General features: G+C 66.1%; 107 protein-coding genes, 1 tRNA gene and 1 pseudogene (2 of these 109 only partly in view). 52 read left to right on the forward strand and 57 right to left on the reverse strand.

Annotated elements, in window-relative coordinates:
- Positions 1 to 22 carry the beginning of a LysR family transcriptional regulator gene (locus C1922_RS18900; RefSeq protein ID WP_108751183.1) on the reverse strand. Its footprint begins 890 nt before the window's first position, so only the first 22 of its 912 coding nucleotides appear in the window; it begins with the start codon at positions 20 to 22; its stop codon lies beyond the left edge, outside the window.
- Positions 23 to 97: 75 nt separating this feature from the next.
- On the opposite strand from C1922_RS18900, the gene msuE reads away from it, so the two are divergent.
- The 3 genes from msuE to C1922_RS18915 are packed head-to-tail and all read left to right on the forward strand — an operon-like array spanning position 98 to position 2,764.
- The gene (gene msuE / locus C1922_RS18905) at positions 98 to 688 is read left to right on the forward strand and encodes an FMN reductase (RefSeq protein ID WP_108751184.1); all 591 of its coding nucleotides are present in this window, start codon (positions 98 to 100) and stop codon (positions 686 to 688) included.
- 15 nt (positions 689 to 703) lie between these two features.
- Positions 704 to 1,681, forward strand: coding sequence for a DUF1852 domain-containing protein (locus C1922_RS18910; RefSeq protein WP_108751185.1), 978 nt, complete (start codon positions 704 to 706; stop codon positions 1,679 to 1,681).
- Between the two features lie 48 nt (positions 1,682 to 1,729).
- On the forward strand, positions 1,730 to 2,764 hold the full coding sequence (locus C1922_RS18915; protein WP_108751186.1) for a methionine synthase: 1,035 nt from the start codon (positions 1,730 to 1,732) through the stop codon (positions 2,762 to 2,764).
- Between the two features lie 71 nt (positions 2,765 to 2,835).
- Here C1922_RS18915 and C1922_RS18920 read toward each other — a convergent pair whose 3' ends face one another.
- Positions 2,836 to 5,031: a TonB-dependent receptor gene (locus C1922_RS18920; protein ID WP_234413393.1), complete on the reverse strand. Its 2,196-nt coding sequence runs from the start codon at positions 5,029 to 5,031 to the stop codon at positions 2,836 to 2,838.
- An 81-nt stretch (positions 5,032 to 5,112) separates the two neighbouring features.
- Here C1922_RS18920 and C1922_RS18925 point away from each other — a divergent pair, with 81 nt between their 5' ends.
- Positions 5,113 to 5,973 (forward strand): AraC family transcriptional regulator, encoded by an 861-nt coding sequence (locus C1922_RS18925; RefSeq protein ID WP_108751188.1) that lies wholly within the window; start codon positions 5,113 to 5,115, stop codon positions 5,971 to 5,973.
- A 116-nt stretch (positions 5,974 to 6,089) separates the two neighbouring features.
- Here the strand turns inward: C1922_RS18925 and C1922_RS18930 are convergent, their stop codons facing one another.
- The gene (locus tag C1922_RS18930) at positions 6,090 to 6,374 is read right to left on the reverse strand and encodes a hypothetical protein (RefSeq protein ID WP_108751189.1); all 285 of its coding nucleotides are present in this window, start codon (positions 6,372 to 6,374) and stop codon (positions 6,090 to 6,092) included.
- Positions 6,375 to 6,640: 266 nt separating this feature from the next.
- Here C1922_RS18930 and C1922_RS20445 point away from each other — a divergent pair, with 266 nt between their 5' ends.
- Together C1922_RS20445 and C1922_RS18935 are read left to right on the forward strand one after the other, a co-directional pair.
- Positions 6,641 to 6,889, forward strand: a complete 249-nt coding sequence (locus C1922_RS20445) for a hypothetical protein (RefSeq protein WP_159092040.1) — start codon at positions 6,641 to 6,643, stop codon at positions 6,887 to 6,889.
- Between the two features lie 674 nt (positions 6,890 to 7,563).
- Positions 7,564 to 8,112, forward strand: coding sequence for a hypothetical protein (locus C1922_RS18935; RefSeq protein WP_108751190.1), 549 nt, complete (start codon positions 7,564 to 7,566; stop codon positions 8,110 to 8,112).
- Positions 8,113 to 8,453: 341 nt separating this feature from the next.
- On the opposite strand, the gene C1922_RS18940 is transcribed toward C1922_RS18935, so the two are convergent.
- Positions 8,454 to 9,293, reverse strand: coding sequence for a nitroreductase family protein (locus tag C1922_RS18940; protein ID WP_108751191.1), 840 nt, complete (start codon positions 9,291 to 9,293; stop codon positions 8,454 to 8,456).
- A 123-nt stretch (positions 9,294 to 9,416) separates the two neighbouring features.
- Here C1922_RS18940 and C1922_RS18945 point away from each other — a divergent pair, with 123 nt between their 5' ends.
- Positions 9,417 to 10,322, forward strand: a complete 906-nt coding sequence (locus tag C1922_RS18945; RefSeq protein WP_108751192.1) for a LysR family transcriptional regulator — start codon at positions 9,417 to 9,419, stop codon at positions 10,320 to 10,322.
- Between the two features lie 65 nt (positions 10,323 to 10,387).
- Here C1922_RS18945 and C1922_RS18950 read toward each other — a convergent pair whose 3' ends face one another.
- The 4 genes from C1922_RS18950 to C1922_RS18965 all read right to left on the reverse strand — a co-directional run bounded on the left by C1922_RS18950 (position 10,388) and on the right by C1922_RS18965 (position 13,337).
- A complete protein-coding gene (locus C1922_RS18950) occupies positions 10,388 to 11,710 on the reverse strand; it encodes a S41 family peptidase (RefSeq protein WP_234413395.1) in 1,323 nt (440 codons plus the stop codon).
- A 129-nt stretch (positions 11,711 to 11,839) separates the two neighbouring features.
- On the reverse strand, positions 11,840 to 12,265 hold the full coding sequence (locus C1922_RS18955; protein ID WP_108751194.1) for a hypothetical protein: 426 nt from the start codon (positions 12,263 to 12,265) through the stop codon (positions 11,840 to 11,842).
- Positions 12,266 to 12,275: 10 nt separating this feature from the next.
- Positions 12,276 to 12,992, reverse strand: a complete 717-nt coding sequence (locus C1922_RS18960) for a DUF429 domain-containing protein (RefSeq protein WP_108751656.1) — start codon at positions 12,990 to 12,992, stop codon at positions 12,276 to 12,278.
- An 84-nt stretch (positions 12,993 to 13,076) separates the two neighbouring features.
- Complete coding sequence (locus tag C1922_RS18965; protein WP_108751195.1) at positions 13,077 to 13,337, reverse strand: hypothetical protein; 261 nt, start codon at positions 13,335 to 13,337, stop codon at positions 13,077 to 13,079.
- Between the two features lie 861 nt (positions 13,338 to 14,198).
- Between C1922_RS18965 and C1922_RS18970 the strand changes: the two genes are divergently transcribed.
- Together C1922_RS18970 and C1922_RS18975 are read left to right on the forward strand one after the other, a co-directional pair.
- Positions 14,199 to 14,546: a hypothetical protein gene (locus tag C1922_RS18970; protein WP_108751196.1), complete on the forward strand. Its 348-nt coding sequence runs from the start codon at positions 14,199 to 14,201 to the stop codon at positions 14,544 to 14,546.
- Positions 14,547 to 14,584: 38 nt separating this feature from the next.
- On the forward strand, positions 14,585 to 15,103 hold the full coding sequence (locus tag C1922_RS18975; RefSeq protein WP_199912202.1) for a cold-shock protein: 519 nt from the start codon (positions 14,585 to 14,587) through the stop codon (positions 15,101 to 15,103).
- Here the strand turns inward: C1922_RS18975 and C1922_RS18980 are convergent.
- The 3 genes from C1922_RS18980 to yidA all read right to left on the reverse strand — a co-directional run bounded on the left by C1922_RS18980 (position 15,026) and on the right by yidA (position 19,141).
- Complete coding sequence (locus C1922_RS18980; RefSeq protein WP_325051577.1) at positions 15,026 to 15,397, reverse strand: hypothetical protein; 372 nt, start codon at positions 15,395 to 15,397, stop codon at positions 15,026 to 15,028. The genes C1922_RS18975 and C1922_RS18980 overlap by 78 nt on opposite strands.
- Before the next feature lie 158 nt (positions 15,398 to 15,555).
- Entirely contained in the window at positions 15,556 to 17,874 is a 2,319-nt protein-coding gene (locus C1922_RS18985; protein WP_108751198.1) for a TonB-dependent receptor, read from the reverse strand.
- 433 nt (positions 17,875 to 18,307) lie between these two features.
- The gene (yidA, locus tag C1922_RS18990; protein ID WP_108751657.1) at positions 18,308 to 19,141 is read right to left on the reverse strand and encodes a sugar-phosphatase; all 834 of its coding nucleotides are present in this window, start codon (positions 19,139 to 19,141) and stop codon (positions 18,308 to 18,310) included.
- Positions 19,142 to 19,309: 168 nt separating this feature from the next.
- On the opposite strand from yidA, the gene C1922_RS18995 reads away from it, so the two are divergent.
- Entirely contained in the window at positions 19,310 to 19,972 is a 663-nt protein-coding gene (locus tag C1922_RS18995) for an exopolysaccharide biosynthesis protein (protein ID WP_108751199.1), read from the forward strand.
- A gap of 183 nt (positions 19,973 to 20,155) precedes the next feature.
- Here the strand turns inward: C1922_RS18995 and C1922_RS19000 are convergent, their stop codons facing one another.
- The 4 genes from C1922_RS19000 to C1922_RS19015 all read right to left on the reverse strand — a co-directional run bounded on the left by C1922_RS19000 (position 20,156) and on the right by C1922_RS19015 (position 22,999).
- Entirely contained in the window at positions 20,156 to 21,466 is a 1,311-nt protein-coding gene (locus tag C1922_RS19000) for a sorbosone dehydrogenase family protein (protein ID WP_108751200.1), read from the reverse strand.
- Positions 21,459 to 21,899 (reverse strand): DUF2231 domain-containing protein, encoded by a 441-nt coding sequence (locus tag C1922_RS19005; protein WP_108751201.1) that lies wholly within the window; start codon positions 21,897 to 21,899, stop codon positions 21,459 to 21,461. Before C1922_RS19005 ends, C1922_RS19000 begins: the two co-directional genes overlap by 8 nt.
- Before the next feature lie 272 nt (positions 21,900 to 22,171).
- Positions 22,172 to 22,531 carry a hypothetical protein gene (locus C1922_RS19010; protein ID WP_108751202.1) on the reverse strand — a complete coding sequence of 120 codons (360 nt, stop codon included), beginning with the start codon at positions 22,529 to 22,531 and terminating at the stop codon, positions 22,172 to 22,174.
- Positions 22,532 to 22,630: 99 nt separating this feature from the next.
- Positions 22,631 to 22,999: a hypothetical protein gene (locus C1922_RS19015; RefSeq protein ID WP_108751203.1), complete on the reverse strand. Its 369-nt coding sequence runs from the start codon at positions 22,997 to 22,999 to the stop codon at positions 22,631 to 22,633.
- Between the two features lie 322 nt (positions 23,000 to 23,321).
- On the opposite strand from C1922_RS19015, the gene C1922_RS19020 reads away from it, so the two are divergent.
- A complete protein-coding gene (locus C1922_RS19020) occupies positions 23,322 to 23,993 on the forward strand; it encodes a VOC family protein (protein WP_108751204.1) in 672 nt (223 codons plus the stop codon).
- A gap of 24 nt (positions 23,994 to 24,017) precedes the next feature.
- Here C1922_RS19020 and C1922_RS19025 read toward each other — a convergent pair whose 3' ends face one another.
- Both C1922_RS19025 and C1922_RS19030 read right to left on the reverse strand, forming a co-directional pair.
- Positions 24,018 to 25,832, reverse strand: coding sequence for a M3 family metallopeptidase (locus tag C1922_RS19025; protein ID WP_108751205.1), 1,815 nt, complete (start codon positions 25,830 to 25,832; stop codon positions 24,018 to 24,020).
- Positions 25,833 to 25,968: 136 nt separating this feature from the next.
- On the reverse strand, positions 25,969 to 26,481 hold the full coding sequence (locus tag C1922_RS19030) for a hypothetical protein (protein ID WP_108751206.1): 513 nt from the start codon (positions 26,479 to 26,481) through the stop codon (positions 25,969 to 25,971).
- A gap of 79 nt (positions 26,482 to 26,560) precedes the next feature.
- On the opposite strand from C1922_RS19030, the gene C1922_RS19035 reads away from it, so the two are divergent.
- Positions 26,561 to 27,184 (forward strand): YiiX/YebB-like N1pC/P60 family cysteine hydrolase, encoded by a 624-nt coding sequence (locus C1922_RS19035; protein WP_108751207.1) that lies wholly within the window; start codon positions 26,561 to 26,563, stop codon positions 27,182 to 27,184.
- A gap of 72 nt (positions 27,185 to 27,256) precedes the next feature.
- Here C1922_RS19035 and C1922_RS20570 read toward each other — a convergent pair whose 3' ends face one another.
- Entirely contained in the window at positions 27,257 to 27,421 is a 165-nt protein-coding gene (locus C1922_RS20570) for a hypothetical protein (protein WP_005414774.1), read from the reverse strand.
- A 423-nt stretch (positions 27,422 to 27,844) separates the two neighbouring features.
- Between C1922_RS20570 and C1922_RS19040 the strand changes: the two genes are divergently transcribed.
- The gene (locus C1922_RS19040; RefSeq protein ID WP_108751208.1) at positions 27,845 to 29,509 is read left to right on the forward strand and encodes an AMP-binding protein; all 1,665 of its coding nucleotides are present in this window, start codon (positions 27,845 to 27,847) and stop codon (positions 29,507 to 29,509) included.
- Between the two features lie 83 nt (positions 29,510 to 29,592).
- On the opposite strand, the gene C1922_RS19045 is transcribed toward C1922_RS19040, so the two are convergent.
- Both C1922_RS19045 and ubiA read right to left on the reverse strand, forming a co-directional pair.
- Complete coding sequence (locus tag C1922_RS19045) at positions 29,593 to 31,017, reverse strand: TIGR00366 family protein (protein ID WP_199912203.1); 1,425 nt, start codon at positions 31,015 to 31,017, stop codon at positions 29,593 to 29,595.
- 175 nt (positions 31,018 to 31,192) lie between these two features.
- Positions 31,193 to 32,086 carry a 4-hydroxybenzoate octaprenyltransferase gene (ubiA, locus tag C1922_RS19050; protein WP_108751210.1) on the reverse strand — a complete coding sequence of 298 codons (894 nt, stop codon included), beginning with the start codon at positions 32,084 to 32,086 and terminating at the stop codon, positions 31,193 to 31,195.
- A gap of 150 nt (positions 32,087 to 32,236) precedes the next feature.
- On the opposite strand from ubiA, the gene C1922_RS19055 reads away from it, so the two are divergent.
- The 3 genes from C1922_RS19055 to C1922_RS19065 all read left to right on the forward strand — a co-directional run bounded on the left by C1922_RS19055 (position 32,237) and on the right by C1922_RS19065 (position 33,566).
- Positions 32,237 to 32,313, forward strand: a tRNA-Arg gene (locus C1922_RS19055).
- A gap of 138 nt (positions 32,314 to 32,451) precedes the next feature.
- On the forward strand, positions 32,452 to 33,156 hold the full coding sequence (locus C1922_RS19060) for a DUF433 domain-containing protein (RefSeq protein WP_108751211.1): 705 nt from the start codon (positions 32,452 to 32,454) through the stop codon (positions 33,154 to 33,156).
- Positions 33,153 to 33,566, forward strand: a complete 414-nt coding sequence (locus C1922_RS19065) for a DUF5615 family PIN-like protein (protein WP_108751212.1) — start codon at positions 33,153 to 33,155, stop codon at positions 33,564 to 33,566. Before C1922_RS19060 ends, C1922_RS19065 begins: the two co-directional genes overlap by 4 nt.
- A gap of 12 nt (positions 33,567 to 33,578) precedes the next feature.
- Here the strand turns inward: C1922_RS19065 and C1922_RS19070 are convergent, their stop codons facing one another.
- From C1922_RS19070 to C1922_RS19085, 4 genes are all read right to left on the reverse strand, one after another.
- Complete coding sequence (locus tag C1922_RS19070) at positions 33,579 to 34,286, reverse strand: DKNYY domain-containing protein (RefSeq protein ID WP_108751213.1); 708 nt, start codon at positions 34,284 to 34,286, stop codon at positions 33,579 to 33,581.
- A 123-nt stretch (positions 34,287 to 34,409) separates the two neighbouring features.
- Positions 34,410 to 35,765 (reverse strand): Gfo/Idh/MocA family oxidoreductase, encoded by a 1,356-nt coding sequence (locus tag C1922_RS19075; RefSeq protein ID WP_108751214.1) that lies wholly within the window; start codon positions 35,763 to 35,765, stop codon positions 34,410 to 34,412.
- A gap of 63 nt (positions 35,766 to 35,828) precedes the next feature.
- Positions 35,829 to 38,804 (reverse strand): TonB-dependent receptor, encoded by a 2,976-nt coding sequence (locus tag C1922_RS19080; protein WP_108751215.1) that lies wholly within the window; start codon positions 38,802 to 38,804, stop codon positions 35,829 to 35,831.
- 131 nt (positions 38,805 to 38,935) lie between these two features.
- The gene (locus C1922_RS19085) at positions 38,936 to 42,295 is read right to left on the reverse strand and encodes a TIM-barrel domain-containing protein (RefSeq protein WP_108751216.1); all 3,360 of its coding nucleotides are present in this window, start codon (positions 42,293 to 42,295) and stop codon (positions 38,936 to 38,938) included.
- A gap of 322 nt (positions 42,296 to 42,617) precedes the next feature.
- Here C1922_RS19085 and C1922_RS19090 point away from each other — a divergent pair, with 322 nt between their 5' ends.
- The 6 genes from C1922_RS19090 (at position 42,618) to C1922_RS19115 (ending at position 49,891) form a co-directional block, all read left to right on the forward strand.
- Entirely contained in the window at positions 42,618 to 43,772 is a 1,155-nt protein-coding gene (locus C1922_RS19090) for an SIS domain-containing protein (RefSeq protein WP_108751217.1), read from the forward strand.
- On the forward strand, positions 43,765 to 44,703 hold the full coding sequence (locus C1922_RS19095) for an ROK family protein (RefSeq protein WP_108751218.1): 939 nt from the start codon (positions 43,765 to 43,767) through the stop codon (positions 44,701 to 44,703). The genes C1922_RS19090 and C1922_RS19095 overlap by 8 nt, the downstream gene beginning before the upstream one ends.
- A gap of 17 nt (positions 44,704 to 44,720) precedes the next feature.
- Positions 44,721 to 46,052: a D-tagatose-bisphosphate aldolase, class II, non-catalytic subunit gene (locus C1922_RS19100; protein ID WP_108751219.1), complete on the forward strand. Its 1,332-nt coding sequence runs from the start codon at positions 44,721 to 44,723 to the stop codon at positions 46,050 to 46,052.
- A 33-nt stretch (positions 46,053 to 46,085) separates the two neighbouring features.
- Positions 46,086 to 46,862, forward strand: a complete 777-nt coding sequence (locus C1922_RS19105; RefSeq protein WP_108751658.1) for a DeoR family transcriptional regulator — start codon at positions 46,086 to 46,088, stop codon at positions 46,860 to 46,862.
- Positions 46,859 to 47,986: an N-acetylglucosamine-6-phosphate deacetylase gene (nagA, locus tag C1922_RS19110; protein ID WP_108751220.1), complete on the forward strand. Its 1,128-nt coding sequence runs from the start codon at positions 46,859 to 46,861 to the stop codon at positions 47,984 to 47,986. The genes C1922_RS19105 and nagA overlap by 4 nt, the downstream gene beginning before the upstream one ends.
- A 129-nt stretch (positions 47,987 to 48,115) precedes the next feature.
- Positions 48,116 to 49,891, forward strand: a complete 1,776-nt coding sequence (locus C1922_RS19115) for an MFS transporter (protein ID WP_108751221.1) — start codon at positions 48,116 to 48,118, stop codon at positions 49,889 to 49,891.
- A 204-nt stretch (positions 49,892 to 50,095) separates the two neighbouring features.
- Here C1922_RS19115 and C1922_RS19120 read toward each other — a convergent pair whose 3' ends face one another.
- Together C1922_RS19120 and C1922_RS19125 are read right to left on the reverse strand one after the other, a co-directional pair.
- On the reverse strand, positions 50,096 to 50,656 hold the full coding sequence (locus C1922_RS19120; RefSeq protein WP_108751222.1) for a DUF308 domain-containing protein: 561 nt from the start codon (positions 50,654 to 50,656) through the stop codon (positions 50,096 to 50,098).
- A gap of 227 nt (positions 50,657 to 50,883) precedes the next feature.
- A complete protein-coding gene (locus C1922_RS19125) occupies positions 50,884 to 51,546 on the reverse strand; it encodes a ComF family protein (RefSeq protein WP_234413397.1) in 663 nt (220 codons plus the stop codon).
- A 187-nt stretch (positions 51,547 to 51,733) separates the two neighbouring features.
- On the opposite strand from C1922_RS19125, the gene C1922_RS20450 reads away from it, so the two are divergent.
- On the forward strand, positions 51,734 to 51,892 hold the full coding sequence (locus C1922_RS20450; protein ID WP_159092042.1) for a hypothetical protein: 159 nt from the start codon (positions 51,734 to 51,736) through the stop codon (positions 51,890 to 51,892).
- An 8-nt stretch (positions 51,893 to 51,900) separates the two neighbouring features.
- Positions 51,901 to 52,533: a DNA-3-methyladenine glycosylase gene (locus C1922_RS19135; RefSeq protein ID WP_108751224.1), complete on the forward strand. Its 633-nt coding sequence runs from the start codon at positions 51,901 to 51,903 to the stop codon at positions 52,531 to 52,533.
- Positions 52,534 to 52,559: 26 nt separating this feature from the next.
- On the opposite strand, the gene C1922_RS19140 is transcribed toward C1922_RS19135, so the two are convergent.
- Complete coding sequence (locus C1922_RS19140; RefSeq protein WP_108751225.1) at positions 52,560 to 53,465, reverse strand: LysR family transcriptional regulator; 906 nt, start codon at positions 53,463 to 53,465, stop codon at positions 52,560 to 52,562.
- Positions 53,466 to 53,592: 127 nt separating this feature from the next.
- Between C1922_RS19140 and C1922_RS19145 the strand changes: the two genes are divergently transcribed.
- On the forward strand, positions 53,593 to 54,342 hold the full coding sequence (locus C1922_RS19145) for an SDR family oxidoreductase (protein WP_108751226.1): 750 nt from the start codon (positions 53,593 to 53,595) through the stop codon (positions 54,340 to 54,342).
- Between the two features lie 181 nt (positions 54,343 to 54,523).
- On the forward strand, positions 54,524 to 55,378 hold the full coding sequence (locus C1922_RS19150) for a hypothetical protein (protein WP_159092043.1): 855 nt from the start codon (positions 54,524 to 54,526) through the stop codon (positions 55,376 to 55,378).
- A gap of 36 nt (positions 55,379 to 55,414) precedes the next feature.
- Here the strand turns inward: C1922_RS19150 and C1922_RS19155 are convergent, their stop codons facing one another.
- Both C1922_RS19155 and C1922_RS19160 read right to left on the reverse strand, forming a co-directional pair.
- Positions 55,415 to 55,960: a CbrC family protein gene (locus C1922_RS19155; protein ID WP_108751228.1), complete on the reverse strand. Its 546-nt coding sequence runs from the start codon at positions 55,958 to 55,960 to the stop codon at positions 55,415 to 55,417.
- 54 nt (positions 55,961 to 56,014) lie between these two features.
- Positions 56,015 to 56,323 (reverse strand): hypothetical protein, encoded by a 309-nt coding sequence (locus C1922_RS19160; RefSeq protein WP_108751229.1) that lies wholly within the window; start codon positions 56,321 to 56,323, stop codon positions 56,015 to 56,017.
- 159 nt (positions 56,324 to 56,482) lie between these two features.
- On the opposite strand from C1922_RS19160, the gene bioB reads away from it, so the two are divergent.
- The 5 genes from bioB to bioC all read left to right on the forward strand — a co-directional run bounded on the left by bioB (position 56,483) and on the right by bioC (position 61,323).
- Positions 56,483 to 57,514, forward strand: a complete 1,032-nt coding sequence (bioB, locus tag C1922_RS19165) for a biotin synthase BioB (protein WP_108751230.1) — start codon at positions 56,483 to 56,485, stop codon at positions 57,512 to 57,514.
- Between the two features lie 67 nt (positions 57,515 to 57,581).
- Positions 57,582 to 58,820, forward strand: a complete 1,239-nt coding sequence (bioF, locus tag C1922_RS19170) for an 8-amino-7-oxononanoate synthase (RefSeq protein ID WP_108751231.1) — start codon at positions 57,582 to 57,584, stop codon at positions 58,818 to 58,820.
- Positions 58,821 to 58,837: 17 nt separating this feature from the next.
- Positions 58,838 to 59,617, forward strand: coding sequence for a pimeloyl-ACP methyl ester esterase BioH (bioH, locus tag C1922_RS19175; protein WP_108751232.1), 780 nt, complete (start codon positions 58,838 to 58,840; stop codon positions 59,615 to 59,617).
- A 29-nt stretch (positions 59,618 to 59,646) separates the two neighbouring features.
- Complete coding sequence (locus tag C1922_RS19180; protein ID WP_108751233.1) at positions 59,647 to 60,426, forward strand: SDR family oxidoreductase; 780 nt, start codon at positions 59,647 to 59,649, stop codon at positions 60,424 to 60,426.
- A gap of 12 nt (positions 60,427 to 60,438) precedes the next feature.
- Positions 60,439 to 61,323 (forward strand): malonyl-ACP O-methyltransferase BioC, encoded by an 885-nt coding sequence (gene bioC, locus C1922_RS19185; RefSeq protein ID WP_108751234.1) that lies wholly within the window; start codon positions 60,439 to 60,441, stop codon positions 61,321 to 61,323.
- A gap of 376 nt (positions 61,324 to 61,699) precedes the next feature.
- Here bioC and C1922_RS19195 read toward each other — a convergent pair whose 3' ends face one another.
- Both C1922_RS19195 and C1922_RS19200 read right to left on the reverse strand, forming a co-directional pair.
- Complete coding sequence (locus tag C1922_RS19195; protein WP_164275080.1) at positions 61,700 to 62,344, reverse strand: YdcF family protein; 645 nt, start codon at positions 62,342 to 62,344, stop codon at positions 61,700 to 61,702.
- Entirely contained in the window at positions 62,329 to 63,291 is a 963-nt protein-coding gene (locus C1922_RS19200; RefSeq protein ID WP_108751237.1) for a pyridoxal-phosphate dependent enzyme, read from the reverse strand. The genes C1922_RS19195 and C1922_RS19200 overlap by 16 nt, the downstream gene beginning before the upstream one ends.
- A 158-nt stretch (positions 63,292 to 63,449) precedes the next feature.
- Between C1922_RS19200 and C1922_RS19205 the strand changes: the two genes are divergently transcribed.
- From C1922_RS19205 to C1922_RS19250, 10 genes are all read left to right on the forward strand, one after another.
- Positions 63,450 to 63,938, forward strand: a complete 489-nt coding sequence (locus tag C1922_RS19205) for a hypothetical protein (RefSeq protein ID WP_108751238.1) — start codon at positions 63,450 to 63,452, stop codon at positions 63,936 to 63,938.
- A gap of 501 nt (positions 63,939 to 64,439) precedes the next feature.
- Positions 64,440 to 66,329, forward strand: a complete 1,890-nt coding sequence (gene mnmG, locus C1922_RS19210) for a tRNA uridine-5-carboxymethylaminomethyl(34) synthesis enzyme MnmG (RefSeq protein ID WP_108751239.1) — start codon at positions 64,440 to 64,442, stop codon at positions 66,327 to 66,329.
- Between the two features lie 208 nt (positions 66,330 to 66,537).
- On the forward strand, positions 66,538 to 67,356 hold the full coding sequence (locus C1922_RS19215) for a nucleotidyltransferase domain-containing protein (protein WP_108751240.1): 819 nt from the start codon (positions 66,538 to 66,540) through the stop codon (positions 67,354 to 67,356).
- 126 nt (positions 67,357 to 67,482) lie between these two features.
- Entirely contained in the window at positions 67,483 to 68,013 is a 531-nt protein-coding gene (locus C1922_RS19220; protein WP_108751241.1) for a gamma carbonic anhydrase family protein, read from the forward strand.
- 125 nt (positions 68,014 to 68,138) lie between these two features.
- Entirely contained in the window at positions 68,139 to 68,828 is a 690-nt protein-coding gene (locus C1922_RS19225; RefSeq protein WP_108751242.1) for an RDD family protein, read from the forward strand.
- Positions 68,825 to 69,817 carry a stage II sporulation protein M gene (locus tag C1922_RS19230; RefSeq protein WP_108751243.1) on the forward strand — a complete coding sequence of 331 codons (993 nt, stop codon included), beginning with the start codon at positions 68,825 to 68,827 and terminating at the stop codon, positions 69,815 to 69,817. Before C1922_RS19225 ends, C1922_RS19230 begins: the two co-directional genes overlap by 4 nt.
- A complete protein-coding gene (locus C1922_RS19235) occupies positions 69,807 to 71,414 on the forward strand; it encodes a DUF4129 domain-containing protein (protein WP_108751660.1) in 1,608 nt (535 codons plus the stop codon). Before C1922_RS19230 ends, C1922_RS19235 begins: the two co-directional genes overlap by 11 nt.
- Positions 71,411 to 72,613: a DUF4350 domain-containing protein gene (locus C1922_RS19240; RefSeq protein WP_108751244.1), complete on the forward strand. Its 1,203-nt coding sequence runs from the start codon at positions 71,411 to 71,413 to the stop codon at positions 72,611 to 72,613. The genes C1922_RS19235 and C1922_RS19240 overlap by 4 nt, the downstream gene beginning before the upstream one ends.
- Positions 72,610 to 73,596 carry a MoxR family ATPase gene (locus C1922_RS19245; RefSeq protein ID WP_108751245.1) on the forward strand — a complete coding sequence of 329 codons (987 nt, stop codon included), beginning with the start codon at positions 72,610 to 72,612 and terminating at the stop codon, positions 73,594 to 73,596. The genes C1922_RS19240 and C1922_RS19245 overlap by 4 nt, the downstream gene beginning before the upstream one ends.
- Positions 73,593 to 74,891, forward strand: a complete 1,299-nt coding sequence (locus tag C1922_RS19250; RefSeq protein ID WP_108751246.1) for a DUF58 domain-containing protein — start codon at positions 73,593 to 73,595, stop codon at positions 74,889 to 74,891. The genes C1922_RS19245 and C1922_RS19250 overlap by 4 nt, the downstream gene beginning before the upstream one ends.
- 115 nt (positions 74,892 to 75,006) lie before the next feature.
- Here the strand turns inward: C1922_RS19250 and C1922_RS19255 are convergent, their stop codons facing one another.
- From C1922_RS19255 to C1922_RS19265, 3 genes are read right to left on the reverse strand one after another with little or no spacing between them, the layout of a single operon-like run.
- On the reverse strand, positions 75,007 to 75,684 hold the full coding sequence (locus C1922_RS19255) for a hypothetical protein (RefSeq protein ID WP_108751247.1): 678 nt from the start codon (positions 75,682 to 75,684) through the stop codon (positions 75,007 to 75,009).
- Complete coding sequence (locus tag C1922_RS19260) at positions 75,684 to 76,862, reverse strand: glutathionylspermidine synthase family protein (protein WP_108751248.1); 1,179 nt, start codon at positions 76,860 to 76,862, stop codon at positions 75,684 to 75,686. The genes C1922_RS19255 and C1922_RS19260 overlap by 1 nt, the downstream gene beginning before the upstream one ends.
- 7 nt (positions 76,863 to 76,869) lie before the next feature.
- Positions 76,870 to 77,439: a DUF1190 domain-containing protein gene (locus tag C1922_RS19265; protein WP_108751249.1), complete on the reverse strand. Its 570-nt coding sequence runs from the start codon at positions 77,437 to 77,439 to the stop codon at positions 76,870 to 76,872.
- Between the two features lie 364 nt (positions 77,440 to 77,803).
- Here C1922_RS19265 and ilvD point away from each other — a divergent pair, with 364 nt between their 5' ends.
- Positions 77,804 to 79,642 carry a dihydroxy-acid dehydratase gene (ilvD, locus tag C1922_RS19275; protein ID WP_108751251.1) on the forward strand — a complete coding sequence of 613 codons (1,839 nt, stop codon included), beginning with the start codon at positions 77,804 to 77,806 and terminating at the stop codon, positions 79,640 to 79,642.
- 104 nt (positions 79,643 to 79,746) lie between these two features.
- Here ilvD and C1922_RS19280 read toward each other — a convergent pair whose 3' ends face one another.
- Both C1922_RS19280 and C1922_RS19285 read right to left on the reverse strand, forming a co-directional pair.
- A complete protein-coding gene (locus tag C1922_RS19280; protein WP_108751252.1) occupies positions 79,747 to 80,037 on the reverse strand; it encodes a hypothetical protein in 291 nt (96 codons plus the stop codon).
- 6 nt (positions 80,038 to 80,043) lie between these two features.
- A complete protein-coding gene (locus tag C1922_RS19285) occupies positions 80,044 to 80,439 on the reverse strand; it encodes a hypothetical protein (protein WP_108751253.1) in 396 nt (131 codons plus the stop codon).
- A gap of 121 nt (positions 80,440 to 80,560) precedes the next feature.
- Between C1922_RS19285 and C1922_RS19290 the strand changes: the two genes are divergently transcribed.
- Positions 80,561 to 81,172 carry a hypothetical protein gene (locus C1922_RS19290; RefSeq protein ID WP_108751254.1) on the forward strand — a complete coding sequence of 204 codons (612 nt, stop codon included), beginning with the start codon at positions 80,561 to 80,563 and terminating at the stop codon, positions 81,170 to 81,172.
- Between the two features lie 57 nt (positions 81,173 to 81,229).
- Here the strand turns inward: C1922_RS19290 and C1922_RS19295 are convergent.
- A pseudogene (locus C1922_RS19295) lies at positions 81,230 to 81,589 on the reverse strand (helicase C-terminal domain-containing protein); the annotation flags it as partial.
- A 311-nt stretch (positions 81,590 to 81,900) separates the two neighbouring features.
- On the opposite strand from C1922_RS19295, the gene C1922_RS20455 reads away from it, so the two are divergent.
- Together C1922_RS20455 and C1922_RS19300 are read left to right on the forward strand one after the other, a co-directional pair.
- Positions 81,901 to 82,392, forward strand: a complete 492-nt coding sequence (locus C1922_RS20455; RefSeq protein WP_159092044.1) for a hypothetical protein — start codon at positions 81,901 to 81,903, stop codon at positions 82,390 to 82,392.
- A gap of 48 nt (positions 82,393 to 82,440) precedes the next feature.
- The gene (locus tag C1922_RS19300; protein ID WP_267896416.1) at positions 82,441 to 83,484 is read left to right on the forward strand and encodes an SIR2 family protein; all 1,044 of its coding nucleotides are present in this window, start codon (positions 82,441 to 82,443) and stop codon (positions 83,482 to 83,484) included.
- A 30-nt stretch (positions 83,485 to 83,514) separates the two neighbouring features.
- Here the strand turns inward: C1922_RS19300 and dinG are convergent, their stop codons facing one another.
- From dinG to aroE, 3 genes are all read right to left on the reverse strand, one after another.
- Positions 83,515 to 85,617, reverse strand: a complete 2,103-nt coding sequence (gene dinG, locus C1922_RS19305; RefSeq protein WP_108751256.1) for an ATP-dependent DNA helicase DinG — start codon at positions 85,615 to 85,617, stop codon at positions 83,515 to 83,517.
- A gap of 427 nt (positions 85,618 to 86,044) precedes the next feature.
- Positions 86,045 to 86,401, reverse strand: coding sequence for a hypothetical protein (locus tag C1922_RS19310; protein ID WP_108751257.1), 357 nt, complete (start codon positions 86,399 to 86,401; stop codon positions 86,045 to 86,047).
- A 3-nt stretch (positions 86,402 to 86,404) separates the two neighbouring features.
- Positions 86,405 to 87,250, reverse strand: a complete 846-nt coding sequence (gene aroE, locus C1922_RS19315) for a shikimate dehydrogenase (protein WP_108751258.1) — start codon at positions 87,248 to 87,250, stop codon at positions 86,405 to 86,407.
- Positions 87,251 to 87,298: 48 nt separating this feature from the next.
- Between aroE and C1922_RS19320 the strand changes: the two genes are divergently transcribed.
- A complete protein-coding gene (locus tag C1922_RS19320; protein ID WP_108751259.1) occupies positions 87,299 to 88,162 on the forward strand; it encodes a PD40 domain-containing protein in 864 nt (287 codons plus the stop codon).
- A 113-nt stretch (positions 88,163 to 88,275) separates the two neighbouring features.
- On the opposite strand, the gene C1922_RS19325 is transcribed toward C1922_RS19320, so the two are convergent.
- From C1922_RS19325 to C1922_RS19340, 4 genes are all read right to left on the reverse strand, one after another.
- Positions 88,276 to 88,545, reverse strand: coding sequence for an SHOCT domain-containing protein (locus C1922_RS19325; protein WP_108751260.1), 270 nt, complete (start codon positions 88,543 to 88,545; stop codon positions 88,276 to 88,278).
- Positions 88,546 to 88,590: 45 nt separating this feature from the next.
- A complete protein-coding gene (gene hemB, locus C1922_RS19330) occupies positions 88,591 to 89,580 on the reverse strand; it encodes a porphobilinogen synthase (RefSeq protein ID WP_108751261.1) in 990 nt (329 codons plus the stop codon).
- Between the two features lie 19 nt (positions 89,581 to 89,599).
- Positions 89,600 to 90,517: a bestrophin family ion channel gene (locus tag C1922_RS19335; protein ID WP_108751262.1), complete on the reverse strand. Its 918-nt coding sequence runs from the start codon at positions 90,515 to 90,517 to the stop codon at positions 89,600 to 89,602.
- 124 nt (positions 90,518 to 90,641) lie between these two features.
- Positions 90,642 to 90,890, reverse strand: a complete 249-nt coding sequence (locus C1922_RS19340; RefSeq protein ID WP_108751263.1) for a hypothetical protein — start codon at positions 90,888 to 90,890, stop codon at positions 90,642 to 90,644.
- 176 nt (positions 90,891 to 91,066) lie between these two features.
- On the opposite strand from C1922_RS19340, the gene C1922_RS19345 reads away from it, so the two are divergent.
- Complete coding sequence (locus tag C1922_RS19345) at positions 91,067 to 91,531, forward strand: hypothetical protein (RefSeq protein WP_108751264.1); 465 nt, start codon at positions 91,067 to 91,069, stop codon at positions 91,529 to 91,531.
- A gap of 139 nt (positions 91,532 to 91,670) precedes the next feature.
- On the opposite strand, the gene C1922_RS19350 is transcribed toward C1922_RS19345, so the two are convergent.
- From C1922_RS19350 to C1922_RS20460, 4 genes are all read right to left on the reverse strand, one after another.
- On the reverse strand, positions 91,671 to 93,470 hold the full coding sequence (locus C1922_RS19350; protein ID WP_108751265.1) for a DUF885 domain-containing protein: 1,800 nt from the start codon (positions 93,468 to 93,470) through the stop codon (positions 91,671 to 91,673).
- A gap of 156 nt (positions 93,471 to 93,626) precedes the next feature.
- Positions 93,627 to 93,977 carry a hypothetical protein gene (locus C1922_RS19355; protein ID WP_108751266.1) on the reverse strand — a complete coding sequence of 117 codons (351 nt, stop codon included), beginning with the start codon at positions 93,975 to 93,977 and terminating at the stop codon, positions 93,627 to 93,629.
- A gap of 52 nt (positions 93,978 to 94,029) precedes the next feature.
- The gene (locus C1922_RS19360) at positions 94,030 to 94,389 is read right to left on the reverse strand and encodes a hypothetical protein (RefSeq protein ID WP_108751267.1); all 360 of its coding nucleotides are present in this window, start codon (positions 94,387 to 94,389) and stop codon (positions 94,030 to 94,032) included.
- Positions 94,390 to 94,994: 605 nt separating this feature from the next.
- Complete coding sequence (locus C1922_RS20460; RefSeq protein ID WP_159092045.1) at positions 94,995 to 95,555, reverse strand: hypothetical protein; 561 nt, start codon at positions 95,553 to 95,555, stop codon at positions 94,995 to 94,997.
- Between the two features lie 436 nt (positions 95,556 to 95,991).
- Here C1922_RS20460 and C1922_RS19375 point away from each other — a divergent pair, with 436 nt between their 5' ends.
- Together C1922_RS19375 and C1922_RS19380 are read left to right on the forward strand one after the other, a co-directional pair.
- The gene (locus C1922_RS19375) at positions 95,992 to 96,357 is read left to right on the forward strand and encodes a hypothetical protein (protein ID WP_108751270.1); all 366 of its coding nucleotides are present in this window, start codon (positions 95,992 to 95,994) and stop codon (positions 96,355 to 96,357) included.
- A 27-nt stretch (positions 96,358 to 96,384) separates the two neighbouring features.
- Positions 96,385 to 96,891 (forward strand): hypothetical protein, encoded by a 507-nt coding sequence (locus C1922_RS19380; RefSeq protein ID WP_159092046.1) that lies wholly within the window; start codon positions 96,385 to 96,387, stop codon positions 96,889 to 96,891.
- A gap of 90 nt (positions 96,892 to 96,981) precedes the next feature.
- Here the strand turns inward: C1922_RS19380 and C1922_RS19385 are convergent, their stop codons facing one another.
- From C1922_RS19385 to C1922_RS19415, 7 genes are all read right to left on the reverse strand, one after another.
- Positions 96,982 to 97,386 (reverse strand): hypothetical protein, encoded by a 405-nt coding sequence (locus tag C1922_RS19385; RefSeq protein ID WP_159092047.1) that lies wholly within the window; start codon positions 97,384 to 97,386, stop codon positions 96,982 to 96,984.
- Between the two features lie 94 nt (positions 97,387 to 97,480).
- A complete protein-coding gene (locus C1922_RS20465) occupies positions 97,481 to 97,882 on the reverse strand; it encodes a hypothetical protein (protein ID WP_159092048.1) in 402 nt (133 codons plus the stop codon).
- A 12-nt stretch (positions 97,883 to 97,894) separates the two neighbouring features.
- Positions 97,895 to 102,499 carry an RHS repeat-associated core domain-containing protein gene (locus C1922_RS19395; protein WP_234413398.1) on the reverse strand — a complete coding sequence of 1,535 codons (4,605 nt, stop codon included), beginning with the start codon at positions 102,497 to 102,499 and terminating at the stop codon, positions 97,895 to 97,897.
- Positions 102,500 to 102,691: 192 nt separating this feature from the next.
- Positions 102,692 to 103,999 (reverse strand): M12 family metallo-peptidase, encoded by a 1,308-nt coding sequence (locus C1922_RS19400; protein ID WP_159092049.1) that lies wholly within the window; start codon positions 103,997 to 103,999, stop codon positions 102,692 to 102,694.
- A 326-nt stretch (positions 104,000 to 104,325) separates the two neighbouring features.
- A complete protein-coding gene (locus tag C1922_RS19405) occupies positions 104,326 to 104,841 on the reverse strand; it encodes a cytochrome c oxidase assembly factor Coa1 family protein (RefSeq protein WP_108751275.1) in 516 nt (171 codons plus the stop codon).
- Positions 104,842 to 104,865: 24 nt separating this feature from the next.
- Positions 104,866 to 107,091, reverse strand: a complete 2,226-nt coding sequence (locus tag C1922_RS19410) for a S9 family peptidase (RefSeq protein ID WP_108751276.1) — start codon at positions 107,089 to 107,091, stop codon at positions 104,866 to 104,868.
- A gap of 134 nt (positions 107,092 to 107,225) precedes the next feature.
- Entirely contained in the window at positions 107,226 to 107,915 is a 690-nt protein-coding gene (locus C1922_RS19415; protein WP_108751277.1) for a glutathione S-transferase N-terminal domain-containing protein, read from the reverse strand.
- Positions 107,916 to 108,025: 110 nt separating this feature from the next.
- Between C1922_RS19415 and C1922_RS19420 the strand changes: the two genes are divergently transcribed.
- The 3 genes from C1922_RS19420 to C1922_RS19430 all read left to right on the forward strand — a co-directional run bounded on the left by C1922_RS19420 (position 108,026) and on the right by C1922_RS19430 (position 110,716).
- Positions 108,026 to 108,649, forward strand: coding sequence for a TIGR00645 family protein (locus tag C1922_RS19420; protein WP_108751278.1), 624 nt, complete (start codon positions 108,026 to 108,028; stop codon positions 108,647 to 108,649).
- A gap of 200 nt (positions 108,650 to 108,849) precedes the next feature.
- Positions 108,850 to 109,866 (forward strand): TonB family protein, encoded by a 1,017-nt coding sequence (locus tag C1922_RS19425; protein WP_108751279.1) that lies wholly within the window; start codon positions 108,850 to 108,852, stop codon positions 109,864 to 109,866.
- A gap of 211 nt (positions 109,867 to 110,077) precedes the next feature.
- Positions 110,078 to 110,716: a transposase gene (locus C1922_RS19430; RefSeq protein ID WP_234413399.1), complete on the forward strand. Its 639-nt coding sequence runs from the start codon at positions 110,078 to 110,080 to the stop codon at positions 110,714 to 110,716.
- On the opposite strand, the gene C1922_RS19435 is transcribed toward C1922_RS19430, so the two are convergent.
- Positions 110,703 to 111,887, reverse strand: coding sequence for an ABC transporter permease (locus C1922_RS19435; protein WP_108751281.1), 1,185 nt, complete (start codon positions 111,885 to 111,887; stop codon positions 110,703 to 110,705). The genes C1922_RS19430 and C1922_RS19435 overlap by 14 nt on opposite strands.
- Positions 111,884 to 112,363 carry the 3' portion of an ATP-binding cassette domain-containing protein gene (locus C1922_RS19440; protein ID WP_108751282.1) on the reverse strand. The gene runs 267 nt beyond the window's last position, so the window shows 480 of its 747 coding nt (coding positions 268-747); its start codon lies beyond the right edge, outside the window; its stop codon occupies positions 111,884 to 111,886. Before C1922_RS19440 ends, C1922_RS19435 begins: the two co-directional genes overlap by 4 nt.

The following is a 112,363-nucleotide window of genomic DNA, read 5'->3' on the forward strand; positions in this document are numbered from 1 at the left end:
TGAGGTGGATACGTTCCAGCATGTGTATGAGCCCCGCTCATGGATGTGTGAAGTAAAACCATTTTACGTCATGGAACGCCCTGACTAGCATCGGGTCATGCTTTCTCCCCACCGCCCCCTCCGAATCGTCGCCGTGTCCGGCGGCCTGCAGCGCCCCTCGCGGGCGGCCACCCTGTGCGAACACCTGCTGGACCTGCTGGGCGACCACCTGCCCAGCCAACCGCAGTTGATTGAACTGAGCGAACTGGCCCCGCAACTGGCTGGGGCGCTGTGGCGTTCGCAGTTGCCCGACAGTGCCGAACAGGCACTGGCTGCGGTGGAACAGGCCGATGTGCTGGTGGTCGCCACGCCGGTCTACCGCGGCTCGTACACCGGTCTGTTCAAGCACTTCTTCGATTTCATCCAGCAGGACGCGCTGGTCGATACCCCCATCCTGCTGGCCGCCACCGGCGGCAGCGAGCGCCACGCGCTGATGATCGACCACCAGTTGCGGCCGCTTTTCAGCTTCTTCCAGGCCCGCACCCTGCCGCTGGGGGTGTACGCCACCGACAAGGACTTCGCCGACGGCCGCGTACACGACCCGGCCCTGCTGCAGCGCGCAGAACTGGCCGTGCAGCGCGCCCTGCCGCTGCTGTCGCTGCCCCACCGCCCCGCGCCGCTGCCCGCCGCCACCCTTGCAACCCTCTGAACCGGAATGCCGCCCATGAGCACAGACACCTTTACCTTCAGCATCACGCGCATCCCCTTCAACGAGGATTACCAGCCGGCCGACGGCACCCGTATCACCACCAACTTCGCCAACCTGGCACGTGGCGCGGCGCGGCAGCAGAACCTGCGCAACACGCTGGGCATGATCAACAACCGCTGCAACGACCTGGCGCACTGGGACAACCCCAACGCCGATCGCTACGTGGTGGAGCTGGACATCATCTCGGTGGAGATGCATATCGATGGCAACGATGGCAGCGACCCGTTCCCGCTGATCGAAGTGCTGCGCCCCACCCTGGTAGATACACACACCGGCGCGCGCACCGAAGGCATCGTCGGCAACAATTTCTCGTCCTACGTGCGTGACTACGATTTCAGCGTAGTGCTGCCGGCCAGCAACGAGGGCAAGGACAGCTTCGCCATTCCCGAAGGCTTCGGCGATCTGCACGGCAAGCTGTTCAAGCACTTCCTGCAGTCCGACGCCTACCGCGCGCAGTTCAGCAAGGCGCCGGTCATCTGCATCAGCGTGTCCAGCAGCAAGACCTACCACCGCACCGAGAACCACCACCCCATCCTGGGCGTGGAATACCGCCAGGGCGAGTTCTCGCCCACCGACCAGTACTTCGACAAGATGGGCCTGCAGGTGCGCTACTTCATGCCGCCGGGCAGCGTTGCGCCGCTGGCGTTCTATTTCCAGGGCGACCTGCTGGGCGACTACTCGAACCTGGAACTGATCGGCACCATCAGCGTGATGGAGGCCTTCCAGAAGATCTACCGCCCGGAGATCTACAACGCCAATTCGGTGGCCGGCAAGGTCTACCAGCCCAGCCTGAAGCACCAGGACTATTCGTCCACCCGCATCGTCTACGACCGCGAAGAGCGCAGCCAACTGGCCGTGAAGCAGGGCCGCTTCACCGAAGAACACTTCATCAAGCCCTACCGCAGCGTGCTTGAGCAGTGGGCTGCGCGCTGATCGCTGTTCACTCGACTCCCCTCCCCAGGACACAAGACCCCGATACCGATGAAGAAACTACTGCCGACCTCCACCGCCGGAAGCCTGCCCAAGCCGTCGTGGCTTGCCGAGCCTGAAAAGCTCTGGTCGCCCTGGAAACTGCAGGATGACGCGCTGACCGAGGGCAAGCAGGACGCGCTGCGCCTGTCCCTGCAGGAACAGCAGCACGCCGGCATCGATATCGTGAGCGACGGCGAGCAGACCCGGCAGCATTTCGTTACCACCTTCATCGAACACCTGGACGGCGTGGACTTCGACAAGCGCGAAACCGTGCGCATCCGCAACCGCTACGACGCCAGCGTACCCACCGTGGTGGGCGCGGTCAGCCGGCCGAAGGCGGTGTTCGTGGAAGATGCGAAGTTCCTGCGCCGGCAGACTGCGCAGCCGATCAAGTGGGCCCTGCCCGGCCCGATGACCATGATCGACACGCTGTACGACGCGCACTACAAGAGCCGCGAAAAGCTGGCCTGGGAATTCGCGAAGATCCTCAACGAGGAAGCGAAGGAACTGGAAGCGGCCGGCGTGGACATCATCCAGTTCGACGAACCGGCCTTCAACGTGTTCTTCGACGAAGTGAACGACTGGGGCGTGGCCACGTTGGAGCGCGCCATCGAAGGGCTGAAGTGCCAGACTGCCGTGCACATCTGCTACGGCTACGGCATCAAGGCCAACACCGATTGGAAGCAGACGCTGGGTTCGGAATGGCGGCAGTACGAGGAATCGTTCCCCAAACTGCAGAAATCCAGCATCGATCTGATCTCGCTGGAATGCCACAACTCGCATGTGCCGATCGACCTGATTGAACTGGTGCGCGGCAAGAAGGTGATGGTGGGCGCGATCGATGTGGCGTCCAGCACGGTGGAAACGCCGGAAGAAGTGGCCAACACCCTGCGCAAGGCGCTGCAGTTCGTGGACGCCGACAAGCTGTACCCCTGCACCAACTGCGGCATGGCGCCGCTGCCGCGTGAGGTGGCGCGCGGCAAGCTGCGGGCGCTGAGTGCCGGTGCCCAGATCGTGCGCGAGGAGCTTGCGGGGATTCGCTGAAGGGGACCCGCGCCATTCGATTGCCAGCGGCGGCGCAGCGTTCCAGCTGCACCGCCGCTGGCAGATGAGGCCTAGAAGCGCATGCTCACTTCGGCACCAACAATGCGCGGGCTATCAATCGGCCCGTAGTAGTTGCCGTCGCGCCCGAAGGCCAGGTTGTCGAAGATCAACCCGTTCACGCGCCGCTTGTTGGTCAGGTTCTGCACGAACAGGCGCCCGGTCCACGGGCCATGTTCATAGCCCACCTGCAGCCCGATGATGGCCACGGCCGGCTGGTAGGCACGGTTACGCTCATCCAGCGCGCTGGAACCGGTGAACGCCGATTCCACCCGCCCGAAGACGCCGGACGGGTGCTGGTAGCGCGCTGCCAGATAGCCCGTGTAATGCGGCGTCAGCTTCACCCGGTTGCCGGCCAGGTTTTCGTCCACCGTGGACCAGAGCTTGGTGTACTTCGCGTCCACGTAGCCCACGTTGGCGGTCAGGGTGAAGCCCGGCGCCAGCTCGTAAGCGCCTTCCAGTTCGGCACCGCGCGAGCGGATCGAGGCGTCCGAACCCACGTAATCCGACGAGATCGGGCGCCCGTTGGCATCGGTGGCCACCTGGATTTCCTGCCAGTTGTCCGAGGTGATGTGGAACAGCGCACCGCCGATGTGGCCGCGGCCACCGCCGACGTTCATCTTGAAGCCCAGTTCGTGGCTCCACATCATTTCCGATTCGTAGCGCAGCACCTTGTCATTCACTACATCGCTCTGCGCGGCGGCCAGATTGAAACCGCCGGGGATATAGCCCTTGGCCGAGGCGGCGTAGAACGAGAGGTTGTCGGTGGCGTCGTAGCGCAATGACACGCGCGGCAGGGTGGCATGGAAGGTGTGTTCCAGCGCAGCGTCGCGGTACAGCACCAGCCCACCCTCGGCCAGGTCCAGCGAACCGGCGCGCTGTTCGGTGGAACGGCGCGCCTGCTCGTGGCGCAGGCCCAGGCTGGCGGTCAGCTTCGGCACGGCGGGAAAGGTGTAGCTGGCCGTTGCGAACACGCTGTAGTCCTGGCCCTTGGCGGTCTGCCGGGGGGCCAGGCTGTAGCTGTTCACGCCGCGGGTGATCGGCCCGACAAAGGTGCCCAGGATCGAATCCTTGTCGGTGCGGTAGGTGGACACACCGGCCATCCAGGTCAGCGCCTGGTCATCCGGCGAGCTGAAGCGCGCCTCGGCATTCCAGGCATCCTGCTTGTCGTAGGTACGCCCGGCCAGCGCCGCGCTCTCGGTCATGTCGAAGTCGTAGCCCGCCGATACGTCTTCGTGGGTGCGGTAGGACGCGGCCACGTCGAACGTACCGGCTTCCAACTGCCACTGCGCACTCAGGCCGGCCACCGTCTCATCCTTCTCGGTGCGCTTGGGCGCATCGTTGATGTAGGTGAAGTCACCGGCCTGGCGCCCGCCATTGAGGCGCGTGCCATAGGTGCGGTTGTACAGGCCCACATCCAGCGGCAGGTATTCGTACTCGAACATGCCCGGCGCGCGCGTACGCAGGTGGTAGGCCAACGCGTTCACGGTAACGAAATCGCTGGGCTGCCAGCGCAGCTTGCCCTGCAGGTACTGCTCGCGCACCTTGCCTTCGGTGCCATTGAACGGCGTGAGGTTGCGCAGGAAGCTGTCCTCGTCCGACGCCATGAAGGCGACCGAACCAGAGAGGTTGCCGCGCTTGCCCAGCGGCCCGGACACGAAGCCGTCCAGGCTGTTGCCATTGCCGTTGCTGAACCACGTGCTGCGCAGGTTCACCTCGCCTTCCATGGCATCGGTCGGGCCCTTGGTCTTGACCAGCACCAGGCCTGATTCGCTGTTGGCGCCGTACAGCGTGCCCTGCGGACCGCGCAGCACCTCCACCGATTCCACCTGGTTCAGCACCGCATTGCTGAGCTCTTTGAACGGAATGCCATCGATATAGACCGACGCGCGGTTGACCAGGAACGGATTGGATTCGATGCCGCGGATGGAGATGTACATGTCGCTGAGCTGCCCCATCGCATTGAACTTCACGTTGGGGGCCAGCTTGTCCAGATCGCGGAATTCGACCACGCCGGCCTCCTTCAGTGCTTCGCGGTTGAGCACGGTGACCGACAGGTCGCTCTTCAGATAGGGCGTATCGCGCTTGGAGCCGGTCACCCGCACCCCGTCCAGCGTGGTGGGGCTGACGGCTTCCTGGGCGAGCACGGGCAACGCGGGGGCAAGCAGAAGGGCCGCGATCGCAGCGGCCAACGGGGTGGGGGAACGCACGGGAACCTCTTGAACGGAAACAGCGGCCGCAGGGGCCATCAATGTTATGATGTAACACTTCAATAACGGTGCATACTCCGTATGCCAGCGCACCGCTCCATTTCCGGCAGCAAAGTGACGGTGGCCCAGCAACTGGCGGCCACCACGCCGGTGCTCGGGTCGAACGGTGCAGGCAACCTGGCCTTCATCCATCACCACTTCCCCGCCAGCGCCAGCGCGATGGGCCACCCCACGCAACTGCGCTTGGCGCTGGTGATCAAGGGCGGCGGCCGGCTGCAGCAGATCTGCCCACGGCGGGCAGCGCTGGACGCGCATTGGCACATCGGCCAGTTCAACGTGGTGTTGCCCGGGCAGACCGGCACCTACAGCAGCCCGGAGGTGGAAGTGCTGGGGCTGGCAATCGATTGGCCCGCGCTGGGCGCAACGGCAGTCAGCCTGCCGACCCTGGCGCCGCTGACCGGTGCGCTGCACCGCGACGCAACGGTGAGCGCGCTGCTGCATGCGCTATGGGCGGCATCGCGTTCGGGCGTGCTGTCCGATGAACTGCTGCACGCCTGCGGCAACGCGGTGGTGGATCGGCTGGTGCAGATGGCGCAGCAGCCCGCCGCGCTTTCTGCGGGGGCGCGGGTGCTGTCGGCAGTGCAGATGAAGCGCTTGACCGATTACATCGACGCGGCCCGCGACGTGCGCCTGACCGTGCCGATGATGGCCGATGCGTTGGGGGTAGATGACACGCGGTTGAGCCGTGGGCTGCAGGCGGCGGCGGGGATGTCGCCTTACCAGTTCCTGGTGCACCGACGCATGCATTGGGCGCGCGGTGAGCTGGAACGCGGGGTGAGTGTGATGCGGGTGGCGCAGTCGGTGGGGTATGCGAATGCGAGCAAGTTTTCGGCGGCGTACCGGCGGGTGATGGGGTGTGCGCCGTCGGCTTCGGTGGGGTGATGGGGGCTGTTCAATCTACGCAGAGCACCGAAATTGATGACGCGCTGGAGATCGCTGGGCAGACGGACGTGCCCGCTGCTCGACCTGACAGGGTCGACAAGCGGCAAGAAGCGGAGTCAGGACCGGACGATGAATGATGGCGCGTGCCCGGCCTCGAGTAGAGAATCAATGGCTTCCTGTTCCCAGCCTTCATGTCGCAGCCATTGGGCAAGTGCTTCAGCGGTCTCAAAGACGGGACTGACCGGAGTGCCCTCGCTGACATTCTCATAGATCTGAAAGGCCGTACGCGATGCAGGATCTGCGTCGTAGAGCAACTCGTGGTGGCCACCCGCGATGTAGCCTCCCTCTTCATCCAGCGGATGCTCGAACCCAGGAGGAACCCTGACAACTTCACGACCCATGGTGCCTCCATGATGGAACTGCAAACCGGAAATGAACAAGCCGGAAAGCGACTACCGTGGATTCTAAGGGGACATTGGAACGGACGATACGACCCAGCCACAGCGGGCCGTTGGCGTTCGGCCAGACGGGGACGTCGAGCTCTGCAATTGGACCCTGCTAGATAGCGGCGTCGGCTTGATTGCTCTGTTGGGGATCATCACTCGCACGCCTCGCCGGGGGCCAGATACGGAACAGCTCTATCAAGGCGCTGCGCCAAGCAGGAGCCGTGAGCGCTGAGGGCTTGAATGGCGTCTCCAGCGAGCGGAAGCAGGATTGGTTGCAGGTCCTGCTCTATCCGTGCGTCACAGAAGCAGCAGTGATGATCGCCGCATACGAGATCAACCCAGATTTGGTGAATCCTGGAATCTTCCATGGCGTCTACTCGATGGGACGCCGCACGAGAAATCCCGGTGTCGCTATCAGCGCCCCGAGTGCGGCATGGAGGAATTTCTCTGGCATTCGTCACACACCCTGAAGTTCAAAAGACTACCCAACTACCTGGTAGACGGACCCGTGTGTCCGGCCATACGAGTTCCCTCCAAAACACCGCCAGGTGGAACGCCGCTCTAACATGGCTCGATCCTAGGGCGCCTGAGCCCAGCTAACAAGCCAGCGTGTAGCCGGACCCATCGGTAGGATCGGCGGCGGCACGAGTGACCGCTCCGGGAAAAGAGCGCGCTCGGACAACCCTGGTCGTATTGCTTGGCGCAGGCATGTCTGCATTCGGCCAGAAGCGGACATCCCCCCGAATGTCGGTAGCGCACGAAGGCGGGGGCGATTCTGTTACACGAAGAACTACACACGCTCTCACTCGGAAGACGACCTGGACAGGGCCTCAATCACTTGCGCCGCGTAGAGAACGCGATTGCACCGACGGCCCGCCTTCTTGACAATGATCTCGTCCTCTACCAGCCGGCCAACGACCAGGTTCGCGGTGCAGAAGGTCACCCGGTGGTCTTCCATCGCAGTGTTGTCCGTCAGATTTGGTTTGCTAAGCAGGCGATGGATATGTCCCATAGCACCGCATCACGGCGCACCTTGCCTAGACGTTGCAGCCATTCGTCATGGTGCCGCCAGTCACATTGTGTGCCGCCTTTGCCGTTCCTATGCTTTGACTCCTATAGCCACAACGCTCCTCATAGAGATTTGATGATGAATATTCAAAAGTCTCACTGGCTGTCGCTCTGCGCCATCATCCTTGGCACGGTCGCCGCTGCGCTGCAGCTGGGTTGGGAGCACACTCACGGCGGCATTCTGCGCCACCATCTGCTCAATGATGCGAGTCTGCCGGCGATCTCCAATCTGTGGGCGCTCCTGGTGATGCCCATGCTGGGTGCATTGGCAGGCTGGAGCGTTACCCGTCGAGCACGCGAGCGGCAGGGGTTACTCATTCCGGCCATGGCCGGCTTCCTAGGCTCGCTGCTTGGAGGTATCGCGCTATCGGTGGCCTTCGTAGCCGGCGGTGAAGCGGCGGCAACGCAGGTAATGATGGCGCTGCTCGTGGCTGCTGTACTGCTCCCGGTCTACCGAGCGGAGTACCTGTTCGGCTTCGTGGTGGGGATGACCTTTGTTTTCGGTCCCGTGCTGCCGGCGCTTGTGGCTTGCGTACCGATGCTGATCGCCGCGATCAGCCGGCTGGTGATATGGCGAGCTGTTGCGTGGGCGTTGCGCCGCGCGCGAGCTGTTGCAGCAGCATGATGTGCCAATCGGACAAGGGACGCAGCTTGCTGCACCTTTTTTGTCCACTTCAAACTGTATGAGAAGGTGACTCGTTTGGTACCGGCTCAGGCTGCGATCTTTTGCTCATAGAACGGGTACCGCTCGTCGTCGAAGATCGCGAAAAGTGCCTGCAGGTCGAGCGGATTCGAATGGAACCCCGGCGGCGCCATCAAAAAGACAGCTCTACCGCGATGGAGTCCTTATAGGTTCCTGCAGGCAGCCGGCCATGCCAGCCGCCAAGCCGCTCCAGGGTCCGCTTCCGGCCAAGTGCGGACATCGCAATCGGGGGCAGGCGAACCGCCCCCACCTGACTATTCCACCTACCTGAGCTTGAACCCTCGCTCCTGGACGGTCGTTCGCAGGTTCTCCCTCCCGTCCATGTAGCTCATCTCCACGGATCCACGCACCCCCTCGCGCCACTCCTTGAGATTCAAGCCGAAGCGTTCCCTCAGCGCCCCGCGCATTTCGTCGAAGGCATGATCGTAGGTGCCCAATGCCTGCATTGACGCTTTTACGTCGTAGCGGTCGTGGTGCAGTACGACCGCCTGCTGCGGCCGGGGTGTGAACGCACTCATGCGCTCAGGATCCGGATACCCCAGCGTCATCCCGAACACAACGTCGCTGAGATCGGGAAGCCCGACCAGTTCCGCAACTTCTGCGGCACGGTTGCGCATGCCTCCGATGTAGCAGACGGCGAGCCCGAGCGACTCTGCTGCGACCACTGCGTTCTGCGACGCCAACGCCGCATCGACGCTCGCCATGAGGAAAGCGTCCAGATGGCCATGCGCGGTGTTCGGCATGCCGGCCTCCACTGCGATTGCAGCGCTCCGGGAGAGGTCCGCCACCCACAGTAGAAGCACGGGCGCCTCGTCGATATGCGGGTTGCCATGGCCGGCCGATCCTTGGGCCAGAGACGAGAGCCTTGCCTTGAGTGCGGGATCACTCACGGCAACGACGCTCCACTGATGGTGATTGGATGAAGTGGATGCGGATTGTGCTGCTGCGACGATCGCTTCGATGGAACCAGGCTTGATCGCGGCGGACAGGTAGGCGCGTGCTGTTCTGTGAGACACGAGAGCGGCAATCTGGTCGTTCCAGAGCATATCGGGGACTGGCTGCGGACCGTACCGGGCGCTCAAGAGCTCTTGTTGGGTTTTCATCTGATGATTCTCTGTAGTGGGATAACGACAGGGAAATCAGGATATGGAGCATTGCCCGTCCATTGAACCCGCTCCGATGGCATGATTGTCTACACAGATGGCCAATAGAGGCGCCGATAAGCCATGAACCAGCTGTGGGCAATGCGGGTATTCGCCCGTCTGGTCGAGACGGAGTCCTTCAGTCGTACCGCGGCGCAGCTGTCCATGCCGCGGTCAACGGCGAGCAAGCTGATCCTTGATCTTGAGGAGCATCTAGGCGTGCGACTCGTTCAGCGGACAACCCGGCAGGTCAGCGTGACCCCAGAAGGCCTTGCCTACTACGAGCACGCCATTCGCCTGATCTCAGAAATCGACGAAGCCGACAATGCCATCAAGGCGCACGGACTCCGCCCGAAAGGTCGGCTTCGCATTGATGTCCCATCAACGGTGGCACGTCATCTCCTGATTCCCGCCCTGAGCGAATTCTCCCGTGCGTATCCGGAGATCGACATCGCTCTTGGCGTCAGCGACCGGCAGGTCAACATCGTTGGTGAAGGCGTGGACTGCGTGATCCGCGGCGGCCAACTGGGGGACCCACTGCTGGTTGCACGTCAACTGATGAGCCTCGACTACGGCACCTATGCATCACCGCAGTACCTGCGGCGGCACGGCACACCAGTGCATCCTGATGACCTCAGGGAGGGCCATGTCCTGGCGTGCTACTTCCCGCCTGGAACCGAGCGGCCCATGCCCATGGTCTTCGAGAACAGCGGGCAGCGCGTGGAAATCGAAGCTGCGAAGTTCACCACCAATGATGGAGAAGCACATGTTGCGCTTCTGCAGGCAGGGCTGGGCATCGGGCAGCATTTTTCGCTATGCGTAAGACCGCTGCTGGAGCGTGGTGAACTGGTAGAAGTTCTTCCAGTCTGGAGCCGGCCGTCCTTCCCACTTCGCATCATCTATCCGCCGGGCGGACTTCGAAGTGCGCGGCTATCGGCGTTCATCGACTGGATACTGAAGTATTGGGGAGATCCAGGTCGGTTTGGGTGACTGGTGCCTGGGCGGTGTCCGCTTCCGGCCAAAAGCGGACATCGAATCACGAGGCAATACCAAGCCTACGGCGCCGAACGAAGCCAGTCCGCAGCCATCTCGATGGCATCCTGATCCCGGCTCACAGTGCTTTCCGGAACGATCCCCTTGGGGTACTCAGTACCCTCCCGGTCAACCATCGCCGCGGTCGTCAGCAACAGCGCCCCACCATCGGGAAGCGGGAAGGTGGTGTTGGCCGTCGCAAGACCTGCAGTTGGCTGTCCAAAGAACCGGGTTCCGGGTCGGGCCCTGAATGCAACGGCCACGGCCTCACCGGAGCTCGCCGTCCTCGGTCCCACCAGCACGGCTACGCGGCTGTTGGACAGATCAGCCTGGCATTCCGGGCTGGCGCGTGAGCGCCATGTCCTCGTCTTTCCCTGCCGATCGCGGAAGCCGCCTGCATCGTGATCGCCCAGCAGGGAGTGCAGCCCATTGAGCATGGGCCACATGTTGCCACCGTTGTCCTGGCGAAGATCAACGATCCAGCCCTTGGTTGAGGTCGGTGCCAAGGTGGCGATGCGGTTGCAGAGCTCCGCGGTGAACGCGCCCCTGTCGTCCTTGCCTATACCGCGCAGCCCCGGCACCAGTATGTAGCCGATGTCCGCAATGGATCGGGACTCCATCGGTCGGCTGCGAACGGCCTGCGCGCGATGCGCCGAGGCATCCTTCGGTGCTTGAAGGAGGCTGTGGCGGTCAGCAAGCGCGTCCAGCACCCTACGCAATTCCGCATATGCCTCCTGCGCGGGAAGCTTCTTCCGATCGTCCGTGAGTAGCGCCGCTTCTTCGGCAGGCCAGTTCACGTTGCCTGTGTTCAACGCCTCCGCGCGAATGAGGGGCAGCGCATGCGCCAGCATGGCGTAGGCAGATACGCCAGTCGCTTCCACCGCCGCCGACGTCAGCGTGAGCTGTTCGGCGTGCAGCGCGCCTGCACTGCCCAAGGTGACCCCGAACTTGATGCTGGTGCTGGCTTCCGGAACATACAGCAGCAGTTCGCGTTCGAGTGCTCCCTCACCGGAACGCACAGGCACGCCACCGGAGCTGGCAAATGCGAGCCGTCCCGTTGGGCCATCAACACGAAGCCAGAGCGCGCCGGCGCCAGTCCCGTCATCCACGCGCAGCCGGCCGGCAAGCCGCACGTTCCTGCCCCTGAACGAACTTGCATCCAGGGATGTGATCGCACCAACGAAACTCGCCTCGCCGGTGGATTCGGCAGACAGCTCAATCGCAGCGCCGTCCTTATCCAGGACGTCGCCGGCGCCATCGACCACCGAATGTGCGCTGGTCCCCTTCCACACGGTTTCGTCCTGCGCGGAAGCACTGAAGATCATTGCCAGAAGCAGAAAAGCCATGCGTGGCATCGGCACCATCCGTGTACACGAGAGCGATGATCCTATGGCGCTTTGTCCGTACCGGCAAGCGAAACTGCTGCGTCGTTGATTCGTAACGAAACAGCATTGCCCTGGACGATGGTCCTGCCTTCAGCCAGCAAAGCCCGAGCTGAATCTGGCCGACAGGGACGAGAAGAAGCAAAGCGCCAGAATGACGCCGTTGAGAAGCAACGATGCCTCGTAGAACAGCGATGCCGGGCGCGAAATGACATGGGGCGCATCGATGACCGTGAGTACGCTCCACCCCAGCGTGAATGCCAGGAGCAACCAGGGGGCGAACGGCACAAAGAATGCAATCGCGATGAGAGAGGCCAGGTATCCAGTAACCAGCAGGATACGCAGGAGCCCACACATGGGATGCGCCTTGCTGTACGCAACCACTCGATTCTTGATTCTGAGCCGCTCTTCCTGCAACACCTTCGGTAGCTGTCTGGCACCAATCTCATCGAACACGATGCCGCCCACGGTGGCAATCAGGGTCAGCAGGACCAGCATGCGGAAAGTGAGTTCAGTCATTGGGGCTGCATCAGTACCAGATTGCTGTAGACAAACCGGTGGCATCGAGAATGGCAGGCGTCGGTAGAGAAACGGCCGCGCCCGCAGCGATGCGGTCGGCACTCCATAGCGCAACCAGCGCATCGAGCACATCGTCCGTCGCCGCCTGCCGGCGCGACACGGATTGCAGAAGTCGCGCAATGCGTTCGGAGCCAAACACCGGCGCAAGCAACTCGCTTCGCAAGGCCGCGCCCTCCTGCGACTTCTTCCTCGGTGCCAGCCCTTTGCCACGACCGCCGTTCAGCGCGGCGAAGGACACTTCAGGATGGATCTCCCACACCGTTGCACGTGCGTGCGGGTCTGCCTGCAGCACGTCATCCCACTCGCGAATCTTGGGCAGGATCACAAACGATTGCGCGCCAAAGCCGCGGTTGTCTATCGCCCGGTGTCTGCGCGATGCCTCGGGCTGAGATGTGGCATCGAGAATTCCCCTGACCGGCGAGGAGAATATGCTGCACGCCCGTCGGCCTCCCACAAACTTCCGGGCCTCTACGTCTGCCATTCGCCCATCGCGATCCGACAGGCCCATTGGAATGTCCACGGCAATGACTCGGGCCTGCGGGTGCGCATACACGAGAGACTGCGCACTGCTGTACACGCAGTGGCTCAGTTCGTTGTCTTCCCACCAAACGGCAATCCAACCTGACTTCGCCCCGTCTACGCCGACACAGCCTGGCTCGCGCTTCATTGTCTGGCCCCCATTTGTTGCCCCCTTCCCGTTATGGGTATCGGAACCCGCCATGTTCCCAGATTCGCCATGGCGGCTGGCTTTTCAGTGTTGACTGATCGAAACGTAAACCAGCGTCGCGTTATCAGTATCGAGCCCAAGAACCACGGCGGCTTCGCCCAGCTGCACGTTCCAGTAGGCGCGCGAACCCGGCGCATCAGGGTGAGGGGGATGCATGACCGCTCCCTCCCAGGCGAACTCGCGAAGCACGATGCTGGGTGGTTCAAACTCAAAGCTCAGGTTCGCATGCCCGGGATCGTCCGCAGCGCTTCGCAAAGAGATGTTGTACAGCGCAAGCCCGCCCAAACTTCCACCTTCTGCGGTCCGCTCATTCCGCAGCCCCTGTCGCGTTATCGGCCCCAGTCGTGTGTGAAGCTGTGTCTCGAGTGCATCGACATCGCCGAAGCGTGTGCTCGCCAAGCGCTCGATGTCTCGCTTGAATGCGTCCGTGGTTGATCCACTCCGCGCTTCAAAGGACGCTGGATGATTGAAGGGAGCTGATGGTGCCGATGCCGGGGCGCTCGAACACGCTGCCAGCAGTAACGCCGGAGCAATCAGCGATAGCCGGGGACATGATGCGGCCCGCAGGTTGACCAGAGATCGTCGTTCTGATGAAGCCCTGCACTTCTCAGCCGATGCATCCATGAAAGTACACCCCGTGCGATTCCCTCTTGCATGAATCTAGCACGGCCTTCGCAGCCCGCGAGGGACGTAGGCAGAACCAGCGGCCGACCGAGAGGCTGTCGCAAATGCCACGGCAAGTACCTCCTAATCGTGAAGCCCTGCAGTTTTCCACTGACCTACCGAAACCATTGCGCCCCAAACGTCTCACCACGCAATCGCACTATGCAACAATTCTGAAAACGTCTCTGGCATTGGCGGGTTTGGCCCGCAGCCCTTGGCATTCCCAACAGCATCAGGCAACTCTGGTAGCGCCACCGACAACGGGTGGCCGGGCGTCGAAAACCCGAGTTCTAGGGATGTTGTTTACGCTTGTCAGCCGGCATCACCGCGCGTGGTGCCGGCTGGCAATCCGTCTGCCGGCTATGGCGGACGGTGCGTGGGGGTCTTGTACCCGCCGGTTGTATCCCTAGTCCGGTTTTCGAGCCACGCATCGTCCGCCACCCTTATCGGTGGCGGCTTCTGCCTGCTTGCACGGAGCCTGCCATGACCACACCGCACTGCCCTCCCCCGCGCCCCATCCTGGAAGCGGCCGAACCCGCCCCGGACCCCACCAGCCTGCTGGCCATCCTGCGCAGCGTGGACGGCGGCGTTGCCGCTGACGGCCAGCCATGGCCGGAACGCCACCCGCTGCGCAGCCGGCAGATCGCCCTGTGCGACGCCGACTGCGCCCTGGCTGGGCAGCGCGTGGTGCAGCAACTGCTGTTGGCCGCTGAGCGCGCACGCCAGAACGGCGATCCTGACCAATACGTGGGCGACCTCGTGATGGAAGGTCTGGCGATGGCAGCGCTGGCGTTGAACAGCTTCATCCAGGACCGGGTGCGGCCGCAATGAGGGCGCGCCTGCTTGCTGCGGTGGCCGCGTGCGGCGTGGTGGCGGCCACGCTGTGGTGGCAGTGGCCCGCGGCACCCGAGGACCAGGTGAACGCTTACACCACCCTGCAGGATTTCGATTACTCGCTGCTGGAAGGCGATGCACGCGGCCTGGCTACGGCAAAGGGCCGGCAGGGGTTCGATTTCCATAGCGAGGATGGTGGCGCTTCGGCTTTCCAGGTGCGCTGCAAGGGCGTGGTGGTGATGGATGTGCAGAATGCCCCGCCGCTGGTGCTGGTCCGCATGCCAGCCGATGCGCTGTGGCGCGCGCCGGATATCGCGCAGCTGCATCGGCGTTTCCAACGGTGGCTGGGGATCGCGCCGGGTGATGTGATGGGCGCTGGCGAGCCGTCGTGGGTGCAGACGCGGATTCTGCGCATGCAGCGAGGGATGCCGGATGATGCGCGGTGTGTGTTTGGGGTGGATGTCGGGGCTTCGGGGTCAGAGCCCTTTTCTGCGAAAAGGGATCTGACCCCGGCTGGCCAGGGCGGCCAAGCGGCGGCTGACCAGGCCGTATAGGTCCTGGAGTTCGGCGGCGCGTTCGGGGGTCATGTTGCTGCCGAACAACACGCGGCCCAGGGCGCTGGCGTGACTGTCGTGGGGGTGGCGCTGGCGGGCGCGGTAGACCTGGTGGAACACCAGCCAGGCCAAGCGCAGGCCGCCGCCGGGCAATGGCCGAACCAAACGTTCGTAGGCCTGCCAGAACTGGTATTCGGTCTGCAGATCGACCTGCGGGGCCGCATAGGGCACCGGACGCGGGCGTCCGTGGGCGCGCGGGCGGGTGGGCAGGAACACGGGGTCGGGCTGGGCCATGGCGACAGCATGCTCCGGCAACATTGTGGGAACCTTGCGTGGGTGCGACCCCACCCGAATGGGTAGATGCCAACCTTGGTTGGCATGATTTTTCGGTGCCGGGAACATTGCGCGTGGGGTCAGAGCCCTTCCTGCGGAAGGGATCTGACCCCGTCTGTTCAGAACGCGATGGCGGTGCTGAACATCACCTGCCGGGGGGCGCTGCGCTGCAGGGTCTGGTAGTCGCCCGAGAACGACGAGCCGGCGATGGTGGCGGTGCCGATATTGTTGCGGTTGAACAGGTTGCTGATATCCAAACGCAGTTCCAGACCGGGCAGCACGCTGCCCTGCCCCAGCGTGTAGGCGGCATAGGTGTTCACCTGCCAGAACGTGGGCACGCGGATATCGTTCTGGTACGTGAATGGCTGGCGCAGGTACGAGGTGCTGGTGGCACCCACGCGCCAGTCACCAAAGTGCGCGGAAAGATCGCTTACCAGCGAGACCTGCGGGTAACCGGGCTGCGCGTTGCCCTTGATCGGGTACACGGTATCGCCCACCACGAAATCGCTGTCGTAGTACGAACGGGCCACCGCCACGCCCTGGTAGAACTGCAGGTGGTCGCCCAGATCGGCGGTGATGCCCAGGTCCGCGCCGATCACGTGCATCTTCGGCATCAGCCGCACGGTGTTGATCTGCGCGAACTGGGTGCCGACCGCCGCAGACAGCAGCCGGTTGCGGATATCGCTGTAGAACACATCACCGGTGAGCGTGAGCCGGTCGAAGCGATGGGTGGCGCCCACGGTCAGGTTCCAGTTCTTTTCCGGCCGCAGGCTGTCAGCAATGCGGTCGAATTCTTCCTGATCGGTCACGGTCCACGCCGAAGCGGTGTAACCGATGTTGCCGCGCTGGGCCACGCGGTAGCCGTTCATGCCGCTGGCCAGATCGATGAACGCGTCGGTGGATGCGTTGGGGCTCCAGAACAGCGAGGCATGCGGCAGAAAGTTGTCCTTGGCACGCAGCGCGCCGTTCACCGGGCGGTCCGGCGCATCGCCCAGCCCCCCGCCTTCGGTGCGGAAATCCACGGCTTTGAAGCCGACGCCCAGTTTCAGCGTATCGCTCAGCGCGATGTCATCGTGCAGGTAGAACTGCTGCGAGCGGGTAACCCAGCGCGAGGCGTTGTCGGTCTGGAACGCGGGACCGTACACATCGAACGGGCCGGTCGCCTTCAGCGGTGCGCCCTGCCCCAGCAGCGGCTGCTGGTACCAATCGGTGCGGGCCGCGGCCTTGCTCTTTTCCTGCCAGACGCCAGCGGTGAACGTGTGTGCGCCGGCTTCAAGCTGCAGATTGGCCATGCCGCCCAGACGGTTTACCCGCGGGGTCTGCACCTGCTCGGAAAACGGCGCGCCATTGGGCGAAGGCACGGTGGGGTCGGTCAGGGTGGCTTGGGTATGGCTGTTGGCGTTGTACAGCTGCACGTTGCCACTAAGCGTGGGCGTGATCTGGAAACGGTGATTGATGGATGCCACACGGTCGCGGGTGACCTGGCCGGTGTCGTACGGAATCAGTTCGGACAGTTCGCCGCAGGTATAGGTGCCGCAGGATTTTTCGGCGTTCTCCGGCGAGGCCACGTAGTACGCCCAGGCGTAATCGGGGTAGAAGCTGTCGGCCTTCCAGCCCAGCTTGCGGATCATGTCGAAGGACATGTTGTTGTAGCCCCATACCTTGGCCTTGCTGTCAGACACGAACAGGGTGATGTCACCCCACGCCACGTCCTGCTGTGCCTTCAGATTGCCACGCAGGAAATCCTGCGTGCCGGCGCCCTGGTACTTATCGGCCGACACGCGCTGCAGGTCTACCAGCACTTTGGGACCGTGTTCGCCCAGTTGCCCGCTCTGCGCGGAAACCGTGGTAACGAAGGTGCGGTTGCTGCCCACGCCCTGCTTGACCCGCAGACTGGGGCTGTCCTGCAGATCGCGCAGGCGGTATTCCAGGCTGCCGCCGTTGGCGCTGCTGGAAAATACGTGCACCGGCGCGCCACCGGGGCTGACGGTGATGGCGCCGATGGCATCGGGCACGCCTACGTTCACCACACTGGTGCCGGTAAGCGAGAGGAAGCCGCTGTCGTTCAATGGCACGCCTTCGAAGGTGATGCCCATTTCATTCATGCGGAAGCCGCGCACGAACAGGCTGGTGGCGGAAATATCCAGACCCAGGCCGTCGGTGGCGGTGTAGCTGGCACCGGGCACCTGCTTGAGCATGGCCAGGCCGTTGTTGCCGGTCACCATGGCATCGAGATCGGTGGCATTGATGATGTAGCGATTGGGGCCGACCACCTGCGTGGGTGCAGTGGCGGCGCTGCGGGGCGTGGCGATTACCTGCAGGGCGTTGAGGGTGACCGGGGTGTCGTGGGCGGTGTCGTGGACTTCGATGGCATGGGCCGACGAAGCAATGGACATAGCGATGGCCAGCGCAAGGCGCTGCGTGGGTGGCGTGTTCATGGGCGAATCCAGCTGCGTTGGGAAAATAGCGCAGACGCACGCCCAGCACGGCGGCGCGACGAGCGGCGACCTGGCTGGTGGTGCGACTGCGTTTGGGGGTTCCGGCGCTGTGCGCGCCGGTCAGCTGCAGAGAAGGACGATCATCTGCGGCGGCGTTCGAGGGCGTGATTTCGGCGTGCGAAATTCTGGCATCGGTGGCCCGCGTTAGCCATTGCGCCGTGGTACAGCAGCGATGGCGATGGGTATGGCGGCGCTATACGCGGGGATAGCCGCGTGGTTGGGGGTTGGTCATCCAGGCATGGCGTGGATCTACCGCCGGCACCGCGATCTGGTAGATGCCAACCTTGGTTGGCATGCTTTTTCGGTGCCGGGAACATTGCGCGTGGGCTGTGTGCCAACCAAGGTTGGCACCTACCAGGGCCGGGGCGCGTGGTTACTGCAGCACGAAGCGCTCGATCGCGCGGGCCACGCCTTCGTCGGTGTTCGGTGTGGTTTCAAAACGCGCCACCGCCTTCACTGCGTCGATGGCGTTGCCCATGGCCACGCTGGTGCCGGCGAACTGCAGCATGGTCAGGTCGTTTTCCTGATCGCCAATGGCCATCACGTTGGCGCGATCGATGCCCAGGTGTTCGGCCAGGCGCTGCAGGCTGGGGCCCTTGCCAGCGCGGTGGTCGAACACTTCCAGGAAGAACGGCGCACTCTTCAGCACGGCGAAGCGTTCGGTCAGTTCGGCCGGCAGGCGGGTGATGGCTGCATCCAGCACGTCGGGTTCGTCGATCATCATCAGCTTGATGAAGGACATCGACGGGTCCATGTCCTGCACGCGGCGGTACGATAGCGGCACGTGGGACAGGTGCGAATCGATGACGGTGTAGCGGCTGATGTCCTGGTTGGGCGTGTACAGGCGCTGGCCATCAAGGGCCTGGAAGTGCACACCCAGCTGCCGCGAAACCTGTTCGCAGTACAGGAAGTCATCGAAGCTGAGGGGGAATTCCACCACTGTTTCGCGCGTGCCGATGCGCTGCACCAGGCCGCCGTTGCAGGCAATGCAGTAATCGTCGTTGCCGGTAATGCCCAGTTCCTGCAGGAACGGCGCCAGCCCGGACACTGGGCGGCCGCTGGTCAGCACGATATGCACGCCCAGCGCGCGGGCCTGCGCAATGGCCTGCTTGGCGCGTGCGGTCAGCTTGTGTGCCGGGTCCAGCAGGGTGCCATCCATATCGATGGCGACCAGTTGGATGGTCGATTGCCTGCGGCCCATGTCCATCAGTTTCATTTCCAGCGCGGGGCCCTCCATTTTAGGCCAGGCCGGCGGCGGCTGCCGTTCTCATGTGCGGTTCAGCCGCGCGCCGCCGTTGGCGGCCATACTCGGCAAGCCTGTGCGCCCCACCGCAGGACGGCCCCCATGACCGCCCTACCCTGGAGATCCAGACGCATGACCTACCGCGCCCCCGAGGCCACCGACACCGCCCCGCTGGCACAGCAGATTGAAGACCTGATCGACGGCCTGCCGGGCCAGCACATCCGCGTGGGCACCCTGCTGCAGGCGCTGGGCGATGAAGGGCTGATGCTGATCGTGATCCTGCTGTCGGCCATTTTCCTGATTCCGGTGTCCATTCCCGGCCTGAGCACGGTGTTTGGTGCGTCCATCCTGTTGATCGGCCTGAGCCGCGTGCGCGACCGGCCGCTGTGGGTGCCGCAGCGCCTGGCCGAGCGCGAGGTGGCCACCGACAAGCTGCGCGCCAACCTGGGCCGGGCCCTGAAGTGGGTGCACCGCATGGAGCGCCTGTCGCAGCCGATGCGGCTGGCGGTGATGGTGCGCTCGAAGAAGATGATGCGCGTGAACAATGTGGCGCTGGTGGTGGCCACGCTGCTGCTGATGGCCCCGGCCGGGCCGATTCCTTTCAGCAATACGCTGCCGGCGCTGGCACTGATGTCGTTTGCCATCGGCTTCATCCAGCGCGATGGCGCCGCCGTCGCGGCGGGTTACGCGTTCGTGGTGGCCACGATGGTGTACTTCGGCGTACTGCTGGGTGGCGTGGGGTTTGCCGCCGAATCGGTGTTCAGCGGGCTGCGCGGGAGCACCGCGGAACTGTAGAGCCAAGCCATGCTTGGCTGCTCTTGCCTTTGTTTTTGTAGAGTCGAGCCGTGCTCGACTGCTCTTCGCCTTTCGTAGAGTCGAGCTTGCTCGACTGCTGTTGGCAGAAGCAGTCGAGCATGGTTCGACTCTACAAAAGGCCACAGCCGAAGCAGTCGAGCATGGCTCGACTCTACAATTCCGCTACTTTGCCGAGACCCGCCAGACGACGTCGCCTACGTCATCAGCCACCAGCAGGGCGCCTTCGGCATCCATCGCCATGCCCACCGGGGCGCCCATCAGGGTCTTTTCATCCTTCGATGCAAACCCGGTCACCACCGGTTGCGGGCGGCCGGTCGGCTTGCCGTCCTTGAACGGTACGTACACCACTTCGTAGCCGCTCAGCGGTGAACGGTCCCAGCTGCCGTGTTCGCCGATGAACGCGCCGCCGTGGTACTTCGCGGGCAGCGACTGGCCGGTGTAGAACAGCAGGCCCAGCGGTGCTACGTGCGAGCCGATGGCGTAGTCGGGCTTGATCGCCTTGGCCACCAGATCGGGCCGCTGCGGTTGCACGCGCTCATCCACGTGCTGGCCGTAATAACTATAGGGCCAGCCGTAGAAGCCATCTTCCTTCACCGAGGTGAGGTAATCGGGCACCAGGTCGGCGCCGATCTCATCGCGCTCGTTGGCCACCGCCCACAGCGCGCCGGTGCTCGGCTCCCAGTCCAGGCCGGTGGGGTTGCGGATGCCCGATGCGTAGATACGGCTGCCACGGGTGGCCACGTCCACTTCCAGCACCACGGCACGGCGGTATTCAACGGCCAGCCCATTCTCGGTGATGTTGCTGTTGGAACCTACGCCCACGTACAGCTTGCTGCCATCACGACTGGCCAGAAGTTCCTTGGTCCAGTGGTGGTTGATGGTGCTGGGCAGGTCGGTGAACTCGCGGCCCTTGTCGGCCATGCGGGTGGCACCCGGCACGTACTGGTACTGCATGATGTTGCCAGTGTTGGCCACGTACAGCGTGTCGCCGATCAGCTGGATGCCGAACGGCGAATGCAGGCCTTCGATGTAGACGTGCTGGGTCCAGGTATCGGTGCCCGGCGTGCGCCGCAGCAGGGTGACCCGGTTGCCGCCCTTGCCGGCCTTGCCCGAGCGCGCCTTCACCTTGCCGGCAATCCACTGCTTGGGCGTGGTGACGGGTTCTTCGCCGGGGCCATTGCCTTCCACCACCAGCACATCGCCATTGGGCAGGGTCAGCAGGCGGCGCGGGTGCTGCAGGTTGGCGGCAATGCGCTCGATCTTCAGGCCTTCGGCCACGGCCGGCGCCTGACCTTCGGCCCAGCCCACGCCCTTGGGCACCTGCATGGGCGGCATGAGGAAATTGGCCGGCTTGGGCAGCGGCGGCTGCGGACCGGACTGGTCGGCCGGGTGATATTCGGCCTTGCCTGCGCAGGCGGCCAGCATGACCGCCAGGGAAAGGATGCCCAGCGTGGGCAGAATGCGCTCAGCCATGACGACCTCCCTGCAGCACCGGGGCCTGCAGTGACAACAGGATGTAGCCGATCGCGATCAGAGCCACGGTCAGCGCGGACAGCGCGGTGCCCGGCACGGCCACCGCGTAGGCGTCGCGGCTGTGCACAAACGCGTTCCAGATGGCCAGCACGATGGCCAGCAGATTCAGCACGAAATCCACACGGTCCACGCCGGTGGCGGTGCTGTTGCGGCGCCACACCGCGAACAGGTTGATCAGGCGCGGAATGATGGCGATCAGCAGACCGAAGGTGATCAGCCAGGCGGCGGACTTGCCCCACATCACCTCGGCGGTGTTGAGGTAGAGGATGTCGAAGATCAGCGCGGCGACGAAGAAGCCGAACGGTATGGGGTTCAGCAGGCTGAAAAGCGTTGTACCCAAGCCGCGATGGGCCTGGGCGACGGGGTTGACCATGGTCGTGCTCCGATGGGGGAAGGACTGCACGGGCCGTAGTAGCACAAGCGGCCGGGAGGCAACGCGATGATGGCGGCTGGGGCCACGGCCGGGCTTGGATGGATGTGCCGGGACACACCCCGCGGCTTGGCTTGGAATGCCGGGCGATGCGGACTGCTTTGCATTGGTAGAGTCGAGCTTGCTCGACTGCTCTTGGCTACGGCAGTCGAGCAAGCTCGACTCTACGAAGGGCCGGAGCAGTCGAGCTTGCTCGACTCTACGGTCGCGCGTGATCAGGGTACATGGACCAGGTGCAGGGTGTAGTCGAAGCCGCCATCGGCTTCGGTGATGTCGACATGCATCACCAGATCGCTTCGCCCCTCTCCCTCCGTGTACAGGTCGACCAGAACCTGCCAGTGATGCCCGTACCACTGGCACACCGAGGATTCCCAGCTCGTCTCCGGCAGCGGCACCAGGGTTTCGCCGTAGTCCTGGAGGATGCCGGTGATGGCCTCCCACGTATCGGCGGTGCGCAGGTACACGTTTGCCGTCTGTGGCGGGCGGCCGGCTGCGATTTCGTTGGCCATCCAGGTCAGGACGGGGCGGAACGCCGCATCCACGGGGCCGTCGCTGCTTGAGTCTTTGCTGACCATCGGTAGTCCTTCAAAGGCAGATCGCATGTTTGGCGCGGACGGTTCGTGCCAACCAAGGTTGGCACCTACCAGGCTGATGGGCGCCCGATGGGGGCGCGATCATTCGAGCGTCAGGCTGGCGCGGCGCGCGGTGCGCAGCGGGATCAACATGGCGGCGGCAAACACCACCAGGAAAGGTGCGGACAGGATCGCGGCGTCCTTGCTGCCAAACGCGATCAGGTTCAACTGCAGATCGCCAATCCACTCCAGCCGCATGAACACCAGTATCAGACCGCCGAAGGTGGGGCACGGCAGGCCACCGTGGCCGGCCATCAGCAGCGTGGGCGACAGCAGCGCGGCCAGGAAGGCGAAGCCCGCCCGATACAGCCACGGGTTGCCCTGCCAGCGCGGTGCACGCCGCCACATCAGCACCAGCAGGGCCAGTGGCAGCAGCGGTGCCAGCAGCACCAGCGCCAGGATCATGGCCATGCGGTTTCACCCACGGCGCGGTGTTGTGCCATCAGTCCGTGCATGCCCTTCCCCTGTAGACGTCCTTGAGCGGTGCATTGTTGCGGTTGTGGCCGCCAGTGCAAGCCCCTGTCGCAACGCGTGGCTGCGGACGGCCAGTGCCAACCAAGGTTGGCACCTACCAGAGCGTGCGGCGGGGCGCGGTTGCGGACGGAGTGTGCCAACCAAGGTTGGCACCCGCCAGAGCATGCCGTGGCGGCGTAACGATTCGTTGCGCGGGCGATGACGCGGGTGAAAGGCGCCCAGCGCTACACTCGCCCCAGTGCTTCATGGAGGATCACACATGCGCCTGCTGCATCTCACCCTGCCGGTGTCGAATGTCGAGACCGTGGCGGACTATTTCCGCAACGTGCTGCAGCAGCGCGTGGTCGGCCACCATGTGCATGTCGGCTGGAGCACGATCGACCTGCAACCGGCCGGCAACCACCCCACCGGCGGCGTGCATCTGGCCTTCAACGTGCCCGACAATCGTTTCGCCGCAGCGATGGCGTGGCTGCGCGAGCGCACACCACTGCAGCGCAATCCCGAAGGCATTGATTACTTCGCGCTGGAAAGCAACTGGCAGTCGCAGTCGGTGTATTTCACCGGCCCCGACGGCCTGATCCTGGAGCTGATCGGGCGCAGGCGCCTGCCGGCCGGCACGCATACCGGCGCCTTCCACGGCAGTGAACTGCAGTGCCTGAGCGAGGTAGGCCTGCCCAGCGATGATGCGGATGCAGTACGTGCCGCCGCCAGTGCTTGCTTCGGCCTGCAGCCGCTCAGTCCGCCGTCGGCGCAGTTCGCGCCTATGGGCGACGACGAGGGCCTGTTGATCGTGGTGGCCGCCGACCGCCGCTGGTTCCCCGAACAGAAAGATCTGCCCAACGCACAGGGCCTGGTACTGCAGATCGGTGGAGTGGTTGGCAGTGGTGAGCTGCACGACGACGCGCGTGGCTGGCGGGTCGTTGCCACCTGAGCCAGCCGCCACGCCCAGCGCCCCCTAACGACGCCGCTGGGCGTCGATCTGCGCATGCAGCGCGCGCAGCTGGGCGACGTTGCTTTCAAGCACCTGCATGTCCGCATCCACCAGCGCGGGCCAGTCGGGCGCATGCCCCAGCAGCTGTGCCACCTGCTGCTGGGGTGCGCGATCGAAGCCCTCGCCCAGCACCTGCAGGTAACGCACGCGGAAGCCTTCCGGATCCTGCTGGTCCAGCGCGTACAACTGCACGGCCAGCAGCCCGGCGTAGAGGTAGTTGACCAGGTAGTTCGGGTCTTCATACATCAAGCGCTTGCCGATCCAGGCATTGCGCAGTTCCGGGTAGCGCTGCGGCTGTTGGCCATAGCGCGCCAACACCTGCCCGGTAAGCTGGTCCAGATCATCGGCAGTGCCCAGGGTGTTGTTGGCCACGCCCTGGTAGATCGATCGCTCCAGCTGCGCTTCTTCGGCCGACGTGAACACCTGCAGCACCATGTCGTCCAGCAGCGACTTGAGGTAGTACGCCTTGGCACGCGGATCCTGCGCCTGCTGGTACAGCCGGTCACGGAAGCGCAGCTCGTTGTAGATCGCAAACGCTTCGGTCAGCCACGCGCTGCCATTGAGCTGCAGCGGCGATGCATGGTTCCGCTGCATCCACTGCCCGTGCAGGCTGTGCCCGGCTTCGTGGACGATCTCCACGTCGCTTTCCAGATCTCCACTGCGCTGGCCCACGAACAGCAGCGCGGGTGCATCGGGCGCAAACACCGGGAACGCATCCTGGCTGCGCTGGCCGCGCGCGGTGTCCAGGTCCATCCGGTGGCTGGCAGGATCCAGCAGCGTGCGCAGCTCTTCCACGTAGGCCGGGCCCAGGTGCTGCATGGCGTCGGCGGCGGTGTCGCGCAGCTGTTGCAGGGTCAGCACGGGCGGCACGTAGCCGGCATCGGGCACCGTGGTATCCCAGGGCTGCGGGTTCGCCACGCCGTTGTTTTCTGCATGCCGCAGCAGCTGCTGCTGGTAGGCATCGCGCTGTGGGGCATGGCGCTCCACCGCGGCCAGCGTGGTCTGCACGGTGGCGGTGTCCAGCCCCATGTGGCGATAGCCACGCTCGGTAGCCGAAGCGTGGTCCTGCAGCTGCGAGGCGCTGTCGTTCACCTGCACCAGCCCCAGCAGCACCGACGCCATCGGATCGCGCCGCGACTGCAGGCCTTGCCGGTAGCCCTTCCAACCTGCCTCGCGCAGCGCGCGGTCGGGCTGCTGGGCAAGCGCCAGCCGGTCGGCACCGGTGTCCCACTGCCGCCCCTCGCCCTGCAGTTGCGGATAGACGGCCGTGCGCATGATCTGTCGGCGCAGCCGTGCGAAGCTGTCCATGGCCGGGCCGGCCAGCGCATCCACCGCGTCATCCAGCGCGGCGTTACTGGGCAGGGCGGCTTCCTCCTGCGCGCGCTCGCGCAGGAACGGGTAGGCGTTGGCCCAGGCGGCATCGGCCGGCGCCGCATGCAGGGCCGCCCTGCCGGCGCGGGCAATGCTGCCGCACAAGCCCATCACCTGGTCCAAGGCCTGCGCCGGGCGACGACCGCGGGCATCGCGGCCGGCCTGCAGGTGCAGATAGGCATAGTGGCGCAGGCACTGCGCCTGCAGCTGCTCGGCCTGCCGGAAGCGCACGGCGGGATCGCTCCCGGTCGCCGCCTGCAGCGCCGCCGTCTGTTCGGCCAGGACGGAGCGCGCGGTCTGCTCGGCACTGGCGCTGGCGAAGTACGCGCGGTCATCGGCGTGCAGCGCCTGCGCGCTGGCGGTGCCGGTGGCAAGCAACAGCGCGGCGACGTGGGCGAAGGTTCGCATCCTGCGGATGTTCATGGCATGTCCTTGTAGCGTCGAGCTTGCTCGACTGCGGGAAATTACAGTCGAGCAAGCTCGACTCTACCGGGGCGTGGGTCGAGCAAGCTCGACTGTACCGGGGGCGCGAGGCCGGCGCTGTTCAGATCGATTCATCGGCCCGGCTGACCAGCGTCCAGCACGGGGTGCGGGCGAAGGTGTAGACCTGCTGGTCGCTGGTATCGGGGGTGCGCATCAGCACCTGCATCTGCCCATCGGCCTGCGCGGTGACGGTCATTTCACGGCCACGGCCGGACAGACCGGCCGGATCCGGCATCACCGGCCATTCGACCTCGGCCAGCGGCACCTGCTTTTCCACGGTCTTCGGCTCGGGCTCGGCACCGGCATCGACGTAGCTGTCGCGCAGCGGGTCGGCGGTGGCCGCTTCCTGCAGCGCGATCTCGTTGCCGAAATGCTTCAGGAAGGTATCAAACTGCTCATGGGGGCAGGCCGGCGTGGCGGGCGCTGCCGGGGCGGCTGCGGGGGCGGCGGCCTGTGCCGCGGCGGGCGCAGCGTCTGCAGGTTGCGCCTGCGGGGCCTGCGGCGTCTGCGTACAGGCGGCCAGGGCAAGACTGACGACAGGGGCCAGCAGCACAAGGGAACGGCGGCAGCACATGGGATCATCCTGATTCCGGTTCGGTCGCACCATCCTACCCTGCGCCGTACAATCGCGTTTTTCCGATCCCGGCCCTGCCATGCGCGCCCTGTTCCTGTTGATTGGCCTGTTGCTGCCCGCGCTGTGGCCGGCCGTTGCGCTGGCCGTGGAAGCGCGGCCGGGCGATCTGCTGTTCGTCAGCGCCGGCCAGACCGGCCTGAGCGCCGCCATCAACGATGCCACCGCCCGCGAAGGCGGCACCCGCTTCGACCATGTGGCGCTGGTGGCCGATGGACCGGGTGAACTGCAGGTGCTGCACGCCGATGAAAAGGGCTCGCGGCAGCAGACGCTGGCGGAGTTCCGCCAGGATGCACGGGACAAGCAGCGGCAGATCGTGGTGTACCGCCTGCGTGCGGCGCCGCCGCAGGTGCTGGCCGATGCCATCGCCACGGCGCGCACGATGCTGGGCAAGCCGTACAACACGGCCTATGTGTTGAACGAGGACAGCTACTACTGTTCGGATTTCATTGAACGCGCGTTCCGCACGCACCATGTGTTCGCGCTGCAGCCGATGAATTTCCGCAATCCGCAGACCGGCAGGATTTCCCAGCACTGGGTGGATCTGTATGCCGGCATGGGCATGGCGGTGCCGCAGGATCTCCCCGGCACCAACCCCAACGACATGGCGGCCACCCCCGCGCTGCAGCGGGTAGGCCTGCTGTAAACACGCCTGCTGTAACAGACGAAGCCCCGCACCAGGCGGGGCTTCATCGTTCAAGCGTGTGCTGCACGCGGGTCATTCTTCTTCGTCTTGCCCGCCCTGCTGCTGGTTGCGCTGGTTGCGCTGCTGCTGTTCCTGCTGCTGTTGCTGCTGCTGGTCGCGGCCACGCCCCTGCTGCTGATCCTGCTGGTTCTGCTGGCCCTGCTGCTTCTGGTTCGGGTTCTGGTTCTGCTGTGCCATGTCCGATCTCCAAATGCCACGCGCGGAATGCGGTGGACGTGCGCATGGTCTGCAGCCGAAGGTTAACCACGCGTTGCAGCGCGGCCATGGGCGCGTGCACGGCGGTGAATGAACACGCGCGGGCCCTTGTGCCACAAGCGCATGAAGGATTCATGCGGGTTGCGCATGTGCTTATGCCGGTCGCGCGCCACGCCCATTAAGGTGAGCAGGCGCTTGCTGGCTGCGCGGGCGCCGACAATCGACTGATCTTCCCGGCGCCGAGCGCGCGAAGGACATGGGGCCCTCGTACGCGTGCTGCACGCATACCTTCAACGGCGTGCGCTTTGGCGAAGACGACGCCGGCTGACCGCCTACGCCTTTGGTCCGATTTGCAGCCGCCCCCGGCCGCGCCTATCGTCGGGCTGACCCTTGGCGGAGACACGCATGGCCCACGACAGCACAGCACGGCCTTCCTACGACCAGGCCCTGGCCGACTTCGATCTGGCGCAGTGGGAAGCGCGCCTGCAGGGCGATCTGCAGACCGGTGTGAATGCCTGCGTGGAATGCTGCGACCGCCACTGTGGGCGCAATGCCACCGCGCTGCGCTGGGTGGATGCGCAGGGGCACCTGCACACCTTCACCTTCGAACAGCTGCGCGAGGCCGCTGCGCGCGCCGCGAACGTACTGGCCGACGCTGGCATTGCCCGTGGCGATGTGGTGGCCGGTCTGCTGCCGCGCACGCCCGATCTGCTGGCGGTGATCCTGGGCACTTGGCGGCTGGGTGCGGTCTACCAACCGCTGTTCACCGCGTTCGGGCCCAAGGCCATTGAAACGCGGCTGACCACCGGGCGCACCGCGCTGGTGGTGACCGACCTGGCCAACCGCAGCAAGCTGGACGGGGTGAGCGGGTGCCCTGCCGTAGCGACCATCGCCGACGCCGGGCAGCGCGTGGCCGACGGCGATATCGACTGGCTGGCCCGCACCCGCCAGGCACCCGCCGAGCGGGCCCCGGTGATGCTGGGCGGTGACGACCTGATGGCCCTGCTGTCCACCTCGGGCACCACCGGCAGCCCCAAAGGCGTGCCGGTGCCACTGCGTGCCCTGCTGGCTTTTGCCAGTTACATCGAACTGGCGGTGGATCTGCGCGCCGACGATGTGTTCTGGAACATTGCCGATCCGGGTTGGGCCTATGGCCTGTACTACGGGGTCACCGGCCCGCTGCTGCTGGGTCATGCCACCACCTTCAGCGAAGCCGGCTTCAGCGTGGCCGGCCTGAACCAGATCATCCAGCAGCTGGGGGTAACCAACCTGGCGGGCTCGCCCACCGCCTACCGGCAGATCATCGGTGCCGGTCCTGCGGCCAGCGCCGGCATCAAAGGGCAGCTGCGGGTGGTCAGCAGCGCGGGCGAGCCACTGAATCCGGAAATCGCCCGCTGGTTCCGCGAACACCTGGGCACCACGGTGCTGGACCACTATGGGCAGACCGAAACCGGCATGGTGGTGAACAACCACCACGCGCTGGCGCACGCGGTGCGGCCCGGTTCGTCCGGCTTCGCCATGCCCGGCTACCGGGTGGCGGTGCTGGATGAGCACGACAACGTACTGCCGCCGCGCACGCCGGGCATCCTGGCGGTGGATGTGCAGCAGTCGCCCATTCTCTGGTTCACCGGCTACTACGGCGCCGAGACACCCGCGCTGCGCAATGGATGGTACCGCACGGGCGATTCGGTGGAGTGGGAAGACGATGGCTCGATCAGTTTCATCGGCCGCTCTGATGATCTGATCACCTCGTCGGGCTACCGCATCGGACCGTTCGACGTGGAGAGCGTGCTGATGGAACATGATGCGGTGGCCGAGGCCGCGGTGATCGGCGTGCCCGACCCGGAACGCACCGAGATCGTGAAGGCCTTTGTGATCCTGCGCGATGGCCACAGCGGCAATGAAGGGCTGGCCACGGAGCTGCAGCAGCACGTGCGTTCGCGCCTGTCCGCTCACGCGTATCCGCGCCTGGTGGAATTCGTGGCGCAGGTACCGAAGACGCCCAGCGGCAAGGTGCAGCGCTTCCTGCTGCGCAAGGCCGAGATCGAGAAGCAGACCGCGGGGTCGTAGCGTCGAGCAGGCTCGACCCTACAGAGCGGGAAAGCAGTCGAGCGAGCTCGACTCTACGGGGCGACGGGGTCGCCCCAGGCGCGCTACGGCATCACCGGCGGCACGTAGGTCAGGGTCATGCCCAGCAGCCACAGCAGGCCCAGCACCAGCGGGATGTGCACCAGCAGCTGGATGAAGGTGAAGCCCACGATATCGCGTGCCTTCAGGCCCAGCACGCCCAGCAACGGCAGCATCCAGAACGGGTTGATCAGGTTTGGCAGCGCTTCGGCGGCGTTGTAGACCTGCACCGCCCAGCCCAGGTGCGCCTTCAGTTCGTTGGCGGCCTGCATGACATACGGCGCTTCGATGATCCACTTGCCACCGCCGGAGGGCACGAAGAAGCCCAGCACGGCAGAGTACACGCCCATCACCAGAGCGAAGGTATCGGTGCTGGCCACGTGCACGAACAGGCTGGACAGCCGATGCGCCAGGGTCTGCCCATCACCACCGGCGGCATGGGTGAGGATCATCGCGATGCCGCCGTACAACGGGAACTGGATCAGCACGCCGGTGGTGCTGGGCACCGCCTTGGCCACCGCGTTGAGGAAACTGCGCGGCCGCCAGTGCAGCAGCAGACCCAGCGAAATGAACAGGAAGTTGTAGGTGTTGAGGTTGGCGATGGCGGTGACCACCGGCTTGCTGGCGAATTCGTTGAACAGCCAGCCGAAGGCCAGCAGCGAAAGCAGCACGGTCAGCAGCGGGCTGTATTCCAGCCATTCACCGGGGCGGGTGCGCTGCTGCAGCGGTTCCGGCTCGGCCTGCGCGGCGCCGGGGAAATCTTCGGCGGTGCGTGCACTGCCGGCAGCCGGTGCGGTCAGCCAGGCGATCAGCAGCGAAACCAGGATCAGGGCCGCGGTCAACGCGATCGACTGCCACAGGAAGATGGTTTCAGTGAACGGCAGCACGCCGGTGATTTCCACCAGGCCCGGCGGCATGCTGGCCGGGTTCGCCTGCAGCTGCGCCGCCGATGAGCTCAGGCCCATTGCCCACACCGCGCCCAGGCCCAGGTAGGCCGACGCACCTGCGGCGCGGTAATCCATGCGCAGTTCGCTGCGGCGGGCCAGCGCACGCACCAGCAGACCGCCGAACACCAGCGAGAAGCCCCAGCTGAGCAGCGAGGCCAGCATGCTGACCAGGCCCACGTACACCACCGCGCCACGGCCGGTGCGAGGCACCCGGGCCAGGAAGTCGATGAAGCGGGCGACCACGGGGGCAGTGGCCACCGCATAGCCGCCGATGACCACGAAGGCCATCTGCATGGTGAAGGGGATCAGGCTCCAGAAGCCATCGCCGAAGGCGCTGGCGGTGGCCTGCGGGGTCGAGCCGAAGCCCAGCGCCGCCAGCGCAACGATGACCACGCCCAGCACCGCGAACACGTACGCATCGGGGAACCACCTTTCCGCCCAGGCGGCGGAGCGCAGCGCTGCACGCGCCATCCAGCCGTCCTGTACTGCAGCCGTCGAGGCCATCGCCTACCCTCCCAGGTTCGATGGCCCGATTCTGGGCGGTGGGGTGCGGGCTGTCAGCCACCTATTGGTCGTAGGTGACCGCCCGCCGGGCACGGCCCGGCGCTACCGGTTCGGCCGAGGATTCCGCCCCGTGCATATGGCGCGGGCTATCGCCGGGGCATGCTCGGCGGTCTTCTCAGCGCAGCGCCAGATCGGCGGCGATACCCGCAAACAAGGCCGCGCCCACCCAGTTGTTGTGCAGGAAGGCCTTGAAACACGGCCCGCGCTCGCGGTTGCGGCAGATCCAGAATTCATACGCCACCAGCACGGCGGCAACCGCCACCCCGGCCAGGTAGTACCCGCCCAGCCCGCCGCGCACGCCCACCAGCGCCATCGTGGCCAGGAACAGCGCATACAGCACGCCCTGGATGACCAGGTCCAGTTCACCGAACAGGATCGCGGTGGAATGCGAGCCCATTTTCAGGTCGTCCTCGCGGTCGACCATGGCGTACCAGGTGTCGTAGGCGGTGGACCACAGGATGTTGCCGGCGTACAGCAGCCACGCCAGCGTGGGCACCTCGCCCTGCACGGCGGCGAAGGCCATGGGAATGCCCCAGCCGAAGGACATGCCCAGGTACACCTGCGGCAGATGGGTGTAGCGCTTCAGGTAGGGGTAGCTGGCGGCTAGGAACACGCCGATGAAGCTCAGCCCGATGGTCAGGCCGTTCAGGGTGAGCACCAGCGCGAACGCCACCAGCATCAGCACTGCGAACAGCACCAGCGCCGCGCGGCCGCTGATCGCACCGGTGGCCAGCGGACGGGCCTTGGTGCGTTCCACGTGCGGGTCGAGCCAGCGGTCGGCGTAGTCGTTGATGACACACCCGGCCGAGCGGGTCAGCCACACGCCGGCAGTGAACACGAACAAGGTCCACAGCGGCGGCAGGCCGCCGGCGGCCAGCCACAACGCCCACCAGGTGGGCCACAGCAGCAGCAGCGTGCCGATCGGGCGATCAGCGCGCATCAGGGACCAGTAATGACGCCAGCGCGGCGTCGGCGCCGAACGCGGCGCGGAAAGGGGGGTATCAGCCATCGCACTAGGATACTCCTGTGCCCTGCGGCCGACTTTGCAGCCGGGGGGAGATTTGTGCGGCGAAACTGGATAGAATGCCCCTCCCGCACCGTCTCCATGGCGCTGCGATGCCCGCCCCGGCACTGGCCGACGGTGTGGCAGTTCTACAACGCGCCCGTAGCTCAGCCGGATAGAGTAGTGGCTTCCGAAGCCATTGGTCGGGGGTTCGAATCCCTCCGGGCGCGCCATCTTCGTGTCGGCTACGGCCTGCCAAGCAGCGGGCAGATTCGCCCTCCGCATGTCTCCCGTCTCAGTTCATGCGTTCCGCAGGGCGCAGAATGTAGCTCTGCACTCCTGCTCCCTTCGCATTGAGTAGACTCGCTGCCATGGGTATCGCCTTGCCAGCACAGGACAACCTTGGCGTCGGCCTCTATTCCTACGCCGATGCCGCGCGCTTCATTGGCGGCAGCTCGTCGGAGCTGCGTCGGTGGCTGAAGGGCTACCAGGGCCGGAAGCACGGAAATCCTGAGGTCCACCCTCCCCTGTGGAAGTCGCAATGGGCCGATTCAGAGATCGACGGCATTGGCTTCCGCGATCTGATCGAGCTGCGCTTCGTCCGCACGTTCGTCGCCTGTGGCGTGCCACTCAACCTCGTGCGGCGAACCATTGTCGAGCTGAACGAACGGCTCGGTAAGGAGTACCCCTTCACCAGCACCAGCTTCAAGACCGACGGGCGCCGCATTTTCATGGAACTGGTGGGCGACAGCGGCGATGCCGCACTGGTGGATGTGGTGAAGCGCCAAGACGTGATGCGCAGGGTCATCGCACCGTCACTGTGTGACGGCATTGAACTGGGCATCGATGATCGTGCCGAACGATGGTTCCCACTGAAGGGCTCCCGCGCGGTGGTGTTTGATCCCCAGCGCAGTTTTGGTCAGCCCATCCTTTCCGAATCGGGCGTTCCCACCATCGCCATTGTCGAGGCGATGCAGGCCGAAGGTGGCGACGAGCGTCGCGTGGCACGACTGTATGACCTGCCTCTGGCTGCAGTGAAGAAAGCACTGCAGTTCGAGAATCGAGCCGCGCCTTGAAGGCGCAGATCGATGAGAATCTTCCGCCCGCGCTTGCCCGGGCCATCGACGCCATTGCAGGTGCGGACGAACACGAAGTCTTCCACGTAAGGGAGTTCGTGAAACCTGGCACGACCGACCTGGAACTCTTCGACGCGGCCACCCAGCGCGGCATCCGCGTACACGTCACCCAGGACCATCACCATCGCAAGCCTGCAGAACGCGAGGCCATTGCACGCCTCCGCCTGACCGTATTCGTTCTGGCCAAGGGATGGAGCACGTTCAACCACTACAAGCGCGCCGCGCGGCTTCTGGAGTGGTGGCCGAAGATGATGCAACAGGCCGAACTCGTACAACCCGGCGCTATGTTCCGCGTACCGCACGCCAGGGCCTCGGGGGGACGCCTGACCCAGATCAAGGTGTCGCGGTAATCGACTGCAGCGTCACCCCTCGTCATCCCTGAATCCATGCTGCGCACGCAGCGCCGGGTCGGTCTCGATCATGAACATATGCAACAGGTGCTTGTGGTCCCGCGACCAACTGCCCTGCAACTGCCGCCACGACGCCGCATCCACGCGCGGCAGTTTCCGCTCCAGGTAATAGATGCGGCTGTCGTCGCGGGAGAACCCATCGTTCAGCAGTCGCCAGCGTGCGCGATCCACCCCGGGCAGCGGTTTGCCATCGCAGTAGACATGGGTGTCGTCCAGTGCGAACAGCGGGTCAAGCGGAGAAATCTGCAGCCGGTCACCCCGCCGGCACTGCTTCATGCGCCGTCCGCCGTACCAGCCGCCATGGTCATCGGCGCCGTAGGCACTGCCCAGACTGCGGAAGGTGGTGCAATCGGCATCTGCCAGCGCTTTCAGCGATGTTTCGTACTCGAAGTACACATGGCGGTTGTCCAGCCAGTAATCGCCGCACTGGCGGAAACTGTCGCGGTCGATGCCGGGCAGCCGGGTCCAGGCGTGGTAGACCGCATGCGCGTCGCGCGCGATGAAGTAGTGGGCGGGAATGAACTCGAACGTGGCCGCATCGGCCTTGCGCAGCAAGCGGCCCTGGTGGAAGACCTGGCCTTCGTGGATTCGCCAGTACTCGATGCCGTAGGGGCCTACGAATCGTTGGTCAGGAAGGTCGCTGATCTTCTGCCATGTCATGGGGTGAGGGGTCCTTGGTCTCTGCGTCCAGAGTATCGCAGGCGCCAGCAGCAACGCCGGGCATGGCCCGGCGTTGCGTTGCATTTGAAGCAGTCGAGCATGGCTCGACTCTACAAGAGCCGGTCAGTAGGTGCCGTCGAAGGCGAAGATCGGCTTGCGCTGCTTCCAGGTGCCGGCGGTGAAGTCGGGGAATTCCAGCGTCTGGAAGCCGTTGGCGATGGACTGTTCACTCAGCGGGGTGATCGCACTCCAGGTCACCGCGTCGTAGATGTCGATCGGCATCGGTGCCTTGGCCTTCAGCGCTTCCACGAACGCATGGATGACGAACCAGTCCATGCCACCGTGGCCGGCGCTGGCTGCAGTATCGGCGTTCTGCTTCCACAGCGGGTGTTCGTACTTGTCCTGGTATTTCTTGAACGCTTCCCACTGGTGCGGCGGGCTGCGGCCTTCGATGTGGATCGAATGGTTCACATCCATCCACAGGCCCTTGGTGCCCTGCACGCGGAAACCCATCGAATACGGGCGCGGCAGCGAGGTGTCGTGCTGCAGCAGGATGGTTTCGCCGTTCTCGCAGGCCAGCGTGGTGGTCACGATGTCACCCAGCTTGAACTTCACCTTTGTACTGGGATGGGTGGTGCCACCACTCTTGGCCACGGTGTAGTCATGCAGGCCACGGGCCTTGGTCGCGAAGGCGTTGATGTGGGTGAAGCGGTTGCCGCGGTTGATGCCGGTGTACATCGCACACGGGCCGATGCCGTGGCTGGGGTACAACTCGCCGTTGCGCTGCACCGAATGTTCGGTGCGCCAGCGTGCTTCGCTCCAGCCCTTGGGGCCGAACTCCACGCCGCTGTCGTAGGGCTGGTTGGGATCACCGGAATTGAACTTCACCCCGCGCAGGTCGTGCTGGTAGCCGGCCTGCAGGTGCACCAGTTCGCCAAACAGGCCCTGCCGCACCATCTGCAGCGCGGCCATCACGTCGCGGCGGTAGCAGACGTTTTCCAGCAGCATGTACGGAGTGCCGGTGCTCAGCTGGGTCTTCAACACGTCCCAGTGGTCCTGCAGGGTGATGCCGGCCACGACTTCACAGCCCACGGCCACGCCGGCCTGCATGGCGGCAATCGCCATCGGTGCGTGGTATTCCCACGGCGTGGCGATGACCACGCCATCGATGCCCTTCTGTTCCAGCAGCCGCTTCCACGCGTTGCTGTCGCGGTCCTGGCCGTAGGTCTTCGGCGCGGGCTTGCCGGCCTTGGCCACCATGTCCATGGCGCGCCCCAGCATGATGGGTTCGATGTCACACAGGGCGACGACCTCCACATCATCGCGGCGCACCAGCTCTTTCAGCAGCACCAGGCCACGCATGCCGGTACCGATCAGGGCCAGGCGCACCTTGCGCCCGCGTGCCCAGGCGGGGGTCTGCGGCAGCAGGCTGCTGGCGGCGATGGCGGCACCGGCCGCGATGAATTCCCTACGTTGCATGGCTCTCACTCTCCTCTTGAAGGCGCGCCAGCCGCAGCCGGCGCACCGGGTCACGCGATCGGTTTACTGGAACTTGTAGCCCACGGTGACACTGTAGCCGCGGCCGAAGATGGTGGCGTAATCGCTGGAATCGCCCAGGAAGCTGTTCGGGTCGTAGAACGGCAGGCGGTCGAACAGGTTCTTGACGGTGAAGCTGAGGTTCCAGGCATCGTCTGGGCGCCAGGTCACGCTCAGGTTGGCGGTCCACCACGACGGCACGCCATCACACTTGCTTTTTTCCAGGGCCAGGAAGCCGGCGGTGCAGGTCTGCGCGTTGTTGTCCACTTCGTCCACCTGGTCGCGCGCCCACTTGGTGCCGCCCACGTAGTTCACGAACATGCTGGTGGTCACCTGCTTGTAGGTCCAGTCGGCATTGAGCGTGGCACGCAGGCGCGGGTTGTTGTAGTAGCCCACCACATCGCCGTAGTACCAGCCGCTCTCTTCATCCATGTAGTAGCGGTTGCGGTTGGCGATGGTCGCTGCCAGGCCGATGTTCAGCCCGCCCCATTCGCCCAGCGAGAAGCGGCTGCGCGCATCCACGTCGAAGCCGTCGACCAGGGTCTTGCCGCGGTTCTTGTACTGGCCCACCACGCTGGCCACGTTGCCCACGCTGTAGCCGGGCAGCACGCCGGGGCAGGCCACGCCGCTGGCCGGGTCGGCACACATCGCGGCAAGCTGGGCCACGTTGGCACGGTCGGCGTCGGTGATCGGCGAGCGGGTGGAAGCGATGATGTCGGTGTCCTTGGTGAAATCCGGCGCGACGATTTCGTTGTCGCGGTAGATGAACCAGTAGTCGGCCGACACCGACAGCCAGCTGGCCGGCTCGTAGACGAAGCCGAGGGTGGCGATCTTCGCCTTTTCCGGCTTCAGGTCCTGGTTGGGCTGGGTCATGCGGGCCACGGTGCGGCTGCAATCCACGTTCAGCAGGCCCTTGCCCAGGTCGACATCGCCGGGGCGCTGCGATTTCAGCAGCAGGTTGGCGATCGCGTTGGTTTCGTCGCAGCGCACGTCGTCACGGTAGCCGCCCAGCTGGGCGAACACGCCGCCGCTGCCCGATTCGGCCAGGCTGGGTGCGCGGAAGCCGGTGGAATAGGTACCGCGCAGCATGAGCTGGTCGAACGCCTGGTACTTGAAGCCGATCTTCGGCGCCACGTTGGCCTTGAAGTTGGGGTACTTGTCCACGCGCAGCGCGGCGTCCAGTTCCAGCTTGTCGGTGATCGGCGCCACCGTTTCAGCAAACAGCGCATAGGTATTGCGCGCGCCATCGAACCACGAGCCGCCCTGCTGGGTGATCAGGCCCGCAGCGGCATCCGGGTTGCCGGGCGTGTAGAAGGTTTCGCGGCTGGCGTTGAAGCCGAACGCCGCGCGCATTTCACCGGCCGGCAGCTGCGCCAGCGGGCCTTCGATCTTGCCGTCCAGGGTGTGCAGGCGCGTCCATGACTGGATGTCGAAGGTCGGGAAGGCTTCGCGGATGAGTGCCGCGTTGGCGTCGCTTATCTCGCCGAACGTGTAGGCGGGGTGGTCGGAAATGATCACGCGGCCGGTGCCGGGGTCCACCGAGTACGGGCCGAAGGCTTTCTCGAAGCCCTTCAGGTTCACGTTGATGGTCTGGTAGGTGACCGAGTGCGTACCAGCGGTGGCGAACGCGGTTTCCCAGTTCCAGTCACCCACGTTGCCACGCGCGCCGGTCAGCACGCGGTAGCTCTGGTCGGTGTTGCGCTGGCCGAAGTAGTTCGGGCCGGCGTCCTGCAGCAGGTAGTTCAGACCCACCACGCCGCCCATCAGCGCCTTCAGTTCCGGGCTGGCGTGGTTGTACTCGTTGTTCGGGCCCAGGTAGGGGTACAGGAACTGGTTCACCGTGGTGCCGGTATCGCGCGAGAACCAGCTGCTGGGGTTGCCGGTGGTGGTGCCGTAGGCGCGTGGGGTTCCACCGTTGGCGCGCAGGTCGATGTCGGTGTAGGTCGCCTCGGCGAAGATTTCGGTGTTGTCGCCGACCAGGAAGGTGCCGTTGAGGTAGGCGGTGTTGCGCTCGGATTTGGCGCCGGCGTCGATCTCGTTGTTCATCCAGGTTTCCCAGACGCAGCTGGGGCCCGCGGCCTGCCCCTGCAGCACGTTCTGGCAGCCGGGTGCAGCTTCCTGCACACGGCGGCCGGTCACCGGATCAAAGGCGAAATAGGTACCCGGGTTGAACTGACCCGGCTTGCTGCCCACGCCCAGCCGAAGGTTGGTCAGGTAGTTGGGGTTGTTGACGTAGAACTGGTCCGGACGCTTGTCGTAGAAATCGGCCAGCGGAATCGCATCGCGGCGGTACATGTTCACCGCGCCGTACACGTTGAAGCGGTTTTCGGTCAGGTCACCGAAGCCGGCGGTGATGCTGGCCTGGCGTTCGCCATAGGAGTCGATGCGCGACGACGTGTCGTTGCTGAAGGTGATCTCCGCGCCCTGGAAATTGCGCTTGGTGATCACGTTGATGACACCGGCCACCGCATCGGTGCCGTACACCGCCGACGCGCCATCGGTCAGCACTTCCATGCGTTCGATGGCGGCGGCGGGAATGGCATCGATGTTGACGAACTGGGTCTGGAAGCCCGCCGGCGCGCCATAGTACGACAGGCGGCGGCCGTTCAGCAGCACCAGCGTGCCCTGCGCGCCGAGGCCGCGCAGGTTGGCCTGCGAGGCGCCGTCCGAACCGGTGAACAGCGAGCGCGAATCCTGCTGCGCAGGCCGCGCGGCCGGCAGGTTGTCCAGCACCTGCAGCAGCGTGCGCGCACCCATGTTCTGGATGTCCTGCTTGCTGATGACCTGCACCGGCGATGCGGTTTCAACGTCGGTGCGGCGGATGTTGGAGCCGGTGACTTCGATGCGGGCCAGGTCGGTGGCGTTGTCCTTGCTGTCCTGGGCGGCAGCAGGCAGGGCGATGGACAGCAGCACGCCGGCAATGGCCAGCGACAACGGGGCGAGCGAACGACAGGGCGGACGAGCATGGCGGGCGGGCAACATCGGGGTTCTCTCCTGGCAGGGGTGCGCGGCGGGTGGGCGGCGCGATAGCGATTGGCGGGCAAAACGCTCCCGGGCCACGGCTCTGGAGCCGTAGTCGGAATGGGCGGGGGAGGAGCGGTGTTACGTGGGGGTCATGGGGCGACGATGCTGGCGGAGTCGCCCTCCTGGCCGATCAGCACGGCGTTGGCCCAGTTGGCGCAGACCTGGGCGGGTTGGCTGCCCTGCGCACCCAGCGTGCGCAGGCTCAGGGTGGAAAGACCGCGGATATCCAGTTCCGGCTTGACCACGCCGGGCGCCTTCACCAGGCCGCTGTCGTACAGCAGGCGGCCATCGCCCCAGACCTGGAACTGCAGGCCCCCGGCGCTGCGGCAGGCGTCGTCGATGCCCAGGTCGGCGCGCAGCAGCTGCCAGCCACCCTGCAGGCGCAGGTCGATACGGCTGTTGGCAGCCACGCCCAGGCCACGGCGGAACTGCAGGCCGTTCATGCGCATGCCGGCGTCGCCACGGAAGGCGTGGTCGGCGCGCACCTGCTGGGCCAGGGCGGCCGGCACCGGCAGTTCCGAGAGAAAGCGCTGCTGGGCCGGCCGTTCTGGTGTCGGGTGTTCAAGGATATGGAAGGTGGACAGCGCGATCGGGCCCACATCGCGCGGCTGCAATGCGTCGAAAGCGCGGGCGCTGCCCTGTGCAGCGGTGACCATCGGATCGGTGCTGCTGGCGCCGTCGCCTTCGGGGTTCTGCACGCTCAGCACGCGGAAGCGCAGCAGGCGGCCGGCATGGGCGGGGAAGTCGATGCGCTGCACGCCTTCCTTCAGCTGCAGGCGGCCACGGGCGATGGGCTCACCCCACTCGCCGTTGCTGTCGCCCAGGTAGACCTCGTAGTCGCGTACCTGGCCGTGCTTCCAGTTCTTGTCGTTGCGCGGCGCGATGTCGATGCCATCGATCATCTTCCGCTCGCCGAAGCCGATCACCCACTCGTGGGCACCGGTGCGCACGGCCTGGTTGCGCACGCTGCGGAACCAGGTGCCCGGATCATCATCGAAGGCATTTTCCAGTGCATGGCCGGGCTCTTCGGCCGGGCGGTTGACCACCAGCAGACTGTCGGCCGGCAGTTCGCGGCCCAGCACCGGCGCGGCCGGGAAGGCATCGTCGGCGGCCGCCGCCGCTACGGCGAAGTCCAGCTGCAGCTGCAGCGGCTGGCGGATGTCCTGCGCGGCGGTGCGCACGTGCAGGGTGCCACGGCGCTCGCTGGCATCGAAGTACCAGCCTTCGGCAGCAGCCTTGAATGCGGCAGCATCGGCCAGCGCGGGCAGCGTGCGGCCACCGGTCTGCACCGCGCGCGGCGCCTGTCGGCTGAGCACACGCAGGCCATAGCGGCGCTGTGCCAGCTGGCCGTTGTAGCTGCCTTGCACTGCATCGATCTGCACCTGCACCGGGCCACTGCCCTGCGCCGGTGCCTGCACGCGCACCACCTGCGTGCTCGATTCGCCCTTCTGGTAGCGGCGCGTAGTGCCGTCATCTTCGTACAGCGTGTACTGCGCATCGCCCTGCGGGTACAGGTCGAAGGTCACTTCATCGAGCGGCTTCTCGCCATCGAACAGCATCGACGGGTACATCGGCAGGATGGCACCGGCGCGCACGAACACCGGCAGCGTGGCCAGATCCACTTGACGGTCGAGCTGGCGGCCCTCGGCCCCGACCTGCACGCGGCGGCCATCCCAGTAATCGATCCAGCCACCGGCGGGCAGATGGATGTCGCGGCGCCAGCCACGGCTGGCGGCCTGGCTGCGGTACACCGGCGCCACCAGCAGGTCGCGACCCAGCAGGAACTGGTACTTGTAGGTTTCATCCTGCGCATGCGGATCGCGCGGGTGGTCCCACATCAGGCCTCGCACCGGCGGCGCGCCGGTCTGCGCGGCCTCGTGCACCAGCCCGTACATGTACGGGGTCAGGCGCATCTTCAACTTCAGGTAATCGCGGTTGATGCTGCGGTAGGGTTCGTCGAACCACCACGGATGCTTGCGCGCGTTCGACGACCAGCCGCTCATGCCCATCAGCACCGGAGTGAACGCCTTCCACTGCAGGTCACGGGTGAAGGTTTCGGCGCTGCCACCGAAGATCGCATCGACGTCGCCGCTGGCGTAGGCCATGCCGGACAGGCCCGAACCGACCAGGGTCGGCACGTGCCAGCGGATGTAGTCCCAGCTGCTGCTCTGGTCGCCGGTCCAGGCCACCGCGTAACGCTGGATGCCGGCCCAACCCATCACCGTCCACAGGAACGGGCGCGAATCGGAATTGTCGAGGATGCCGTTGAAGGCCTGGCGGTTGGCGTCCATCGCGAACTGGTAGCCCTTGCCGGTCCAGGCCACGTCCAGCTTCTGCACGCGGCTGCCGGCCTTGCCCACTTCCCAGGCAATCTTGTCCACGCCGTTCTCGGTCCACAGACCGGTGCGGAAACCGTAGCGGGCAAGTCCCTTCACCGTTTCCGGCAACTGCTTGTAGCCGCAGCCGTAGCCATCGTTGGGCAGGATCCAGCCGCCGGGCATGTCGTGCTCGCGGTACTGCCTGGCCACGCTGTCGATCACATCGGGCGTGGTGCCGGTGGGGCCATCGCTCCAGCCTTCGGGCACGGTGCCGGGCTTTTTGCTGTTGTCGCCATCGTTGTAGCAATCGGCATCGCCGTAGGAGAGCGCCCAGCGCGCGACCATGTTCGGGCGGCCGGTCAGCTGGGTGTAGCGTTCGATCAGCTTCGGCAGGTCGGCACCGACGAAGTAATAGGCATCGAAACGGTCTTCGCGATGCAGCAGGGTGGCCTGGTCGGCCTGGCGCAAGTCGTAGCTGCCATCGCTCCAGGTGTTGCGCAGCATGCCCCAGCCACGGCTGCTGAGCAGCATCGGCGCCGGGCTGGGGCGGTCGCCCTCTTCCCAGCCGCCGGAGTAGGAGACCTCCAGTTCGCGACCCTTGAACTGGTAACGGCCGTTCTGCTGGCCACCACCGAAATAGCCTTCGTCGGCCTGCGAAGAGAGCACCTGCACGCTCTGCGTGGCATCCAGGTCCAGCGGCTGCAGTTCCTGCCACAGCGCGGTCAGCTGGCCGTTGTCCAGGCGTTCCAGGCGCAGGCGCAGCGGTTGCCGCTGCACGTGCAGCACCAGTGCGTCGGTGCGCACGCGGATTTCCTGCGCGTCTTCTTCCAGCTGCGCCTGCACGTTCGCCTTGGGCTGCGGCAGTACGATCGGCGCGGCCTTGTCGCCGGCGCCGGTGAGCGTGCCCTTGCGGCCGGCCTGCACGCGGATGATGTCGGCCGCCGGCAATTCGATGCGCAGGCGGGTGCCGTTGTCGGTCTGCAGGTCCCAGCCGCGCAGCCCGTCGCGGCTGTCGCTGGCGGTGATCGAACGCAGGTTGCCCACGGGTTCGGCGCGGGCCGATGTCGCTGCCAGCATCAAGGCCGGCAGCAGCGCCAGCAGCAGCGGCGAGCGACGAACGCAGTTCTCCACACAGACTCCCAACCCGTTCACCGGGCGTTTCGAAAGCGGTTGGGCCGACTCTAGGGCAGCGATTCGAAAGATGTCAACAAATTGAAAGTAAAAAGGAAGATTTATCTCCCAGAAACGAAAGATGATGCGCCGCAATACTTTGTGTAATCGCTTGCAGGCACCTATTAAGCGTTGTGCGATACGGCATTCCGCCGTTTCTTTCGTCTGCGTGCCACGCACTGGCAGGGCAAACCCGCCACGCCATTTTCTTTTCTTTTGCTTTCGATATTTGACATTTCGAAAGAAAACGCAGATGGTGCGCTGGCCCAACTGGAACCTCTGAATGGACGTCACCCTGCTTTCCGATGTGTCCGCCTGGCAGCGCCTTGGCGGAGCCGACACCGCTGCCGAGATCGCCCAGCAGCCGGCGCTGTGGGAATCCCTGGCGCAGGAACTGTCGCGTGCCCGCGACCGCCTGCAGGCCTTCCTTGGCGACAGCCTCAACGATCCGAACCAGCGCGTGCTGTTCACCGGCGCCGGCAGCTCCGGCTTCATTGCCGAAATGGTGGCCGATGCGATCAATGCGCAGTGGCCGGCCGAGGTGCGCGTGGTGCACACCACCAGCCTGCTGACCCACCCGGCGCTGTACCTGCAGCGCGACCGCCCCACCCTGCTGGTGTCGTTCGGGCGCAGCGGTTCCAGCCCGGAAAGCGTGGCCGCGGTGGACCGCGTGCGCAGCGACGTGGCGCAGGCACGCTTCCTGGACATCACCTGCAATGCCGATGGCGAACTGGCCCGGCGTGGCGCCGGTCGTGCCGATACCTGCACCCTGCTGATGCCCTCGGCCAGCTGCGACCGCGCGTTTGCGATGACCAGCAGCCTGACCTGCATGCTGCTGGCCGCGCTGACCGTGTTTGACCGCGCGCCGTGGGATGACCGCGTCGCGCGCCTGAAGCAGATTGCCGCGCTCGGCCGCGAAGGCCTGGCCGCCTGGGATGCACCGGTGGCGGCACTGGCGCAGCGCCCCTTCAACCGGGTGATCTACCTGGCCAGCGGCCCGCTGGAAGCACTGGCCCGGGAAAGCGCGCTGAAAGTGCTGGAGCTGACCGCCGGCCGCGTGCTGGCGCTGGCCAACACGCCGCTGGGTTTCCGCCATGGCCCGAAATCGACGCTGGATGCACAGACCCTGGTGGTGGTGCTGCGCAGCGGCCAGGCGCTGGCCCGCCGCTACGAACAGGACCTGCTGGAAGAGCTGCGCCGTGACGGCGTGGCCGGCCAGGTGCTGGCCATCGGTCCGCATGCGGATATCGGCGCCGATGATGACTACACCCTGGCGGTGCCAGCGCTTGATGATCCGTGGCTGGCGCCGGTGTGGCTGGGTTTTGCCCAGCTGTACGCGCTGCAGCGCTCGGCCGCGCTGGGTCTGACCCCGGACAACCCGTTCCCCGACGGCACCGTCAACCGCGTCGTGCAGGGCGTCACCATCCACCATGGCTGAGCTGATCGCCCACGCCTGCTACGGCATCGATATCGGCGGGACCAAGATTGAACTGGTGGCCTGCGATACGACCTTGCAGGTCAGCTGGCGCCGCCGCGTGGCCACGCCGCAGGGCGACTACGCCGGTTTTCTGCAGGCGGTGGCCGCACTGGTGGCCGAGGCCGATACCGCGCTCGGCAGCCCGGCCGCGGCCATCGGCATTGCCCTGCCCGGCGTGCGTGACCGGCGCACTGGCCGGCAACTGAGCGCGAACGTGCCGGCGCTGACCGGTCAGCCCGTGGCCGCCGATCTGCAGGCGCGCCTGCAGCGTCCGCTGCACTTCGGCAACGACCTGCAGTGTTTCGCATTGTCCGAGGCGCACGGTGGTGCTGCAGAGGGTTACCCCAGCATGTTCGGCGCCATTCTCGGCACCGGGGCCGGCGGCGGCTTCTGTCTGCACGGTCGCCTGCTGTCCGGCTTCAACGGCCTGGCCGGCGAGTGGGGCCACTGGAGCGTGCCCGGTCACCTGCTGCAGCGCCACGGCCTGCCGCTGATCGCATGCGCCTGTGGTCTGCAGGGCTGCGTGGAGCGCTACGTGTCCGGCAGCGGCCTGGCCATGATCGAGCGCCACCTGGGCGGCAGCGCCGCCGATGCCAGCGCCGTGATCGCCAACGCCGAAGCAGGCGATGCGCGTGCACGGCAGGCACTGGATATCCACCGCGACCTGCTGGGCCACAGCCTGGCCGCCCTGGTGCTGGCGCTGGACCCGCACGTGATCGTGCTCGGCGGTGGCCTGTCGCAGTACGCGCCGCTGTACCAGCAGCTGCCCGCCGCCGTCGCCGCGCATCTGTTCAACGGCGTGCAGGTGCCGCCCATCGTGCCGCCACGCTTCGGCGATGCCGGTGGCGCACGCGGCGCCGCCCTGCTGGCCTGCCACCCCTCGCTTTCCTGATCGACCGGAGCCTGACCATGTCCCCGCTGCAGACCCTGCTTGCTTCCCACCGTGCCGGTGCCAACGTTGGCCTGTACAGCGTCTGCTGCAGCAACGAACAGGTGCTGCGCGCGGCCATGCACGTGGCCTTGGCGCATGGCACGGTGCTGCTGATCGAAGCCACCTCCAACCAGGTGGACCAGTTTGGCGGCTACACCGGCATGACGCCGCCGCAGTACCGCGACTACGTGGGCGCACTGGCCGACGGAGAAGGTTTCCCGCGCGAGCGCTTGATACTGGGCGGTGACCACCTGGGTCCCAATGCCTGGCAGAAGCGCCCCGCCGCCGAAGCAATGACCCATGCACGCGTGCTGATCGAAGCCTACGTGGCCGCCGGTTTCCACAAGATCCACCTGGACTGCAGCATGTCCTGCGCCGACGACCCGGTGCCGCTGCCCGATGCCATCGTCGCCGCGCGTTCGGCCGAGCTGGCCGAGATTGCCGAACGCACCGCTGCCGAGCACGGCCTGCCGCCACCGGTCTACGTGATCGGTACCGAAGTGCCGATTCCCGGTGGCGAAGCCTCGCTGGCCGAAGGCCTGCAGGTGACCACGCCGGCCGCCGCTGCGCAGACGCTGGCCATCCACCAGCACGCCTTCGATACGCCGCAGCTGCGCGACGCTTGGCAGCGGGTGATCGCCATGGTGGTGCAGCCGGGCGTGGACTTCGACCACAGCAGCGTGCACGAATACGACCCGGCGGCAGCCAGCGCGCTGGCCGACTTCCTGGAACAGCAGCCGCGCATCGTCTTCGAAGCGCATTCCACCGATTACCAGCGCGAAAGCGGCCTGCACGCGCTGGTGCGCGATCACTTCGCCATCCTCAAGGTGGGCCCGGCGGCCACCTTCGCCTACCGCGAAGCGCTGTTCGCACTGGCCGCGATCGAGGCCGAGCTGCTGCCGGCCGCACAGTGTTCACGCCTGCCGCAGGTGCTGGACGCGGTGATGGTGGCGCAGCCGAAGTACTGGCAGTCGTACTACCAGGGTGACGACGCCGCGCTGCGCCTGCTGCGCGCGTTCTCCTTCAGCGACCGCTGCCGCTACTACTGGGGCGAACCGGCGCTGATGCAGGCGGTGCAGACCCTGTTTGCCAATCTGGAACAGCAGGCGCCGCCGCTGGTGCTGCTCAGCCAGTACCTGCCCGAGCAGTACCGCGCGGTGCGCGAAGGCGCCCTGGCCAATACCCCCAGCGCGCTGGTGCAGCATCGCATCGGCCAGTGCCTGGGCGAATATGCGCGTGCGTGCAGCGGCAACCAGGCCGGGGCCCGCAAGCAGAACGCAAGTTCTGCCAGCGTTCTTGCGAACAGCTAATCTCTACCTTTCACACGAAACCGAGAGATGGCCATGCGCAACACCCGCTCCCGCCGCCAACAGATCCTGCAGCGCCTGATCGAACACGGCACCGTGCAGGTGGCTGACCTGGTGGAGCGCTATGGCGTATCGGCGGTGACCATCCGCGCCGACCTGACCCACTTCGAGGCGCAGGGCCTGGCCAACCGCACCCACGGTGGCGCCACCTTGGTGCGCACCCCGCCGCAGGAACAGGACATCCATGAAAAGGATGCGCTGAACCTTCCGCTGAAGGAATCGATCGGCGCGCGCGCCGCGCGGCTGGTGCAGGGCGGTGACAACATCATCATCGACTCCGGCTCCACCACCATGACCCTGGCCCGCCACCTGCGCGGCCACCGCGATGTGACCGTGATGACCAACGGCCTGAACATCGCCTGGGAACTGGCCAACGCGCCGGGCATCAACGTGCTGCTGACCGGCGGCCTGCTGCGCCAGCAGTCGCTGTCGCTGCAGGGCAGCCAGGCCGAGGCCAGCCTCAATTCCTACAGTTTCGACACCCTGTTCCTGGGCGTGGACGGCCTGGACCTGCAGTTCGGCCTGACCACCCACGACGAAGCCGAAGCGCGCCTCAACCACCGCATGGTGGAACGCGCGCGGCGCATCGTGGTGCTCACCGATGCGTCCAAGTTTGGCCGCGTCAGCCTGCACCGCATCGCCCGCCTGGACCAGATCCACGCCGTCATCACCGATCCGGGCATCGACGAGGCCACCCGCGAGGGGCTGCAGCGGCTGGGCATCGAAGTGATCATCGCCGAGACACCGCCATGAACCCGACACGCACCCTGTACGGCCGCATCCTGACCCCGCTGGGCTGGCGACGCGGCCACATCCACTTCGATTCACACGTGCGCCAGCTGCAGGTGGATGACCACAGCGGCGCGGATGATCTGCAGCTGCCGGTGATCCTGCCCGGCTTCATCGACCTGCACGTGCACGGTGCGGCGGGCGTGGACCTGATGCAGGGCGGCGACGTGGCGCGCACCATCGCCCGCACCCATACCCGGTTCGGCACCACTACCCTGCTGGCCACCACCATGACCGCCGGGCTGGACGAGATCGAACACGCCCTGCGTGGCGTCGCTGCGGCCCAGGCCGCGCCGCAGGCCGATGCCGCGCGCATTGCCGGCGTGCATCTGGAAGGGCCCTTCATCAGTCCACAGCGATTGGGCGCACAGCCCAACCGCACCATCGAGGCCACGCTGGCAATGGTGCAGCAGCTGCATGCGCTCGCGCCGATCCGGGTGATGACGCTGGCCCCGGAAATCGGCGAGCACACCGCACTGATTCCCGCACTGGCGGCGATGGGCATCCGTGTGCAGCTGGGCCACAGTGCCGGCACCTACGAAGAAGGCGTGGCCGCCTTGCAGGCCGGCGCCTCGGGGTTCACCCATCTGTTCAATGGCATGACCGGCGTTGACCACTACCGCCCGGGCATTGCCGCCGCCGCGCTGGCGCATGCGCAGTACGCGGAAATCATTCCCGACCTGCAGCATATCCACCCCGGCGTGATCCGCCTGGCTGCGCGCGCGATTCCGCGCCTGTACGCGGTGACCGATGCGACCGCTGCCACCGGCATGCCCGATGGCGAATACGCGCTGGGCGAACAGCGCGTGCACAAGTGCGGCGGCTGCGTGCGCCTGGCCAGCGGCTCGCTGGCCGGCAGCGCGCTGACCATGGACCAGGCACTGCGCAACCTGGTGCAGGTGGGCCTGGACCTGGCCGACGCCGCGCAGCGTGTGTCCACCTTCCCGGCCGATTACCTGGGCCTGCAGGATCGCGGCCGCATTGCGCCCGACACCCTGGCCGACCTGGTGGTGCTCGACGCCAGCCTGCGCCTGCAGCAGGTGGTGGTGGGTGGGCACGCGGTTGACCTCAACGCTGCACCGGCCTGACGTACCACGCCTTTGTGGAGTCGAGCCATGCTCGACTGATCGTGCGCGTTACCGGAACGAAACGCAGTCGAGCATGGCTCGACTCTACAGAAGCAATCCGCACTGAAACGCCGCACAGGAAACCTGTCGATGACTGCACGTACTGCTCCGCGCTGGCCCGTTCGCTATCTGCTGTTCATCGGTGGCCTGGGGGGCCTGCTGTACGGCATCGACATCGGCATCATTGCCGGCGCCCTGCCCTATCTGGAAGCCACCGCCAGCCAGGCCTGGCACCTGAGCAGCCAGCAGCTCGGCTTCGTGGTGGCGGCGGTGCTGCTGGGCAGCGTGCTGTCCTCGCTGTTCGCCGGGCTGGTGGCCGATCTGATCGGCCGCCGTGGCGCCATGCTGCTGGCCGGCGTGCTGTTCACCGCCTCGATTCCGATCATGGCACTCGCTTCGGGCTACACGCCGCTGCTGCTGGGGCGCCTGCTGCAAGGCATCAGCGGCGGTCTGATCGGCGTGGTGGTGCCGCTGTACCTGGCCGAAGTACTCAGCCCGGAACGGCGCGGCCGTGGCGCGGCCATGTTCCAGTTGCTGCTGACCATTGGTCTGGTGTTGGCCGCGTTGATCGGTCTGTACCAGGCCCATGCAGTGGATGCGGCCACCGAAGCGGCGCTGCGCCTGCCCGACGCACAGCAGGCGCAGGCACTGTTCGCGGCCAAGGACCATGCCTGGCGCACCATTTTCTGGAGCTGCCTGACCCCGGGCATCGTGTTCTGCGTGGGTCTGTTCTGGCTGTCTGAATCCCCGCGCTGGCTGGTGCGCCGTGGGCGCGTTGACGACGCGCGGCGCAGCCTGCAGCGCGTACTGGCGCCCGAGCAGGTGGAGGCCACGCTGGCCCAGATCCAGGCACCGGATACCCGCAGTGCCGACGGCAGGCGCGAGCCGCTGCTCAGCCGCCGCTACGTGAAGCCCTTCCTGCTGGCCTGCGTGGTGCTGGCCTGCACCCAGGCCACCGGCATCAATTCGGTGCTGGCCTATGCGGTGAACATCCTCAACCAGGCAGGTCTGTCGGGTTCGGTGGCCAATGGTGCCGACGTGGCCATCAAGCTGCTCAATGCGTTGATGACGGTGGCTGCGCTGCTGCTGGTTGATCGCAAAGGCCGCAAGTTCCTGCTGATGCTCGGCAGTGGTGGCATCTGCGTGGCGCTGCTGGCGGCCGCCACTCTGTTCTTCCAGGCCGAGCGAGGCCGTGCCGATGTGCAGCCGCAGTTGCACGCGGCCGTACAGGGTGATGGGCTGCGCCTGGTGCTGGATGACGCGCAGTGGCAGCAGCTGGGCGCGGGCATCGACCGCAAAGGGCGGCCGCTGCAGCTGACGGTGTCCTACGCCTACGGCGATTTCACCAACGTGCGCGCGTTGCGCAGCGACAATCCGGGTGACCGCGAACTGCGCATCGAGCGTGCCGGCACCGTGCAGCCGGACAGCGTGATCGGTACGTTCTTCCGCCGCCTGCACCTGAATCCCTTCGCCGACCCAGCCAGTGCCGCGCAGGCACCGCTGCGCATCGAGCAGGCACGCATCGGGCCGGTACCGCCGCCGGCCCATGGCTGGGCCGTGGCCGCCTGCATCCTGGTGTTCGTCGCCTTCTTCGCGGTTGGCCCGGGTGTATGCGTGTGGCTGGCGCTGTCCGAGCTGATGCCCAACCGCATCCGCTCCAACGGCATGAGCATCGCGCTGCTGATCAACCAGTTCGTTTCGACCACGATTGCGGCGCTGTTCCTGCCCACCGTGGGCCACCATGGCTACGCCAGCATGTTCCTGTTATGGGCCGGCTGCACCTTCGTGTTCTTCCTGGTGGCCGCGCTGTGGCTGCCGGAAACCAAGGGCAAATCGCTGGAAGAGATCGAAGCGCACTTCCGGTAAGCGGTTGGACGCTTTGCCAGGTGGCGGTCGACCGCCCCGTCTGGTAGCGGTCGACCTTGGTCCACCGTCGCGCGCCGCGCGGGCTTGACGCGAACAGCAGTCGAGCATGCTCGACTCTACCGGGCTCCGCATTGCCTGGTAGCGGTCGACCTTGGTCGACCGTCGCGCGGGCCTCTCGCGAACAGCAGTCAGGCAACCCCGACGCTACGTCAGCCTGCGCAGTTTCAACGCCACCACAATCTGCAATACCCCATACACCAGGCTGCCAATGCCGATCCACAGTGTGGTCACTGCCAGGCCTGTCACCGGGTTGGCAGCAAGAAGCACGCCCAGAACTACGGCCAGCACGCCGCTGAGTATCAGCAGCCACTCACCCTGGATCTGCTTGCGCACGCGGATGGCGAACACGATGCGGTACAGCCCGGCCACCAGCAGCCACACGGCCAGCAGCAGCACCAGCACACTGGCGGTGGCCAGCGGATTGATGATTGCCAGAATGCCGAAACCAAGCGACGCCAGCGCATACAGCAACAGCCAGCCGCGCGGTGCGCCACTGCCACCCGTGATCAGCGCCAGCAGACTGATCACCCCTTCGGCAATGGCCATCACGCCCAGCACCCAGGCCAGTGCGGTGGCCGCCGACAGCGGCCAGCCCACTGCGGTGATGCCGAACCCCAGCGCAACCACGCCGTACAGCAGCAGGATCGGCCAGCTGCGGCCAATGGCCGACACCAGCGATGGGCGGGACGAGTCCGGAGACAGCATGACCACTCCTTCGATCAGGATCCAATCTGCATCCTAGCGCCAGAACCCATGACGACACTGTCATGGCCCCGGCGCGCGGACCTGCTGTCCTCGACACCGACGGGGCAACTCGACTGGGTAGAGTCGACTAGCCTTCATCAGATTGCGAAAAACCCCGCGCTACGCGCGACAGGCGACGCTACCGGCATGCTTCACAGCGCCGTGAGCCGCACACCATCCGGGCATGCTCACGGCACCCGCGCGCAGACCCAGGCACGCACCTCGCCCACGCCCACCAGCTTCAGCGTCTCGGCGATTTCCAGCAGTGTGCTGCCGGTGGTCATCACGTCATCCACCAGCGTCACCCGCGCCGGCACCGGCCCGCGCACGTCGAAGGCATCGAACAGGTTGTCCCTGCGCTGCTCGGCACTGCGTTCGGACTGCGGCGCGGTATGGCGGCGGCGGTACAACCCGCGCCACACCGGCTGCTGCAGAAACCGGCACAGCTCACCGGCCTGGTTGTAGCCGCGCTGGCGCAGGCGTCGGCGATGCAGCGGCACCGGCGCCAGCGGCGGACAGGTCCACGCCGGTGGATGGCGCAGCATCAGCTGCGCCAGCAGTCGCCCGGCCGCCAGGTCGTGGTGGAACTTGAAGCGCAGCAGCAGCTGGTCCACCGGCGGCAGGTACAACAGGCTGGCGTGCGTGGCCGCCTGCGGCGGTGGTTCGTCGCGGCAGGTCCCGCACACCGGCAGCGCGGTATCGGGCAGCGGCAGCGCGCAGCGGTGGCAGGCATGGCCTGACCAGGGGATATCGGCAAGGCACGCGGCGCATAGATCCAGGCCATCATGGCCGGGCTCGCCGCAGACCAGGCAGTGCAGGGGCAGCAGGGCACGTTGAACCCACCCAGCCATGAACAGCAGCCGCTTTGTCAGCATCCATCCAGTCTGCGTGCTGACGGTAGCCAGGGGCATCGGGAATGTGCCCGTCGTGCTGTCGGTCTCCTTTCCTTCCGCCGGCCGGGCAACACGTCGACACAGACGCTGCACAAAGCCGCTGCTAGCGTTCACCCTCTGCATCTCACTCCTCTGCGGAATCAAGATGAACAAGCGCACCCGGATCGTCATTGTCGTACTGGTCGTCGGCATTTTGGCCATGGCCCTGCCCACGGTGCTGTGGTACGTCAAACAGGGCGAAACCCACGACCCCGGCCTGCAGAAGGAGGCGCAGAAAATGCAGCAGGAGCAGGCCAGACCTTGAGCGATCCGATGCAGTACAAAGCGTCGTCGCCCGATTGGCTTCCCGCCCAATGGAGCGTACTGCCGCGCGATTTCTACCGGCGCCATCCCACCCTGGTTGCACCGCAGCTGTTGAACAAGCTGATCGTGCGTGATGACGGGCGTGCCGCACGCATCGTGGAAGTGGAGGCGTATGCCGGCAGCGAAGATCCCGCCGCGCACTCCTATCGCGGGCAGACCGCGCGCAACGCCACGATGTTCGGCGAGGCCGGTCATCTGTATGTGTACTTCACCTATGGCATGCACTGGGGCAGCAACGCGGTGTGTGGAGAAGTCGGCGAAGGTGTCGGCGTACTGCTGAGGGCGGCCGAACCCGTGGCCGGCGTGGCGGCCATGCAGGCGGCGCGGCCTGCTGCCAGGCGTGAGCGCGATCTTGCCAGCGGGCCCGGCAAACTTTCCCAAGCTTTCGGCATTACCCGCGATCTGGATGGTGCGGACCTGGTCGGTGCTGACCGCGGCATCGTCATCGCCTCCGACGGCACGCCACCACCGGCATCGCCCGCGGTGGGGCCGCGCATCGGCATCAGCCGCGCCGTGGAGTTCCCTTGGCGCTGGCATGTACCGGACCACCCCCACGTGTCCGTGCGGCCGCGACGCAGCTGACGCTGCGCTGCCCACATGGTGGGTCGCTAGACCCCCAGCAACGGCGGCATCACCTCCACCAGCCAATCGATGAACACCCGCAGCCGCGGGCTGACATGGCGGTTGTCGGGGTACACCACGTGAAACGGATACGACGCCGGCCGCCACGGCTGCAGCACCTCCACCAGCGCCTTGCTGTGCAGTGCGGCGCTGGCGGCATAACCGAAGGTCTGCACCAGGCCCAGGCCCGCCACCGCGGCGGCCAGATGGCCATTGCTTTCGTTGATGCCCAGGCGGTGCTCGGCCTTGATCTCGAAGGCACCGTCGGGGCCCCGGAAGCGGAACGGCACGGCGCGCCCGTTCGACGGCAGCAGATAGCTGATCAAGCGGTGCCCATTGCGCAGTTCTTCCGGATACGCCGGCACCCCATGCGCCTTCAGATAGGCCGGGCTGGCGCAGGTGATCAGGCGCGCATCACCGAGGTGCCGTGCGACCAGCGATGAGTCATCCAGCGCACCGCCGCGGATCACACAATCCACGTTCTCGCCGATCAGATTCACCGTGCGGTCGGACACGCCCAGCTCGATGCGGATGTCCGGGTAGCGCGCCATGAACGCCGGCAGCAGCGGAATCAGCACGTCCCGCGCGGTGGAACCACCGATGTCCACTCGCAGCACGCCGCGCGGCGCTCCGCGTGCCGCACTGAACGAGGCATCGACATCCTGCAGGTCGCGCAGCAGGCGACCGGCCTTCTCGTAGTAAGTCTGGCCTTCGGCGGTCACCGCCACCCGGCGCGTGGTCCGCTGCAGCAGCCGCACCCCCAGGTGCGCCTCCAGCTCGCGTACCAGTTTGCTCAGCGAAGTGGTGGGCATGTCCAGTGAATCGGCGGCGCGGGTGAAGCTGCCGGTCTCGACCACACGGGCGAAGGCATGGATGGCGTTGAGCTGGTTCATGCGGTCGATTATGCACACACATGCACAGTGATTGTCATTGTGCATGGTTTATCGCCCAGCCGGGGCCGCCCATCATTCTCCCACCCGCTGCCACCTCCCTCCCCGGCAGCCCTTACAGGAGAACACCATGAACACTGATTTCAACGGCAAGATCGCCCTGGTCACCGGCGGCACCACCGGCATCGGCCTGGCCACCGCCCAGCACCTGGCCCGGCTGGGCGCAACGGTCTACATCACCGGCCGCCGCCAGCCGGAACTGGATGCGGCCGTGGCCAGCATCGGTGCGCAGGCCAGCGGCATCCGTGCCGACGCCTCGCAGCCGAGCGACCTGGACGCGGTCTACGCGCAGATCGCCCGCCAGGCCGGCCGCCTGGACATCCTGTTCGCCAATGCCGGCGGCGGTGACATGCTGCCGCTGGGGGCGATCACCGAAGAACACTTCGACCGCATCTTCGCCACCAACGTGCGCGGCGTGCTGTTCACCGTGCAGAAGGCGCTGCCGCTGCTGGTCGATGGCGCCTCGATCGTGCTGACCGGTTCGACCGTGTCGATCCAGGGCACCGCCAACTTCAGCGTGTACAGCGCCAGCAAGGCGGCGGTGCGGAACTTCGCCCGCTCGTGGTCGCTGGACCTGAAGGACCGCAGGATCCGCGTGAACGTGGTCAGCCCGGGCCCGATCCGCACCCCTGGCCTGGGTGATCTGGTGCCGGATGACGCCCGCCAGGGCCTGTTCGATCACCTGGCAGCGCAGGTGCCGCTGGCGCGCCTGGGCGAGCCGCAGGAAGTGGCCAATGCCGTGGCCTTCCTGTCCTCGGATGCGGCCAGCTTCATCAACGGCGTTGAGTTGTTCGTAGACGGTGGCATGGCCCAGGTGTAAGTGGGCAACACCCTGCAGGCGCCCCTACCCTGGTAGGGCGCCGCTGCGCCAGGGACGATTGCAGATCGGCGTCGCCTGTCGGCAAACGCCGAAGCACTCCATCACCACTTCACATCCGCCCCACAATGGCACCATCCAGCACCGGCATGCTGCATTCCACTCCCCAGCGGTAGCCGCGCACATGCCCCCTCGCACTCTCATCAGGTCTTCTGCGGCCGTTGCATCACAGCGGCCGCAGCGCCTGCGCAAGCGCCGACACCTTCTGTGGCTGGCAGCCATCGTGCTGACGGCCAGTTGCCAGACCCGTGGCGAAGAAACCGACGTGCAGACGCTGGCCACGGAGGTGCGCATCGAGATTGGCCAACACACCCTTGAGCTGCCCATCGCCGCCCTGCAGGGTTACCGCGAGCGCGGCAGCCACTTCTCTCTGGGCCCGCGTGGCGACAGCCTGAAGGACAACAGGCTTCGGGCGGCGCTGCAGCGTCGCAGCCTGCAGAGCAAGGCGCCGATCCGCTTCGACTCGGCCGAGGTAGCGGTAAGCAGCCCCGCGCTGTCAATTGAAAGCCCCGATTCCGCAGCGCGCTGCCAGCGGCTTGCACGCCCCTGGGCGCGGGCGGCCTGCCTGGACGGCACCAATGCCACGGCCCGCGCGGTACCTGCGCGGTTCACCCTGGTCGATCTACAGGCGCTGCAGGCCCATGGCGGCCGCGTGCTTCCGAACTGCCTGGAAGGTGAACCGCGGCAGAGGCTTCCCGCAGAGAATGAAGGCGCGATCCTGCTGTGCCCGGCCAGGGTCTTTGGCGGTGACGTTGACGAGTTCCATACGGCGGTGGTGCGTATCGACGACCGCCTGGGCGCGCTGTGGACGGTGTGGCGCAACGATTCCAGTGGCGAATCGGTGCAGGACATGGCCCGCCGCCAAGGCCAGGCAATCACCCTGCTGGCGAAGGCCGGCCTGGGTTACATGGAGGATTCAGACGCGCTGCGCGTCGGCATGCCGGCGCTGCGGCCGCCTCATGCACCCAGCAACCGCTGAAGAAACGCCTGGCCCTGCATGTACGTGTGGCTCCTGTCAGTCGCAGTCCTGGTAGCCGCCCACTTCGCCGCAGCGCCGGCAGCGGAACAGGTAGGCCGTGGGGGATCCGTCCTTGTCCAGGGCCGCCAGGAAGTGCTGCCACTGCGGGCCATCGTCCAGACCAGTGCTGTCCTGGATCGCGGCCAAGGCAGCCGCACCCTGCGCTTCCAGCTCGGCGCGACCGGCGCGACCGATGAACTGCGCGGCATCGCCGCAGTGTGTCCACCACTGCTCCTGCTGCCAGCCATTGAAGCCCGGCGTGCGCTGCACCACTTCATCGATGATCGTCTCGTCCACCTCGTCCCATTCACCGCCGCCGCCCACACCTTCTTCATCGGTGAAGGAGGCGCCAAGCTGCGCATGCGCCGACCCATCGGCGATGCACCAGGGGCAGATCGCCTGTTCGTACTCGTCTTCGGCGTAGACCGGCCCGGCATAGACGTAGCCACGCGACTTCCCACAGCACACGCACGGCGTATCGGCGGCGATCACGCTGCCAGTGGCCATCGGGTCAGGGTGGTAGGGGAAGTGCGGCAGATCCATGGCAGGTCCGTTGCTGGGCGGGCCAGTGTAGCGGCCCGGCCGTGCCTGCGGCCGCTACGGGCCGGCAAGCGGCGCATCGCGTCCGGGAGTGCATTCCACGGCAGGCAGACAACCAGTGATGGCCAGCAGGCGAACCAGCACGTAATGGCCGAATGCCTGCAGTTCCTCGTTCGACAGCGCCGACGGATCAAGCTGCCCCGCCGGGTAGTCCTTGAAGGTCACCAGCACGTGGTGCTTCCAGTGTCCGGGCAGATCGGACTGGCGCAGATCATCCAGCACCACGCGCAGGCCGCCGTCCGGCAGTTCGGCCAGGCTGCACAACACCGCATCGCGGCGGATCGGGTAGGTCTGGGAACTCTCCATGGAAGGTGCTCGCGACTCCGTATGCAGCCATGAACTTACACCGCGATAGCGGCTTTGCGCATTTCCGCCTGTAAACCTACATATAAAGATTGAAGTTGACAGTGTTCGCCAGGCCACCCACACTGCCGCCCTTGTTCCACGCCCCTCCAAGGTCCCGCCATGGCTCCTGCCATCCGCCACGACTGGCAGCACAGCGAACTGCAGGCGCTGTTCGACCTGCCGCTGCCCGAACTGCTGTTCCGTGCCGCCAGCGTCCATCGCGCGCACTTCGATCCAGCGCAGGTGCAGGTGTCCACCCTGCTGTCGGTGAAGACCGGCGGCTGCCCGGAGGACTGCGCGTATTGCCCGCAGGCGCAGCGCTACAGCACCGGCGTGAGCGCGCAGAAGCTGATGGACACCGACGCGGTGCTGGCCAAGGCGCGCCAGGCCAGGGCGGCCGGTGCATCGCGCTTCTGCATGGGTGCGGCATGGCGCTCGCCGAAGGACCGCGACATTCCGAAGGTGGCCGCGATGATTGCGGGGGTGAAGGCGCTCGGCCTGGAAACCTGCGCCACCCTGGGCATGCTCAGCGGCGAACAGGCGCGCGCGTTGAAGGATGCTGGCCTGGACTACTACAACCACAATCTGGACACCGCGCCGGATTACTACGATTCGATCATCCACACCCGGCAGTACCAGGACCGCTTGGATACGCTGGGCCACGTGCGCGATGCAGGGCTGAAAACCTGCTGCGGCGGCATTGTCGGCATGGGCGAAACGCGTGCGCAGCGCATCGGCCTGTTGCTGGCGCTGGCCACGCTGCCGGCCCACCCCGATTCGGTACCGATCAACCAGTTGGTGCAGGTGGCCGGTACACCGCTGCACGGCAGCGCGGCACTGGACCCGTTCGAGTTCGTGCGCATGATTGCCGTGGCCCGCATTGCCATGCCGCGTTCCATGGTGCGGCTGTCGGCCGGCCGCGAGGCCATGAGCGATGAACTGCAGGCGCTGTGTTTCCTGGCCGGCGCCAACTCCATTTTCTACGGTGAAAAACTGCTGACCACCGGCAACCCGGAAAGCGAACGCGACCTGGCCCTGTTCGCGCGCCTGGGCCTGCAGCCCATGCCGCTGCAGGTGGACGCGGCCGGCCATGACCACGGCGGCACCGTGCATGCCGACATCGGCGCCTGCGCACGTGCCAGCGCGGCTTGATGCGGGGCACAAGCGGGCGCGACGGCAACGCGCTACCCTAGCCGCCCCGTCGTCGCCCGTAGCCACCATGGCCCGCCCCGACCTGTCCGCCCGCCTTCAAGCCCAGCGCGCGTTGCGCGATGCCCAAGGCCGTCGCCGCCCCCGGCGCACGGTGTCGCGCCGCGATGGCGTGCGCCTGGAAGTTGACGGGCGCTGGCTGACCGGCTTCTGCAGCAACGATTACCTGGGCCTGGCCCAGCAGTTCAGCGTGGTCAACGCGCTGCAGGATGCCGCCGCGCGTGAGGGCGCCGGTGCCGGTGCCTCGCATCTGGTCTGCGGCCACCACGCGCTGCACGACGCACTCGAACGCGAAGTGGCCGACTGGCTGGGCTACCCGCGCGCCCTGCTGTTCGGCAGCGGGTTCGCCGCCAACCTGGCCGTGCAGCAGGCGCTGCTGAGCGAAGAGAACGACGTCTGCGTACAGGACAAGCTCAACCACGCCAGCCTGCTCGATGCCACCCGGCTGGCCGGCGCACGCCTGCGCCGCTACCCGCACCTGGACCCGGAAGGCGCCATGCGCCAGCTCAAGCACGCCCCCGACGGCGCGGCCATGCTGGCCACCGATGGCGTCTTCAGCATGGACGGCGATATCGCGCCGCTGCGAGCGCTGTCCCTGGTGGCGCGCCTGCAGCAGGCGCTGTTCTATGTGGACGATGCGCATGGCGTGGGCGTGCTGGGTGACGGCCGCGGTGCCGTGGCCAGCGCCGGCCTGGGCGTGGACGATGTGCCGTTGCAGCTGGTCACCCTGGGCAAGGCGCTGGGCGGAGCCGGCGCGCTGGTGCTGGGCCGCGACGACCTGATTGAACACCTGGCCGAAACCGCGCGCCCCTATATCTACACCACCGCGCTGCCGCCGGCCCTGGCCGCCGCCGCGCTGGAAGCGGTGCGCCTGGCCCGCCGCGACCACTGGCGGCGTGAGCGCCTGACCGATCTGATTGCCCTGTTCCGCGGCGAAGCACGCCGCCACGGCCTGGACGTGATGGCCTCGGAAACGCCGATCCAGCCGCTGCTGTGCGGCGACGACCACACCGCCGTGGCGATGTCGCAGGCGCTGGAACAGGCCGGCTGGCTGGTCGGCGCCATCCGCCCGCCCACCGTGCCCGAAGGCAAGGCGCGGCTGCGCGTCACCCTGTCGGCGCTGCACACGCCCGAACAGGTGCGTGGCCTGGTGGACGCCATCGCCAGCGCGCGCGACCAGGTCGGCCGCGCCGCCCTCGCCCCCGATCCGCTGCCGCCGTCGCTGCCGTTCGACCGCGCCATCGCCTGATACACGCAGGGCCGCGCATGCATATCGATGTCACCGGCTGCGGGCCGGACCTGGTGCTGATCCATGGCTGGGCCCTGCAGGGCGGCGTGTTCGCGCCGCTGCTGGAACGCCTGGCCGGGCACTTCACCCTGCACGTGGTGGACCTGCCCGGCCACGGCCACAGCCGCGACGACACCACGCCGCTGCGCCTGCCCTACGTGGTGAACGCGATCGCCGCGGCTACCCCGCCAGCGGTGTGGTGCGGCTGGTCACTGGGCGGGCTGTTCGCCCTGCATGCCGCAGCGACGCTGCCCAAGGTGCGCGGGCTGGCGATGATCGCGGCCACCCCGCGCTTCGTGCGCGGCGACGACTGGCCGCATGCGGTGGAACCGGCGGTGTTCGAGCAGTTCGGGCGCGACCTGGCGACCGATTTCGCCGGCACCCTGGAACGCTTCCTGGCCTTGGACGTGATGGGCTCGGCGCACGCCCGCGAGGAACTGCGCACCCTGCGCCAGCGCCTGGTGGAACGGGGCGCGCCGACCGAGCGCGCCCTGCTGGAAGGCCTGCGCCTGCTGGAAAGCACCGACCTGCGTGGCGCCCTGCCGGCGCTGGGCAGACCCAGCCTGTGGATCGCCGGCCAGCGCGACCGCCTGGTGTCACCGGCCGCCATGCAGGCCGCCGCGGCACTCGCGCCGGGCGCGCAGGCACTGACCATCGCCCACGGCGGCCATGCGCCGTTTCTGGGCCACGCCGATCAGGTGGCCGCTGCCCTGCAACACTTCGTTGCCGGCCTGTCACCGGTCGATGGCGGACAATGAGCGCCTTCCGAACGATGCAGGGCTGACGTATGGATCTGGGTATTTCCGGCCGCTGGGCACTGGTGTGTGGCGCAAGCAAGGGGCTGGGCCTGGGTTGCGCGCGTGCGCTGGTGGCCGAGGGCGTGAACGTGGTGATCGTGGCCCGTGGCGAAGCCGCCCTGCAGACCGCTGCCCACGAACTGCGCGCCCTGCCCGGTGCTGGCGACGTGCGCGCGGTGGCCGCCGATGTGACCACCGACGCCGGCCGCGCCCAGGCGCTGGCCGCCTGCCCGCAGGTGGACATCCTGGTGACCAACGCCGGTGGCCCGCCGCCCGGCGATTTCCGCACGTTTGAACGCGACGACTGGATCGCCGCGCTGGACGCCAACATGCTGGCGCCGATCGCGCTGATCCGCGCCACGGTGGACGCGATGATCGCGCGCGGCTTCGGCCGCATCGTCAACATCACCTCCTCGTCGGTGAAGGCGCCAATCGATACCCTGGCGTTGTCCAACGGCGCGCGCAGTGGCCTGACCGGCTTCGTCGCCGGCCTGGCCCGGCGCACGGTCGGCCACAACGTCACCCTCAACAACCTGCTGCCCGGCCAGTTCGACACCGACCGCCTGCGCGCCAACTTCGCCCATGCAGCGGGCCAGGACGGCGACGCGCAGGCCGTGGCCGAGCGCCGCCGCCAGCAGATCCCCGCCGGCCGCTTCGGCACGCCGGACGAATTCGGCGCCGCCTGCGCCTTCCTGTGCAGCGCACAGGCCGGTTACCTCACCGGGCAGAACCTGCTGATCGACGGCGGCGCCTACTCCGGTACGTTCTAAGAGACTTCCGCAATGCCGTCCCACTTCGATGCCCGCCACGTCCGCCGCGCCTTCGGCCGCGCCGCCAGCAGTTACGACGCCGCCGCTGCCCTGCAGCGCGAAGTGCAGTCGCGGCTGATCGAATCGCTGGATTACCTGGAAGCACGCACGCCGGCGGTGGTGCTGGACATTGGCTCGGGCACCGGCCACGCCAGTGCGCTGATGAAGAAGCGCTGGCCGAAGGCGCAGGTGATCGCGCTGGACGTGGCGCTGCCGATGCTGGGCCAGGCCAAGCGCCAGGCTGGCTGGTGGAAGCCGTTCCAGCGCCTGTGCGGTGATGCCGCCGCGCTGCCGCTGGCCGACAACAGCGTCGATGTGATCTTCAGCAACCTGTGCCTGCAGTGGCTGGACGACCTGCCGGCGGTGTTTGCCGGTTTCCGTCGCGTGCTCAAGCCCGGCGGTCTGCTGCTGTGTTCCACCTTCGGGCCGGAAACGCTGATCGAGCTCAACGAAGCGTTCGCAGCCGCCGATGACCGCCCGCACGTGAGCCGCTTCGCGCAGATCGCCCAGTTCGGCGATGCGCTGATGATGGCCGGCTTCCGCGACCCGGTGCTGGACCGCGATCTGTTCACCCTGACCTACGACGACCTGCCCGCGCTGATGCGCGAGCTGCGCGCGATGGGCGCGACCAACGCCCGCGTGGACCGCCGCCATACCCTGACCGGACGCGGCCGTTTCGCCGCCGCCGCGGCGGCCTACGAACCCCTGCGCCGCGCCGATGGCAAGCTGCCCAGCAGCTGGGAAGTCATCTACGCCCACGCCTGGGCACCAGACCCCGGCGCACCGATCCGCGAAGGCGGCCACGACATCGCCTCGGTACCGGTGTCGGCCATCCCGATCCGGCGCAAGCAGCCCTGACGATCACCCGCGGCCTGCTCTGGCAGGTGCCAACCTTGGTTGGCACAACCGATCAGATCGCGCTTCGGCCAACATCGTGCCGACCTGCATCCCGCTCTGGTAGGTGCCAACTTTGGTTGGCACAACCGATCAGATCGCGACGCGGCCAACATCGTGCCGACCTGCATCCCGCTTTGGTAGGTGCCAACCTTGGTTGGCACAACCGGTCAGATCGCAATGCGGCCATCATCGTGCCGACCAAGGTCGGCACCTACCGAGCCGACCTGCATCCCGCTTTGGTAGGTGCCAACCTTGGTTGGCACAACCGATCAGATCGCGATGCGGCCGACATCGTGCCGACCAAGGTCGGCACCCACCGGTAGCGGGCGGCAACCCGTCAGGTATTACCCGGCGAACTCAACGGCGGGCGCACCAGGTCGCGGTGGAAGAAGTAGATTTCCTGCAGCAGGAAACGCCAGCTGGTATGGAAGCTGCGGAAGCGCGTGCTGGGCGTGGACGATGCCAGCGCTTCAATCCCCATCGCCTGGCTCAGGCGCAGCGCGCGGGCCATGTGCAGCGGGTCGCTGACAATGATGACCCGCTGCAGGTGCCGCTGCTCCATCAGGCGCTTGGCTTCCACCAGGTTCTGCACGGTGTTGCGCGAAGCGGTTTCAATCAGGATCGCGTCATCGGGCACGCCATGCTTCAGTGCATAACGGCGCGCCACCTGTGATTCGGAAAAGCGCGCACCGCTGCCACCATAGCCACCGGTGAAGATCAGCAACGGCGCGTACCCGGCCTGGTACAGATCCAGGCCATGGCGGATGCGCTCTTCGAACACCGGCGACGGCTTGGCGTCGTACGCCGCAGCACCCAGCACGATGATCGCGTCGGCCTTGGCGGCCTGGTCGCGCTCGCCCACCCAGACGATCCACGCCGTCACGCCCAGCAACCACACCACCACCAGCACGAACAGCCGCCACAGCCAGCCCAGCAGGCCGGTGCGGGCACGGTGCCGGCCGCGGCTCACGCCGCCTCCCAGCGCAGTGCCGGCAGATCCACGTTGCCACCGGACAGCACCAGGCCCACGCGCAGGCCGGCAAACCGCTGCGGCTGCGCCAGCACCGCGGCCAGCACCGTGGCCGAAGAAGGTTCGACCACCTGCTTCAGCACCTCCCACAGCAGGCGCATGGCGGCCAGCGTGGCGGCATCATCCACCACGATGACCTCGGCGCCGGCGGCCTGCAGCAGGGCGAAGTTGGGCACCCCGACCAGGGTGCGCAGGCCGTCGCAGAACGTGTCCGGCGTGAACGGCCCCTGGCGGGTGCCGGCGGCCAGCGAGCGCGCGGTGTCGTCGGCGCCGGCCGGCTCGGCCAGCACCAGGCGGGTGAGCGGGCTGGCCTGCTGCAGGGCCAGCGCGGTGCCGCAGGCCAAGCCACCGCCGCCCACCGGCACCACCAGCACATCGAACGGGCCATCGCTGTGCAGCAGTTCCAGCGCCGCGGTGCCCTGCCCGGCCATCACGGGTGGGTCGGCATACGGGTGCACCAGGGTCGCGCCGGTATCAGCCTGCACCTGCGCGCAGGTGGCCTCGCGGTCGGCAATGGTGGGCGGGCAGCGCCACAGCGTGGCGCCGTGGCGGGCGATGTTGGCCAGCTTGGCCGCCACCGCGCCCTCGGGCACCACCACGTGGCAGGGAATGCCGCGGGTGCGCGCTGCCAAGGCCAGCGCGGCACCGTGGTTGCCCGACGAATGGGTCACCACGCCCGCCGCCGCCCGGTCTTCCGGCAGCGACCACACCGCATTGCACGCCCCACGGAACTTAAAGGCGCCGCCGCGCTGCAGGTGTTCGGCCTTGAACGCCAACGATGCCCCGGCCAGCGCATCCAGCGCGTGCGAACGCAGCACCGGGGTCACATGGGCATGCGGCGCGATGCGCGCTGCGGCGGCCAGTACATCGGCGGGGGTAGGCAACAGTGAATCGCTCATGACGCAAGGTTAACGTAAGCCCCCGCGCTGGCGGCGATGCTGGCTGCCGTGCCAGCATGCTGCCCTTCACCGCCATTCATTCTGGCCGGCGGGATTAAGGGGCGATTCAACGCGCGCGCCCGAAGCTGGCACTACACCCGTCCTTGGGGGGACTCCACATGAAACTGCGCTTGTTGCTTGCCGGTGGCCTGATGTTGGCCCTGACCGGCTGCGCTACCTACGATTACGTTGGCGGTGGCCGCGGTGGTGGCTACTACCACGGTGCGCCCTCGACGGAGTACCGCTATCCCTACGGCTATCCCTACGATTCGGGCTACCCGTACTACGGCGGCTATGGCTATTACGGCTATGGCAACCCGTACTACTCGCGGCCGATCTACCGCCCGCCGCACAACCATCGCCCGCCGCCGCGCCCGGGCAATGGCGGTGAGAACCGTCCGCCGCGGCCGCCCCGCCAGAACAACGGCGGCTCGCCCTGGCGCAACCTGGATTCGATGCAGCGCCCGCCGCAGGCGGTCCAGCGTCCGGCACCGGCAGCCCGCCCGGCGCGTCCGGCCGGTCCGCCGCCGCGTCCGGCCGCACCCAGGATGAACGGTTCCCCCTGGCGCAATCTCGATCGTGGGACGCAGCGCACAGTTGAGCCCTGAACCATCTTGCATTTCCCCCGGTTCAAGCCTCACTCTACGCAGGTGGTGACGGCCCGCGTCACAATGTGACAAAAACGTTAGGGCCGTGACCAAACGCTCTACGTCGATATCCGACAGGAACATCTGGATCCCCCCTGTTCCGGCCCTGTCGGATGTCGGCACCTCTGCAAGACAAACGGCCCCGCACTGCGGGGCCGTTTGTCTTTCAATGCGTCTGCTGCGGGGCTGTGGCTGAAAAAAAAACGGGGCCGGCAGTCCCCCGACCACCGGCCCCCTGCTTCCCCATCGTGCGCCTGTACCGGCCCCTGTTCCAATTCCGGTCACCAACGCCTGAGCGCCAGCCACGATGGGTGCTATCGGGTTATCTGCAACTTTCCTGCCAACTTTAGGGTTGATTTCACCCCAGCCCGCTGGCGCGCCCGTCGCCCCCGGCCGATTGGCGCTAAAATCGCCACCTTGGCCGCCCCCGGCGCGCCCGCTCCCTTTGCTGACCTGCCCCCTATGAACCCGTCCTTCCATCGTTACGACGTCATCGTCATTGGCGGCGGCCACGCCGGCACCGAGGCCGCGCTGGCCGCGGCCCGTACCGGCGTGCGCACCCTGCTGCTGACCCACAACATCGAAACGGTGGGCGCGATGAGCTGCAACCCGGCCATCGGCGGCATCGGCAAGGGCCACCTGGTGAAGGAGATCGACGCCCTGGGCGGGGCCATGGCCCATGCCGCCGACCGTGCCGGCATCCAGTGGCGCACCCTGAACGCCTCCAAGGGCCCGGCCGTGCGCGCCACCCGCTGCCAGGCCGACCGCAACCTGTACCGCATGGCGATCCGCGCCATCGTGGAAGGCCAGGCCAACCTGACCGTGTTCCAGGCGGCCGTGGATGACCTGGTCATCGAAGGCGATGCCGTGCGCGGGGTGATCACCCAGACCGGCCTGCGCTTCGACGCCGAGGCCGTGGTGCTCACCGCCGGCACCTTCCTGGCCGGCAAGATCCACGTCGGCCCTACCCAGTACGCCGCCGGCCGCATGGGCGACCCGCCGGCGACCACGCTGGCCGCGCGCCTGCGCGAGCGCCCGTTCCAGATGGACCGCCTGAAGACCGGCACGCCGCCGCGCATCGACGGCCGTTCGCTCGATTACAGCGTGATGGACGAACAGCCCGGCGACACGCCGCGGCCGGTCATGTCCTTCCTCGGCTCGGTGGATGAGCACCCGCAGCAGGTCAGCTGCTGGATTACCCACACCACCGAACAGACCCACCAGATCATCCGCGACGCGCTGCACCGCTCGCCGCTGTACAGCGGCCAGATCGAAGGCATCGGCCCGCGCTACTGCCCGTCCATCGAAGACAAGGTGGTGCGCTTCGCCGAAAAGGCCAGCCACCAGATCTTCGTGGAACCCGAAGGCCTGGGCATCGTCGAGATCTACCCCAACGGCATTTCCACCTCGCTGCCGTTCGACGTGCAGCTGGAGATGGTGCGCAGCATCGTCGGCTTCCAGAACGCGCACATCACCCGCCCCGGTTATGCCATCGAATACGACTTCTTCGACCCGCGCGGCTTGAAGGCCTCGCTGGAAACCAAGCTGGTGAACGGCCTGTTCTTCGCCGGCCAGATCAACGGCACCACCGGGTATGAAGAAGCGGCAGCGCAGGGTCTGCTGGCCGGCCTGAACGCCGCGCGCCAGGTGCGCGGGCTGGACGGCTGGTGCCCGCGCCGCGACGAGGCCTACCTGGGCGTGCTGGTGGATGACCTGATCACCCACGGCACCAACGAGCCGTACCGCATGTTCACCAGCCGCGCCGAATACCGCCTGCAGCTGCGCGAAGACAACGCCGACCAGCGGCTTACCCCGGTCGGCCGCGAGATGGGCCTGGTTGACGACCGCCGCTGGAGCGCGTTTGAAACCAAGCAGGCCGCCGTCACCGCCGAGCGCGCGCGACTGGGCGCGCTGTGGGCCACCCCGGCCAACGCGCTGGGCCGCGAGGTACAGGAAACGCTGGGCGTGGCGGTCAGCCGCGAAACCAACGTGCTGGACCTGATCAAGCGCCCGGAGCTGGACTACGCACAGTTGATGCAGGTGCCGTCGCTGGGCCCGGCCGTGGCCGATGGCAAGGTGGCCGAACAGGTCGAGATCGGCGTGAAGTACGCCGGCTACCTGGACCGGCAGCGCGAGGAGATCGAGCGCCAGCAGCGGCATGAAGCCACGCCGATTGCCCAGGATTTCGACTACGCGATCGTGCGCGGCCTGTCGGCCGAAGCGCTGCAGAAGCTCGAACGCGTGCGCCCGCAGACCATCGGCCAGGCCCAGCGTATTCCGGGCATGACCCCGGCAGCGATCTCGCTGCTGCTGGTGCATCTGGAACGCGCCCGCCGCGGCCGCGTGGCGTAATGCCCCTGCCTGCGTGTCGACCAAGGTCGACACCTACCGGAACAGGTTGGTAGGTGTCGACCTTGGTCGACACGATGCCCGCCCTGGTACGTGCCGACCTGGATCCACACGCCCCCCGCTCTGGTAGGTGTCGACCTTGGTCGACACGCATGCATGCGCTACGCGTGCGTTACAGTCAAGCAAGCTTGACTCTACGAATCTGCTCTGCATGGACGACATCCACCCCATCGCGCCGGACAAGCGCGCCGCCATCCTTTCCACCCTGGCCGACATCGAACGCACGCATGGCGTGCGCGTGCTGCTGGCCTGCGAATCGGGTAGCCGCGGCTGGGGCTTCTCGTCGCCGGACAGCGACTACGATGCGCGCTTCATCTACGTGCACCGCCAGCCGTGGTACCTGAGCGTCAATGAAGCCACCGGCCCCGGTGAGGCGCAGCGCGATGTGATCGAACTGCCCATCGACGACGAGCTGGACGTGAGCGGCTGGGACCTGCGCAAGGCATTGCGGCTGGTGTCCAAGTCCAACCCGACCCTGATCGAATGGCTGCGCTCGCCGATCATCTACCAGCAGGACGGCGCTGCCGTGGCCCAGCTGTGGCAGGCCGCCGAACGCTTCTACTCGCCGCTGGGCACCTGGTGGCACTACTTCAACATGGCCCGTTCCAACCATCGCGGCTACCTGCGTGGCGACACGGTGCGCACCAAGAAGTACCTGTACGTACTGCGCCCGCTGCTGGCCTGCCAATGGATCGAGCACGAGCAGACGCCGCCGCCGATGGCCTTCGAGGACCTGCTGGACCGGCTGCTGCCGCACGGCCCGGTGCGTGAGGCCATCGATGCGCTGCTGGTGGTGAAGCGCGCCAGCGCCGAAGTCGCCGCCGGGCCGCGCATTGCCGCCATCAGCGATTACATCGATGCGGAACTGGCTGCGCGCGCCGAAGGCCCACGACTGCCCGCAGGGCATGGGGATGCGGCGTGGCTGGACGATATGTTCCGGCAGATGTTGGCCGCGCACGCGCCGGCATAGGCGGTAGCGCCGGGCCATGCCCGGCGAGCGCAGCGGCACGCGAACATCCGCCGGGAATGGCTCGGCGCTACCGATGCAGCGGCACGCGTATCATCGTCGCGAATGCCCCGAATGCTGGAGACACCGATGAACCCGCTGCGCCCTTTCCGCGACAAGATGCCCGTCCTCGGCGAACGCGTGTACATCGACCCGGCATGCACCGTCATCGGCGATGTGGAACTGGCCGACGACGTGTCGATCTGGCCGGGCACGGTGATCCGTGGTGACGTGAACTACGTGCGCATCGGCGGGCGCACCAACGTGCAGGACGGCACCATCATCCATGTCAGCCACCACAGTCCGTACAACAAGGCCGGCTACCCCACCCTGATCGGTGAAGGCGTGACCGTCGGCCACGGCTGCATCATCCATGCCTGCAGCATTGGCGATTACAGCCTGATCGGCATGGGCGCCTGCATCCTGGACGGCGCGCAGATCGCCCGCCACGCCTTCGTCGGCGCGGGCGCGGTGGTCGGCCCGGGCAAGGTGGTGGGCGAAGGCGAACTGTGGGTGGGCAACCCGGCGCGGCCGGCACGCACGCTCAGCGACAAGGAAATCGAATCGCTGCACTACTCGGCCGACCACTACGTACGCCTGAAGAACGAATACCTGGGCTGAGCCCCTCACCGGCCACCACGCTCTGCTAAAGTCGGGGCCCGACCAGGAACCGTCGAGACCCCGCCCATGCCCGTGGCAGCACGCCGGAGAGGACTCCAGCGCCCACACCCGCGACTGTCGCCCTGATGGCCGCGCCCATGCTCGATACCTACCGCGAGGTGGTCACGCCCGAAGGCGTGCTGCTGCAGTTGCCGGCCGCCGGGCCGATGCCGCGCGCGCTGGCCTGGCTGATCGACCTGGGCATCCGCGTGGGCACCGGCTTCGTGCTGGCCATTCCGCTGGCGCTGCTGGAAGAGTTCGGCCGCGGCATCTATCTGGCCATCATGTTCCTGCTGTTGTGGGCCTACCCCATCGTCTGCGAAGCGCTGTGGGGCCGTACCCCCGGCAAGCGTGCGCTGGGCCTGCGCGTGGTGATGCGCGATGGCGCGCCGCTGGGCTGGGCCGGCGCGGTCACCCGCAACCTGCTGCGCACCGTGGACATGCTGCCCTTCGCGTACTCGCTGGGCCTGGTCAGCTGCCTCTTCGATCCGCATGGGCGGCGCTTGGGTGATCTGGTGGCCGGCACCGTGGTGGTGCACGCGCCGCCGTTCTACCTGCCGCCGCCGGTCACCATCGACAGCGTGCTGGCCCCGGCGCAGCCGCTGCGGCCGGAAGAACAGACCGCCGTGATGGCCTTCGCCGAACGCGCGCCGCGGCTGTCGCCGGCCCGCCAGCAGGAACTGGCCGGCTTGGCCCAGCCGCTTACCGGCGCCAACGGCCAGGTGGGTGTGCTGCGCCTGTACGCCATGGCCAACTGGCTGCTGGGCCGGCGATGAAGCAGGAACAGTTCGTCGCCCGCCACCAGCAGGAATGGCATGCGCTGGAACAGTGGCTGCAGCAGCGCGCGGGTCTGCTGCGCCGGCGCCGCGCTGCCGTGGGCAGTGCAGACCCCGGCGACACCGCCTTCGCCCAGCGCTACCGGCGGCTGTGCCAGCAACTGGCCCTGGCCCGCGAACGCGGCTACAGCCCGCAGCTGGTGCAGCGCCTGCAGGGGCTGATGCAGCAGGGCCACGACGTGCTGTACCGCACGCCGCCCACGCGCTGGCGGCGTGCGCTGGAATTCCTGGTAGCCGACTTCCCGCTGCTGGTCCGCAGCCAGGCGCGCAGCATGTGGGCGGCACTGGCCATGTTCGCGGTGCCGGCCATCGCCTGCTTCGTGCTGGTGCAGTGGCACCCGGACAGCGTGTACCTGCTGATGGACAACGCGCAGATTGCCAGCATGGAACGCATGTACGACCCCTCGGCCGACCGCCTGGGCCGCGACAGCGGCACGGACTGGATGATGTTCGGCTACTACATCCTGAACAACATCGGCATTGCCCTGCGCACCTTCGCCAGCGGCCTGCTGGCCGGACTGGGCACGCTGCTGGTGCTGCTGTTCAACGGGGTCACCATCGGTGCGGTAGCTGGCCACCTGCAGCAGATCGGCCATGGCGATCCGTTCTGGCGCTTCGTGGTCGGGCATGCCGCCTTCGAGCTGACCGCCATCGTGATTGCCGGCGGTGCGGGCCTGCAGCTGGGCATGCGCCTGCTCGCACCTGGCCGGCAGCGCCGCGTGGACGCGCTGGTGGAAGGCGGTCGCATCGGCGCACGTCTTTGCTTGGGAGTGGCCTTCATGCTGCTGCTGGCCGCCTTCGTCGAGGCGTTCTGGTCGTCCATTGCCGATATTCCGGCCTGGCTGAAGTTCAGCGTGGCCGGCGTGTTGTGGGCCGGCGTGCTGCTGTGGCTGTGGCGCGGTGGGCGTGGGGGCAGTCGTGCGGATTGAACATCTGAACGTCGCCCTGCGCGCCCGCAGCAGTTGGGAGGCGATGGAACTGGGCATGGCCCTGGCCCGCCGCCATGCACGCAGCGTGTGGGGCAGCTGGCTGCTGGCCAGCGCACCGCTGTTCGTGCTGTTCAATGCACTGGCCTGGTGGCTGGATGCGTTCGGTTGGGCCTGGCTGCTGATGTGGTGGTGCAAACCGCTGTTCGAGCGCGCGCCGCTGTACGTGCTCTCGCGCGGCATATTCGGCGAACAGGTGGCGCCGCGTGCGGCGCTGCGTGCGCAGCGGCACTGGGGCAACAGCGGCTTCTGGGGTTACCTGGGCTGGCGCCGTTTCAGTGGGCTGCGCAGCCTGTGCCTGCCGGTGAACCTGCTGGAAGGCAATGCACCGGAACAGCGCGGGCCGCGGCGACGCGCAGTGGTGTCCGGCGCGGGCGGCGCGGCCCTGATCCTGTGCTGCCTGTGCCTGGGCTTCGAACTGGTGCTGGTGGTGGGCGCGATCGCCTCGGCATTCCTGTTCATTCCGCTGGATCTGCTGCCCGACTCGTGGCGAGCGGCGCTGGAGATGCTGCGCGTGGCGCCACCGGCGTGGGCGCTGCTGGTATTCAACCTGCTGTGCTGGCTGGCCTCGGCGCTGATCGGCCCACTGTACGTCGGTGCCGGCTTCGGGCTGTATCTGAACCGGCGCACGGAAATGGAAGCCTGGGACGTGGAAATGGCCCTGCGCCGGCTGCGTGAGCGCCTGCTGCCGGCCGCGTCGTCGCTGGTGCTGCTGCTGTGCCTGGCGTTGCCGCTGGCACCGGCCCACGCGCAGGACAGCGATGACCGCCCGGCCACGGCCGCGGCCGAGCAGAGCGAAAAGCCCACCCGCAAGCGCCCCAGCGCCGCACAGGATCCGGCCAACACCCCGGCGGTGATCTTCGGCGATGCGCCGGTGGACACCGCCGGCTTCCGCCAGGCGGTGAACCGCGCCTACGAAGATCCGCTGCAGCGGCCGCTGCGCGAGGTCAGCCAGTGGCAGCCGATCGACCGCGACGACGCGGAAAAGAAGGAAAAGAAGGAACTGCAGCCGGACACCGACGCTGAGCGCGCGCGCAAGGCCCGCCAGGATGCACGCCGCTGGGTGGCGCGCGTGGCCGAGTGGGGCCTGTGGGGTGGCCTGGGATTGCTGGTGCTGGTGCTGCTGCTGACCGCGCGGCTGTGGCTGCCGTGGCTGCGCGGCAGCGGTCGGCGCAAGGGTGCATCGGCACCGGCCATCCGCGAAGACAGCATCGTGCTGCCTGACATCCTGCCGCCGGACGTGGCCACCCAGGCCGCACGGCTGTGGGACGACGGCCGCCCGCGGCAGGCGCTGGCCCTGTTGTATCGCGCCAGCGTGGGCACCGTGGTGGACCGCAGCGGCGTGGTGCTGCCGCCCGGCGCCACCGAAGCGCAGTGCCTGCGCGCCTCGCGGCGCATGCCCGAAGCTGGTGACCGCGAGCTGTTCGCGCGCATCGTGCGCATGTGGCAGTTCGCCGCCTACGGCGGTCGCCTGCCCGCCCGCAGTGATTTCGACGCACTGTCGGCTGCGCTGCAGCAGCAGTTCCGGTGGCAGGCATGAAGCCGCGCCTGTTCTGGTCGCTGTTGCTCGGCGCGCTGATCGTGCTCGGCGTGCCGCTGACGATCCTGTTCCTGCGCACCCACGAGAAGGTGAGCCAGACCCTGGTGCTGCCGCCGCAGGGCGAGGCCAGTTTCAACCCGCTGTACGTGCTGGGCCAGGCGCTGCGTGCCGACGGCCTGCAGGTACAGACACGGCAGCAACTGCAGCTGCGCGACATGCCGCTGGCCCCGGGCGATACCCTGGTGCTGCTGCAGGACACCCGCGATCTGGCGCCGCATACCGCGCAGGCCCTGCTGGACTGGGTGGAACAGGGCGGTCATCTGCTGCTGCGCACGCCGCCACCGGCCACCGCCCGGCGCAAGGACACCACCAGCACCACGCAGGGTCCGCTGCTGGACCGCATCGGCGTGGACAGCCTGTTCCACGACAGCCGATGCCAGCGTTTCCACGTGGCCGATGATCCCGACCACGTGGAGTTCTGCAAAGGCCGCCGTTTCTCGCTGGGCTTCCGCGCCGCCGCCACCGCCGAACGGCGCTGGGGCAACGACGGCGACCTGGTGTTCGCGCGCCTGCGTCACGGCAAAGGCCGCATCGATGTGCTGGCCGACATGGAATTCATGCGCGGCACCGGCGCAGGCACTGTCACCGAAAGGCGCGTGCTGAATGCCGGCGAACGCCTGCGCGATGGCCTGCATGACCTGTCCCACCGCGACCTGACCCGCTACCTGCTGGACCCGAACTATGGCCGTGGCACGGTCTGGCTGGTCTACGGCAAGCGCCCGCCCACGCTGTTCGCACGCATCGTGCTGCAGGGCTGGCCGGTGTGGGTGCCGCTGCTGCTGGCGATCCTGGGCTGGCTGTGGGCGCGCTCGCAGCGCCTGGGCAGTGCGCAACCTTCGCCGGTGGTGGCACGCCGCTCGCTGCTGGAACACGTGCGCGCCAGCGGCGAACTGCTGCTGCGCTTCGGCCAGGGGCCACACCTGTACCGCGCGGTGCAGGCGCTGTTCCTGCACCGGCTGCGCCTGCGCGCGCCGGTGGCCGCTGCGCTGGACGGCAGCGCGCGCGATCATGCCATTGCCGAACTGCTGCACTGGCCGGTCACGCGCGTGGCCAGCGCGATGACCGTGCCTGCCGCCAACGATTCTTCCGCCCTGCGCGAGCGCATCCGCTTGCTGCTCCAGATGAGATCCCTGCTATGACCGATGCCCCTGAGCTTCCGTCCGCCGCTGCCGCCCGCCTGATTGAACGCGTCGATGCCATTCGAGAAGCGGTAGGCCGCGCCTTCATCGGCCAGAGCGATGTGCTGGACCAGATCCTGGTGGCCCTGCTGGCCGGCGGCCATGTGCTGATCGAAGGCGTGCCCGGCCTGGGCAAGACCCTGCTGGTGCGCGCTCTGGCACAGGCGCTGGAACTGGATTACGGGCGCGTGCAGTTCACCCCGGACCTGATGCCCAGCGATGTGAGCGGCCACGCGGTGTACGACCCGAAGAGCGAAAGCTTCCGGATCCGTCGCGGCCCGGTGTTCACCAACCTGCTGCTGGCCGACGAAATCAATCGTGCGCCGGCCAAGACCCAGTCGGCCCTGCTGGAAGTGATGCAGGAAGGCCAGGTGACCATCGAAGGCAAGGCGTTCACCCTGGCGCCGCCGTTCATGGCGCTGGCCACGCAGAACCCGCTGGAACAGGAAGGCACCTACCCGCTGCCGGAAGCGCAGCTGGATCGTTTCCTGCTGAAGGTGCTGATCGACTACCCGCAGCTGGACGATGAGAAGCGCATGGTGGCGGCGATCACCCACGGCCGTGCCGCCAGCGATTTCGACCTGAGCCAGGTGCCGCGCGTGCTTGGCGCCGGCGAACTGCTGGCGCTGCAGCAGGCCACGGCGGCAATCACCGTGGACGATGAAGTGATTGATTACGCCGTGCGCATCGTCGCCGCCAGCCGGTCCTGGCCGGGTATCGCGGTTGGCGCGGGCCCGCGCGGCAGCATTGCCCTGGTGCGTGCCGCACGCGCGCAGGCGGTGCTGGCCGGGCGCGATTTTGTCACCCCCGACGATGTGCGCGACATCGCACGCCCTGCCCTGCGCCATCGCATTGCGCTGGCTCCGGAACTGCAGATTGAAGGCCAGGGCCCGGACGACGTGCTGGGCGCCCTGCTGGCCAAGGTGGAAGCGCCGCGCCGATGAGGCCTGCGCCGCTGCTGCTGGCTGTGCTGCTGGCCTGGGCTGCGCTGGGCGGCACGGTGCTGGGCGGCCTGCTGCCGCGCTGGAGCTGGGCCGCGATGGGGCTGGCGGTGTTGCTGCTGGCCCTGCTGGATGCCTGGCGGGTGGCCCGGCAGCCGTCGCCGCAGGTGCAACGGCAGGTGCCCGAAGCGCTGGCGCTGGGCGTGCGCCGGCAGGTGGGCCTGCGCCTGCAGGCCGCGCGCGCGCAGTTCGTGCAGGTGTTCGATCTGGCGCCTGGCGGCTGGCCCGTGGAAGACCTGCCGCAGCGGCTGCAGCTTCGCGCTGGACATGCCAGCACCCTGCACTACCACGTGCAGCCGCCGCAGCGCGGGCGCTACCGCTTCGATGGCGTGCACCTGCGCCTGCGTTCACCGTGGCGGCTGTGGTGGCAGCAGCGCACGCTGCCGCCGGCGCTGGAGGTGCGGGTCTACCCGAACTTCGTGCCGCTCACCCGCTTCGCCCTGTTCAGTGCCGACCAGGCCTCGCGGCTGGTGGGCGCACACGTGAAGCGCCGCCGTGGCGAAGGCACCGATTTCCACCAGATGCGCGAGTACCGCACCGGTGACAGCCTCCGCCAGCTGGACTGGAAGGCCACTGCGCGCGCGCGCAAGCTGATCTCGCGCGAATACCAGGACGAGAAGAACCAGCAGCTGCTGCTGATGCTCGACAGCGGCCGGCGCATGCTGGCCAGCGAGGGCGGGCTTTCGCATTTCGACCATGCCTTGAATGCATCGCTGGTGGTGGCCTACCTGGCCCTGCGCCAGGGCGATGCGGTGGGCCTGTTCGCCGCCGGCGGCGAGCGCCGCTGGGTGGCCCCGCAGCGTGGCATGGGCACGGTGCAGCACCTGCTGCGCGCCAGCTACGACCTGCAGCCGCAGCCGGTGGCCACCGACTACCTGGCCGCCGCCACCGAGGTATCGCTGCGCCAGCAGCGGCGCGCACTGGTGATGCTGGTCAGCAACGTGCGCGACGAAGATATCGAAGACCTGCTGGCCGCAGTGCGCCTGCTGCAGCGCCGCCACCTGGTGTGCGTGGCCAGCCTGCGCGAACGCGAGCTGGAAGCGGTGCTGGAGGGCGAAGTGAACACGCTGGAAGAAGCCGCCCAGGCCGGGGCCACCGCGCTGTACCTGCAGCAGCGCGCGCAGGCCCACGACGCCCTGCGCGCCGAAAAAGTAATGGTGCTGGACGTCACCGCCGACGCCCTGCCCGCCGCCTTGGTCGAACGCTATCTGTCGGTGAAGCGCGAAGGCCTGCTGTAATCGCCACACCGCTCTGGCAGGTGCCAGCCCAGGTTGGCACAAAACCCCTCGGTAGCGCCCCGGTAGGTGCCAACCTTGGTTGGCACAAAACCTACAGCGCCGACCAAGCTTGCCATCACCCCTGCAACAATCGCCGTTGCAACCGCTCCACCGCGCGCTGCAGCAGCACCCGGTTACGGGCCAGCTTCATCCACTGCGGAAGGCGTGAAAACATCGACGCATTGGCCACGCCCGCGCGTTCGCGCAGCGGCGCCACGGCAAATTCATGCAAGGCCTGCAGGTGGGCTGCGTTGTACGCCCACAGCACCCCGGCAGCTGTCTTTTCCACCAACCGCAGCGGCAGCCCCAGATGCGGGTCGATGGCCTCGTGCGCACGCACCCGGGACAAGGTCACCGGCACTTCACTGCTGCGCCCGCACTGGCCGCAATCCCCCATCAAGGTGCGCACCAGCGCTGCAGCACGCGCGCGATACAGCGCGGCGCTCACCCACTTGTGCCCACAGTGGCCGCAGGCGCGATGCCCGCTGTAGCGCACCGGCCCAACCCAATCGCCCGCGCTGCAGCGACCACAGGTGCAGGCGCCGGCATTGCCGCTGCCACCGTCCAGCGCCAGGCTGCAGCCCAGGCATCGGAAACGCGCTGCTGCAGACCGCCCCACCACCCAGCCCGGGGTATCGCAGCGATGGCAGCGCACGGCCACGCGGTCTGCATACCGCCACAGGCCGTGGCCATCGTCCAGGTGGCGGCCGGGCAGCGGCGCCGGCCGCAGATCGCGGTTGCGCCGCACTGCCATCAGACGTAGATCCGCGTGGGCGCCTCGTCCACGATCGCATGCGGCACGAAGCGCGCACTGTCGCGGGTAATCGCGCTGTCATCCTCGCGGATGCCGATGCCGCAGGCGTGGTCGCCGATCACCCAGCTGCCGATCAGCGGATAACCGCCGTCGAAACGGGTAAGCGGATGTGCACGCTGGATGATCGCCGGCCCTTCGTACGGGCCGTCGCTGCGCTGGGTGCTGCCATCGGCCAGGTGCATTTCGATGTTGGCGCCTTCGCGCGAGAACAGCGGCTTGCGCACCCAGCCCGAGGCCAGCGCGCTGCCATCGTCGAAATGCGCCTCCAGCAGGTTCGGGTGGCCCACGTTGCGCTGCCACAGCAGCGGCAGGATGCCCTTGTTGCTCAGCACCGCCTTCCACGCCGGTTCCAGCAGCTGGATGCCCGAACCGGGCAACGCGCGGCCGAATTCCTCGGCCATCAGGTCTTCCAGCGGGTACAGCTTGAACAGCGTGCCGATCACCGTGTCATCCAGCGCGGTGAAGCGACCGTCCTCGGACAGGCCGATATCCTCGATGGCGATGGCCTGGCCATGCAGACCGGCCTGCGACGCGCAATCGCGCAGGTAATCGACCGTGCCGCGGTCTTCTTCGGAACTGCCCACCGCGCTGAAGAACAACGGCGGCGGCAACTGCCCGGCCAGCGCGCCGAAACGCTCGACCAGTGCCTCGTGCATGCCATTGAACTGGTCGGCGTGCTGCGGCAGGCGGCCGGCGTTGCGCTGGTCTTCCAACCACTGCCACTGGAAGAAGCTGGCCTCGAACAGCGAGGTGGGCGTGTCGTAGTTCAGTTCGTACAGCTTGGCTGGGCCGGTGCCGTCGTAGGCCAGGTCCAGGCGCCCGTACAGGTGCGGCTGGCGCTGGCGCCAGCTCTCGGCGATCCAGTCGCGGTAGTGCGCCGGAATGGCCAGCTGGTCCATCAGGCGCTCACTGGCGATCACATCGCCAACGAGGTCCAGCGCCATCTGGTGCAGCTCGGCGCTGGGGTCTTCGATGTCCACTTCGATCTGGCGCAGGGTGAAGGCGTAGTACGCACGCTCATCCCAATACGGCTGGCCGTCGATGGTGTGGAAGCGGAAACCGGCTTCCTCCGCGCGCGCCCGCCAATGGGCGCGCTCGGCAATCTGGATACGCTGCATGGATCGATCAGCCGCCGAAGCTGCTGCCGCTGCGGCGCGCGCTGGTGCTGCCAAAGCCACTGCGGCTGGCGGTCACGGCGCGGTTCGGTTCGCTGGTCACCGGGGCCAGGCCGGCCTTGCCGGCGCCGATGCCGCTGGCGGTGTTCATGCCACCGGTGCCGCCCGGTGCCGGGCGCGCCCAGCCGGCGTTCTTGTCCTGGTAGGCCGGTGCCGACGCCGGCGCCTGCGGGGCCAGGCCGCCGCGGTTGCTCAGCATCTGCGACATGAAGAAGCCCATCATCATCGGGCCGATGAACGACGTACCGGCCGAGGTGTGCTGCTGCACGCACTGTTCCGGCTTGTAGTCCTGCTCGCAGGCTTCCTTGCTGGCGTACTTGGGCGCCGCATCGGCCGCCTTCTGCTGCGCTTCGGCAAAGGCATTGCGGCACGACGACGGGTCGCCGGTGGCCTCGGTGCAGGCCTCCACCGAGGTGTACAGGCCTTCCTGCACCTGCACCTGTTCATCCTTCTGGCAGGCGGTGAACAGCAGGGGTGCAGCGCTCATCAACAGCAGCGCGGTGGTGCGGGAACGCTTCATGGCGTCATGCCTCGGAATCGGATCAATGCCCCAATGATGCCAAATTCACACCAACAACCGGAATCGGCAAAGTAGGAAAGATGAACGGGTTTTCATTTTCGCCGGGCCGGCACACCTGTCCGGTAGGTGCCAACCTTGGTTGGCACACATGCCGCAGCGCCCGGCCCTGCCCGGCGAGCGCTCCCACGTCTCAGGCGAGGAGCCCCCTTGTTGTTCAAGGCGGCGCGCCGAAGGCGCGGGGATAAGGAGAAATGCGCGGACCACCAAGCCGCTGCAGGCGGCGAAGGTGGTTGCAGCAGCAACCGAAAAACTCCGCCATGATCGGGCAACCCCCACGTTGTACGGCCCGCCCGTTCCGCCAGCCATGCCTGAATACCGCTCCCGCACCTCCACCGCCGGTCGCAACATGGCCGGCGCCCGCGCCCTGTGGCGCGCCACCGGCATGAAGGACGGCGACTTCCACAAGCCGATCATCGCCATCGCCAACTCCTTCACCCAGTTCGTGCCCGGCCACGTGCACCTGAAGGACCTCGGCCAGCTGGTCGCGCGCGAGATCGAAAAGGTCGGCGGCGTCGCCAAGGAATTCAACACCATCGCGGTCGACGACGGCATCGCCATGGGCCACGACGGCATGCTGTATTCGCTGCCCAGCCGGGAGATCATCGCCGACTCGGTCGAATACATGGCCAACGCGCACTGCGCAGACGCGCTGGTATGCATTTCCAACTGCGACAAGATCACCCCCGGCATGCTGATGGCCGCGCTGCGCCTCAACATCCCGGTGGTGTTCGTGTCCGGCGGGCCGATGGAAGCCGGCAAGACCAAACTGTCCGAGCACAAGCTGGACCTGGTCGATGCGATGGTCATTGCCGCCGACGAAAGCGCCAGCGATGAAAAGGTCGCCGAGTTCGAGCGCAGCGCCTGCCCCACCTGCGGTTCCTGTTCGGGCATGTTCACCGCCAATTCGATGAATTGCCTGACCGAAGCGCTGGGCCTGTCGCTGCCCGGCAACGGCTCCACCCTGGCCACCCACGCCGACCGCGAACAGCTGTTCCTGCGCGCCGGCCGCCTGATCGTCGAACTGTGCCACCGCTGGTACGGCGGCGAGGAAGCCAGCGCGCTGCCGCGGGGCATCGCCACCCAGGCCGCATTCGCCAATGCAATGACCCTCGATATCGCCATGGGCGGTTCCACCAACACCATCCTGCACCTGCTGGCGGCCGCACAGGAAGCCGAGGTGGACTTCGACCTGACCCACATCGATGCGCTGTCGCGGCGCGTGCCGCAGCTGTGCAAGGTGGCGCCGAACACGCCCAAGTACCACATGGAAGACGTGCACCGCGCCGGCGGCGTGTACGGCATCCTGGGCGAACTGGCGCGTGGCGGCCTGCTCGATACCACCGTGCCGACCGTGCACAGCCGCACCCTGGCCGACGCCATCGAACGCTGGGACGTGGCGGTCAGCGGCGAATCGAGCGTGCACGACTTCTTCCGCGCCGGCCCGGCCGGCATTCCCACCCAGGTGGCTTTCAGCCAGGCCACGCGCTGGCCGACGCTGGACGTGGACCGCGCCGAAGGCTGCATCCGCAGCGTGGAGCACGCCTATTCGGCCGAAGGCGGCCTGGCCGTGCTGCGCGGCAATCTGGCCGTTGATGGCTGCGTGGTGAAGACTGCCGGCGTGGATGAATCCATCCACGTGTTCGAAGGTACGGCGCGCGTGTTCGAGAGCCAGGACGCGGCCGTGGCCGGCATCCTGGCCGATGAAGTGAAGCCGGGCGACGTGGTGGTGATCCGCTACGAAGGCCCGAAGGGCGGCCCCGGCATGCAGGAAATGCTGTACCCGACCAGCTATCTGAAATCGAAGGGGCTGGGCAAGCAGTGCGCGCTGTTGACCGATGGCCGTTTCTCCGGCGGCACCTCGGGCCTGTCGATCGGCCACGTTTCACCGGAAGCGGCCAGTGGCGGCACGATTGGTCTGGTGGAAGACGGCGACCGCATCCGCATCGACATTCCGGCCCGCCGCATCGACCTGCTGCTGGACCAAGCCACCCTGGCCCAGCGCCGCAGCGCGGCCGACGCGCGTGGCTGGAAGCCGCGCGAAGCGCGCCCGCGCAAGGTCACCAGCGCCTTGAAGGCCTACGCCCTGCTGGCCACCAGCGCCGACAAGGGCGCCGTGCGCAACACCGCCCTGCTGGGCGATTGAAAGGTGCTGGGGTCAGAGCCCTTCCTGCGGAAGGGATCTGACCCCGGATCGCGGCAGGGGGTCGGATCCCTTTCGCAGAAAGGGCTCTGACCCCGGCTCAGGCCTCAGAACGCGAACGGCGCGCCATCCAGGTGAATCGCGCCCGCAGTAATGTGGACGGCGCCACCGGACTGCAGTTCGAACGCCACGCGCACAACGCCTTCGGCGCGATCGTCATGCGCCATCACCTCGTTGATCGACGCACTCGCACCCCAGGGTTCGCTTCTATCCAGCATCACGTGCTCCACCGCTTCGAACTGCAAGCGGCGCTCTGCCTGGTCCGCATCGCGGAGGACGAGCTCGAACGTGGCGGCGATCCAGTCACCGTGGATCGCGATGATTGTCCAGTCGTGCATGTGACCTCACTCACCGATCTTCGCGGATGACGCGTGCCGCGCACTCACCCGTGCCAACACATCTACCGAGGGATAGTGGAGAAACATCGCATGGGCATCGCCGCGCGATTCGAAACGCAGATCCTTGCCGCTCCATGATTCTGGCTCACCCTTCAGCACCACGCCACTACGGTGCAGGAAGGTTGCACGGAGCAGTGCGTCGAATGCCTTCGCGCTCTGGTCCAGGCATTGGCGCAAGCGCTGGTTTTCCGCATCATCAATCGGTGCAACCCAGTAGACGCGGTCCTGGCTGATATCCGGAAAATCGACGCGGATGCAGAACGCGTAGAACACGCTGCCGTCGTCAGACAGCACGCCCTGGATCAGGCCATCGTAGTACTCGGAAAACAATTCGACCTTCATCTGCGTGCTCCCTGCCTGCCCGGGCATGTTAGCCCGGCAGACGGCGATCTGCCGGCCAGCGGCCGGCACTACCCACGCGATCTGCTACGGTGTCCGGGTACTCACCAACACGGAGGTTGTGATGACGTTGCTTTCGCTTGCCCTGGCCGCTGCCCTCGGCGCCGCACCCGAACCACCGAAGGCGCCCGACTGCAGCTACGACCGCGATGCGATGCTGGCGATGGAACCGGATGCGTTCGACCAGGATCTGGAAGGCGGCTGGCGCCCGCTGGCCGAGCGCGGTTGCCAGCGCGAAGCGGCCGATCTCCTTGCCGCCTACGCAGCGCTGCCCAAGGCGGCGGACAACACCACCATCATCTGGCATGAGGGGCAGCTGCGCGCCGAGCTCGGGCAGACGGCCCAGGCGATTGCGCTGATGCAGCGCACCTACAAGCCAAAGGACAAGGATCCCGGTTACTGGAATGCCTACGTGGACGGCACGATCGCCTTCTTGCAGCACGACCGTGCGGCACTGGAGAAGGCCCGCGCGGCGCTGGTCGCGATTCCCACACCGGAGGAATTCGCTGGGGCGTTGAAGGATGGGCGCTACCACTTCACGACCGCAGGTGGGCAGAAGGTGGATGTGGCTTGGCCACCCAACCTGGACGTGCTCGATGGCTTCCTGCGCTGTTTTGATCGCGATTACCACAACGCCTATGGCAACCAGGTTTGCCGGAAGCCGGAAGGCGGTTGAGCGGCTTCGCGCGTGCTAGGGTCAGAGCCCTTCCTGCGGAAGGGATCCGACCCCGCGTCAGCCGATCACGCGCTTGAACGGCGGCAGCGCGTCGATGATGCGCTTGCCGTAGCGGCGGGTCAGCAGCCGCGAGTCGAGGATGACCACGCGACCGGTGTCGGTGGACGTACGGATCAGGCGGCCGGCGAACTGGGTGAGCGTGCGCAGCGCGTGCGGGATGGCGATCAGGTTGAAGGCGTTCATGCCACGCGCTTCCACCCATTCGCTCAGCGTGGCGGTCTGCGGGTCGGTCGGCACCGCGAACGGCACCTGGGTGATGACCACCGTGGTGCAGGCTTCACCGGGCAGGTCCAGGCCCTCGCCGAACGAGTTCAGGCCGAAGAACACCTAGCCTTCGCCGGCGATCACGCAGCGTAGGGCCTCATTAGCAGCACCGCCCTATCGGCCAGTGGATCCCAACTCGACATCAACTTCCGTTTTCCATCAGTATGCAAGCGGCACTTTAGATCTCCGGGGGCTGCAGCAGGTTGGGCGGTCTGATCACTTACTAGGCTAGCCGGACTACTCGTGGAGAGTAGAAGCAAGGACGCGAACTGCTGTACTGAAAGCTTGAGATGAACCTCTGATCCAGTTGGCCGGAACGTGAGAGACTCCCCGAGGGGCTTCCCAGTGTTAGCCAATGCTGCACAATTGCCATCGTCCTAACCAACATCGATTTTCCCATCCTCATGCCGAAGAATACGTCCAGCAAAAGCGTCAAAGAGGGTTTAAGGGCTATCATTAACACTGGCGGAGCGCCCGTACTTTTCGTGGGCTCGGGCCTGTCACGTCGCTATCTGAATCTTGAGGACTGGGCAGGTCTTCTCTCTAGGTATTGCACCACTCCGCTCCACCCTTTCGGCTTCTATCGAACCGAGGCGGGAAATGACCTTCCTCAGGCGGCGAGTGCGATAGCAGCAGACTTTAATAAGCACTGGTGGGTTTCTGAAGACCACAAAGAAGCTCGTGATGCGCTTAAAGATGAAGTGGAAGATGCATCAAGTCCATTGAAGCACACCATATCGAAGTACATCCTCGACATAGATCTAGATAAGATAAATCCAGAATTCCATAGTGAGATTGAGTCTTTAAGAGGCGCCAGAGTTGGCTCAATCGTAACCACTAACTGGGATCAGTTCCTGGAAGGAATTTTTCCTCACTTCGAAGTTTACAAGAGCTAGAAAGAAGCAATATCAGGAAGACTACTTGGCGTCGGAGAAATATATAAAATACACGGCTGCGCAACCATGCCGGAATCGCTTGTTCTCACGCATAGTGATTACCAGCAATTCAAGGAGAGGGAGGCATACCTCAGTGCAAAGCTGCTGCTCTTCTTCCTTGAACGCCCGGTCATATTCGTAGGATATTCCTTGGGCGATGAAAACGTCAGAGACATACTTAAGTCAGTAACCTTCTGCCTGGACAGCGACTTAAGGAAGCGCGTTGGTGACCGCCTTCTTCTAGTTTCCTGGGACCCCTCGATCATCGACCCGGTTGTGCAACCAAAAGAAATCGAGTTATCGCAAGGAGTTAGACTAACGGTAAACGAACTAAAGTGCTCGAGCTTCCTCGATCTTTTTGAGGTCCTTGGGGAGGCAGAAGCCTCACTCGACGCATCTCTCCTAAGGAGAATCAAGGACAAGCTCTACGACATTGTCATCGACAATGACGCCGGAAAGAAGATAAAGATTATCTCTCAAGATCAACTTGAATCTAATGCAGAGATAGAATTCGTAGTTGGGGTCGGAGTTCAAAACCTGACAAAGAATGGAATCGTCGGACTTGACAGAAATGATTTGATTGAATCGATTGCATTCCCTCAAAAAGATCTTTCCGGATATTCTCGTGAGATTATCATGAATGCAATTCCGTCAATGAGGATCACCAGCACAGTAAAAAACGTTCCAGTGGCGAAATTCTTAAGGTCCGCCAACTTGCTGGACGATGAAGGGAATTGCAAGAAAGAAGTTCCTGATCGGGTGCAGAATCTCTTCAAGTTGGAAAGATCTGAGTTTGAGGACTCAGCATATAAGAGCAAGAAGATCAACTGGGTCGGACTTGATATGGCGAATTTTTTGGCAAAGGCCAAGAAAGAATGTGTCGACAAGAGCAAGATCCCCGTTTATTTGACGTATGCGAACCCCAGCGCCTCCGATTTAAAAGGCTACATTTCTGAAAACTGGGACTACCTAGGTTCTAGCGCCCATCTCGTATCGCTCAGAGACAAACTAGTTTGCATCCTCGATAGAAAGGAAGCTGGGTTCTGGATTTAACAATTAGCTCGTGACCAGCAGAGCCATTTTTCAGCCGATCACGCGCTTGAACGGCGGCAGCGCATCGATGATGCGCTTGCCGTAGCGGCGGGTCAGCAGGCGCGAATCGAGAATGATCACCCGGCCGGTGTCGGTAGAGGTGCGGATCAGGCGACCGGCAAACTGGGTGAGCGTGCGCAGCGCGTGCGGGATGGCGATCAGGTTGAAGGCGTTCATGCCGCGCGCTTCCACCCATTCGCTCAGGGTGGCGGTCTGCGGGTCGGTGGGCACGGCGAACGGCACCTGGGTGATGACAACCGTGGTACAGGCTTCGCCGGGCAGGTCCAGGCCTTCGCCGAATGAGTTCAGGCCGAACAGCACCGAGCCTTCACCAGCGGCCACGCGACGCAGGTGTTCGTCGATCAGCCGGGTCTTGGACATGTCGCCCTGCACCAGCACCTGCTTGCGGCGCGCGGCCGACATCAGGCCAGCCACCTTTTCCATCTTCCAGCGCGAAGTGAACAGCACCATCGAGCCCTTGGCCCAGTCCAGTTCGGTATCCAGGTAACGGGCGACTTCGCGCGGATGACCGTCGCGGTCGTCGGGGGTGACCGGGAACTTCGGCACGATCAGTTCGGCCTGGTTGGGCAGGTCGAACGGCGAGGCCAGCGAGACCATTTCCGCTTCCGGCGGAATGCCGTTGTCGATGGCCAGCGACTGGAAATCACCGCCGCCAGTCAGGGTGGCCGAGGTCATCACCACCGAATCCACTTCATCCCACAGCAGCTTGCGCAGCACGTGCGCGGCCGACACCGGCGAGCCGTGCAGCACCAGGTCGCCATCGCGGGTAGCGGTGACCCAGCGCGCGGTGGGCGGCGCGCCGTCCTTGTCCTCGCGGCGCCAGGCCTGCCACAGGTTGTACTGCTGCTCGATCATTTCCAGGGCCATGCCCAGGTTGCGCTGCAGGCGCTCGCGCGCAGCGTCGTCCGGCTTGCCCTTGGCCACCTGTGCGGTGGCAGCGTGGGCCCAGTTGTAGAGGCTGCGGGTGTCGTCGGCCAGCGCTTCGATGGGTTCGCGCCAGGCCTCCGGCAGGCGCCCGTTGGCCGCGCGCCACATCGGCTCTTCGTCGGCCGGCGCCGGCATCCACACTGCTTCCACGTGGTCACGGAAGGCGCGCAGCTGCTTGGCCACGTTGCTGGCCACGTCGATGGCCTCGTTCGGCAGCAGGTTGCCCAGGCGGTCCTTGTCGACCGCGCGGTACGCACCGGCAATCAGGATCTGCAGGCGACCGACGCGCTTGGCCATGTCGTCCAGGGCCAGGCTGGCCGCACCCTGGTCGATGGCCACGTTGCCGATGTGGTGGCCTTCGTCCAGCACCAGCAGCATGTCCGACGGCGCGGCGATCATCGGCTGGCCGTTGTCGCTGTCACCAATGGACAGCGCCGACAGCAGCAGCGCGTGGTTGGTCACCACGATCTGCGCATCGCGCACGGTGTTGCGTGAGCGCAGCACGGCGCACTGCGCCGAGTACGCACAGCGACGGCCGGCACAGGCCGAGGCCGGGGTGGTGATGCGGCTGCGCAGGCCGGGACTGATGGTTTCCGGCGCGTTGTCGATGTCACCGTCCCACGTACCGCTGGTGAAGGCATCGGACAGGCGCTTGGCGATGTCCATTTCGATGGGCGCCAGCGGCCGGTCGTACAGCGGCGCCTCGTCTTCGAACATGCCGCCCTGGGCGCCCTCGCCCTGTGCTTCGGCGGCATTGCGCGTGCACAGGTAGCGGGTACGGCCCTTGGCCAGCGCCACGGTCGCTTCCAGGCCGGTGGCCTTGAGGAAATTGGGAATGTCGCGCTCGACCAGCTGCGACTGCAGGGCCACGGTACCGGTGCTGATGACCAGCTTTTTCTTGCTGGCCAGCGCGATCGGCACGCCTGCGGTCAGGTAGCCCAGACTCTTGCCGACGCCGGTGGGCGCTTCGACCACGCCCACGCCGCCGCTGGTGGACAGCGCGCGCGACACCACGCCGATCATCTGGCTCTGCGAGCGGCGGGTGGAGAAGCCGGGGGTGTTGGCCTGCAGCGTCGTATAGGCCTTGCGGATCGCGTCCTTCAAGGCGTCATCGAGCTTGCGGGGGGCGGCGACAGTTTCGGTCACGCCGGAAGTTACCGTGGCTGGATCAGGCCGGTCATTGTCGCATGGCCGGCCGACGGGACCGGCGCGGCGGCGCTGAACGGGGTCAGCGGCGACGGCCGTTGGCGGCCATGGGCCGGGCGCAGCCCCGCGGCCAAGGCAGATGGCGCCACCCGCCCACCGCTCTGGTAGGTGCCAACCTTGGTTGGCACACCCCCACCGCGCCGACCAAGGTCGGAGACTACCCAAAGCAGGCGTGGCCCGGCGTTACGGCGCTCTGGTAGGTGCCAACCTTGGTTGGCACACCTCCACAGCGCCGACCAAGGTCGGCCACTACCAACAGCAGGCCTCGCCCAGCGTTACGGCGCTCTGGTAGGTGCCAACCTTGGTTGGCACACCCCCACAGCGCCGACCAAGGTCGGCCACTACCAACGACAGGCGTGGCCCAGCGTTATGGCGCCGACGCCGCCGGGCGGGCGCGCAGCAGCCGCACCAGCGCCCAGACCAGCAGCACGATGCCGAAGGCATCCAGCAGGGCCAGCACGAAGTGGACCCCGCCCAGCACCGCGCTCATCGCCGAAACGGCACTGAAATCGCCGCTGCTGACCAGCCACAGCGGCACCACGCTGGCACCCAGGCTGCCCAGGTTGGCGGCCAGCAACAGCAGCAGGCCGGCCAGCGCGCCGCTGCGGGCCGCATCACGCGGCGCGCCCAGCACCCACACCAGGCCCACGCACAGTGCGATCAGCACCGGCAGGCGCACGCCCAGCAGGCTGAGCACGCTCATCAACATGGCCGATGCATCCATGGTTCAGTCCTGCCCAGCGAAGGTGCCGGCACCGGCACGCAGCTGCTGGTAGACCTCGTCGGTCTGCGGGCGCACGCCATGCCACTGCAGGAAGCTTTCGGCCGCCTGCTCGACCAGCATGCCCAGGCCATCAACCGTGTTGCGGCAGTTGGCCGAGCGCGCCCAGGCCAGGAAGGCGATGGCGGCCTCGCCGTAGTTCAGGTCGACGGCGGTGGTCATCGAGTTGACCAGCGACAGCGGCAGCTTGAACTCGACATCGCGGTCGCGGCCGGCCGAGGTGGCGTTGAGGATCAGTTCGAAATCGCCCAGCTCGCGCAGGTCTTCCCAGTAGCGGCTGATGGCGCGGCCGGGTTCGCCCATCGCGTCGATCAGTTCGTCGGCGCGTTCCGGCGTGCGGTTCACCACCACCAGTTCGGTGATGCCGGCATCCAGCAGTGCCGGTGCCACGCTGCGCGCCGAACCACCGGCGCCGATCAGCAGCACGCGGCGGCCGCGCAGATCCAGGCTGTGGCGGTCGGTCAGGTCACGCACCAGGCCGATGCCATCGGTGGTGTCGCCGTGCCAGCGGTCGCCCTTGCGCAGCAGCGTGTTGACCGAGCCGGCGCGGCGCGCACGTGCGGTCAGGGTGGTGCACACGGAAAACGCGGCTTCCTTGTGCGGCGAGGTGACATTGGCACCCACGCCGCCTTCGGCAGCGAAGGCTTCCAGCCCGGCCAGGAAAGCGTCCGGGGCCAGGTCGATGGCGCGGTAATCCACGCTGATGCCTTCCTGGCGACCGAACGTCGCGTGGATCTGCGGCGACTTCGAGTGGGCGACGGGGTGTCCGAAGACGGCGTAACGGTCGGTCATGGAATCCTCAAGCTGGCTAGACTGATGCTCTTTCGTGCACGGACCTGGATGATGCGCATCACCCCGACCCTGCTGGTGCTCGCCGCCAGTCTACTCTCTGCCCCCGTGGCGATGGCGTTGAACGAGTACGGCATTGAAGGCATGGGGGTGGTATCGACCCGGGCCGATGAAGGGCGCGCGACGATCAGTGCCGATGGCCAGCGCATCATCTTCGCCCGCCGCAGCGAAGCGGGCTGGGGGCTGTGGCAGGCACGGGTGGTGGACGGGCGCTGGCAGCAGGCGCAGGCCCTGCCGGTGGCGGTGCCCGGCGAGGTGGTCGATCCGTACTTCAGCCGCGATGGACGCTGGCTGCTGTTTGCCGCCGGCCGCGAGGACGCGCTGGCGCTGTACCGCGCGCCGGTCGCGGCCGATGGCAGCCTGGGCCCTGCGCAGGCGCTGGCCGGCACCGGCAAGACCCGCCCCGAGCGTGGCCCGGCGCTGAGCGCCGATGGCCGCCGGCTGCTGTTCGCACGCCACCAGGGCCGGGGCGCGGGCTGGGATCTGTTCGTGGCGCCGCTGGATGCGCAGGGCGCGCGTGGCGCGGCGGTGGCGCTGGATGCGCTGAACAGCGCGGGCGACGAGACCGATGGTGACTGGCTGGGCCAGGACGGCGCGGTGGTGTTCAGCCGGGTTGGCGCCGAGGCCGCGCAGGTGATGACCAGCGGTTGCGCGTGGACCGGGGCGGCCCTGCAGCCCTTGGGGCTGTCGTTCAACGAGAACGGCGGCTGGACCGCGGCACCGGTGATCGACAACGCCAAGCCCGGCGAAATGCTGGTGGCCAGCAGCGCCGCACGCGCGCCGCGTGCCGGTGGCGTGGACGTGTACCGGTTGGCAGTGCCGAAGGTCGCGGCCGTTGTCGGGTGCGGGCAGTAGGTCTACGCCATGCGTGGATTAACCTCACGGTAGGTGCCAACCTTGGTTGGCACACTCGCGAAGGGGTCAGAGCCCTTTCCTGCGGAAAGGGATCCGCCCCCGGGTCACGCCGCTCAGCGCGCCAACACCTTCGCCCGCTGCTGTTCGTACTCGGCCTCGCTGATCTGGCCGCTGTCCTTGCGCTGGTTCAACGCGGCCAACTCGGCTTCCACCGCATCCGGCAGCGCCTGGCTACGGGCCACATGGCGCGCGGCGGACGGCTGTTCCGGCGCGCGCCGGGCGGCACGGCGGGCGGCCAGGAACACGAACACGATGATGGCGCCGAAGATCGTGGTGCCCACGATCCAGATCAACCACTGCATCCATCCCAGTTCCGGTGCCATCGCCTGTGTCTCCCTAGTTCGTGAACGCGTTCGTGGGCGCTATTGTCAGCGCTCGCGCAGCCAGCGCGCTACCTGCGGGGCGAAATAGGTCAGCACGCCATCGGCGCCGGCGCGCTTGAAGCCCAGCAGCGATTCCAGCACGCAGGCGCGTTCGTCCAGCCAGCCGTTGGCGAAGGCGGCCTTCATCATCGCGTACTCGCCGCTGACCTGGTAAGCAAAGGTCGGCACGCCGAACTTCTCCTTCACCCGGCGCACCAGGTCCAGGTAGGGCATGCCCGGCTTGACCATCACCATGTCGGCGCCTTCTTCCAGGTCCAGCGCGATCTCGCGCAGCGCCTCGTCGCCGTTGGCCGGGTCCATCTGGTAGGTCTTCTTGTCGGCCTTGCCAAGGTTGCCGGCGCTGCCCACCGCATCACGGAACGGGCCGTAGAAGGCCGAGGCGTACTTGGCCGAGTAGGCCATGATGCGCACGTTGACGTGGTGGTCGGCATCCAGCGCACGGCGGATGGCGCCGATGCGGCCGTCCATCATGTCCGACGGCGAGATGATGTCGGCGCCGGCCTCGGCGTGCGACAACGACTGCTTCACCAGCGCTTCCACGGTGATGTCGTTCAGCACGTAGCCCTTGTCGTCGATGATCCCGTCCTGGCCGTGGGTGGTGTACGGGTCCAGCGCCACGTCGGTCATCACCCCCAGTTCCGGGAAGCGGGTCTTCAGCGCGCGGATCGCCCGCTGTGCCAGGCCGTCCTCGGCCCAGGCCGCCGAAGCGTCCAGCGTCTTCTGCGAGGCATCGATGACCGGGAACAGATCGATGACCGGAATGCCCAGCTCCAGCGCTTCTTCGGCCACCTTCAGCAGCTCTTCGATCGACAGCCGCTCCACGCCCGGCATCGACGGCACGGCCACGCGACCGGCCGGCTCGTGCACGAACACCGGGTAGATCAGGTCGTCGGTGGTCAGCGTGTTCTCGCGCATCAGGCGGCGCGAGAATTCGTCATGGCGCATGCGCCGCGGGCGGTAATGGGGGTGAGGCATGGCAGGCTCCGAGGAGTGGCTATTGCAACAGGTAGCCCTGCGGCAGCAGGGGTTCGGGCAGGGGGCGTTCGCCCAGCGCATCCAGCTGGTCGATTTCGATGGTGCGCACCATGGCGTCCAGCGGCAGGTCGTTGGGTTCCAGGCCAAACGGCTCTTCCATTTCCTCGCCCAGCTGGTCCAGGCCGAAGAACGCGTAGGCCAGCACCGCCGACAGCACCGGGGTGGCCCAACCCAGCGAGCTGGCCAGGCCGAACGGCAGCAGCACGCAGAACATCCAGGCGCAACGGTGCAGCAGCAGGGTGTAGGCGAACGGCAGCGGCGTACTCAGGATGCGCTCGCAACCAGCCTGGATGGATGACATGGCGTGCAAGCGTTCCTCCAGCTGGGTGTAGAGGATCGGCTCCAGCTCGCCGCTGCGCAGCGCCTGGGCCAGTTCGGCGGCGATCATCGCCAGCAGCGCATCGGGCACGTTCTCGCGGTCGGCCAGCTGCTCTCGCTGCGGCTTGTCCAGCCACGGCAGCGCCACCAGGGCAACGATGCGCCCGCGCAGGCGTGCGGCCAGGGCATGGGCGAAGGCGGTGGTGAGGTAGGCGATGCGGCGCCGGCGGCCGCTGTCATCGGCCAGCAGCAGGTGCACCTGGCGCGCCAGCGAGCGCGATTCGTAAATCAGCTGGCCCCACAGCTTGCGGCCTTCCCACCAGCGGTCGTAGCAGGCGCTGTTGCGGAAGCTGAGGAAGATCGACAGCACCAGGCCGAGCAGGGTGAACGGGGTGACCGAGACCCGCTCGATGCCGAACGGCGGGGCCAGCTCCACCACGGCCGCCACGGCGATGGACAGCACCAGGATGGCCAGCACCTTGGGCGCGATGGCCGGCACGATGGAGCCACGCAGGATGTATAGCAATTGCCAGCCGTGGGGACGGGGTCGAATGATCATCGTAACTGCCGCGCCGGGCGCGGTCCTGCAGGCACGCGGGGGGCTCGCGCAACCGCCCATTCTACGCCCCTGTCCGCGCCGCGACCGCGCACCTGCGACGCCCGGTCGCACCCGCCGGGGGTGTTCAGATCACCCCGCCGCCCAGGCTCAGGCGGACGATGCCGACCAGCACCACGATGCCGTTCAGGACCAGCCCGGTTTTGGCGCGGCCGCGCTTGCTGGGGTGGGTGAACAGGATGCCGATGGCCGCGATGATCGCGCCTACGGCCGCAAAGGGAATGAGGAACCAGTTGCCCCACCCCAGAAGGGGGATCAGCGCCAGGATCATCCACAGCAGCGCCACCACACCCCACAACAGACTGATAACGCCCATGCCACGCTCCGTGCTTGGTTGCCGCCACCATAGCCGTTCCCGGGGCGGCCGCCTACCGTGTTGGCGACAGCATCACCGCCGCCGTGCCAGCATGCGGCCAAGGCCAGCATGCCGGTGTTGGCGCTTATTCAGAGTGCCGGTCCGATGATCCGAGGCAATCCACAGGGGTATACGCCATGAACATCCGTTGGGTCGCATTGGCGGCCATGCTGCTGGCCGCTGCCGGGTGCGCCAGCACCTCCAAAGTCATGCTGGGCCGGGCGCGGGCGCCGATCGACCCGGCGCTGGTGCAGATCTATTCCACCCCGCCGGCCGGTTCGCAGGAGATCGCCCAGCTGGAATCGTCTTCCGCAGTGGGCTTCGGTACCCAGGGCCAGACCGATGCGGCCGTGGCTCGGCTGAAGCGCGAAGCCGCCGCGCTGGGCGCCAACGGCGTGATCCTGATGGGCGTGGGCAGCAGCGGTTCGCCGGTGGGCATGTCGGTGGGCGCCGGCAGCTACGGCTCGCACGTGGGCGGCGGCGTGGGCATCGGCATTCCCACCACGCAGAAGCGCGCGGCCGGCGTGGCGATCTGGGTGCCCAACCCCGAACCGCCGGCACGATTGCCGACGCAGACCATTACCCCGCAACCGCAGCGCTGAGGGAACGGTAACCGCTGGGGTCAGAGCCCTTTCCTGCGGAAAGGGATCCGACCCCGCCACGCGCCACGCGTGGATGGGCTTTCCCGATAACCCCTGGGGTCAGAGCCCTTTCCTGCGGAAAGGGATCCGACCCCGAGGTTCAGCGCTTGTACTTCGGCACGAACTGCTGCTGCACGGCTTCGGCCAGCTGGTCCGGCGGCAGCAGGCCCTGGTCGAGCAGGAAGTTGTTGAACGCCAGGCGGTCAAACTTCGCGCCCAGTGCCAGTTCGGTCTGCATGCGCAGTTCCAGGATGCGGGTGTAACCGTAGAAGTAGCTGCCGGCCTGGCCGGGCATGCGCACCATGTAACGGTCCAGCTCCTGGGTCGCCATGGCCTTGGACAGGCCCACCTGATCGATCAGCACGCGCTCACCGGTGGCACGGTCGGTCAGGCCCAGGTTGAGCATCGGGTCGAGCATGGCGCGCGCCGCGCGCAGCAGGCGGAACTGCAGGGCGATCATCTGCCCGTCCAGCGGCTCGTACGGCACCATCTCGGCCTCGGCGTACAGCGCCCAGCCTTCCACGTTCACCGAATTGAACGCGAACATGGTGCGCGCCAGCGACACGCCGCGCTCGACCATGGCGGTGAACTGCAGTTCGTGGCCGGGGCGGCCTTCATGCGCGCTCAGGGTCCACGCCGCCGAGCCGAAGTTGAAATCATCGTACTGCGCGCCCTCGCCGGCGGCCGGGTTGCCCAGCGGCAGCACGAAGGTACCCTGCTGCCCGGTGTTGTTCACCAGCGGTGCCGGCAGGAAGTGCGGGGCCGGGCTGGCCGCGCTTTCCGCCGCCGAGCCCAGGCGCATCTGCATGGCGCGCTTGGGCACATCGACAATGGCGTGTTCGCGGATCAGCGGATCGATCGCGTCGATCACCTTGCGGTAGTGGCCTTCCAACTGGTCATTGGCGATCTTGTTGGCCTTCAGTGCACGGATGACCGCCACCGGGTCGCTCGGGTCGGCCACCTTCAGGCCCTTTTCCTTGGCCACCAGCGGGGCGAGCTGCTGCATCGCCGAGCGGGTTTCCATGAATTCCAACTGGGCGCGCTGCATCAGCAGCTTCGGGTCGATATCAATGCCCACCTGCTTGAGCTGGTAGGCATACAGCGGCGCCGGCAGGCGCGCGTCGGTGCGGGCCTTGGGCAGCACTTCCCTGCGGGTCCATTCGGCGTAGTCCTTCATCTGCCCGGCCAGCGCCTGCATGGCTTCATCGGCCCCGGCAATCTGGTACTTCTTCAGCAGCGACTCGATGCCGGTGATGTAGGTCTGCACGTTGTCCAGCGACTGCTGCACTTCAATCGTGGTCGGCTGCAGCAGGCTGCTGTCCTTCAGCCGTTCTTCGTAGCGCTGGCGGGCCAGGGTGGTGAAGGCGGTGCTGCCCGGCTGCAGGCCGGCATAGGCCTTCAGGCGATCCAGCGCCTTGCCGCGGCGCTCGGCCGGCACCTGGTCGGACAGCAGCAGGTTCAGGCCACTGAACACCGTCTGCGGCGCATCGCGCCACGGCAGCAGGTACTTGTCGTTCAGTTCGCTGCCTTCGATGTTCTGGTTGGCCGCGGCGATCATGATCTCCAGGTCCTGGCGGACGTTGGGGTCCTTCTCGCTGGACAGCTTGGCCTTCAGTTCGTCACGGGCCTTGGCCATGGCGGCGCGGTAGCGCTGACCATTGTCCGGGCCCAGGTCGGCCACCTTGTCGTCATAGCCGGGCACGCCGAAGAAGCCGGTTTCCTCGGGCTGGAACGGCCCCTGCGCGTCCAGCAGGATCTGCGCCAGCGCGTTGCTGCGCGCAACCCAGGCCGGGCTGGCCGGGGTAGCCGCCTTGGCGGCGGGTGCGGCCAGGGCCGACGGTGCGGACAGCAGCGGGGCGGCACTCAGGGCCAGGGCAACGGCCAACGCGATGGGCTTCATGGGACACTCCAGCAAAGGGTTGCCCGCAACTTACGCGGTTGGGGCGATGGCGACAATCGGCTGGAGGTCACGGCCTGCTCTGGTAGACGCCCACCTTGGTGGGCGGCTCCAAGGGAACCAACCAAGGTTGGCCTCTACCAAGGCAAGGGCTATCGATCAGCTGCAGCGCTCGGCGGCCTTGGCCAGGACGGCCGCACTGGCATTCTTTTCCTTCAACCGTTGAAGCAACCCGTCGCACGCCAGACGGTCACCAGGCCTTTCCGCGTAGATCAGAAGCTCACCGGCCCGGTCGACGCCATCCAGATAGAGCACCCGGCAATCACCGGCACTGGTATGGATCTTCATGGCGCGAATATCTGCGATCTGCTCGTCGGCGGTGGCCGAGCCCTCGCACATTCCCCCGTAGTAAGCCCTGCTCATGAGCGCGGAAATGGGCTTGGTTTGCAGCTCGTCCAGTCGATCACCACCGTTGCAGGCCGCCAGGGCTGACGCTGTGCCAAACATCATGAAAAGTCTGCGTCTCATGAAGATCCCGGATACATGGCAGTGTGCCGGCCACTCACGCGTTCGGCCTACGCGCGTAGCTGTAGTTGGGATCCCGCGCGGCACGGACGATCGGGCTTCGTGCGTGCCTGATGGCTCCGGGAAACCAACACAGCACCATTGCCACCAGCCAGATTACGCCCAGCCATGCCCATGCGTTGAGGACATACGCCACGACCAGCGCCAATGACGCCAGCAGGGTGATGACCTCGGCGTACAGCAGGTACAGCAGGTGCGTGCCCCGTGGAGGGTTCGAACACACAACGATGCCACATTCCCGGCAGGAGACCTGCGCCCGACTCTTCCAAGCCGTACGCATGGGGAAGCGTTGCCGGTGCGCGCCACAGAGTGGGCAGGTGAAGGTCACCAGGCGCATCAGGATGGATCCTCTCCACGATTGGCATCGTCTGCCGGGCACTTCGCCGAGCCTTGGTTCTTGGCCCTTTTCAGGCTCCGAGCTCGGTCGATCACCGCGCGCCGGAAGACCGGATCTTGGCAAATTCATCAACGCTATCGACTAGCTATCCCGCCAGATTTCCTGGCACCGGGCCCATACATTGAACGGTCAAGCTGAATTTGCGCTCGATCTCCGGCTCACAATCCAGAACGACAGTGCACTTGCGATGCTTCCCCACACGGGAGTGGCAAAAAGGATGCTCATAAGACACATCGAAAGCAGCGTCTGCCATATCAAAGATGCATTGAGAGTGGCAAACCTTTCATGCTCAACGAGCAACACCGCCAATTGGGCCAGAATCCCGGCCACGACGCCAACCAAAAGCCCTTTCTTCGTACAACCCCATACGGTCTTTCCGTGATGAGGCCTCAACAGCAGCCCCAGGCAAATGAGCCACACCAAATACAGCCACGGAAAGACATCGCCAGTATCGAGCTGATACGTGTCCCATATGAATTCCGGGACAGCCAAACACATGAGAACCGTGGACGTAACAGAAGACAAGACGTAGCTGACAGCACCCCTCATGACCTCACCACTTGGGAGCGAACAACGACCTTCTTCAGGATCACCTGTTTCTTCCTGACTTCAGAATCCATACCAGAGGCCCACCCATAATGTAGAAGACGGCCTTCAGCACTTGGGCCATCTTTTGGCGCCTGCTCAATGCGACGCTCGCAGAGTACTTCTCCCGGATAGCACGCCTCTTGCGGGCGAGGTCCGCCTTGGCATCGACTCGCAAAGCCAGGGTTTCTCTCCTGGATTTCCTTGCCATCAACCTCCTCCATTTTTTGGGCAACGGCCAGGCTCATGATTCTTCCAGAATAGATCATTTGCAGCACACACCCACTCAAGACGGATGGCTTGAATTCTGCTTGGCGGGCCGTTGCAGATTGGAGGCCTATCGCATCGATGCCGGAAAGCTGATGGCACAGCCCGCCTACCGCAAACAGGTCTGCCGCTTGTTCGCCAGCATCCGGGACGATGCCAAGCACTGGTCGCGCCACACGCGCAGCCACAATGCCGTCTGGCATGAACGGACAAGGGTCGCGATGAACGGGCACCAACCTCTGCTGGCGCGGCATGGGGGTGTCGCATCTGCCCTGCCCCTGGGGCCCCAGGCACCTCTGCAACTGCCACCGGGTCTGAGCCTCCAATACTGCCGATAGCCTTGCATACCAAGGCCTCAGCCACACGGCGAAATTTGCAACGATTCTGAAAATGTTGAATGCAGTGACGGCATCGGCCCTACTGCCTTGGCATCGCGTATGACCGGGCGTATTCCTTTCGATGCCACCGTGCATCGGTGGCCGGGATTCGAAACCCCGGTAGTTCGCTGAAGTAAACGCTTGCCAGCCGGCATCACCCCGTGTGGTGCCGGCTGGCAATCCGTCGGCCGGCTATGGCGGGCGGTGCGTGGAGGCCTTGTGCCTGCCGGTTTAGCGAACACCGGGTTTCGAACCACGCATCGTCCGCCACCTTTATCGGTGGCGGCTTCTGCCTGCACGCAAGGAGCCCGCCATGACCGCACCCTACTCCCCTGCCCCGCATTCCATCCAGGAACCGCCGGCAGCCGATCCCGCGCCAGACCCCAACACGCTCACCCACCTGCTGCGCAGTATCGGCGCCGGTGCCGCCGCCGACGGCCAACCCTGGCCCGAACGCCACCCGCTGCGCAGTCGCCAGATAGCGCTGGCCGATGCCGATTGCGCACTGGCTGGCCAGCGCGTGGTGCAGGAGCTGCTGCTGGCCGCCGAGCGCGCGCGCCAGAATGGAGACCCTGACCAGGACGTGGGCGACCGGGTGATGGAAGGCCTGGCCATGGCCTGCCTCGCCCTCAACGTCTTTATCCAGGAGCGCGTGCGGCCGCTTGGCGTAGGGTCGTAAGTGAGGTCGTTCGTCTCGTCTGGCCTGATGGTCATCGCCGCGCTGGCCGCTATTGCCTTGTTGCCATGGCCGCAAAGCGCGGCCGAAGAGACGTGGATCTACACGAAGACAGGATTCGCGGAATTCGAGAAGCTCTATGGCAGTGCGCACGCATTTGTTTCCACGCGCCGAGCAACGGGCTTCACGATCTACCCGGCGGATGCCGTTGCGCCCTCTTTCCAGGTCCGCTGCAAGGGCTTTCCCGTGCTGAGGGTGGAGCGCACAAAAGCGACGGTCACGCTTCGTCTCCCGGCGGACGCGCTGCAGCGTGCGCCGGAATCTGAGGCGCTGTATCTGGATCTGCAACAGTTGATGGCGTTCAACCAGATTGAGGGTGTCAGCATTCCCGATGGACGGGCCCGACCGTGGTGGCGGGCCGGGCCTGTGGTGCCGAAGGATGAGCGGTGCGCGTTGCCCACTGGCGGCCGGCTGATGGACTGGTACCGTGGCGTGCGTTCGGCGTTGTGGGCCTTGGTGGAGCGGGATCGGTTTTGATGAGGGGATGCCGCGGGATTCAGTCGAGCAAGCTCGACTCTACGGTAGCGCAACAACAGCCCGTTCCCATCGGCGCCGGGTTGCCGACGGTCAATCGTTACTCGTCTTCTTTCCGGCTAGAGCAACCAGCAAGATCAGCACGAGCGCGATGCACACAGCAACATTGAAGAAGAGGATGGGGCGTATGGCCAGATAGAGCTCGCCGACCCCAAGGGAATAGGACCCGCGCTCGGACTGCGAGCCCAGTGCTCTGGCAATGATCTGAATCCATACAAGCGCAGCAATCTGAACAGCGATGATTCCAATCGCCGAGAACAGCCGCCTGGTGGGCGTTCTGCCGAGCATTGCGGAGTACGCAAGCACTGAGAGAACCACGTAGAAGGCAACCAATACCCAAGCCATCAACCTATCCCCGCATGCGCAGCCCTTCGCCGGGTTTATCCACATTTCATGCATTGCCCTTATCGCGAATTCCTCCACAATAACTGACGTCAAGAGATGAAAGCCTGACGCAGGCCGCCCCATAAGGAAGGCAAATAACTAACGCGAAGAGAATTACCCACGGCACACACGAATAAAGAATACGCGACTACTCAGGCGGATAAATCTCCACAGAAAGCCCAACATTGAGCCTGCAGATAGCAGCCATAAGATTCCAATCAATCTCGAACCCACCAAGACCATCCACGAACACGCTCACATAAAATTCCACCTTGCCGCCAGTACTGACAACATTCGACATGAAATCAGCATGCCCCTCGAACGCATGGCACCATCTCATTAATTCTTGATCAAGATCGACCCGCACCTTTCTGACCAGTGGCATCGATACGTACGTGTGGTCTTGGATTTCATCTCCTGATGACTTGGAGCGCACATCCCCAACGCTACGAGAAAATCTTGACTGCAGCCCAATGCGCGTCTGAATTTCGGCCGCACTCATTGTTGGGTGCCAGAATCGTAGCGAGATGTTTACAAGGAGCTTGGCCATATCGATTTATCGTTAATATCCATAGTCACTAATATTACCTTCATCCCTACCCTTTCCATCCGGCGTTCCTACCCAAATGTCTCCGTTCGGAGCTATGCCGGTCCAAGTATTTGCGCCAGCCCCTGCGCCGTCCTTGATTGTTTCGACTGCATCATGGTCCAAGCCAAATTTCTTCTTTGCTGTGTCAATTGGCAGAGTGCCTGTCGGGCAATTCTTTGGCTTTGCCGCATCCCCAGTCTTCAGTTGGTCAAGTAATTCGCTTCCGATCCAACCCGCGCCTACAGCGGTTGCGACCCATGCAAGGGCAGACAAAGCAGCTGCGCCTGCCTCGGGTGCGGCCAATGGCAGCAGTACGCATGCCGGACACAGACCGGACCGATCAACTTCAACAGTTGGTGTACCGCGAACGTAGAGATAGGTGTTTATCCCTCCCACCAACCCAATCGGGTCACTCTGCGAATACCGCCCCACCGCCGGGTCATACTCGCGCTGGTAGTTGTAGAACATCCCACTCGCATCCGTCGCCTGCTGGCCCGGGAAGCGCAGCGCCAGTTCGAACGCCACACCATCACCGTCCGGGTCGGCACTCGGGATCTGGTTCCCAAACACTTCGCTCTTGTTGCTCCACTCCCAGATCGCCACATCCCGCACTGGGTCGATCACCACGCGCGGGGTACCCAGGTGATCGGGCTGGATGTAGGCCAGCTCCGGCACGCCCGCAGCGGGCACATTGATCAGCGCGACCGGGTAATTGTCCAGCCAGATCGCCTGCTGCTGCGCGTCACCACTTGCGCTGTAGTTGCCCAGCCATTGCCCTGCCTCGTCGTACAAGGTGATCTGCGCAGTGCCGCCCGCCGGGGTACGCAGCACGCGCTCACCACGATGGTTGTAGGCATAGCTTTCCAGCACTGCGCTGCCCTGCTTCACCGCATTCATGCGGTTGGCGTCGTTGTAGGTGAACGCCTTGCTGCCAATGCTGGTGGTATTGCCCGCCGCATCATGGCTGCGGGCTTCACCATCCACCGCGGTCAAGCGATGGCTGCTGGCGGGATAGGTATAGCTGGCCACACCGGCCGCGGTGGTCAATGCGGTGCGGTTGCCGGTGGCATCGTACGCATACGTCTCAATCGGCGTGCCCGTCGTACCGTCCTGGGTCTGGGTCAGGCGGCCCAGCGTGTCGTAGGCATACGTGGCCAACACGGCTGAGCCCGCGCCATTCTTCAATTCGGTGATGGAGCCCACCGGATCGTACCCGTAGCTCAGTGACAGGCCGCCGGCAGCCGGGTCGTGTACCGCCTGCGGGCGGTAATCCAGATCCAGCGGACGCTGCAGCTGGCGGCCATTGCCATAGCTCCATCCCGTCACTGGGCCGAAGGCGGCGTAGGTCACGTTGTCGACCACCACCCGCCGCGACTGACCCGGGCGGGTCAAGCCAACCTGGCTGATGCGCCCCAGGGGATCGCGCACATAGTCGGCCACACTGCCATCGGGATAGGTCAGCGCGGTCAGGCGGCCCGCCTTGCTGTAGGCATAGCGCAAGGTGCTGGCCACACCGTTGATCGTCTGCACCTTACGGGTGATCTGGCCGAAGCGGTCATGGCAGTACTGGGTGCTGCCATTGGCGTGCAGCACCTGGCCCAGGCGCCCCTTGGCGAAGCGCTCATCGGCGGCACAGGCGGCCGGCGCCACATCGTAGCTGTAGCCGATATCCAGATTCGGATCTGGATACGCAACACCGATCAGGCGGTTGAGCGCATCGTAGCTGTAGGTGGCCGTAACGCCACGTGCATCGGTGCGGGTCTTGCGATTACCCGCCGCATCCACGGTGAAGCTGCTGGTGCCGCTGTCGGGGCTGACCTGGCCGGTCAGATCACCAAATCCATTGTAGGCGTAGGTGGTATGCAACCCCTTGGGGTCGGTCACCTGGGTAACCTGATCCAGCGCGTTGTACTGGCTACGGATCTCTGCCGCCACGCCGCCCACATCCTGCAGGGTCTGGGCCAGGCGGTTCAGCGGATCGTGCTGCTGGCTGGTCACACGCTGCAGCGCATCGGTCACCGTCTGCGGGTTGCCGTTGGCGTCGTAAGTGAAGCCGGTGGCATGGTTGCCCGCATCTTTCAGCGCGGTCAATTGGCCAAGGGTGTTGTAGGTCCGCGCCAGCGTGCGCCGCAGGGTGCCGCCCGCATCAACGGTGTCCTCGTTGAGGCGGTTGCCGGCATCGTCCAGCGTGTAATGGATGGTGTTCCCGGCACTGTCTGCGATATCGGTCAGGCGCTGGGCCGCGTCGTACACGTAGGTGACGCTGCTGCCGTCAGGCTCGGTCACCTGTTGCACCTGGCCAGTGGGCCAGTAGCTGATCTGGGTCGAGCGGTCGTCAGCCGTGGTCGCGCCGCGCACCGTGATCGATGTCGGCCAACCGCGCGGGTGATAGCTGTAATCGGTGACCACGCCGTTGCTATCGCGCACTGACAGCGGACGCCCGAAGGGATCGTAGGAGAGCATCTCGACCGTGTGTCCGAGCGCATTGGTCACACTACGCAGATCACCCTTATGGTGACTGCAGGCCCCATTGCTCACGCATCCTGCGTCATCCTCCGAATAGTAGGCGTAGCTGGTGACGTCGTTTACATCGGTACGTGAGCCATCGATGCTACGCACAAGCCCAACCAACGGGCAGTCCGCACTGACTGCCTCGCAGTAGTTTCGCGTAGTGATGCGCGTCTGATTCGTAACGGTGTCGCGCACGGTGGTCGCTGCAGGCTGCAGACGGCTGTTGCGAGCAATGCGTACTTCCTGGTTGCCTACGGTCTGCTGCGCCAGGCGATTGCTGTCCAATGCGACGCGTCTCTCGCTGACACGTTGTTCCGGCGATCCAACGGCCTCGGTGGTTGTCCTCACGGACACAGTACCAACGACAGGATCCGATGCTTCCGAATACACGTACTGGGTAACTGTTCCGCGTCGGTCCGTGGAAGACTGTAGACGACGGCGGAAATCAGTGCCTTCCGGCAGATAGATATGGCCCACCGTGCCATTGCTGTCCGTGATGCCATTGACCTTGCGCGGCAGTCCGCTGGCGCCACTTGCCGTCAGCCCATAGGTAGCCTGCTCTCCGAGCGCGTCGGTTACGACCACCGGACCTGCAGTCGTGTAGTCAAGCCTGACACCATCAATGCCGACATCTGCCAAGGTACAGTCACCTGAATGACGGCTACAGGTGACTCTTCCCTTTGCGTCGTATCCGTACCAGCTGTAGCGGCGACTGTCCTCTGCGGTGATACCCGTCAGGTGTGACGCGAACCGCGCGTCCTCGTAGTGGTAGGTGCGAACGCCGCCATCGGCATAGGTGGCGCTGGTGAGCTGCCCCCCAGCCGCGTAGCCATAAGCCACCACAGCCTGTCCTGACAGTGACAGTGAGGAGATGAGCGAATCATCGAACGCGACAGCATAGTGAAGGACCAATTGCCGCCCAGTCGAATGCGTGATGGTGAGCAAGCGTCCATGGCCATCGTACTCATAGGTCAGGGCCGTTCCATCTTCATGCTCGCGGCGCTGCATGCGACCGGACGCATCGAAGATAATGCGTTCGTCCGCCCGCGACAGTAGCCAGTTGCTACCCTGCTGCACGGCCCGGTCGCCGCTGCCATCCATAGCTTCATATTGCGTACCGACCTTCTGGAAGGCGATCTGGCCGCCGTCACCCTCGACCAATCCAACGTTCAGTTCTATGCTTGGCGGGAACGTAGAATCGTCCACCGCAGCCGTCAGCCGGAGATTGTGCGAGTGCGTCCAGCCGGTGCCCAGGGCTCCGCCTGCGGTGCTGGTCAGGGAATGGTAGTGGCGACGGAAGGTGACCCAGCCAAGATCCAGATCCAGTTCTGGCTGGGATTTGTCGCCAGTGGTCGGATCACAGGGGTTTCCGACGGAGCATTGCTGCGGCGGAAGCGGTGAGCTTGTATAGGACAGTATGGGCGCCATGACCGGCTCGTCCTGCTCCAGCAGCGAGCACATCTGTATGGACTCATCCCACAGCATGGCAGACCGATTCGGACACAAGGCGCTCCTGTCGCGAAGAGCGTGCTCCCAGCCTTGCATCGCAGTGCATTGCTGCGTGCCAGCGAAGTAATGATTGACCGTGTAGTGAAACTTCTTCTCTGCGTGCGTGACGCTTCCGTCATCGCCACGGCCTAGGCCACCCACTTCTGTCCATTCGTCTTCCACCAACGTGGTAGCAGCGCACTGCGGATCACTGGCTCGTGTGGCCAGGATTGCCTTACGCACCGCATCCTCGTCTGCGTATTCCTGATCAGCGTAGGTGTAGGCCCAGTCGGTGCTGACGATACGCTCGGGCTTTACCCGATAGTCGTACACCGTCTTTTTCGCCAATACGCGCTGTCTCTGAACCTCCCAGGTAAACGGCTTGTCGTCCTCGTAGTGCGAAAAGAACGTCTTGATATCCTGCTGCACCGCAGTTTCAGTGGTGCGCGCCTGTCCCATTGACAGGTAACTTTCCCACTTTTTTTCGACTTCCTGAGCCTGCACGGAGAGCGGAATGACGCCCCCCAGTGCTACCGTGGCCAGCACCTTGCGCACTGACCTATCGAATACGTTCAACATCCCTGTTCTCCACTCCTGGGCGGGGTTCGCACCGGAGGAGGAACACCCACACGCCAGCATCGCCATGGCGTGCTGTACGTCGGATCGTCCCTGTTCCGGTAAAGCGGCTGGGCCGCATGGGCGAAGTTATCTCCGAAATAACCGGCACGTTCAAGGCATGAACTGTGCTGTCGGTTGAATTTCGGATTATTCCTAGAACCTTGGTGAGCCAGATCCATGCGATGCCGGATCCGGGTAGAAGGCAGCAACGATCCCCTTCGTCTCGCGCAGCACGCGCGCGTTGTCATGAAGCTCAGCCGATCCCGTTGGCACCCCCTCGTGCTGGTTGAGCGGGGATGACCACAGATTCACCCGTGGGCACGTGCCTTCACTGCACTCCAACGCCATGACCGTACGCCAACCCGGCGCCCCTTCCCCTTTGACACGAGAGCCATGCCCGTGCGCGAATCGTGGCGGATCGAGTGTCGCATTCTCGGGATCGTGATCTGCTCCAAGCAGATGGCCGATCTCATGTGCCAGGGTGTGATGATCCAGACACCGTCGCTCGACAGCGAGAAAAGCGGTTTCCCTGGTGGCCAGTATCTGCTGAGCCAGCCCACATGCAGGCGTGCTGGTCCCCGTATCGATGACCATCACCATGACGTCGGCGCGCTCACCTTCCCGGGCCACATGCAGCAGCCAGAGCGGTCCCTGTCTGCCCTGCGCCAGATCGTCCAAGGTCTGGTCAAGTGTGGATTCGCTGTAGCCGGGCACCGCATTTGCCGCCGTCTGCAGTACCAGTTCAATGCCACTTGCTGCCAGTCCTGCATTGGCTTCGCTCACCGCTGCCCGCACCTGTTCAATTGCAGGATCGAGCCCATCTGCCACCGCGCCTATCGCAAAGCCATACGCGATCCGGACAACGTCGGGGCCTCCAGTGGTCCGCCCAGAGGTACGCTCCGCTGGCAGGTCGGGAACCGGCCGATCCGGCCGCCGGTCCCTCACATCGTCCCGCTCGTCGCGTCGGACGCGGCGCACGTCCCGCTTTACCAACCGCTCGCCGTCGAGCGCGTAGTTCCAGAACCCGTAACTGAATCGTGCATGCGTTCCCGACGCGTCCGACCAGATTCTCACCGGTCTGGACTGCCCAGGCGTGGCCTCGACACCCGGCCCGAGGAGCTTCACTCTACCGACCCACTGCAATCCTGAGAGCGTACGTACTTCTCGATGCGGGTGTTCGCCGTGCGTAGGCCGGTAGATCACATGCTGGGCATCCTCGAACAAAGGCGCGGTGGGATCTCGAACGAGATGCAGAACGGTGTCGTGGAGATCGACCGTAAGCTCATCAGCGGCCAAGGCCGCCTCGTTCACGCGAACACGGCGTACCCAGTCCACATCGTCGCCAACACTGCGCAGTTGCTGTGCCGCTGCATCCAGCATTGCATCTGGAAGCATCTGCAGCAGTGGCTCGGCCGCCATGGCGGGCCCGATAGAGGCCAGCAAGCAGACCGTCACGGCCATCCATCTTGTGATTGCATACCTTCGCATCGCACGCTCCTTCCAGGATCAGGAGAAATGCTGCAGCTGGACGCACGCTGCAACGGATCAATGATTGGAATGAAGGTACGTCCACGCGCAGAGACACCGCTCACACTATGAATCGTGCGTATGAAGGCAGCAAAAATCGAAGGCTTCACCAATAGCCAAATGGCTCAACGACGTCGTGCAATGTCGGTAGTAGAAAATCTCACACAGGATCTGCTGATCCAACAGAAAGCCTGATCGAAGGAGATGGGTTCAACCGCGGCAGATCGCGACAGCCCCTGCAGCGACCTGGCGACACCCCATCACAACGCCAACCCCACCCCACACCCGCCCCGGGCACGGCATTCCCGCAGCGCACACTCCTCTGCGGCCTCCGCATCGTCCAGCGCGCTCAGGTCGAAGGTCTGTTCGTCCTCGCCCAGCACGTACATCACCGGGTAATCCCAGACGTCATCACGACGGCTGCCCTGCACGAACAGTCGCCCGCGCGCATCCGGTCCCTGCAAGCCGACGATCAGGCCAACATTGCGCTGGCCGTCGATCGCGGTCTGCATGCTGCCCACCGGCATCGCGTCGGCCTGCAGCGGTTCGCCGAAGGCCTGCACCAGTTCAATGCTGCACCCGGCGCGGCGCATGGCCTCGCGCATGGGTGCGCTGTCGCGCGCGGCCTCGCTCCAGCGCAGCAGGCTCCACGCGGTGGCGCCGCCCAGGCTGGCCAGCAGCAGCACCACGGCCAGCGGCATGGCCCAGCGCCAGTGGCGCCGCCACCAGCCGGTGGCGGGGGCGGCATGTGCGGGAACGGGCGGTGGCAGCGGCATCGGCGGGCTCCTTCCCAGTCGCGATCAGGGCTTCAGGCAGCGCTCCAGGAAGGCTTCAGCCACGCGGTAGCGGTGCAGCGCGTCGGCGCCGGACAGGCCGTGCTTGGCGCCCGGGTAGGTCATCAGTTCGAACGGCTGGCCACGCTTCTGCAGCGCGCTCATCAGGCTGGTGGAATTGGTGAATAGCACGTTGTCGTCGGCCATGCCGTGGATCAGCAGCAGCGGCGAGCGCAGGCCATCGATGTGGGTCAGCACGCGCGCTTCGCGGTAGCCGGCGTCGTTGCGCTTGGGCAGGTCCATGTAGCGTTCGGTGTAGTGGCTGTCGTACAGGCCCCAGTCGGTGACCGGTGCGCCGGCCACGCCGCAGGCATAGCTGTCCGACGCCTTGGCCAGCAGCATCAGGGTCATGTAGCCGCCGTTGGACCAGCCCTGCACACCGATGCGCGCCGGGTCCACCCAGGGCTGCTGCTTCAGCCAGGCCACGCCGCGCAGCTGGTCGGCCACTTCCACCGTGCCCTGCTTGCCGTACAGCGCGCCGCCGAAATCACGGCCGCGACGCGGGGTGCCGCGGTTGTCCAGCGAAAACACCACGTAGCCCTGCTGGGCCAGGTACTGGTTGAACAGATGGTCGCCACGGCCGGGCCAGCTGTCGGTGACGGTCTGGCTGGCCGGGCCGCCATACACGTACACGGCAACCGGGTAGCGCTTGGACGGGTCGAAGCCGATCGGCTTGATGATGCTGTAGTTCAGCGCGGTCTTGCCGTCGGCGGCGGTAAGCGTGCCGAACTCAATTGGCCGCTGCGCGTCGCGGTAGCGCGCGTAGGGGTGCTTGGGGTCGGCCAGATCGTTCTGCAGCAGGGTGGCGATCTTCTCGCCATTGGCGCGGTACAGCTCGATCTGCGGCGGGGTGTTGCTGTTGGACCAGGTGTCTACATACACGCTGGCGTTGCGGGCGAAGCTGGCGCTGTGCATGCCCGGGGCCTGCGACAGACGCTGCGGCGCGCCACCCTGCAGCGATACGGCGTAGATCTGGCTTTCGCGTGCCGAGTCGATGCCGGCGCGGAAATAGACCTTGCCCGCCGCTTCGTCCACGGCCAGCAGTTCGTCCACCGGCCAGTTGCCGTGGGTGAGCGCGGTGGTCTTGCCGTCATTGGCAATGCGGTACAGGTGCTGGAAACCGCTGCGTTCGGACGACCACAGCAGGCTGCCGTCCTGCAGGAAGCGCAGGCTGTTGTGCAGCGGCACCCAGGTCGGGCTGGTTTCATGGGCCAGCGTGCGCGTGCCCTTGCCGGCCAGGTCCACTTCCACCAGGTCCAGCTGCTTCTGGTCGCGCGACTGGCGCTGGTAGGTCAGGCGCTGGCCATCGCGCCAATCCACGCGCGCCAGGTAGATGTCCTGTTCCTTGCCCAGGTCGATCCAGCGCGGCGCGGCAGCGGCGGCCGGCGCGATCACGCCCAGCTTCACGGTCACGTTGGCATCGCCGGCGGCCGGGTAACGCTGCTCGATCACATCGGTGCGGTCGGCATACACCTCGTAGCGCTTCTGCACCGGCACCGGGCTTTCATCGATGCGGGCGAAGGCGATGGCCGAATCATCCGGCGCCCACCAGTAGCCGGTATGGCGGTCCATTTCCTCGTCGGCCACGAATTCGGCCACGCCATTGCCGATGGTCGCGCTGCCATCGTGGGTGAGCTGCACGGCCTTGCCGCTGGCCAGCTCGATCACCCACAGGTTGCGGCCACGGATGAAGCTGACGAAACCGCCCTTGGGCGACAGCTTGGCATCAGTGGCGAAGCCTTCGCCGTGGGTGAGCTGGCGCACGGCCGCGGCACCCTGCTGCTTCAAGTCGTACAGATACAGTTCGCCGCCCAGCGGGAACAGCAGGCGCTGCGCGTCCGGTGCCCACTGGTAATCGACGATGCCGGTCATGGCGGCGATGCGCTGGCGCTCGCGGCGCGCCTTTTCTTCGTCGCTCAGGGTTTCGGTGCCGGGCAGCACCACCTTCGAATCCACCAGCAGGCGGGTCTGGCCGCTGCCGATGTCATAGCTCCACAGGTCCAGCTGGTTGCGGTCGGTGTCCTTGCCACGCAGGAAGGTCACGCGCGAACCGTCCGGGGCCACCTTGGGCTTCATCAGCGTGGGGCCGGACAGCGGCAGCGGGCCGGTGATGGCTTCCAGGGTGAGTTTTTCGGCGTGGGCGGCAGTGCTGGTGGCGATCATGAGGGCAAGCGAGGCGAACAGGTGGCGCATGGGACATCCCGGGCAACGTCAGTGTCCATCCTAACCAAGCCGGTGCGCGAAGGCAGCATGACCTTCTGCCCATGGCCAGCGGGGGTCAGAGCCCTTTGCGGTGCAAAGGGATCTGACCCCGGTCTCTGCAAGCGTCAGCGCTGGCCGAACAGCTGCTTGCGCTCTTCGTCGCTCAGCGGCTTGCCGGCGTTGGGATTCACCTTGTCGCGCAGGGCGTAGGCGCGCTGGGTGGCCGGGCGCGCGGCGATGGCTTCGTGCCAGCGCTTCAGGTTCGGGAACGCGGCGAAATCGACCGGAATCTTGTCGTAGGCGCCGATCCACGGGTAGCTGGCCATGTCGGCAATGCTGTACTCGGCGCCGCCCAGGTAGGCGTGCTCGGCCAGGCGCTTGTCCATCACCCCGTGCAGGCGGCGCACTTCGTTGTCGTAGCGCTCGATGGCGTAGCCGATCTTTTCCGGCGCATACACGTTGAAATGGCCCATCTGCCCGCTCATCGGGCCCAGCCCGGCCATCTGCCAGAACAGCCATTCCAGGGTGGCGATGCGCCCGCGCGGGTTGGTGGGCAGGAACTGGCCGGTCTTTTCGGCCAGGTACAGCAGGATCGCGCCGGATTCGAACACGCTCTGCGCGGCGCCGCCGTCGGCCGGGGCATGGTCGACGATGGCCGGCATCTTGTTGTTGGGCGAAATGGCCAGGAAATCCGGCTTGAACTGGTCGCCGGCGCCGATGTTGACCGGGTGTACGCGGTAATCCAGTCCGGTTTCTTCCAGCAGCAGGGTCACTTTGTGGCCGTTCGGGGTGGGCCAGTAATACAGGTCGATCATGGCGTCGGCTCGGCGTCGTTCAGGAAAGTGCCAGTCTAGTGCGTTGGTTGGCTTGGCACCGTCATGGTGGGCCGGTAACCTCGCCGCTTCCCCGCAACGCACTGTCCTGCATGAGCCCCCAACGCCCCCTGTCCCCGCTGTCCTCGCTGATCTTCGCCTCGCGCTGGCTGCAGCTGCCGCTGTACCTGGGCCTGATCGTGGCGCAGTGCGTCTACGTGTTCCTGTTCGGCAAGGAGCTGTGGCACCTGATTTCCCACTCGGCCTCGATGGGCGAGCAGCAGATCATGCTGATCGTGCTGGGCCTGATCGACGTGGTGATGATTTCCAACCTGCTGGTGATGGTGATCGTGGGTGGCTATGAAACCTTCGTGTCGCGCCTGCGCCTGGAAGGCCACCCGGACCAGCCGGAATGGCTGAGCCACGTCAATGCCAGCGTGCTGAAGGTGAAGCTGGCGATGGCGATCATCGGCATTTCCTCCATCCACCTGCTGAAGACCTTCATTGCCACCGGCGCGCTGGGCGGCATTCCGCTGTGCACCCCGGAACAGATGGCCGTGGCCGCCGCCAACATCGGTGCGGCTCGCTGCGCCATGCTGACCGCCGATGGCGTGCTGTGGCAGACCATCATCCACTGCGTGTTCATCCTGTCGGCCATCGGCATTGCCTGGACCGACAAGCTGATGTCCACCGGCCATGACAAGGCCGACAACCATGGCAAGGGCGGCGCGCACTGAGCCTGCCGGGCCGGCGGCAACCCAGCGTTGCTGCCGGCCACGGCCATTGGCCCTTGTACGCAATGGCGGCGGGGATGCTAGATTGCACCCTCGCCGCAGTCGGCGCCGGCGTCGGGAAACGCCGGCGACCACGCCCGGATCCCGATCCCGGCGCTGCAGCCACACGCACTACGTAACGTCGTCTTCTAAAGGGGAGCAGGATGTCGCACGTCTCTACGATCGCTGCCGCGCGCCGGTGGATGCCGGTTGCCCTGGTGCTGGCCCTGGCGGCCTGCTCGGGCAAGGAAGAAACACCCGCCGCTGCCGCACCCGGCGCCGCCGCGCCCGCCGCAACGGCCCCGGCCGATGCCGCCGCACCGGCGGTCGCCGCCAAGGTGCAGTCGATGGGCACCGAACAGCTGCGCGAGGCCGCCAGCCAGGCCCTGCGCGAAAACCGCATGTACGCGCCGGCCGGCGACAACGCCATCGAGTACTACCTGGCCCTGCGTGACAAGACCCCGGACGACGCCTCGGTGAAGAGCGCGCTGACCGACCTGCTGCCGTACACGCTGATTGCCGCCGAACAGCACCTGGGCCGCGAGGACTTCAGCGAAGCCCAGCGGCTGGTGGCGCTGATCGAGAAGGTGGACCCGTCCGCCCCGGCCCTGCCGCGCCTGAAGGAAGGCATGACCAAGGGCGTGCAGGTGGCTGCCAAGCGCACCGAAGACGAGACCGCCAAGGTCAAGAAGGACGCCGAGGACCGCGCCAAGCAGCTGGTGGAACAGCAGCGCTTGGCCGACCAGCGGGTGAAGGAAGCCGAGGCCGCCAAGCAGATTGCCGCCCAGCAGGACGCGGCGCGCCGCGACAGCGAGCGCCAGGATGCCGAACGCCAGGCCTCCGCACGCCGCGAGGCCGAGCAGAAGCAGCAGCAGGCGGCTGCCCAGGCCGCGACGGCCGCGCGCCAGGCCGCCGCCACCGCGGCACCGAGCCTGCGCCCGGTCAGCACCCCGGCGCCGCGCTATCCGTCTGAGGCGCTGCGCTCGGGTACGTCCGGCGAAGTGCTGGTGGAGATCACCGTGGGCACCGACGGTTCGGTGACCAATGCACGCGTGCTGCGCGCCACGCCGTCGCGCGTGTTCGACCGCGAGGCACTGAACGCGGTGAAGCGCTGGCGCTTCGAGCCGGTGGGTGCACCGGTCACCACCCGCCGCACGCTGGTGTTCGCGCCGGGCGGTTGATCCACCCGACACGATGGCATGCTGCCTGCAGGGCTCGGAGCGATCCGGGCCCTGTTGCGTTGTGGGTATTGGGCCTTGCGCGGGGAACCTGTCGCCTCTGGCTGCGAGGCCGCCGCCGCCGGCCCGCCGCAGGCCTTGCTGGCCTGTTGCCCGCTCGCGCCGCCGTTGCGGGCGGTGCAGGCTGGGGGATTCCCTGCGCCAGGCCCGCGCGATGCGCCATCCGCCACCATCCCCCTACCCGCCCTGCCTGGTGCGACAGCGCGCGCGCCACCCGGCCACCTTGTTCGTCGACGACGACGACCGGCGCCAGCTGCTGGCGCTGCTGCACAGCGCGCTGCTGAAGCATGGGCTGCTGCTGCATGCCTACGTGGTGATGGATGACCACCTGCACCTGCTGGCCACGCCGCGCACAGGCGATGGCGTGGTGCGTGCGCTGCGCGCGTGCTGCGCCGCCTACAGCCGGGCTTTCAGCCAACGGCATGGGCGCCCGCCGCCGCGGTGGCAGACCGGACTGCAGTGCCTGCCCCTGCATGACCCGGCCTATCTGCTGGGTGCGCACCGCCATGTGGAGCGGGGACCGGTGCATGCGCGTGCGGTGGAACACCCCGAACAGCACGCCTGGTCCAGCATCCACGGCAACCTGGGCCTGCGCGAAGATGCGCTGCTGACCGCGCACCCGCAGTATCTGGCGCTGGGCGCAGATGCGCAGGAGCGTGCCCTGCGCTACGCCGCCTTCCTGTGCGATGGGACCGCGCATGCCGATGCCATCGCGATCGAGGCTCTGGCACGGCGACCGCCTCCCCTCGGGGCGGCGGTCACTCTGCGCGCGCCCCGGTTCAGCCAGAAATAGCCAAGCGCTCATTGTGGTAGCGGCGCACGGCAGCGAACCACAGCACCGCGGCCAGGCCCAGGCTGGCGCCCAGATAGATGCCCCACACCGTCGGCGAGATCGCCTCGTGGCGGATCACCTTCAACAGCATCTGGTTCTGCGACAGGAACGGCACCGCGTACTGCCACAGCTCGCTCTTCACCGGGTAGGCCATCAGCGCATAGCCCGGCAGCATGGGCAGCAGCACCAGCCAGGTCATGTGGCTCTGCGCTTCCTTCATGCTCTTGGCAGCGGCCGACAGGTAGGTCAGCAGCGAAGTACCGATCAGCAGCATGGGCAGCATGACCAGCAGCATCTGCAGCATGGACACGATGTTCATGTTCAACTGACGGCCGACGTTGCCGGGGGCGATCTGCGCGCTCAGTTTGAAGGCCACCAGCGTGAGCAGCAGCGAGGCGAAGCCGACCACGCAGGCCGCGGCGATCTTGCCGCTGACAATCGCACTGCGCGAACCGGGCGTGGCCAACAGCGGCTCCAGCGACTGCCGCTCACGCTCGCCGGCGGTGGAATCCATCACCAGGTAGGCGCCACCGATGAACGAGGTGAGCGTGAGCAGCACCGGCAGCAGCAGCGACAGCATCATGCCGCGCTTGGCTTCGGCGCTGGCCATGTCCTGCTGCGCCACATCCAGCGGGCGTGCCACCTGGGCATCCACGCCGCGTGCCATCAACCGCAGTGCCCCCACCTGGCCGTTGTAGGTGGCCAGCGCCGCCTGCAACCGCGCACTGGGCACTTCGGCGGCACGCCGGGTGCTGTCACGGATCACTTCCACCAGCGCCGGCTTGCCGTCGGCCCAGTCCTTGCCGAAATCGGCACTGATGCGCAGGGCAACATCTATTTCCTGCGAACGGATGGCCTCGGCCAGATCGGCCGGTGCGGTGGTGGCATTCAGGCCCTGTGCGGCCAGGAAGCGCACCAGGTTGGGCGCGTGTTCGGCGCCGATGGTGGGAATCTGCAGCGGTTGTTCAATCTGCGTGCGCACCCGGCTTTCCGACAGCTTGCCCATGCCCAGGATCAGCAGCGGGTACAGCAGCGGCCCGAACAGCAGGGTCAGCGCCAGCGTGCGGCGGTCACGCGACAGATCGCGCAGTTCCTTGCGCATCACCGTCATCAGGGTCGACATCATGCTCATGCGTGCAGGCCCTCTTCGCTGCCGATCAGTTTCACGAACGCATCTTCCAGATTGGTTTCGCCCGCCTGTGCACGCAGTTCATCGCTGCTGCCGGCGGCCATCACGGTGCCCTTGGCGATGATGACGATGTGGTCACACAGCGCGCCCACCTCCTGCATGATGTGGCTGGACAGGATCACGCAGCGCCCTTCTTCGCGCAGGCCCAGCAGGAACCGGCGCAGTGCGCGGGTGGTCATCACGTCCAGGCCGTTGGTGGGTTCGTCCAGGATGACATTGCGCGGGTCGTGCACCAGCGCGCGCGCGATGGCCGTCTTGGTGCGCTGGCCCTGCGAGAAGCCATCGGTCTGCCGGTCCAGGATGTCGCCCATGTCCAGCGCATGCGACAGCACCTCGGTGCGTTCGCGGATCTGCTGCGCCGACAGGCCGTGCAGTTCGCCGAAGTAGGCGATGTTCTCGCGCGCGGTCAGCCGCTTGTA

Source organism: Stenotrophomonas sp. ZAC14D2_NAIMI4_7, from assembly GCF_003086675.1.
In the GTDB taxonomy this organism is placed as follows: domain Bacteria; phylum Pseudomonadota; class Gammaproteobacteria; order Xanthomonadales; family Xanthomonadaceae; genus Stenotrophomonas.

Coding starts and splice junctions, on each gene's coding strand:
- msuE (WP_108751184.1), top strand. CDS start 98: ATGCTTTCTCCCCACCGCCCCCTCCGAATCGTCGCCGTGTCCGGCGGC.
- C1922_RS18910 (WP_108751185.1), top strand. CDS start 704: ATGAGCACAGACACCTTTACCTTCAGCATCACGCGCATCCCCTTCAAC.
- C1922_RS18915 (WP_108751186.1), top strand. CDS start 1,730: ATGAAGAAACTACTGCCGACCTCCACCGCCGGAAGCCTGCCCAAGCCG.
- C1922_RS18925 (WP_108751188.1), top strand. CDS start 5,113: ATGCCAGCGCACCGCTCCATTTCCGGCAGCAAAGTGACGGTGGCCCAG.
- C1922_RS18930 (WP_108751189.1), bottom strand. CDS start 6,374: ATGGGTCGTGAAGTTGTCAGGGTTCCTCCTGGGTTCGAGCATCCGCTG.
- C1922_RS18935 (WP_108751190.1), top strand. CDS start 7,564: ATGATGAATATTCAAAAGTCTCACTGGCTGTCGCTCTGCGCCATCATC.
- C1922_RS18940 (WP_108751191.1), bottom strand. CDS start 9,293: ATGAAAACCCAACAAGAGCTCTTGAGCGCCCGGTACGGTCCGCAGCCA.
- C1922_RS18945 (WP_108751192.1), top strand. CDS start 9,417: ATGAACCAGCTGTGGGCAATGCGGGTATTCGCCCGTCTGGTCGAGACG.
- C1922_RS18950 (WP_234413395.1), bottom strand. CDS start 11,710: ATGGCTTTTCTGCTTCTGGCAATGATCTTCAGTGCTTCCGCGCAGGAC.
- C1922_RS18955 (WP_108751194.1), bottom strand. CDS start 12,265: ATGACTGAACTCACTTTCCGCATGCTGGTCCTGCTGACCCTGATTGCC.
- C1922_RS18960 (WP_108751656.1), bottom strand. CDS start 12,992: ATGAAGCGCGAGCCAGGCTGTGTCGGCGTAGACGGGGCGAAGTCAGGT.
- C1922_RS18970 (WP_108751196.1), top strand. CDS start 14,199: ATGACCACACCGCACTGCCCTCCCCCGCGCCCCATCCTGGAAGCGGCC.
- C1922_RS18980 (WP_325051577.1), bottom strand. CDS start 15,397: ATGGCCCAGCCCGACCCCGTGTTCCTGCCCACCCGCCCGCGCGCCCAC.
- C1922_RS18985 (WP_108751198.1), bottom strand. CDS start 17,874: ATGAACACGCCACCCACGCAGCGCCTTGCGCTGGCCATCGCTATGTCC.
- yidA (WP_108751657.1), bottom strand. CDS start 19,141: ATGGACATGGGCCGCAGGCAATCGACCATCCAACTGGTCGCCATCGAT.
- C1922_RS18995 (WP_108751199.1), top strand. CDS start 19,310: ATGACCTACCGCGCCCCCGAGGCCACCGACACCGCCCCGCTGGCACAG.
- C1922_RS19000 (WP_108751200.1), bottom strand. CDS start 21,466: ATGGCTGAGCGCATTCTGCCCACGCTGGGCATCCTTTCCCTGGCGGTC.
- C1922_RS19005 (WP_108751201.1), bottom strand. CDS start 21,899: ATGGTCAACCCCGTCGCCCAGGCCCATCGCGGCTTGGGTACAACGCTT.
- C1922_RS19010 (WP_108751202.1), bottom strand. CDS start 22,531: ATGGTCAGCAAAGACTCAAGCAGCGACGGCCCCGTGGATGCGGCGTTC.
- C1922_RS19015 (WP_108751203.1), bottom strand. CDS start 22,999: ATGGCCATGATCCTGGCGCTGGTGCTGCTGGCACCGCTGCTGCCACTG.
- C1922_RS19020 (WP_108751204.1), top strand. CDS start 23,322: ATGCGCCTGCTGCATCTCACCCTGCCGGTGTCGAATGTCGAGACCGTG.
- C1922_RS19025 (WP_108751205.1), bottom strand. CDS start 25,832: ATGCGAACCTTCGCCCACGTCGCCGCGCTGTTGCTTGCCACCGGCACC.
- C1922_RS19030 (WP_108751206.1), bottom strand. CDS start 26,481: ATGTGCTGCCGCCGTTCCCTTGTGCTGCTGGCCCCTGTCGTCAGTCTT.
- C1922_RS19035 (WP_108751207.1), top strand. CDS start 26,561: ATGCGCGCCCTGTTCCTGTTGATTGGCCTGTTGCTGCCCGCGCTGTGG.
- C1922_RS20570 (WP_005414774.1), bottom strand. CDS start 27,421: ATGGCACAGCAGAACCAGAACCCGAACCAGAAGCAGCAGGGCCAGCAG.
- C1922_RS19040 (WP_108751208.1), top strand. CDS start 27,845: ATGGCCCACGACAGCACAGCACGGCCTTCCTACGACCAGGCCCTGGCC.
- C1922_RS19045 (WP_199912203.1), bottom strand. CDS start 31,017: ATGGCCTCGACGGCTGCAGTACAGGACGGCTGGATGGCGCGTGCAGCG.
- ubiA (WP_108751210.1), bottom strand. CDS start 32,086: ATGGCTGATACCCCCCTTTCCGCGCCGCGTTCGGCGCCGACGCCGCGC.
- C1922_RS19060 (WP_108751211.1), top strand. CDS start 32,452: ATGGGTATCGCCTTGCCAGCACAGGACAACCTTGGCGTCGGCCTCTAT.
- C1922_RS19070 (WP_108751213.1), bottom strand. CDS start 34,286: ATGACATGGCAGAAGATCAGCGACCTTCCTGACCAACGATTCGTAGGC.
- C1922_RS19075 (WP_108751214.1), bottom strand. CDS start 35,765: ATGCAACGTAGGGAATTCATCGCGGCCGGTGCCGCCATCGCCGCCAGC.
- C1922_RS19080 (WP_108751215.1), bottom strand. CDS start 38,804: ATGTTGCCCGCCCGCCATGCTCGTCCGCCCTGTCGTTCGCTCGCCCCG.
- C1922_RS19090 (WP_108751217.1), top strand. CDS start 42,618: ATGGACGTCACCCTGCTTTCCGATGTGTCCGCCTGGCAGCGCCTTGGC.
- C1922_RS19095 (WP_108751218.1), top strand. CDS start 43,765: ATGGCTGAGCTGATCGCCCACGCCTGCTACGGCATCGATATCGGCGGG.
- C1922_RS19100 (WP_108751219.1), top strand. CDS start 44,721: ATGTCCCCGCTGCAGACCCTGCTTGCTTCCCACCGTGCCGGTGCCAAC.
- C1922_RS19105 (WP_108751658.1), top strand. CDS start 46,086: ATGCGCAACACCCGCTCCCGCCGCCAACAGATCCTGCAGCGCCTGATC.
- nagA (WP_108751220.1), top strand. CDS start 46,859: ATGAACCCGACACGCACCCTGTACGGCCGCATCCTGACCCCGCTGGGC.
- C1922_RS19115 (WP_108751221.1), top strand. CDS start 48,116: ATGACTGCACGTACTGCTCCGCGCTGGCCCGTTCGCTATCTGCTGTTC.
- C1922_RS19120 (WP_108751222.1), bottom strand. CDS start 50,656: ATGCTGTCTCCGGACTCGTCCCGCCCATCGCTGGTGTCGGCCATTGGC.
- C1922_RS19125 (WP_234413397.1), bottom strand. CDS start 51,546: ATGGCTGGGTGGGTTCAACGTGCCCTGCTGCCCCTGCACTGCCTGGTC.
- C1922_RS20450 (WP_159092042.1), top strand. CDS start 51,734: ATGAACAAGCGCACCCGGATCGTCATTGTCGTACTGGTCGTCGGCATT.
- C1922_RS19135 (WP_108751224.1), top strand. CDS start 51,901: ATGCAGTACAAAGCGTCGTCGCCCGATTGGCTTCCCGCCCAATGGAGC.
- C1922_RS19140 (WP_108751225.1), bottom strand. CDS start 53,465: ATGAACCAGCTCAACGCCATCCATGCCTTCGCCCGTGTGGTCGAGACC.
- C1922_RS19145 (WP_108751226.1), top strand. CDS start 53,593: ATGAACACTGATTTCAACGGCAAGATCGCCCTGGTCACCGGCGGCACC.
- C1922_RS19150 (WP_159092043.1), top strand. CDS start 54,524: ATGCCCCCTCGCACTCTCATCAGGTCTTCTGCGGCCGTTGCATCACAG.
- C1922_RS19155 (WP_108751228.1), bottom strand. CDS start 55,960: ATGGATCTGCCGCACTTCCCCTACCACCCTGACCCGATGGCCACTGGC.
- C1922_RS19160 (WP_108751229.1), bottom strand. CDS start 56,323: ATGGAGAGTTCCCAGACCTACCCGATCCGCCGCGATGCGGTGTTGTGC.
- bioB (WP_108751230.1), top strand. CDS start 56,483: ATGGCTCCTGCCATCCGCCACGACTGGCAGCACAGCGAACTGCAGGCG.
- bioF (WP_108751231.1), top strand. CDS start 57,582: ATGGCCCGCCCCGACCTGTCCGCCCGCCTTCAAGCCCAGCGCGCGTTG.
- bioH (WP_108751232.1), top strand. CDS start 58,838: ATGCATATCGATGTCACCGGCTGCGGGCCGGACCTGGTGCTGATCCAT.
- C1922_RS19180 (WP_108751233.1), top strand. CDS start 59,647: ATGGATCTGGGTATTTCCGGCCGCTGGGCACTGGTGTGTGGCGCAAGC.
- bioC (WP_108751234.1), top strand. CDS start 60,439: ATGCCGTCCCACTTCGATGCCCGCCACGTCCGCCGCGCCTTCGGCCGC.
- C1922_RS19200 (WP_108751237.1), bottom strand. CDS start 63,291: ATGAGCGATTCACTGTTGCCTACCCCCGCCGATGTACTGGCCGCCGCA.
- C1922_RS19205 (WP_108751238.1), top strand. CDS start 63,450: ATGAAACTGCGCTTGTTGCTTGCCGGTGGCCTGATGTTGGCCCTGACC.
- mnmG (WP_108751239.1), top strand. CDS start 64,440: ATGAACCCGTCCTTCCATCGTTACGACGTCATCGTCATTGGCGGCGGC.
- C1922_RS19215 (WP_108751240.1), top strand. CDS start 66,538: ATGGACGACATCCACCCCATCGCGCCGGACAAGCGCGCCGCCATCCTT.
- C1922_RS19220 (WP_108751241.1), top strand. CDS start 67,483: ATGAACCCGCTGCGCCCTTTCCGCGACAAGATGCCCGTCCTCGGCGAA.
- C1922_RS19225 (WP_108751242.1), top strand. CDS start 68,139: ATGGCCGCGCCCATGCTCGATACCTACCGCGAGGTGGTCACGCCCGAA.
- C1922_RS19230 (WP_108751243.1), top strand. CDS start 68,825: ATGAAGCAGGAACAGTTCGTCGCCCGCCACCAGCAGGAATGGCATGCG.
- C1922_RS19240 (WP_108751244.1), top strand. CDS start 71,411: ATGAAGCCGCGCCTGTTCTGGTCGCTGTTGCTCGGCGCGCTGATCGTG.
- C1922_RS19245 (WP_108751245.1), top strand. CDS start 72,610: ATGACCGATGCCCCTGAGCTTCCGTCCGCCGCTGCCGCCCGCCTGATT.
- C1922_RS19250 (WP_108751246.1), top strand. CDS start 73,593: ATGAGGCCTGCGCCGCTGCTGCTGGCTGTGCTGCTGGCCTGGGCTGCG.
- C1922_RS19255 (WP_108751247.1), bottom strand. CDS start 75,684: ATGGCAGTGCGGCGCAACCGCGATCTGCGGCCGGCGCCGCTGCCCGGC.
- C1922_RS19260 (WP_108751248.1), bottom strand. CDS start 76,862: ATGCAGCGTATCCAGATTGCCGAGCGCGCCCATTGGCGGGCGCGCGCG.
- C1922_RS19265 (WP_108751249.1), bottom strand. CDS start 77,439: ATGAAGCGTTCCCGCACCACCGCGCTGCTGTTGATGAGCGCTGCACCC.
- ilvD (WP_108751251.1), top strand. CDS start 77,804: ATGCCTGAATACCGCTCCCGCACCTCCACCGCCGGTCGCAACATGGCC.
- C1922_RS19280 (WP_108751252.1), bottom strand. CDS start 80,037: ATGCACGACTGGACAATCATCGCGATCCACGGTGACTGGATCGCCGCC.
- C1922_RS19285 (WP_108751253.1), bottom strand. CDS start 80,439: ATGAAGGTCGAATTGTTTTCCGAGTACTACGATGGCCTGATCCAGGGC.
- C1922_RS19290 (WP_108751254.1), top strand. CDS start 80,561: ATGACGTTGCTTTCGCTTGCCCTGGCCGCTGCCCTCGGCGCCGCACCC.
- C1922_RS20455 (WP_159092044.1), top strand. CDS start 81,901: ATGCCGAAGAATACGTCCAGCAAAAGCGTCAAAGAGGGTTTAAGGGCT.
- C1922_RS19310 (WP_108751257.1), bottom strand. CDS start 86,401: ATGGATGCATCGGCCATGTTGATGAGCGTGCTCAGCCTGCTGGGCGTG.
- aroE (WP_108751258.1), bottom strand. CDS start 87,250: ATGACCGACCGTTACGCCGTCTTCGGACACCCCGTCGCCCACTCGAAG.
- C1922_RS19320 (WP_108751259.1), top strand. CDS start 87,299: ATGATGCGCATCACCCCGACCCTGCTGGTGCTCGCCGCCAGTCTACTC.
- C1922_RS19325 (WP_108751260.1), bottom strand. CDS start 88,545: ATGGCACCGGAACTGGGATGGATGCAGTGGTTGATCTGGATCGTGGGC.
- hemB (WP_108751261.1), bottom strand. CDS start 89,580: ATGCCTCACCCCCATTACCGCCCGCGGCGCATGCGCCATGACGAATTC.
- C1922_RS19335 (WP_108751262.1), bottom strand. CDS start 90,517: ATGATCATTCGACCCCGTCCCCACGGCTGGCAATTGCTATACATCCTG.
- C1922_RS19340 (WP_108751263.1), bottom strand. CDS start 90,890: ATGGGCGTTATCAGTCTGTTGTGGGGTGTGGTGGCGCTGCTGTGGATG.
- C1922_RS19345 (WP_108751264.1), top strand. CDS start 91,067: ATGAACATCCGTTGGGTCGCATTGGCGGCCATGCTGCTGGCCGCTGCC.
- C1922_RS19350 (WP_108751265.1), bottom strand. CDS start 93,470: ATGAAGCCCATCGCGTTGGCCGTTGCCCTGGCCCTGAGTGCCGCCCCG.
- C1922_RS19355 (WP_108751266.1), bottom strand. CDS start 93,977: ATGATGTTTGGCACAGCGTCAGCCCTGGCGGCCTGCAACGGTGGTGAT.
- C1922_RS19360 (WP_108751267.1), bottom strand. CDS start 94,389: ATGCGCCTGGTGACCTTCACCTGCCCACTCTGTGGCGCGCACCGGCAA.
- C1922_RS20460 (WP_159092045.1), bottom strand. CDS start 95,555: ATGCCGCGCCAGCAGAGGTTGGTGCCCGTTCATCGCGACCCTTGTCCG.
- C1922_RS19375 (WP_108751270.1), top strand. CDS start 95,992: ATGACCGCACCCTACTCCCCTGCCCCGCATTCCATCCAGGAACCGCCG.
- C1922_RS19380 (WP_159092046.1), top strand. CDS start 96,385: ATGGTCATCGCCGCGCTGGCCGCTATTGCCTTGTTGCCATGGCCGCAA.
- C1922_RS20465 (WP_159092048.1), bottom strand. CDS start 97,882: ATGGCCAAGCTCCTTGTAAACATCTCGCTACGATTCTGGCACCCAACA.
- C1922_RS19395 (WP_234413398.1), bottom strand. CDS start 102,499: ATGTTGAACGTATTCGATAGGTCAGTGCGCAAGGTGCTGGCCACGGTA.
- C1922_RS19400 (WP_159092049.1), bottom strand. CDS start 103,999: ATGGCCGTGACGGTCTGCTTGCTGGCCTCTATCGGGCCCGCCATGGCG.
- C1922_RS19405 (WP_108751275.1), bottom strand. CDS start 104,841: ATGCCGCTGCCACCGCCCGTTCCCGCACATGCCGCCCCCGCCACCGGC.
- C1922_RS19410 (WP_108751276.1), bottom strand. CDS start 107,091: ATGCGCCACCTGTTCGCCTCGCTTGCCCTCATGATCGCCACCAGCACT.
- C1922_RS19415 (WP_108751277.1), bottom strand. CDS start 107,915: ATGATCGACCTGTATTACTGGCCCACCCCGAACGGCCACAAAGTGACC.
- C1922_RS19420 (WP_108751278.1), top strand. CDS start 108,026: ATGAGCCCCCAACGCCCCCTGTCCCCGCTGTCCTCGCTGATCTTCGCC.
- C1922_RS19425 (WP_108751279.1), top strand. CDS start 108,850: ATGTCGCACGTCTCTACGATCGCTGCCGCGCGCCGGTGGATGCCGGTT.
- C1922_RS19430 (WP_234413399.1), top strand. CDS start 110,078: ATGCGCCATCCGCCACCATCCCCCTACCCGCCCTGCCTGGTGCGACAG.
- C1922_RS19435 (WP_108751281.1), bottom strand. CDS start 111,887: ATGAGCATGATGTCGACCCTGATGACGGTGATGCGCAAGGAACTGCGC.